Genomic DNA, 112,687 nt, shown 5'->3' with positions numbered 1-112,687 from the left:
GCGTCCTCGACGGCGGTGAGCACGCCGTTGCGCTCGCCGCCGGCCCGCTCGGCCGACGTGAACGCACCGAGGCCGACGAAACCGGCCGGGGTCAGCTCGTCATGCCACACGGTGGGCCCGTCCGCAGACGCCGGATGCCGCCGCTCCGGCCCGAGCGCGGACGGCTCGTAGTACAGGTCGCGGCGGGCACACGGCCACATCACGTCGTGCAGCACGATGACCGCGTCCGGCGCGTTGGCCATCACCCAGGCCAACTCGTCGTGCACGATCGCGTAGTTGTGGTCGCCGTCCAGCACGTACATGTCGGCGACCGGCAGGTCGGCCAGCACGTCCGGGGACCAGCCCTCGACCAGGTGCAGCGCGTCGTTCTCGGCCAGGTTCGCCCGGATCTCGTCGGTCGGCTTGGGGTCCACGCAGTAGACCGCGGTCGCGCCAAGCTCGGCGTACATACCGCTGACCTTGCCCGACTCCACCCCGACCTCGACCACGGTACGGATCTCCCGGCTGTCGAAGATGATCTCGAACAGCTCGCGGAAGACCGCCATGGAGTGGAGCAGAACCGGCAGCGTGCGGGCGCTGCGGGCCTGGGCGTGCGGATCGTCCCGCGTGCCTACGTGGACCTGATGATTCATTGCGGGCCTGCCAGCTTGCGTAGGGCGAGGCGGGCCGCGCCGGTGGCGACACCCTTGGCGCCTCGCGCCCGATATTCGTCGCGCAACCGGCCCGAAATCCGCGCCATCTTGGAACCGAGGGGGAGTTGATGCGCGAACCGGGACATGGACTGCGGCAGCATAGCGAAGGCGACCGTGATCTGAGCAGAGGTGACCGGCCCGCCGCCCCTGGCGGCCAGCGGCAGGATCACCGCGGCCTCCGGTGTGGTGAACTCGACCATGTTGGCGCCCAGCCAGCGGCACTCGCGGTAGTCCAGGCCGGCGAAGTCCTCGGCGCGGTCCCAGCGGATCGGCTCCGGCACCCGGCGCTTGCCGGCGATCACCCGGGCCTCGATCCAGTCGATCCGCACCACCGCCGGCCGGCCCGGAATGATCAGCGAGACGATGTCGGTGTCGAACGCCTCGAACGCCAGCCGGGCGAACGACAGTCCGTTGTGGTTGATCCGCACCGGCTTGCTCGGGCCCTTGTGCCAGCGGTCGTCCAGCGTGTGGTAGTAGATCACCGTCTCGCTGGGCTCGCCGGACGGTTCGAAGATCGCCGGGTCGATCCGTCCGGAGGCCATCGCCTTGCTCGCCGCGGCCAGCGCGGTGTCCGAGGTGGCGATCAGCGCCGGCCAGAACGAGTCCCGCATGTCCAGGTCGTTCAGGTCGTTCGGGGACATGTAAGGGATCGCCGCCGCCAGGTCCTCCGGCAGCAGCCGGGTGATCACGGTCGAGCCGAAGTTGTCCTCGTGCTGCCAACGGCCGAACACCCCGGCCTCGTCCGCGGTCGGGGCCTTCATGGCCGAGATCAGGATGTTGGCCAGCCGCTTGCGGGCGGCCGAGCCGGTCAGGTCGGTCCACGCGCCGCCGGCGTTGTCCACGTACCGGTTCCACTGCTGCTGGAAGGCGACGATCCCGTCCTGGGCGGCCTGCCGCTCGGCGCTCTGCGACGGGGCGTCGTTGGCCGCGCCGAGCACCGGCTTGGCGTCCTCGGTCAGGTCGATCAGCGAGCCGCACACCGCGTTGACGCACTGCTCGAGCACCTCGGGGCTGCGGGTCAGGGTGGCCGCGACCTCCTGCGGGTGCCCGGCCTGCGCCAGGAAGCCCTCGGCGCGCAGCCCCGCCCGGTACACCCGGGTGGAGCGGTGGTCGGTGGCCAGGTAGAGGCCGTTGACGGTGACCCCGGCCTCGGCCAGCTTCAGCACCCGGGCCAGGTAGTACTGGATGGTGCCGCCCCAGCCCAGGTCGACCAGGGTCATCTCGGGGGCGTCAAGGGCGCCGGTGCCTTGCAGCATCCGGATCAGCCGGTCGCGCATGGCCGTGACCCGCGCGGCCAACTGGTTGCGGATGTGCGGCGCCTCGGTGAGGGCGATGGCGACCCGCTCGACCACCGGACCGTTGTCCAGCACGGTGTCCAGTTCGCCGGCCAGCACCGGCACGTCGCCGGAGCGCAGGTGCAGCATGCCGAGCAGTTGTCGCACGGTGGGCTGGTAGCTGCGCCGGATGAAGTCGGTGACCGAGTCGGTGTCGAAGGCGTCCAGCGCCGCGATGGACACCACGTGCCGGGACAGCCAGATCGGCTTGGCGGTCACCTTCCAGCCGCGGGTCCGGGCCGCGTCGTTGACCAGCTTGGACAGCAGCTCGCCCTCGCGCATCGGGCACCAGAGCACCTGCGTACCGGTCTCGTGCGCCCACCGCGCCGCCCACTCGGCCAGACCGGTGAGCACCGGGCCGAGCACCGTGGCGCCGTAGCGCCAGGCCGTGTCGGTGGCCGAGGCGGGTTTGTTCGATCCGGACAGCAGCGTCTTGGCCCGCAGGCTGGTCAGGCCGAAGTCGCCGGCGCGCGGGTCGAGCAGCGCGGCCGCCGGGCCGAACGGCTCGATCTCCTCCCGCTCCCGGTCCAGGGTCTCGCCGAACCGGTCGTCGATCCGCTCGTACCACAGGGTGCGGATGCCCAGCTCGGCCGGCGCCTCGTGGTCGGCGATCTCGTTGTCGCCGATGTGCACGAGCTGCTCGGGGTCGCGGCCCAGTTCCTTGAGCACGATCTCGAACAGCCCGGAGGCCTTGTCCAGGCCGTGCTGGTGCGAGCGGAACACCCGGACGTCCTGCATCGGGCCCAACTCGGGGCGGTCCAGCAGGTGGCGCAGGTGCTCCTCGGTGAAGTAGGTGTCCGAGACCAGGATCACCGGCACGTCGTTCTTCCTGGCCAGCTGGATGACGTCGGCGATGTCCAGATCCACCTCGGTGAACTCGCGCTCGAGCTCGACCTCGGCCTCGACCAGCCGCTCGATCGGGGCGCCGCCGAACGGCTCCGGCGGCATCTCGCCCCAGATGTCGAACAGCGACACCTCGTTGCCCCACGCCTCGCCACGGCGCTCGCGGGCGGCCTGCTCGGCGGCGATCCGCATCCGCCGGAAGGTGGCGTCGGTGACCCAGGGCGCGCACTGTCCGGCGGCTCTGAGCCGGGATCCGAGAATGGCGAACACGTCGGTCGGCCGGGGCACCCGGCGCCAGAGAATGGTGTCGAAAATGTCCAGGGACAGCACCGCGCAGGACCTGTCGGCGATCACCCGGTGAATGTCCTCGAGCAGCGGGTGGCTGCTGGTGGGCTTTCCGGTCTCCATGGCGATGCTCATCTCCCCCGGTCTCCAATCCGCTCGTATCTTCGCCGGTCACCCTACCGGCGAGGGTGGCGAACGGAGCCGCGTGGGCGGCCCGTCCGGCAGCGGATATCGACGCAGCGGGGTCGGCCGGCTACGTGGCGTCCATCGCCAGGTCCAGTCCCGGCGCGTGCTCCAACTCGCCGATGTAGCGGATGGCGAAGCTGTCCTCGGCCGTGAACGCGACCTTCAGCACCAGGTCCTCGCGCAGCAGCACGAAGTGCTCCCACGGGTTCTGGGTGTCCCGCAACACGCCGTAGGAGCGGAACACCGAGCCGTCGATGACGGCGAACAACGCCCCGTACACGACGTTTCTGCGCGCCTGGCCGGCCTGCCCACTCCATTCGTCGAGGAATTCGGTCCCGCCGGTCAGCTTGTAGCGCTTGTCCATTCGGTCGCTCCCAGAGTTGGTTTCGTGATGCTACTTATAGGGTACGGTGGCTGAGTTTCGTCGCGCAACCATCTGGTGTATCCCATCGTGCGCAGAAAGCGCCGTAGGCGCCGGCCGGGGCCGACGCCTACAGCGCTTTTTCGGACCGCCGCTCAGGCGGCCTGGCTGGTTCGCTTCATCGGGGTGCCGGTGGCGTTGACCGGAAGCGGGGCGCCGTACCGGACCGGCACGCCGCGGTCCCGTGCCGCCCGCACGATGGCCGGCATGGCGCGTTCGGCAAGGGCGCCGATGGTCAGCGCCGGGTTGACCGTGACGCCGGTGGGCACCGCGGAGCCGTCGGTGACGAAGATGCCGGGGTGGCCGCGTAACTCGTGGTTGTCGTCGAGGGCGGAGGTGGCCGGGTCGTCGCCGATCCGGCAGGACGACAACGGGTGCACGGTGTAGGCGCCGACCACGTCGTTGGTCCACGGGGTGACCTTGGCCAGGCCGTCCTTCTCCAGGATCTCCTTGCACGCGGCGTCGGCTTCGGCCCAGCCGCGCAGGGTTTCCGGGGTGGGGTCGTAGCGCAGCGGGCCGCGGCCGAGCATCTGCTGGGAGATCCGGAACGCGTTGCCGGTCGGGGGAGGCGGGCCGAAGACGCCCTCGTTGTTGTCCTCGGTCATCTGGAAGATGATCAGCCAGTCCTGCCAGCGTTTGAGCAGTTCCTTCTTCTCCTTGCCGAACCAGGCCGGGCCGGTGGCATCCGGGGCCTGGGCGAGGATCGTGCCGAGACCGGGCGGGAAGTACAGCTGTTCCAACGAGAACCGGCTGAACTCGGGCCGGGCGCCGTCCAGGTAGTCCCAACAGGCGACCACCGGGCCCTTGCCGATCTGGTTGGCCCGGTACCCGATCCCGTCGGCCCGGGACAGGCCGAGCACCTCGCGCACCTTGTCGTCGTTGAACACGGCGGTGTTCAGCCGTTCGCCGTTGCCGGAGAAGTACCGCCCGACACCGTGCGGCATCGGGCCGAGCGTCGCCTCGGAGCGCTGCAGGATCGGTGGCGTGGCACCGGCGCCCGCGGCCACGATCACGATCTTGGCGTCGATCGCCCCGTCCTCGTGCAGGATCCGGTAGTCCTCGTCGTCGACGATCTTGTAGTGCACCCGGAAATCGCCGTCGTCGGTCTTGGAGATCTGCTGAACCTCGTGCAGCGGCCGGATCTGCGCGCCGTGCGCGACCGCCGCGGGGAGGTAGCTGAACAGCAGCGAGCGCTTGGCGTCGAACCGGCAGCCGGCCATCATCCAGTTGCAGTTCACGCACTTGCGGCTGTCCACGCCGACCGGCACCGGGTTCGCGGTGTGCCCGGAGTGGTTGCACGCCGCCGCCCACAGGCCGCCGGCATAGGTGACGTCGTTCCAGGTCTGCTGGGTCACCGGCATGACCTCGGCGATCCGGTCGTACCAGGGATCCAGCGTGTCCCGGTCGATCGCCGCCGGCCACAGTCGCTTGCCGGTGCCGCCGGTCCGCTCGAAGACGAACCGCGGCGCCCGGGGGAGCGCGGCGAAGTAGACCACGCTGCCGCCGCCGACGCAGTTGCCGCCGAGCACGCTCATCCCGTCGCCGGCCACGAAGTCGAACACCCGGGTGTACGACGAGCCGAGCAGGTAGTCGTGGTCGAAGTCCTCGGCGTCCAGCCAGGGTCCGCGCTCCAGCACGGTCACCCGCGCGCCGCCCGCGGCCAGGTAGTACGCGGCGATGGCGCCGCCGAACCCGCTGCCGATCACCAGGACGTCGGTCTGCTCCGTGCTCACGCGAGGCTCCCCGTGTCGAGGTCGGTGTCCGGATGCCGCTTGGCCAGCTCCGCGCCGTAGGAGTACTCGGCGAACCGCCACAGCCCGTCGGCGTCCGGCTTGGTGAAGCCCATGGCCAGCAGGCCAGGGTGCCCGGACTCGAGCGCCTCGACCGTGTGCCGGTGCGCGGCGACGTCGAAGGCCATGTTGCTGAACAGGGCCAGCAGCACCCAGCCGTCCTTCTCCGGGTGGCCGGGTGTGGTCAGCCGCTCGACCACGGCCACTCTGTCCGGATAGGACAGTGCGACGAAGGCGGGCAGGGAGCCGTCCAGCTCCAGCCCGCGCTCCGCCGCGTGGGTCTGCGCGTGCCCGTTCAGCGACGCGGCCAGGTACGGCAGCCCGGCGACCACGCCGGCCGCCTGGTCGTGCAGCAGCTCGAGCGCGCCGGCGGCCACCGCGCCGCCGCCCTCCGAAACCCCGGCGATGGCGTGGTCGTCCGGCGACCGCTTCTCGCCCGGGATGATCGTGTCGGCGAACGCCTCCAACGTCATGATCTTGGTTTGCTCTTCGTCCAACGGGCCCGGTTGCACGGCGGCACCTCCTCCGGCGTATCGGATCCAGGATGCAGCCGGGCCTCCCGCATGTCTTCTTCGCTCGTGCCTAGCGAGATTTTCCTTTTCTCCCAATCACTTCCTCGAGCCGTCCGGGCCGCGGCGCACGCCCGGGTTTGCCGGCCGGCGGATGTGCTGGGCCGGCCGCCTGCGGGCGCGGCGCCGCACGGCTCGTTTGAGCACGCCCGCGGTGTGCGGCAGCGTGCTCTGCTCGGCGAGCTTTCCCATCGCCTCCTCCTTGGTTGCGTGACAGTACTCACCACGGTAGGAGCGTAGGTTCGATGAAACAACCGTCAGATTGCTCTGCTCGACTCGGGTAACCGGAACAGCCGGGTGAACAGCTCCAGCAGCGCGGGATCGCCGGTGATCCGCAATCCGTCGCTGGTCGACGCCTCGGCCGGATCGAGCTCGCCGGACATCAGGTGCAGCACCAGCACCCCGGCCTCGATCGTCAGGTCCGCGCCGTTTCCTTGTGGGCCAACGGAATCGTGCAGCTCGCCGGCGGCCACCCTGGCATGCACCACACCGCCGTCGGCGTGGATGTCAAAGCTCACCAGGACTCCGGTGGCCGCGTCCGGGCGGAACGCCGCGCGCAGCGCGGTAACCAGTGAGTCGGTGGTGACCACCTCGTCCGGCCGCGCCGTGCCGAGCGATCGCGCGCCCCACCGGCCGATCCGGACCACGATCTCCTCCAACTCCTGGCCGTACTCGGTCAGCTGGTACACCAGCAGGTCGTCCGGACCCGGCACCGACCACACCACGCCGGTGCGCTCCAACTCGCGCAGCCGGGCGGTGAGCGCGCCCGGCGGGATGCGTGGCAGACCGCGGCGCAGGTCGGCCTCGGTGCGCGGCGAGACCAACAGGTCCCGCACGATCATCAGCGCCCACCGCTCGCCGATGATCTCCAAACCCCTTGCCAGCACGCAGAACTGTCCATACGTCCGGCGGGTCATCGCCTCCAGCTCGGACAGCGCGGACTCCAGTTGCGCCGGCGCCACCCCGTCGACCAGTGCGTCCACCCCCGACTCCGTCGGCGCGCCGTCCGGCCGGGTGGTCAACTCGAACCGGTTGCCGGCGATCGTCACGCCGCGCTGATCCACCACCAGTTTCCAGTGCGGCCCGCACATGCGCCCATCCCAACGTAGAGCCAACGGGTCTTTCCACGTTCCCAGAACGGGAGCGCCGCCGGGAGTGACGCGGACACGGGTAGCGGCGTGAATATCTCAGGCCGCCGGCTCGGTGTGCACGGTGGCCGCGGTCAGGTGCGGGACGTGCTCGACCAGCCGGTGCTCGACGTCGTGGGCGATCCGGTGCGCGTGCTCGACGGTGAGCGTCGGGGCGAGCGTGATCGCCAACTCCGCCCGCAACGTGTGGCCGAGCCAGCGCATCCGCAGCTGGCGCACGCCGAGCACGTCCGGCACCGTGCCGGCGACCCGCTCGGTCAGGTCCAGGGTGTCCGGGTCGACCGCGTCCAGCAGGCGCAGCAACACCTCCCGGGCCGCGTCCCGCAGCACCAGCAGGATGGCCACGGTGATCACCAGGCCGATGATCGGGTCGGCCAGCGGGAAACCGGTGGCGACGCCCAGCGCGCCGAGCACGACTGCCAGCGAGGTGAACCCGTCGGTCCGGGCGTGCAGGCCGTCGGCGACCAACGCGGCCGAGCCGATCCGGCGGCCGACGGAGATCCGGTAGCGGGCCACGATCTCGTTGCCGGCGAAGCCGATCACGCCCGCCGCGGCCACCACCCACAGATGCCGCACCGGATGCGGGTCGATCATCCGGGCGATCGCCTGGTAGCCGGCCAGTCCGGCGGAGGCGGCGATGACCGCGACGACGAGCACGCCGGCCAGATCCTCGGCCCGGCCGAATCCGTAGCTGTAGCGGCGGGTGGCCGCGCGCCTGCCGAGCAGGAACGCGATCCCGATCGGGACCGCGGTCAGCGCGTCGGCGAGGTTGTGGATCGTGTCGGACAGCAGCGCCACCGAACCGGAGACCAGCACCACCGCGGCCTGGGCCAGCGCGGTGACCAGCAGCGCCGCGAACGACACGGCCAGCGCCCGCATCCCGGCCCGGCTGGACTCCAGCGCCGCGTCCACCCGGTGCGCGCTGTCGTGCGAATGCCCGTGACCGTGTCCCATCCTTGAAGAATGCCCTGGTGAACGGCATTATGCAAACATGCGCGCGCACAAACACCTTGCAGCTGCCACCGACGCGCAACTGGCGGTGGCCGCCGAGGTGCTCGGCCTGCTGGCCGACCCCACCCGGCTGCGGCTGCTGCGCCTGCTCGGCGGCGGCGAGTCGGACGTCAGCACGCTGACCGAACAGGTGTCCGCGACCCGGTCGTCGGTCTCCCAGCACCTCGGCCGGCTGCGGTTGGCCGGGCTGGTCGCGTCCCGGCGGGACGGTCGGCGGATGCTCTACCGCATCCCGAGCGCACACCTGTCCGCGTTGGTGGACGAGGCACTCGAGTTCGCCGATCACGCCGTGCGCGGCATCCCGGACCACAGCCAGTGACAAACCTCGGACAAGTAGCGGGCACCTTTGTGGAGTCAACAGCTGGGCAGTAGGTTCGGACTCGGCGATGGTGAGGGGGTCCGCGTATGCCGAGTCCACTGGCGGATCGGAGTGGGATTCCGCCGGTCACGCCCGTGTTTCGGATCGGGTTCGTGGTCGAGGTCGTCGGCTACGAGTTACGCACCGCGGCGCAGCAGGACGATGTCGAGCACCGGCTGCGCACGGTGGTCGCCGGGATCCTCGGCGACGTCCGGGTCGATCCGGAACTGGCCCAGGGGACCGACATCGGCGGCGCCCGGGTCGTCGTGCTGCTGCCCGCAACCGCGGATCCGGCCCGGGTGCTGCCCGGTCTGCTGATGGCCGCGGCCAACCGGCTGGCGCAGGACAACGCCCGGTTCCGGGACCGGCTGCGGTTGCGGATGGCCATCGGATCCGGTCCGGAGGAGCTGAACCGGTTGGTGGACAGCGATCCGCTGCGGATGGCGGTGGCCCGCTACCCGGAGGCGGACGTGCTGGTGCTGGTCTCCGGCACGGTGCACGCCGAGGCCGGAAGGCTGGAGCCCGGAATCGGACGGTTCCGCCGGGTCGTGGTCGGGGACAACGAGTTCACCGGCGTCGCGTGGCTGTGGGTCGGCCCGGACTGAGCGCGGCTCAGCGGCTGCGGTACGCCCGGATGATGGTCTGCTGCACGGTGTTGCCGGCGGTGTCCGCCGCCCGGGCGCGCAGGGACACGTAGCGCGGGTCGCGCGGGTGGTCGATCCGCGCCGTGCCGGTGGGATCCGGGCCACGGGTCACCGCAACCGGCCGCCAGGTCCGGCCGTCGTCGAACGACACGTCCACCTCCAGTTCGGCCAACTCCGCCGCCGGAGCGGTGGCCTGGCGCTGCACGGTGACCGGAACCAGCACCGAGCCGGCCCGGATCTCGTTGCGCGGGTTGAGATCCGGTGGCGCGAACCGGACGGTGAGCAGCGGCAACCCGTTGCCCTCCTTGGGTTTGTCCTGCGTCTCCGGCGGGGGATCCGGCGGGTGCGCCGAGGTGAACGTCCAGACACAGGAGATTCTGGTGGAAAACTCGGAGACGTCCCGGCGGGCCGCCGTGGTCTCCAGCCGGTAGCTCGCCTGCTCCGGCGGCACCGCGAACTCGCCGCGGCCGGCCTGGGTGCTCTCCCCGATCCGGACGCCGTCCCGGTACAGCACCGTGGATCCGGAGTCCATTTCGGACATTCCGATGCGGTCCAGGGTGGCGTCGGAGAACATCGGGACGTTGAGCAGCAGCACGTCGTCGAACCGGGACGCGTACTCGTTCTCGGCGTCGAAGCCGGGGCCGAACACCGCCGAGTTCCAGTCCTCCACATAGGACTGACCGGCCTCGTGTGCCAGCACGCCGCCGGTCAGCACGGTCTCGGTGTGCACCAACTTCTTCACCAGCGACCACTGCTGGAACTCGGCCGACCAGGCCAGCCCGTCGGTGTTGTGGAACTCGGTCCGCTCGCGCGGCAGCCGGAACCCGAACCCGAAACCGGTGCCGATGCCCAGCACAGGCTCGCGGGCCACCCAGACCTTGGTGGCCCGCTTGCGATCCGCCTGCGCCCGATAGGTGGTGCGCACCTCGGCCAGGTCGGAGTCCACGATGTGCCGGACGAACCCGGTCGGCACCGCCCCGTAGTCGAACCACTCGAGGTTGTAGGTCACCCCGGCCCGGGTGACGTCGCCGTCCGCGTCCGGCACCGCCCACACCCCGCCGATGTCGGCGACCAGTTCGGTGCGGGACAACGGATCCCCGACCTGTCCGAGCAGGATCCGGTCGAACGTGTCGCCGAGCACCCCGGTGAACAGCGTGCCGTCGTCGGTGAACCGGCCGTAGGAGGCCCCGACCGCCTTGGGCTGCACGCCGGGCCGGTCGAACGTCACCGACACCGGTCTGGCCGCCCGGGCGTCGAGCACCAGCGTGGTGTCGGCGTGCACGTCGACCGTCAGATGCGCGACCTTGCCGGAGTCGAAGCCGGTGCCGTCCGCGCGGGCCGTGCTGATCGTGCCGTCCACGTGGTAGCGGCCGGCCCGCACCCGCAGCGTGCCGAACCCGCCGATCCCCGGCACCGGCCGGAAGCGGTACCGGTCCACCCCGAACACGAACGAGAAGTGCAGATCCGTCGGCGTGCCGGTGGCGTCCAGCGGTCGCAGGGTCAGGTCGTAGCTCTCCGGTTCCCGGTCCACCGCCACCGGGGTGGACACCCGGACCCCGGCTCCCTCGGCCACGATGTGCGCGCTGAACGTCCCCTCGGCCGCCGGGCCCGCGGTGTCCGCGGTGATCGCCACGCTGGCCGAACCTCCGGCCGGAACCGTGATCTCGCTCGCGGACAGGGTGAACATGCCGTCCGGTACCGGGGCGCCGGCCGGCCCGTGCGGCACCAGGGAGAGTCGCAGCGGCTGGGCGGTGGTGCCGGTGTTGCGGTAGGTCACGGTCCGGGTCACCGCCGGATCGTCCTCGTGCGGCCAACTCATCCGTCCTATCGAGACCGACGCCGGCTCGGCGGACACCGACTGGTGGATCGCGGTGGCGATGTCCACCCGGCCGGCGCCCGCGTCGAACGCGCCGGCGTCGATCGGCTGGGCGGCACCTATCAGCGCGGCCTTGAGCCGCGCGCCGGTCCAGTCCGGGTGCTGCCCGGCCAGGATCGCCGCGGCACCGGCCACGTGCGGCGTGGCCATCGAGGTTCCGGTCAGCTCGGTGTACCGCTCGCCGCGCTTGCCCAGCGTGGCGAACCGCGACCGGGCCGCGGTGATCTCGACGCCGGGCGCCACGATCTCCGGCTTGGCCGCCGCGTCGTGCACCCGAGGGCCGCGCCCGGAGAACCCGGCGAGCACGTCCTGGCCGTCCACCGCGCCGACCGCGAGTGCCGCGTCCGCGCTGGCCGGCGAGGACACCGTCTCCGCGCCGTGCCCGCCGTCGTTTCCGGCGGCGACCACGAACAACATGCCGTGCTGGGCGGAAAGCCGGTTCACCGCGAGCTCGAGCGGGTCGTCCGCGGCGGTGTCCGGACCGCCGAGGCTGAGGTTGACCACCTTCGCCCCGGACTCGGCCGCCCACTCCATCCCGGCCAGGATCGCCGACTCCGGGCAGCCGTTGCCGCCGCACACCTTGCCGATCAGCAGCCGGGCGCCCGGGGCGACCCCGGTGTAGCGGCCGTCCGAGGCCCGGCCGGTGCCGGCGATCGTGGACGCCACGTGCGTGCCGTGCCCGACCAGGTCGCGGCCGTCCGGATCGGCGGTGAAGTTCCGGATCGCGGCCAGCCGGCCGCGGAAGTCCGGGTGGGTGTCGTCGATCCCGGTGTCCAGCACGGCGACCGGAACGTCCCGGCCGGTCAGGCCGCCGCGCCAGGCGACCGGCGCTCCGATCTGCCGGACACTCTTGTCCAGGCTGGGTTTGCGCAGCCCGTCCAGCCAGATCCGGCCGGCGTCGCGGTGCGCGGTCCAGAAGTCGGCGGTGCTCTCCTTCGGCTGGCGCACGGCTGTCGCGTCCACAGTGGACAGAACCTGGGTGACCGTCCCGCCGGCCCCGGTCGGCGCCGGCCCGCCCTGCACGATCAGCGGCAGGTCGGACCGCCCGGCGTCACCGAAGCCGTCCCGCAGCAGGGCCGCGACGTCGAACAGCCGCCGATCCAGCCGGCCGGCGTTCAGCGCCGGCCAGGCGTCGTTCGGTACCACCAGCAACTCCTCGCCGGTGCCGGCGGTGGCGAAGTGCACGTGCTCGCGGCCCGGCGCCGGCATCACCACCGGCACCAGCCGGGCACCGACCCGGCGCACCGTGACGTGGTCCCCGGTGACCAGGGTGACCGCGCCGAGGTAGCCGCTGCCGGCCGGGGTGGGCGGCGCCGGCCGGGCCGCGGCGGGCACCGGTGGGGCCACCGCGCCCAGCGCGAGGACGGCCAGGATCGTGACCAGCTTCCGTGCCACCGCGCCCTCCAACCCCGAACGCCCTGTCACTCAACCAAGTGCAGGTCTTCACGCGGCGTCAAGAGCCGAACGTTGGCACGATGGACGCCATGAAGGTGGTGGTGCTGTCCGACACGCACGCGCCGCGGCGGTGGAAGTCCTGCCCGCCGCGGGTGGCCGAGCACCTGCGTGACGCGGACGTGATCCTGCACGGCGGGGACGTGTGCACCGCCGCCGTGCTGACCGAGCTGGCCGGGTACGCGCCGGTGCATGCCGTGCTTGGCAACAACGACGGGCCGGACGTGGCCGCCTGGGGAGCGCCGGAGACGCTCGAGATCGAGCTGGCCGGGCTGCGGATCGGGATGATCCACGACAGCGGGCCGGCCGACGGCCGCACCGCCCGGATGCGCCGCCGGTTCCCGAACGCCGATCTGGTCGTGTTCGGGCATTCCCATATACCAATGGATCGCACCGGGGACGGGCTGCGGATCTTCAATCCCGGGTCGCCGACCGACCGCCGCCGGCAGCCGCACGGCACGCTTGGCCTGCTCAGCATCTCCGGCGGCCGGCTCGAGTCGGCCGACATCGTGCCGGTCAGCTGATCCTTTCCATAAGCCGATGCTAGGGATCCCTGGCAGTACACACGTGTAACCGGCTCATGCATCGTCGAAATGTTGGTCCCTGCTCCAACCTTTGAAGGAGACGAAGACATGCTCCGACGCGTGTTCCTCGGCGTGCTCACCGGCGCTGCCGTCCTTGTCCTACCGCTCGCCGGCGTCCCGGCCGCCCAGGCCGACCCCGGCGTGCAACTCGTCACGCTGACCTACGACGACAGCCGGGCCACGCAGTACCGGTCGGCCATCGCGCAGGGCGTGGCGATCTGGAACAGCCGCGTCACGAGCGTGCAGATCGTCCGAGCGGCCGCCGGGACCACCGCCAACGTGCGGGTGATCGCGGACCCGGGCTGGCCACGGGCCAACCTCGGACCGATCCGGCCGCCGAACGGGCGGGGCTCGGTGTGGATGGGCCAGCAGGCCGTCAGCCAGGGCTACAACGTGGTCCGCATCGCCGCCCACGAGTTCGGGCACATCCTCGGCCTGCCGGACAACCGGACCGGCCGCTGCACCGATCTGATGTCCGGCTCCTCGGCGCCGGTCAGCTGCGCGAACGCCACGCCGAGCGCCGCCGAGGCGAGCCGCGTGCAGCAGAACTACAGCTCCGGCTTCGCTGCCCAGCAAACCAATGATCAGGCCGTGCTGATCATTGATGCCGGTTGAGTGAAGCCGATCCCCGGGGTGGGTGTGCGCTTCGGCTCACGCCCACCCCGGCATGTTCGCCCGGCCGGCGAGCCAGGCCGCGTGCGCGGGCACGCTGGTCATGGTCTCCCAGGTGACCCGGGCGGCGACCGTGACCAGCTCGGCGCCGAACGGGGCCACGACTCCCTCCTCCGGCCACGCCAGTAGGTCGCGGTAGACGATCGGGGAGCCGCGCAGCGGCCGCACCGCCACCTTGTCCGTGTCCGGGGTGCCGGGCCGGGCGATGGTGATCCCGTGCCCGCGGTGGATCACGTCCAGGTTCGCCTCCGGATCAAGCCAGTGCGCGACGTGCGGCTCGAAACCCGCGCCGGCACAGGCAAGCCGGAGGTTCTCCGCGCAGCGCTGCTCCCGCTCCGGTCGCATGATCCACTTCTCGCTGGCAAGGTCGGACAGCTCGATCTCGTCCCGCTCGGCGAGCGGATGCGCCGCGCTGAGCATCACGAACATCGGCAGCTCGGTGATCGTGGCCACCACGATCCCGGCCGGCCGGGGCACCGGCAGCGCCGGATATTCGCCCAGCAGAGCCACATCCGGCCGTCCGCGGGTGGCGAGCGACTCCAGTAGCCGGCGCGGCTTGGTCTCGGTGCGCATGGTCACCCGGGCGTCCGGGAAGTCGGCCTGCAGCGACTCGAGCACCGAGGCGCCGGACGGCGAGACCGTTGCGGAGAACCGGATCAGGGCGGTTTCCGGTTTGCGGACCGGTTCCCGCGGTCCATCGCCGACCAGATTGTCCACTGTGGACAGCAGGGCGCGGCCGCGGCTGAGCACGAACTCGCCGAGCACGGTGGGATGCGCGCCCTGCCGGTCCCGGACGAACAGCCGGCCACCGAGCAGACCCTCGATCCGCTGCAGCTGGTGGGTGAGCGCCGGCTGGGACAACCCCAGCTGCGTCGACGCCTTGGTGACGCTGCCGGCGTCGGCGATGGCGCAGACGATGCGCAGGTGGCGGAACTCGAGTTCCATGGGCACCAGCCTAGGAAGTAACCCGGAACGGTGGGTGATCACCCTGTGGCAACTGGCAATACCTACCCCCGAACGGCCGTTCCGGTTGCCCCTGATCGGGCCATAACATCGACGAATGCTGGAGGCCCGGCACCTGCGCATCGTCCGTGCGATCAGTGACACCGGCAGTTTGACGAAGGCCGCGGTGGAGTTGGGGCTGACCCAGCCGGCGCTGACCCATCAGCTGCACCGGATGGAGCGGCTGTTCGGCGGCACGCTGTTCGTCCGGGACCGGCGCGGCGCCCGGCCCACCCCGCTCGGCCTGCACGTGATCGAACGCGCCCGGGTCGTGTTGCCGTCGATGGACGCCCTGGTGCGCGAGGCCCGCATTCTGGCCGAGGGACAGGACACCTCGGCTCCGCAGATCCGGGTGGCCATCCACCCGTCGCCGCTGCCGGTCGCGGTGGTCGCGGCGCTGCGCGAGGCGATGCCGTACAGCCAGGTCAGCCTGCGCAACGAGTCGTCCGGGCAGCGTCAGCTCGAGCTGCTCGCCACCGGCGCGCTCGAGGTCGCGATCCTCACCGAGTACCCGAACCTGCCGATGCCGCGCCCGGCCGAGATCGTCGTGCACGAGGTGGTGACCGAGCCGCTGTTCGTGGCGCTGTCCGCGCGGCACGTGCTGGCCGGCCGGGACGAGATCAGCCTTGCCGACCTGGCCACCGAGAGCTGGATCATTCCCGAGGACGCGGAGGCCCGGACGGCCGAGCATCTGCGGCAGATCTGCGACCACGCCGGGATCGTGCCGAACATCGCCTACCGGGTCACCTCGCAGGTCGCCAGGGACCTGATCTCCCGGGGCCTGGCGATCACGCTGTTCCAACCCACCGCCGCTCCCACCGACGGGGTGGCCTTCCGTCCGCTCAAGGGCTGCCCGGCCGAACTGCGGCACGTGATCGCGGTGCGGGCGGCCAGTCCGGTGGCCCGGTTCGGGGCGGAACTGGCCGAGGCGGCCAGGATCAGCTACTGGAATCACGCCGCCCGCTCGGCGGTCTACCGGGAATGGCTGTTCCGTCATCCGCCGGTGGCGGACCGCCGGCCGGTGACCCGTTAGTCGCGGAATTCGTAGAAAAAGGGCCGTGACTCCCGCATGGCGTGCGGGGGACACGGCCCATCAAATGGCGAAATGAGTCAGCAGTGCGGCCAGCCCCATCGGGACCAGCAGCCCCATCCGAATCCACCGAACAGGCCGAGACCGAGGCCGAGGTTGAGGAACAGCATGCTAACCTCCCGGGATTGGACAATTGATCACGCCCTCGCGCCAATTAAGCTAGTCGTGGCGAGTCAATCTGTCTTTCCCCTGGCCCGGTATAGAAATTCCTCACGCTACGTCGATTTCGGTCCGCCAATTGCACGACATGGTGGACGACGTATCTCGATCGAGTGGATCATCGGATGATTCTCAGCGACGGTAGCTCCAGCGGCTGGACCGGGACCGCGCCCAGCTTCCGACCCCTCCAAGGTGCAGTGCCAGGCACAGCAGCCCGGCCGTCACGATCGTGCCGGTAGCGATCCCGATCGATGCCTCGGTCAAGTCGAGGAGGAGGGCGATCAGGAAGATGACGGCGGCGACGATGGCAAGCATGTCGGCTCCTTCCACGAATCTCTCGTCTGGGCCACGGAGTACCCCGAAGAACACCGGTTCAGTCCGAACCCACGACGAAAGTTGCTGGCCCGGCCGGCGATCGGCGGCTCCGGTTGCAACTTTGGACGGCAGCGGTCCGCGCGAACCCGGCGTTATAGTTCCGAATCCCGTTCGTGCGAGGAGGCCGCATGTCCCCGCGTCGTGCCGTCAGCGTCCTGCTGACCGCGTTACTCGTCTCGTCGCTCGCCGCCGCCCCGGCCGCCGCGGCGCCGGAGCACGGTGACCACCTGCGCGCGCTGCACTCGCTGCGCGGACCGGTCACCGACGAGAACTTCTACTTCGTGATGGCCGACCGGTTCGACAACGGCGACCCCGGCAACGACCGCGGCGGCCTGCCCGACGACCGGCTGATCTCCGGCTTCGACCCGACCAGCCGGGGCTTCTACAACGGCGGCGACCTCAAGGGCCTGCTCAACCGGATCGACTACATCCGCGGCCTCGGCACCACGTCCATCTGGCTGACCCCGAGCTTCAAGAACAAGGCGGTCCAGCTCGAGGACGGCCCGTCGGCCGGCTACCACGGCTACTGGATCACCGACTTCACCCAGATCGACCCGCACCTCGGCACCAACGCCGACCTGCGGGCGCTGGTCGACGCCGCACACCGGCGTGGGATGAAGGTCTACTTCGACATCATCACCAACCACACCGCCGACGTGATCGGCTACCAGCAGGGCGCCCGCCGGCCGTACGTGGGCAAGGACGCCGCGCCGTACCGCACGGCGGCCGGGGCGCCGTTCGACGATCGCGATCACGCCGGCACCAACGGCTTCCCGTCGCTGTCCGCGGCCACCTCGTTCCCGTACACGCCGGTGCTCGATCCCGGCGAGACCAACCTCAAGGTTCCGGCCTGGCTCAACGACGTCACGCTGTACCACAACCGCGGGGACACCACGTTCGTCGGCGAGAACTCGCTGTACGGCGACTTCTTCGGGCTCGACGACCTGTTCACCGAGCACCCACGCGTGGTCCAGGGCATGATCGAGATCTACCAGCGGTGGATCGCCGACTTCGGCGTGGACGGCTTCCGGATCGACACGATGAAGCACGTCAACGACGAGTTCTGGCAGGAGTTCGGGCCGCGCATCCTGCAGTTCGCCCGCGAGCACGGCAAACGCGAGTTCTTCATGTTCGGCGAGGTGTTCGACACCACCAAGAGCTTCACCTCGCAGTTCACCACCCGGGACCGGATGCAGTCGGTGCTCGACTTCCCGTTCCAGGCCGCGGCCAGGGACTTCGCCTCGCGCGGCGCCCCGACCAGCGCGCTCGAGGCGTTCTTCGCCGGGGACGACTGGTACACCGACGCCGACTCCAACGCCTACCAGCTGCCGACCTTCCTCGGAAACCACGACATGGGGCGGTTCGGCGGGTTCGTGCAGGCCGACAACCCGGGCGCAGGCGACGCCGAGTGGCTCGGCCGGGACCGGCTCGCGCACGAGCTGATGTATCTCTCCCGCGGCAACCCGGTCATCTACTACGGCGACGAGCAGGGCTTCACCGGCAACGGCGGCGACCAGCTCGCCCGGCAGACGATGTTCGCCAGCCAGGTGCCGGACTACCTCGACGACGACCTGCTCGGCACGGACGCCACGCACGCGCAGGCCAACTTCGAGCCGGGACACCCGCTGTACCGGTCGATCCGGACGCTGGCCGACCTGGCCAGGGCGCACCCGGCGCTGCGGGACGGCACGCACCAGCACCGGCTCTCCAGCGCCGAGGCCGGGATCTACGCGTTCTCCCGGCTGGACCGGGCCCGGCAGCGCGAGTACGTGGTGGCACTGAACAACAGCGAGCAGCCGAAGACCGCGGCCATCCCGACCTACGCCGGCAACCGGACCTTCCACCGGATCTACGGCTCCGGCCCCGATCGGGCGCGCTCGGCAGGTGACCGCGCCCTCACGCTGACCGTTCCGCCGCTGTCCACCGTGGTCTACCTGCTCGACGGCGAGATCCCGGGCTCCCGGTCGGCGCCCGCGATCTCGCTGGGTGTTCCGGAGCCGGCCGCCGAGTCCCGCGCGCGGCTGCAGGTGTCCGCGTCCGTGTCCGGCTCCTCGTTCTACGAGGTGACCTTCTACGCCCGGACCGCCGGCGGGTCGTGGACCCCGATCGGCACCGACGACACCGCCCCGTACCGGGTGTTCCACGACGTGTCGTCGTTACGCCCCGGCGCCGGCGTGCAGTACCGCGCCGTGGTCCAGGACAACCGCGGCCACACGTCGCGCAGCGCCCCCCGCTCCACCGCCGTCCCGTCCGCTGCCCTGACCATCGAGAGCCCCGCCGAGAACAGCGGCGTCCGCGGCACCGTCGAGGTCCGCGCCGTCGCCGACCCCGACCGGGCCAGCCACGTGGTCCGCTTCGAACGCAGCGTCGCCGACGGCCCCTGGACCCCCATCGGCTCGGACGACTCCTCGCCCGCCTACACCGTGTTCGACGACCTCACCCCGCTCAACCTCGCCGCCGGCACCCCCGTCCGCTACCGCGCCAAGCTCACCGAAGCCGGCCGCACCACCACCAGCGCCCCGCGCACCGTCCGCGCCGCCGGCCCCCCGGCCACCCTGGCCACCCTCCACTACTTCCGCCCCGCCGGCGACTACACCGACTGGGGCCTGCACATGTGGGGCGACGCCGTCCACCCCGACGTCCTCGCCCAAATCGCCTGGGACCGCCCCTGGCCCCCCACCCGCATCGAAAACGGCTGGGCCGTCTACAACATCCCCCTCATCTCCGACACCGCCCCCGTCAACTTCATCATGCATCTCCCCGCCGGCGACACCGTCCCCACCACCCGCGAACCCGGCGGCGACCGCTCCTTCCTCCCCATCAACACCCCCAACATCTGGATCAAACAAGGCGACCCCACCATCTACCCCACCCAACCCCCCACCCCCTAACCCCCCCACCCCGCCCCCAACCCAAACCCAAACCCACCAACCCACCCGAGTCCCCGACCCCAGCACCCAATTCCCGACCCAACCACCCGAGCCGCCGACCCGGGCACCCGAGTTCCCCTCGGGCACCCGAATTGCCGGCTCGGGCACCCGAGTCGCCAAGTCGAGCAGCCGAGTTCCCGACCCAACCACCCGAATTGTCGGCTCGGGCACCCGAGTCGCCAAGTCGGGCAGCCGAGTGCCCGACCCAACCACCCGAATTGCCGGCTCAGGCACCCAAGTTCCCCGGTCTGGCAGCCGATTCCCGGCGCGGGCACCCGAATTGCCAGCCGGATAACCGGGGCGCCGGGTCCGGCAGCTGAGTTGCTAGCTCGGGCACCCGAGTCGCCGGGTCGGCCAGTCGAGTTCCCGGCCCGGGCAGTCGAGTTGCCGGTCGAGCAGTTGAGTTGCTGCTCGGGCAGTTAAGTTGCCGGTCGGGCATCCGAGTCGCTGGTTCCGGTGGTCGAGTTGCCGGCCCGGGCAGTCGAATTGCCGTTTCGGGCAGTCGAGTTCCCGGCTCAGGCACCCGAGGCCCCGGGTCGGGCAGTCGAGTCGCCGGTTCGGGCAACCGAGTCGCTGGCTCGGGCAGCCGGGTTCCCGAGCCGGATAACCGAATTGCCGGGGCCGGATAACCGAGTCGCCGGGTCCGGCAGCTGAGTTGCTAGCTCCGGCACCTGAATGGCCCCATCCGGCACCCGAGTCGCCGGGTCGCCGGTCGGACAGCCGAGTTCCCGGATCTGGTAGCTGAGTTCCGGCCGGATAACCGAGCGCCGGGTCCGGTAGGCCGCGCTCCGCGTCCGTGCATCCGAGCACCTGCCCACAACCGTGCCGCGGAACGCCGTGCCCAGCACTCCTGGGTGACCGAGCGTTCGAAACGTAGCCGGAGGACCGCACCCAGGCCGACCCGGCGTACCGGACCTGGCGGTTCGAGTGCCGGAGCCGGCGACCCGCCTGCTGGAACCGTCAACTCAGTTGCCGCGCCTATCAACTCAGTTGCTGGGCCCGGGGGCTCAGCTGCTGGAAATGGGAACTCAAGGCGAGTTGGCGGGTCGGGTCGGGCGGTGAGATGGCGGTGGGCGACCCGGGCGTGATGGCGTGGCGGGGTGGGGTGGTTGCTGTTGGGTGGGTGCTGACGGGAAACGGGGTGCTGGGGGTAAGGCAGGGCGCCTGTGGGTGTGGCCCACAGGCGCCCTTGGGGTGGGAAATTGGTTCTGGGTTATCCGCGGACACCTCGGCGACCCCAGGCGCCGGACACGAGGGCGACGCCGACGGCGGCGAGGATGACCTGGACGAGGAGTTCGAGCCAGTCGATACCCGACGTCGCGGTGGGGATGCCGATTGCGCGGGCAAGCGCGGTGCCGAGCAGCGCGGCGACAATACCGACGACGATGGTGAGCCACACCGGGATGTTCTGCCGGCCCGGCAGAACCAGCCGGCCAAGCGCACCGACGATGAGGCCGACGATGATCGCCATAATGATACCGGTGACAGTCACTTATTCCTCCTACTTCTCAGTTGAACACTTAGGAACGCGATCGATTTACCGCACCACGTGGCGCCGGTAAGAAACCGTGCGCCGCGGCCCGGGGAGGGCGAACTGGCGAATCGCGTAGGTCAGGGCGCCGGCGATGACCAGCCAGGCAATCGCGGCGAGGCCGTCATTGAACAGCACTTGCAGTTTGGCACTGTCCGGAGTGAACAGCCCGCGCAAGCCCAGGGACACCGCGCCCGAGAAACTTTCCACAAGGGACGCAAAGCCGTTGTTGGGGTTCGCCTCGAACATCACCAGGACGATGTGCAGTCCGAGCACTACCGCGAACAGACCGCACACAAGGTTGATGATCGTGCACACGGTGCGCACCACCCGAACCCGCCGAGCCTGCGAGTCGACGACTTCGGATTCGACCATCGGGTGGGCGACCGGCTCGACCCGGTCGGCGGGGGCGACCGACTCGGCGACCGGCGCCGGGTCGTCCGCGGGGTTCAGGTCCAGGCGGGTGCGTTCCCACTCCTGCCTGCTGGCCATGACCACTCCTCTCACGCTGCGGTGGCGCCGAGCCAACCGGGTGCCGGCTCGTCGTTTTCCTCGCACCAGGCCATCGCGCTGACCGTCCACAGGAGAACCAGGGAGACGCCGTCGGCCAGACCGTCCGCCGCGCCGTGCATGGCAAACTCGATCTGCGTGTCGACATCCGCCTTGTGCTCGTGTACCTGAGCGAGCAACGCCCGCACAATGGCCCGCACCTCCGGCCGGAGGTCGTCGATATCCACTGTGGACCCGTCAGCTCGCCGCAGATCAAGGACGATCGCCGTGTTCGGGCCGAGGCCGCCGGTCTGGCGGACCACCATCGTTGCCGCGGCGGTCAGCAGTTCCGCCATCACCTGACGGAGCCGATCCCGCTGCGGAACGGAGGGTTCGGTGAGCAGCCGGACGATCCGGGATACGCCGGCGAAGTCGCCGGCCCTGGCCAGGCTGACCAGCAGCCGGGCCGTGGTCCGCGCCCGTTCCCGCGTGTCCATGTTCCGTTCACCGCCCCGTCCCGCACGCCGATCTGTTCGTGCAGAGCGGTATTACCCATTCGGGGCATTGTCAATCCTCATGACGCCACGGTGTGACTGAGCCGCAGGTCGGGTATTCGGTCGAATAGGCAGACACGTCGGCAGAAGGGACGGCCAGCCATGGATGCGGTGACGGCGATCGTGAACGACCATCGCCTGCTCGAAGAGTTGTTCGAGCAGCTCAGGGCGGACCGCGAGAACCGGACAGCGCTGCTGGCCGAGGTGGCCGCCCGGCTGCTGGCCCACCAGCGGGCCGAGGAAAAGCACCTCTACCCGGCGCTGCGGACAAACCGGGGCAAAGCGGCAGCCACCCACCCGGACGACAGCGGCCTCCGGGCCGCCCAGGAACGCTTTGCCGCCCTCGCCGCGGATCTCCACCGTGTCCAGGTCCCCGCGACTCCCGGTAGCGGGACCGGACACCCGGAGCGACCGGCAGGCCCGCAGGACGGGTTCGCCGCGGCGCTCGACGAGCTGGTGTGTGCGGTGCGCCAGCACGTGGCGGCAGTCGAGTCGGAGGCACTGCCCACGCTCACGGCGAACTTGTCGACGCGCAAGCGCGAGGATCTCGGACGCAAGTTCGACGGTCTGCGGCTGCGGGAGCTGAAACGAGCCGGAATCGATGACACGCTGACCAAGGAAGACCTCTACATCCGGGCGCAGAAGGCCGGCATCCCCGGCCGCTCGAGCATGAGCAAGGGCGAACTGGCCCGGGCACTGCTGGTGGCCGGCCGGACCGGTGGCAGCAGGTAGGGGGACATTTTCCGGCGCTGGTGGCGGGGTCGGGCCGCCTGGGGTAGTGGAGACCTGGGGGTAGTAGAGAAGAGTCCGGCGCTGTTGGGGGTACGGACTGGCGGGGACAGGTAGGGCGAAGGCGGTCTCCGAGCGATGGCGGGATGCGGCCGGTCGGGTGGGGGACGAGGGTTCTAACGCTGGTGGTGGCCGGCCGGACCAGCGGCAGCAGGTAGGGAGAAACGATTCCGGCGCTGGTGATGGGTTGGGCCGGCTGGGGTAGGCAGGGGGAGTGTCCGGCGCTGGTGGGGGTACGGACTGGCGGGGGACAGCAGGTAGGGCGAAGGCGGTCTCCGAGCGATGGAGGGATGCGGCCGGTCGGGTGGGGACGAGGGTTCTAACGCTGGCGGGGGACGGACCGGCCGAAGGCAGAGGCGGGGAAGGGTTCCGGCGCTGGTGATGGGGTCGGGCCGGCTGGGGTAGGTGGGGGAGTGTCCCGGCGCTGGTGGGGGTACGGACTGGCGGGGGACAGGTAGGGAAGTGGCGGTTTCGGGCGATGGCGGGATGAGGCCGAACGGGTGCGGTCGAGGGTTCCGGCGCTGCTGGTGGTGGGGGTGTGGGGCGCTGGTGGTGGTCAGCCGGCTGGGGACGGGTCGGGAGGAAGGGGGCTGGCTGATGGCGGGATGAGCTGGCCGGGTGGGGAGGGCGGTTCTCGACCGCCGATGGTGGATCGGGGCCGGCTGGGGACCGGGTAGGGGAAGGGGTTCTGGCTGATGGCGGGATGAGCTGGCTGGGTGGAAGGGAGGTTCCTGAACGCCGATGGTGGATCGGGGCCGGCTTGGGACAGAAGGGAGGAAGACTTTCGGCGCGGGTGGCGGGACGGACCGGCTGGGGCAGAGGGGAAGACTTTCCGACGCTGTTGGGGAGGCGGTTCGGGCTCGGGGTAGGTAGGGGGACGGGTTCTGGCGCGGGTGGTCGTGGGGAATGTTGGTGGGGCGGAAGAAAGTTCCGGCAAGCGGGGTTTGGCTGACGGTGGATGGGGTATCCCGGCGTGTTGACCGTCCGAACCCCCGGTGACGAGAGGCAGGCCATGTCGACTGTGCTGGCCCTGGGCGCTCGCCGTGCTCGCCGTGTGACGATTTTCCGGATGGCCGAGGGAAAGTTATTCAGATAGCCCCTGCTTGATCTCACCCCTGGCGCGCGCCGCGCTGATGGCTGCCGCGCGGCGTGCGCCCTCGGTGACGGGTGGGATCCGCAGGGTCACGATCCGCACCCCTGGCGTGTGCCGCATTGTGGCTGCCATGCGGCGCACGCCGTCGGGGTTTCTGGGGGAAGGGATCACCGGACGGCGGCGTGCCGGCCTTCCGCGATCTCCTCGATCGTCTTGGCGCAGAACGCATCCAGGTCCTGCGGCTTGCGGCTGGAGACCAGACCGCGGTCCACGACGACCTCCTCGTCGACCCAGTCGGCGCCGGCACAGGTCAGGTCGGTCTTCATGCTGGGCCACGAGGTCATCCGTCGGCCGCGAACCGCACCGGCCTCGATCAGCACCCAGCCGCCGTGGCAGATCACCGAAACCGGCTTCCCGTCGTCGATGAACGACCGGACGAACCGCACGGCCCGCTCGTCGGCCCGGACGAAGTCGCCGTTGGCCACCCCGCCGGGCAGCACCAGCGCGTCGTAGTCGGCGGCCCGGGCCTCGTCCAGGGTCCGATCCACCTTCCTGCGGTCGGCCTTGTCCAGATGGTTGAAGCCCTGGATCTCGCCGGCCTGGAAGGAGACCAACTCCGGGGTGCCGCCGGCGTCCCGGACCGCCTGCCACGGCCGGTCCAACTCGACCTGCTCCACTCCGTCGGTCGCCAGGAACGCGACCTTCCTTCCGTCAATGGTGGACGGCATGTCACCTCACCTGTTTCTCGATTTGTCCGCTCAGGTTCGGCTACCGCGGGTTCCGTGGCACTAAACGTCAGTTGTCCTCGTCGTAGGCCGGAACCACCCGATGTTGTTCCATCAGGTCGGCCTCGTCGGCTTCCACCGGCACCTCGCCGAACGGCTCAAGCCCGGGCTCGTCCGGGGGCCCCTCCTCGCGCCGCTGGTCCAGCACGTCGGCCTCCGGCTGCTCGTAGCCGAGCTCTCCGGGTTCGGTCATCGTCGTCTCCTCCGTCCCACGTACGGGGCAGGGCCCCGCCGCCCGGCGGGGCCCTGCCCAAGGGTGCCGCAGATCAGAGCGGCGTACCGCCCGGGTAGGCGGTCTCACCCGGTTGGGGCGAGCGCGGCACCTCGCCGCGCCACGCGCCGGTCTCCTGACCGCGGTTCTCGATGAAGTGCTTGAACCGAGCCAGATCGCTCTTGACCCGGCTGCCGACCGCGCCGAGCGCGGCGCCGGCCTTCTCGGTCAGCGTGTCCGGGTGGTACTCCATCTGGAGGCTCACCCGGGTGGTCTCGTCATCGAGCCGATGGAACGTGACGACTCCGCCGTGCTCGGGACCGTCGACGGTCTTCCAGGCCACGCGCTCGTCCGGATGCTGCTCGGTGATCTCCGCGTCGAACTCACGGCGGATCCCACCGATATTGATCTCCCAGTGCGTGCGGGTGGGCGTCACCTGGCGGATCCGCTCGACCCCGTCCATGAAGGCCGGGAACGACTCGAACTGGGTCCACTGGTTGTACGTCCGGCTGACCGGGGCTTGCACATCGATCGACTGCTCGATCGTGGTCACGGTTCTCTTGCCTCCTTCGGAACTGGGTTCCCGTCGAAGGCCTACCCCGACCGCCGTCGCCTCACACGTCGGCGAGTGCCGCGTCGGTCGATTCGAACATCCGGAACAGCGGGCTCAGGCCGGTGATCTCGATCGGCCGGAGCACCGCCCGGGTGCTGGCCACCAGCAACAGCGTGGACCCGTTGGCCGCGGCCGCCTCGTTGGCCGCCACCAGCTCGGACAGGCCGGCGGAGCCGAGGAAGCCGATCCCGGTGAGGTCGAGCACCACCCGGTGACCGGATCGCTCGACATGCGGAAGCAACGCCTCCCGCAGCAGCGCTGCGGTGAGCAGGTCGAGATCGCCGATCGGCCGGATGACCACCGCGTCCGCGGCCGGCTCGTCGATCTCGAACTCGATGGGCGGGGCCGTTGCCATGGCCTCGACCCCAGGGGTCGGATCGGAGGGATCCTCCGTGCGAACCGGGTTGTTCATACCTATTCTCCTCGCGATCGCCAGCGCCAGCGCGTTGTGGACGCAGGTCATTCCGGGTCCGGCTGGTTGCTCAACCGCGAGGCCAGTTTAGCGACGTAGCGACGGTGCGGACGACGTGGCCGCCGTCCGCACCCGTCGCGGCCGTCCGGCGCGCGTCCTGCGGGCCGCGGAAGAGGCACTACGCCGGCTGGGGGACGCCGCGCGTAACTCCTCGACGACGGCGCGGCGAAGATCGGTCCTGATCACGATGCGCACGATAGGCCGGGACACCGACAGTCCAGTTCCGAACCATTAGGCCAACCGGATGACAGCGACTGACAAATTCCACCCATCACATCGCGTAACCCCGGCCATCCCCTCTAAGTTGTCCTAGCAACGGACCCGGCAGTGGGAGGCTGGGTGAACTGGGGGTGGTAGTGCATGGGCACACCGGAGACATCCGGCACGACCCGTGCTCGCGGCGGTCTCCGGTTCCGGCTGCTCGGCCCGGTTCAGGTGCTGGTCGACGACCGCCCGGTGCCGCTCGGCGGCTCCGGCGCGCGTGGGTTGCTTGCCATGCTGCTGCTGGAGCCGAACCAGGTGGTGGGGCTGGACCGGATCGTGGACGTGCTGTGGGCGCATGAGCCGCCCGAGTCGGCCCGGACCATGGTGCAGGGTTACGTGTCCCGGTTACGGCAAAGGCTCGCCTCGGTGGATCCGTCCGGACAGGTGCGGATCGTCACCAACCCGCCCGGCTACCAGCTGCTGATCGACGAGCAGCTGATCGATGTCACGGTGGCCCGGCAGCTGGTCGCCGACGCCTGGGGGGCACCGGCGGTGCGCCGGGCCGAGCTGTTGCGCGCCGCGCAGAACCTGTGGCGCGGTCCGGCGCTGGCCGACATCGGCGGCCGGGTGCGCGCACCGGAGCTGGCCGAGCTGCGGCTGACCGTGCTGGAGGGCCGGATCGAGGCGGATCTGGAGTTGGGCCGGCACAACGAGGTGATCGGTGAGCTGACCGGGCTGGTCGAGGAGCACCCGTTCCGGGAGCGGCTGGTCGGCCAGCTGCTGCTGGCGCTGTACCGGTCCGGGCGGCGCACCGCGGCGTTGGGCGCCTACCAGCGGTTCGCCCAGCTCGCGGCCAGTCATTCCGGCATCGAGCCGGGTCCGGCGCTGCGCGCGCTGCACGCCCGGGTGCTGCGCGACGACACGACGCTGCTGGATCCGCAGGCCGAGTCGACGCTGTCGCCGCGGGTGGGCGTGGTGGTACCGGCGCAGCTGCCGATGGCGCCGGCCGGGTTCTGCGGCCGGGAGCTGGAGCAGGACTGGCTGGACCGGCTGCTCGCCGGGATGGACAAGCGGACCACGGCGGTCGCGCTGGTCGCCGGACCACCCGGGATCGGCAAGACCGCGCTGACGGTTCGCTGGGCCAACCAGGTGGCCACCAAGTTTCCCGACGGTCACATCTTCGCCGGGTTACGCGGGTTCGACCCGCGGCACCCGCCGGCCGACCCGGCCGAGGTGCTGGCCCAGTTCCTGCTGGCGCTCGGGGTGCGGCCGGACGACGTGCCGATGGACCTCGACGAGCGGGCCGCGCTGTACCGCTCGCTGCTGGCCGAGCGACGGGTGCTGGTGGTGCTGGACGACGCCCGCGACTCCGACCAGGTCCGCCCGCTGCTGCCGGGCGGCACCTCCTCGTCGCTGGTGCTGATCACCAGCCGGGTCCGGCTGGACGGCCTGGTGGCCGGGCTGGCCGCGCGGCTGCTGGTGCTGGACACGCTGGAGGCGGCCACCGCGGAGCGGCTGATCGAGGAGACCGCCGGCACGCCGATCAAGGACACCGACCGGGAGCACGCCGCCCGGCTGGCCGAGCTGTGCGGGCACCTGCCGCTGGCGCTGCGCATCGTCGGCGCCCGGCTGGCCGCCCGTCCACAGTGGTCGCTGGCCGACCTGGCCGGCGAACTGGCCGACGAGCACACCCGGCTGGGCGCGCTGGACGTCGAGGGCGCCGACACCAGTGTGCGGGCCGCGCTGGACGTCACCTATCGAGCACTGCGGCCCACCCTGGCCGGCACGCTGCGGTTGGCCGGCATGTTCCCCGGCTCCTGGCTAGGCCCGTACTCGACCGCGGCGCTGTGCGGCACCGACCTGACCGAGGCGCGCAGGCGGCTGCGCGGCCTGGCCGAGTCCTTTATGGTCACCGAGGTCAGCCCGGACATGTTCGTCATGCACGACCTGGTCCGGATCTACGCCGCGGAACTGGCCGGCATCGAGCTCGCCGACGACGAGCGCGCCGAGAGCCTGCGCCGGCTGCTGCGCTACTACCTGGTCACCGCGGCCGCCGCCCGCCGGTTACTCAACCCGGCCGCGGCCGAGCGCGAACTGGACCGCCTGGACCACCGGCAGGTGCCCGGCCCGTCGCTCGACACGGCCCAGCAGGCCGCCGGCTGGTTGGAACGGGAATGGACCAACCTGGTCGCGGTCGCCGAGGCCGGCTCCGCGGCCGGAGCCCAGGACGATTTGGTCCGGTTGGCCCGGATCGTGAGTGATCTTTCCTCCGGCTCACGTGGACTGACCGCCCCGCTGATCTGGCTCGCCGGCTTCCACCTCGCCGGCGTTTAGCGAACAGTTAGTGGCATCACGCGGGAACCTGGCAGGCTGCGCCCGGCGCTTACGGGTCAAGGCGCCTCGGGCGACGCCACCAACGTGGGGGTGCGCTGCCCGGACCAGCCGGCCGGCGCCTCGGGGGAGTGCGCCGGCCGGTTCGTCTGGTGCGGACCGAAGCCGGTCAGACCACCGCGTTGGTGCCGTCCGCGGGGTCGCTGACCGGAGCCAGCGCGGGCCGTTTCGGCTGCAGGCCATCCCCCATCGAGGTGCCCCGGATCTGCCGCTGTACCCAGGGAAGCAGGTGTGACCTGGTCCAGGCCAGGTCGGCCTGCCGGCCGCGCAGCCACGGCACCGGAGTGGCCGGCGGCCACGGATCCCGCCAGTCGGTGGTGGCCGGCAGGCCGAGCACGTCGGCGGTGCGCAGCGCGATCCGCTTGTGACCCTCGGTGGAGAAGTGCAGCCGGTCCTCGCTCCATGCCCTGCGGTCGCGCAACACGTCCATGGCCCACAGGTCGACCAGCGTCGCGCCGTGCCGGTCGGCGATCGCGCGCAGGTGTCCGTTGTAGATGGCCACCTTGCCGCGCACCCGGCGCAGCAGCGGCTGCGGCTTGGGATCCGGGCCGGTGAAGATCACCACCTGGCTGCCCGCGGCGGCGATCTCGATCACCGTCCGCTCGAACAGGTCGGCGATGTCGTCCACATCGGTGCCCGGAGTGACGATGTCGTTACCGCCCCCGCACAAGGTGACCAGATCGGGCTTTTCGCTGCGCACAACGGGAACCTGCTCGTCGACGATCTCGGCGAGCATCTTGCCGCGCAGCGCGAGGTTGGCGTAGCGGAAGTCGCGGTTGCCGGCGGCGATCATGCCGGCCAACCGGTCGGCCCAGCCGAGGTAACCGCCGTCCGGCGCCTCGTCGCTCAGCCCCTCGGTGAAGCTGTCCCCAATAGCGATCCAACTGTCCCAGCCGCGCACGGTGTCCCTCCCGTAGCCATCCGTAGGCGTCACCCATTGATTTCAACTGCCTAGGATGCCGGTAGGCCATTCGGGTGGACAAGCTCCGTTCCATGACGACTTGGCGGAACCCGCCGCGTGCCGGCATCCCTCGTAGGTACGCTGCTCCCTGTTAGCGCCCGATCACCCACGAGGAGCACCCGGTGTACCTCGACCCGTCCGCAGGCAGGGCCGGCAGCGTCCTCGACACCATCTACGGCGCGGCCACCTCGGGCGCCCTGCAGGTCGACCCGCACACCGGCGAGACCACGCTCAAGTTCCTGAACGACATCCAGGAGCTGACCGAGCGGATGCGCCGGTCCGGCCACGGCGTCGCCGTGCCGACCCCGCTCGGCGGCGGCTTCGGTGCGGAGATCGGCGCGTTCAACCAGCGGCTGGCCAACGGCAGGTCGGACTCCTCGCAGGACATTCTGGCCCGGTTCGTGCAGGAGCTCGAGACGCTCAAGGAGGCCGTGGTCCGCAGCATGGCCAGCTACCGGGGCACCGATCAGGACGGTGCCTCGGCCATCAGCAACGGTGCGCAGGGGGACCGCTAGGTTGTCCAGGCCGCAAGGCTGATTCGAAGGGTCGCGAGATGGCCGGTGACGATGGGCGGGCGGTGCCCACCCCGAGCATGAACCCCAGGACTCGCACGCACGAGGCGCTCAAGGAGATGACCGACGCGGCGCAGCCCGCCGGGGCGCAGGCGGTGGCGGACGGCTGGGCCGAGATGGCGGCCGGGTTCGACGAGGCGGCCACCCTGTTCGAGCGCGCCATGGCGCAGTCCGAGGGCGGTTGGACCGGCGACGCGGCCGCGGCGATGCGGATGCAGCTGGCCCGGGTGGCCGAGTGGAGCAAGCGGACCGGCGCGCACTACCAGGCCGCCGCGGTGGCGATCGGGCGCCAGGCCGAGGCGGCCGGCACGGCGAAGAGCATGATGCCGGCGCCGGTGCCGTACGACCCGGCGCAGATGATCAGGGAGGCCACGGCCACCGGCAGCATCTTCGACGTGGCCGCGCTGCCGCAGGCCATGTACGCGCGCAAGCAGGAAAGCGACGCGGCGCACGAGGAAGCGGTGCGGGTGGTGCTGGACCGTGACCGGGCCTTCGGGCAGGCCGCGGCCGGGATTCCGGTGTTCGATCCGCCGCCCGCACTGAGCGCGGGCGCCGGGCCGCCGGTCGGGTTCAACGCCGGCCACGAGCCGGTCGCCCCGCCCACCCCCGGGGGCAATGGCCCGATCGCCCCGCCGGTTCTCCCCGGTCAACCGGGCCACGCGGCGGCACCGGTCCGGCCGGTGGCACCGGCGGCGCCGGCACCGGTTCGGCCCGCGCCGCCGGTCGTGCCCGGCCCATCGGCCCGACCCGGCCCACCGGCCGTGCCGGTGCAGGCGGTCCCGGCGCCGCCGGCCCCGGTGGCCCCGGTGGCGCCGCTGGCACCGCCCGCCCCGCCGCCCGTCGTGGCCCAGACGGCCGCGCCGCCGCTGGCCCAGGCGGTCTCGCTGCCGCCGCCACCGGCAACCACCCCGGCCGCGTTCGCCGCGCCGTCGTTCCCGCTCCCGGCCGAGGGGTTCGGTCCGGGCGGGACGCTGCCCGGCGCCGCGCTGCCCCCCGGGTTCGGCCCGGGCGGCAGCCAGGCCACCGGGTTCGGGCCGACCGGGCGCTACGCCGCGACCGGACCCGAGCCCGCGGTGGCCGGCGCGGCCCGCGCGCCGGGCGCCGACGAGGCCGAGCGCAAGCGGCCGGAGTATCTGATCGAGCCGGACATGGAGGGTATGTTCGGCGCCACCGAGATGACCGCCCCGCCGGTCATCGGTCAAGAATGACCCGCACCGGAGAACCGCCCACATGGCAGTGATAGGCGAGCTTTCGCTGCCGATGGTCGACATCCTGTGGGCGGACCTCGAACTCGGCACGCTGCCGTTTCCGCTCCAGGTGTCCGGCCACGGCGACACCGCCGAGGAGCGGGACCGGATCCGGCGGGCGGTCTACACCGAGCTGGAGCGGCGCGATCTCGCCCTGTACGGCCGGATCGGCGCCGACCTGGACTACGCGCTGCGCCTGCTGGCCGCGCCAACGATCTCCATCGATCTGGTCGCGCTGCCCGAGCTCACCGACCCGCTGCCGGTGCGTGCGGTGGTCGCGGCCCGCGGCAAGCGCGCCGTGCTGGCCGTGCAGCGCGAGCTGAACCTCCGCCTGGCCATGGTGCGCCACTCGGCGATCGCCGCCTCGATCGTGGACCTGTTGCCGCCCAACCGGTACGGCCCGGGGCCGTCGGTGACGCTGCCGGCCGCCCAGGTGTCCCGCGCGCCGGCCCGGGTCGGCCGGCACCGGCGCGACGAGCCGGGTGGTGCGGTGCTGCGCACCGCGACCCGGCAGGCCGACCGGACCGCCGAGCAGCGCTGGCTGGACACGATCATGGAGCGGCCGGTGTTGCGCGCCGGCAGCTTCGGCCTGGTGCTGCGGGACGAGCACGGCAAGCCGCAGCGGCTGCCCGGGTTCGGCTTCTTCGACACCGACCAGGGCCGCTACGCCACCAGCGTCAGCCACGGCGTGGACGGTGAGGACTGGACCACCCTGGCGCCGTCGGACAACCCGCGGCTGGCCCACCGGCTCAACGAGCTCATGCTGGCCGCACTGCGGGAGTGACCTCGGCGGGTTAGGTCTACCTAACCTCGGTGCGGTTTGGCAGGCTGGGTGTGTGACCGAGCCGTCGACCGATCAGCGCGCCCCCGGCGAGTCGCTGCGCGAGCTGCTCGGCGGCCGGCGCGGCGTGTTCGACGCCAGCCTGCCGCCGGCCGTGTTCGTGGTGGGGTGGCTGGCCTCCGGCGGGTCGATCGCGTGGGGCGCCGGGGTCGCGGTGGCCTTCGGGGTGGTCATCGGAGTGTTCCGGCTGGTCAAGGGCCACCGGGTGACCGCGGTGCTGGCCAGCGTCGCCGCGGTGGCGGCCGGCTCGCTGATCGCCCTCTACACCGGGCGGGCCCAGGACTTCTTCCTCATCCAGCTGCTCGCCAACATCGCCAGCGCGCTGGCCTGGGCGGTGAGCATCCTGATCCGCTGGCCGCTGCTCGGCGTGGTGGTCGGCACCCTGCTCGGGCAGAAGACCCGCTGGCGCCGGGACCCGGACCTGCTGCGCGCCTACAGCCGGGCCAGCTGGGTGTGGGTGCTGCTGCAGTACTCGCTGCGCGTACTGGTCTACGGGGTGCTGTGGGTGACCGGCTCGGTGGTCGCCCTCGGCATCGCCCGGGTGGCCCTGTCCTGGCCGCTGGTCGCCGCCACGATCGCGGTCAGCGCGGTCGCCTTCCAACGCGCCCTGCCCGACGACCACCCCGGCTTCCGCCACCCCAAGCCCCCGGCCAGCTAAGGCCCTTCCTGGATCACCGTGGAAAGTCTTGGACCGACCAACGCGACCTCAGGGGCACCGTGACGCAACCCAGCCACAATCAATCCGCTAACCGCACCATCGGCTGAAACGCAACAACAGCAGTTAATCCCGGAAAGGCGGAACAGTGCCGAGGACCTTGAGGGCCGCGAGCCAGGCGGCGCCGGCCGCGGCGTCGGTGGCGAACAGCACCGGGTCGCCGGTGTGCTCGACGAGTCGGGTGCGGACCGTCTCGCCAACCGGACTTCCCGGTCCGACAACGCTTCCGACCAGCACGACCGGGGTGTGCGCGCCGGGGGAGCGGGCCCGCAGCGCCTGGTCGGTCAGGTGCCCGGCGGCGGCCGCGACGATCCGCGCGGCCCGCGGGTCGGTGGCCGCGTGCGCGCTGACCAGCGTGGCGAACCGGGCCAGCCGGATCGGCGGTTCGGCGTTGGCCGCGGTGATCAGCCGGGAGTCGGTGCCCGAACGCCAGTCGTGCGGCTCGGTGACCGCGTCGGTGCCCAGCGCCTCGGTCAGCACCGCGGCGGCCAGCGGGCCGATGTCCGGTCCGGCCCGAACGGCGTCCAGGGTGGCGCGCACCGCCTCGCGGCCGATCCAGAACGCCGAGCCGTCGTCGCCGAGCAGCCAGCCGTATCCGCCGACCACGAACGCCTGGCGGCGGGCCACGATCCGCACCGCGATCGAACCGGTGCCGCCGACCAGCACGGTGCCGTCCGGTTCCGCGGTCGCCGACGCGTAGGCCGCCTCGGCGTCGGACACCGCGGTGACCGGGCAGTCCAGGCCGACCCGGTGCAGGTTGTCCTCGAACACCGCGCCGATGTCCGGATCGGACAGTTTGCTGACGCCGGCCAGTCCGAGCACGCAATGCCTGACACCGCCCGGATCCGCGGCCCCCAGCGCGGCGGCGACCGCCTCGGCCACCCGCTTGCCGGCCAGCTCCGGCGGGTGCGAGTTCGGGTTGGCGCCGGCCGATGTTCCGCGCCCCAGCACCGATCCGTCCGGCGCGACGGCCACCGCCCTGGTCGACGTGGCACCGATGTCCACCCCGACGACGCTCTCGCCGGTCACCGCGCGGTCTCGATCGTGACCTGCTCGCTGGTCAGCTTTCCCTGGCAGTGCGCGCAATGCACCTCGGCGTGCGTGGTGTGCCCGCAGCCGTTGTGCAGCAACGTGACCGGCGGCGGCGAGCCGTCACCCAGCCACTGGTCGCCCCACCGCATGATCGCGGCCAGCGCCGGGAAGAAGTCCCGGCCCATCTCGCTGAGCACGTACTCGTACCGGGCCGGGCGTTCCTGGTAGCGAACCCGGTTCAACAACCCCGCGCCGACCAGCCGGTCCAGCCGCTCGGTCAGCGTGTTGCGGGCGATCCCCAGCGACAGCTGGAACTTGTCGAACCTGCTCACCCCATAGAAGGCCTCGCGCAGCACGAGCAACGTCCATTGATCACCAAGCAGGTCCATGGTCCTCGCGATGGAGCACGGCCACCTGGCGAACGAGGTCCGGCGCATGGAGGGAGTGTAGGGAGGAGTCAGCGGGTGCGGGTGACTTTGTTCAACCCGCGTGGCCGATCCGGATCGCCGCCGCGGGCCAACGCCAGCTCGAGGGCGAGTTGTTGCAGCGGAAGGACCTCAAGGACCGGGGCCACCTCGTCGGCGGTGCGCGGCACGTCGATCCGCGGGCCGGTGGTCACCTCCGCCGCGGCCGAGCCGACGGCGAGCACGTCCGCGCCGCGCTCCCGGACCGCGGCCACCACGTCCCGCATGGCGGCGCCGCCGGGGCCGGCGCTGGCCACCGCCAGCACCCCCGTCTCGGCGTCGATCGCGGCCACCGGACCGTGCAGCAGGTCCGCGCCGCTGTACGCCCGGGCGGCCAGGTAGCTGGTCTCGGCCAGCTTGAGTGCCGCCTCCGCGGCGGTGGCCGAGGAGTAGCCGCGGCCGGTGGTGACGATCCGCTCGACGAACCGGTACCGGTCGGCGGCCTCGCGCACCGGTCCGGCCGAGCCGGCCAGGGTCTGCTCGGCCAGGTCACCGATGCCGGCCGCGGCCGCACCTGTGCCGTCGCGCACCGCGTCCACCAGCAGGTAGAGGGTGAGCAGGCTGGCGGTGTAGGTCTTGGTGGCGGCCACCGCCAGCTCCTCGCCGGCACCGATCCCGACGGCCAGTTCGGCCACCGAGGCGAGCGGGGATTCCGGGTTGTTGGTGACCGCGACGGTGAGCGCGCCGCACCGGCGGGCGGCCTGGGTCGCCTCCACCAGGTCGGGCGAGCCGCCGCTCTGGCTGACGGTCAGGAACAGCACATCGGCCAGGTCCGGCTCGACGCCGTAGAGCGTGGTGGTGGACGGCGAGGCGAGCCCGGCGGGCAGCCGGAGCAGGATCTCGATCAGGTACTTGGCGTAGAGCGCGGCGTGGTCGCTCGAGCCGCGCGCGGCCAGCAGCGCGAACCGGGGCCGGCGCCGGCCGATCGCCGCGGCGACGCCCGCGAACTCCGCCCGGCGGCCGAGCACGGCGTCGAACACCGCCGGTTGGGCGGCGATCTCGGCCCGCATCCGCGCGCCGGGGGCCAGCGCGGCTGGGTTCATCGAGCGTCCTCCTTGGCAGATCTCCAGGTCTAGACCAATATTACCCGGGGCGTTCCGGCACACATGTGACGATATGGGTGCGGCGTGATCGCTTCTGTCGCCGATGACAGGCATTCTGTACCTGGGACGGTTCGAGGAGGAGCAATGCTCGATACGCCGGCGAGCGACGCGCACGACGTGATTGCCCGGGTGCAGCGGGAGCCGAAGTACTGGGGCCTCAAGCGTCACCTGCTCGAGGTGCTCGGCTCGCTGCCGCCCGGGTCGCCGATTCCCACCGAGCGCTCGCTGGCCGCGCAGTTCGACGTGTCCCGCACGACCGTGCGGCAGGCCCTTGCCGAGCTGACCGTCGAGGGTCGGCTGCTGCGCGTGCAGGGCAAGGGCACGTTCGCCGCGGAGCCGAAGATGGCCCAGCGGCTGCAGCTGTCCTCCTACACCGAGGACATGCGGGCGCAGGGCCGCGAGCCGTCGTCCAAGCTGCTCGACGTGTCCGAGGTGCCGGCCGAGCCGGAGCTGTCCCGGCTGCTGGGCATCCGGCCCACCGCCAAGGTGCTGCGGCTGCAGCGGTTGCGGCTGGCCGACGGCGAGCCGATGGCCATCGAGACCACGCACCTGCCGCTCGGCCGGTTCCGCGGGCTGCGCCGGTTCGTCACCAGCGGGGTGTCCCTGTATCAGGTGCTGCGCGAGCGGTTCGACGTGGAGATGGGGCACGCGGAGGAGACCATCGAGACCGCGCTTGCCGGTCCGCACGAGGCGGAGCTGCTCGGCGCGGACGTGGGAATGCCGATGCTGCTGCTGTCCCGGCAGACCTTCGACACCGAGGGCCGCCCGGTGGAATGGGTGCGCTCGGTGTACCGGGGGGATCGCTACAAGTTCGTGGCGACGCTGAACAGGCCGTGAGCGAGCCCGCGAGCGAACCAACGGGCACTGCCCGGCCGCCGAGCTTGCGAGGCGGGCGGGTCAGGCGGCTGCGAGCTTGCGAGTTGCCGCTATGAGCGAGCCCGCGAGCGAACCATCGGGCACTGCCCGGCCGCCGAGCTTGCGAGGCGGGCGGGTCAGGCGGCTGCGAGCTTGCGAGTTGCCGCTATGAGTGCGTCATCGGGCCCTGTCCCCGCGGCGGCGGGCGAGGTCCGGTGGGGGACCGCCGCGGCACGCGGGGTGCTGGCCACCACGATCCTCGGGTCCGGGATGGCGTTCCTGGACAGCACGATCATCAACGTCGCGCTGCCGCAGATCGGCCGGGATCTGAGCGCCTCGGTGGCCGACCTGCAGTGGATGCTGGACGGCTACATGCTGTCGCTGGCCGCGCTGATCCTGATCGCCGGCTCGCTCGGCGACCGGTACGGCCGGCGCCGGGTGTTCGTGATCGGCGTGGTGTGGTTCGGCCTGGCCTCGGTGCTGTGCGGGGCGGCGCAGAGCACCGGTCAACTGGTCGCCGCCCGGGTGCTGCAGGGGATCGGCGGCGCGCTGCTCACCCCGGGCTCGCTGGCGATCATCCAGTCGTCGTTCGTGCGTGCGGACCGGGCGCGGGCGATCGGCGCCTGGTCCGGGCTGGGCGGGATCGCCGGGGCGATCGGGCCGCTGCTCGGCGGCCTGGTGGTGCAGGTCTGGTCCTGGCGGCTGGCGTTCCTGATCAACCTGCCGCTGGCCGCGCTGTGCGTGTGGCTCGCCGGGCGGTACCTGCCGGAGTCCCGGGACGAGCAGCTGGCCGGCACCCATCCGGACGTGTTCGACTCCGCGCTGGCCGCGCTCGGCCTCGCCGGGCTGACCTACGCGCTGGTGGAGCTGCCGGTGCGCGGCGCGGACGATCCGGTGCTGCTGGCGACCGGGCTGGTCGGGGTGCTCGCGCTGGCCGCGTTCGTGGTGCTGCAGCGGCTGCGCCGTGATCCGCTCGTCCCGCCGGACATGTTCGCCGACCGCACGTTCACCCTGGCCAACGCGCTGACCTTCGTGGTCTACGCGGCGCTGGGCGGCGTGATGATGCTGTTCGTGATGCAGCTTCAGGTGTCGCTGGGCTACTCGCCGATCGCGGCCGGGGTGGCCGGACTGCCGATCACCCTGATCCTGCTGCTGCTCTCGGCCCGGTCCGGCCAGCTCGCCCAGCGGTACGGGCCGCGTTGGTTCCTGGTGATCGGCCCGTTCGTGATCGCGACCGGCATGCTGCTGCTGACCAGGATCGGGCCCGGGTCGTCGTACCTGGCCGACGTGCTGCCCGCCGTTGTGGTGTTCGGCCTCGGCCTGGCCTGCGTGGTCGCCCCGGTCACCGCGGCTGTGCTTGCCGCCGCCGAGGACCGGCACGCCGGGATCGCCTCCGGCGTGAACAACGCGATCGCCCGGACCGGCGGCCTGCTTGCGGTCGCCGTGCTGCCCGCCGTCGCCGGCCTGTCCGGCACCGCCTACATGGACCCCGCCGCGCTCACCGCCGGGTTCCGCACCGCCATGATCGTCTGCGCCGCCATGTGCGCCCTCGGCGGCGTGCTCGCCCTCGGCATCCGCAATGACGTCCTGGCCGTGCCGCCCACCGAACCGGTGCCCGACCATCCCCGGCCCGGTGACTGCTTCCACTGCGGCGTCGAAGGCCCGCCGACGCACGTCGAGCCCACCCACCGGGTGGGCACCGCGTCGAGCTGATCAGCCGGCCAGTGCCCGGGTGAGGACGGCCGGGTCGATGTTGCCGCCGGAGACCACGGCGACCGTGCGGCCGGGCGGGAAGTCGGCCGCGTGGTTCAGGTAGGCCGCCGTGCTGGCGGCGCCGCTGGGTTCGGCGATCAGGCGGGCGGTGCGGGCCAGGTGGGCGACCGCGGCGAGCAACTCGTCCTCGGTGACCGTGACGATGCCGTCCACCAGCTTGCGCAGGTGGGCGAAGGTCAGCTCGGACGGCTCGGCGCGCAGGCCGTCGGCCATGGTGCGGGCCCGGTCGGCGGGCGCCCAGTGCACGCGTTCGCCTGCGGCAAGGCCCTCGGCGGTGTCGGCGGCGAGCACCGGTTCCACGCCGATCACGGCGGCCTGCGGGCGCAGTGCCTTGACCGCGCCGGCGATGCCGGAGATCAGGCCGCCGCCGCTGACCGGGACCAGGACCACGTCGACGTCCGGCAGGTCGGCGACGATCTCCAGCCCGATGGTGCCCTGGCCGGCGATCACGTCCGGATGGTCGAACGGCGGGATCAGCGCGAGCCCGCGCTCCCGGCCGATCTCGGCCGCGGCGGACTCCCGGTCGGGCAGCGGCACCTGGACCACTTCGGCGCCGTGCGCGCGGGTGGCCGTCACCTTGATCTCCGGCGCGGTGTCCTCGATCACGATCACCGCCGGCACCCCGAAGGCCCGGGCCGCGTAGGCCACGGCCTGGGCGTGGTTGCCGCTGGAGTAGGCCACCACGCCCCGGGCCCTGGCGTCGGCGGGCAGCCGGGCGATCGCGTGGTAGGCACCGCGGATCTTGAACGCGCCGATCGGTTGCAGGTTTTCCGGCTTGAGCCACAGCGGGCGGTCCGGGTCGGCCCACGGGCAGGGCAGCAGCGGCGTCCGGACGGCGACCGGCTCGATCGTGCGGGCGGCAAGGCGGATGTCATCGATGGTCACGAGTCGCACATAGCACAGTGTGCATCAGCCGGATCTATGTCACCCGTGGTGACCAGTGCGCCCCGGAACAGGGACGATCAAAGATCCGATGATCACGAGAAGTAGTCGAATCGGGTGAAATATGACAACTGTTCCCCCCGTTCGGACCCTTCCGTAACGGCTCGACTACCGCCTAGGTTCATCCGTTGGAGGGTCACCCAAAAGGGTGGCGCTTCGTGGTCCCTCTACACCCGTGCGCGGGCGGACACCACATTCCCCCGTTGCCGGGCCCTGCAACCCATCGAGGGAGACAGAAATGAATCGAACGAGTGTTGCCCGCTTTGCGGGTGCCGCTCTGCTGGCAGTCGGACTGGCCACGTCCATGTCCGTACCCGCCATGGCTGCGCCGCAGTCCTCGGCGATGTTCGACGCCATGCAGGCCGACCTCGGGCTGAGCGCCGACGCCGCGCTGGCCCGGATCGGCCAGGAGAACCGCGCCGTCGTCACCGAAGCCGCCCTGACCGCGCGGCTGGCCGGCAGCTACGCCGGATCCTGGTTCGACAGCACGACCGGCAAGCTGACCGTCGCCACCACCGACGCGTCCCAACTGCAGGCGATCACCGCCACCGGCGCGACCGCAAAGCTGATGGCCCGCAGCGCCGCCCAACTCAGCGCGGTCCAGGCGACGCTGGATGCCGCCACGGCATCGGTGCCGGACACGGTGGCCGGCTGGTACGTCGACGCGAAGTCGAACTCCGTCGTGGTCGAGGTCGTCGGCAACGACGCCGCCGGCCTGGCCTGGGCCGCCGGCAAGGACGTGCGGGTAGAGCACGTCGCCGCCAAACCCCAGACGTTCTGGAACCTGATCGGCGGCCAGGCGATCAACGGTGGCGGCGCGCGCTGCTCGCTCGCCTTCAGCGGCAACGCCGGCAGCACCCGCTACATCCTCACCGCCGGGCACTGCGGTGAGCTCGGCGGCACCTGGACCGGTTCCGGCGGGACGATCGGCCCGGTCGCGAACTTCTCCTTCCCCACCAACGACTACGCGCGGATCCGGATCACCTCGACGGCCGCCGTGCAGACCTCGCTGGTCGACCGGTACTCCTCCGGTTCCGACGTGACCGTCGCCGGCTCGACCCCGGCCGCGATCGGCTCGAGCATCTGCCGCTCGGGCTCGACCACCGGCTGGCGCTGCGGCGTCGTCCAGGCCAACAACCAGACCGTGAACTACGGCGGCGGCGACATCGTCGGCGGCCTGACCCGCACCACCGTGTGCGCGCAGCCCGGCGACTCCGGCGGCGCCTACGTCTCCCCCAACGGTGCGACCCGCGTGCAGGCCCAGGGCATCACCTCCGGTGGCTCCGGCAACTGCACCTCCGGTGGCATCACGTTCCACCAGCCGGTCCGCGAGGCGCTGTCCGCCTACGGCCTGACTCTGATCACCGGATAGACGAGCAGTAACACCCAAGTGTCCTGAACTCCCCCCAGGACACGCGGCGGACGAGCCGAACCCTGCCGGCTCGTCCGCCGCACTGTATTTGATGGTTCGCTCCGGCGCTCACGGTGAACGCAGCAGCCCGGCCAGCTGTTCGGCCGCCGCCCGTGGGTCGTCGGCCTCGGTGATCGCTCGGACCACCACGACCCGGCGCGCGCCCGCGGCCAGCACTCCGGGCAGCCGCGCCGCGTCGATCCCGCCGATGGCGAACCACGGCCGACTCGGCCCGGCCGCAGCGGTGGTCCGGACCAGGTCCAACCCGGGTGCCGGGCGGCCCGGCTTGGTGGGTGTCGGCCAGCACGGGCCGGTGCAGAAGTAGTCCACGCCCGGCTCGGTCGCGGCCACCGCGGCCTGGCCGGGATCGTGGCTGGACCGGCCGATCACCAGGTCGTCGCCGGCGATCCGGCGGGCCCAGCCGACCGGCAGATCGTCCTGCCCCAGATGCAGCACATCGGCCCCGGCGGCGAGCGCCACGTCGGCCCGGTCGTTCACCGCCAGCAGCGCGCCGTGCCGGGCACACACCTCGGCCAGCACCGCCAGCGCCGCCAGCTCCGGTCCGGCCTCAAGACCCTTGTCCCGCAGCTGGACGATGTCCACCCCGCCGGCCAGCGCGGCGTCCACCAGCTCGGCCAGGTCCGGGCGGTTCGGCGTGCACAGGTAGAGCCGCGCGTCCGCCAGCCGCCGCCTGATCTGCGCACCATCCAGTCCCGGCATGCCCGTCACGCTATGCGCTACCGTGGCGGTTGGTCCGCACGGGAGCCCGAAGCGCCGGGCTGAGAGGGGATCCGCCGATCCCGACCGTCGAACCTGATCCGGGTCATGCCGGCGCAGGGAGCGTGATGATGAGCAAACGGATCGCAGTGGTGGGTGCCGGGGTCATCGGGCTGTCCGTGGCCTGGCGCCTGGCCCGCGCCGGACATCCGGTCACGGTCGTCGACCCGGCACCGGGCACCGGGGCGTCCTGGGTGGCCGGCGGAATGCTGGCGCCGGTGGCCGAGGCCGGGCCGGGCGAGGAGGGTCTGCTCGAGATCGGTTCCGCCTCGCTGGAGTGCTGGCCGGCGTTCGCCGACCGGCTGCGGGCCGAGGCGGCCGATCCCGGGCTGCGCACCGAGGGAACGCTGGTGGCCGCGCTGGACGCGACCGACGCGGCCGAGTTGGACACGCTGGCGGATCACCTGTCCGGGCTCGGCCGGCCGGTTCGCCGGCTGTCCGGCCGGGAGCTGCGCGCGCTCGAGCCCGGCGTCGGACCGGGTGTCCGAAGTGGACTACTGGTGCCCGGCGATCTCGCGGTGGACAACCGGGAGCTGTTGCGGGCCCTGCGGAAGGCGGCCCGGGACCGCAAGGTCGAGTTCATCGCGGCGGCCGCGTCCGCGGTGCGCGGCGGTGCCGTGGTACTGACCGATGGATCCATTGTGGACTGTTCGACGGCGGTGGTGGCCGCCGGAGCGTGGAGCGGGGCGCTGCATCCGGCGCTCGCCGGGCTGGTCCGTCCGGTGAAGGGGGAGATCCTGCGGCTGCGCGCCCGGCCGGGAGCGCTGCCCCCGCCCCGGCACACGATCCGGGCGGTGGTCGAGTCGCGCCCGGTCTACCTGGTGCCCCGGTCCGGCGGCGAGCTGGTGCTCGGCGCCACCCAGTACGAGGCCGGGTTCGACACCGAGGTGACCGTGCGGGGCGTGCGCGACCTGCTCGAGGGCGCCGAGCGGATCCTGCCCGGGATCGGCGAGTACGCGCTGACCGAGTGCGCGGCCGGGCTGCGCGCCGGCAGCCGGGACAACCTGCCGCTGATCGGCGAGGTCGAGCCGGGCGTGCTGGTGGCCACCGGCCATCACCGCAACGGCCTGCTGCTTGCGCCGATCACCGCGGACGCCGTGCTCGCCCTGGTCGAGGGTGGGACGCACCCGGCGGCGCGGTTCCGGACGGAGGGAACGACGTGATCGAGGTACGGGTCAACGGGGAGCGCCGGACGCTGCCGGACGGCACCACGGTGGCCGGGCTGCTCGCCGAGCTGGGCATGCCGGTCACCGGTGTCGCGGTGGCGCTGGACGGTGAGGTGGTGCCGCGCACCGGCCACGCCGGCACCCCGGTGCCGGACGGCGCGGTGATCGAGGTGGTCACCGCGGTACAGGGAGGTTGACATGGACGACCCGCTGATCATCGCCGGCCGGGAGTACTCGTCCCGGCTGATCATGGGAACCGGCGGCGCCGGGAACCTGACCGTGCTGGAGCGGGCGCTGGTCGCCGCCGGCACGCAGCTGACCACGGTGGCGATCCGGCGGGTGGACCTTGCCGGCGGCACCGGGCTGCTTGACCTGCTGCGCCGGCTGGGCATCGACCCGCTGCCGAACACCGCGGGCTGCCACACCGCGGCCGAGGCGGTGCTCACCGCCCGGCTGGCCCGCGAGGCGCTGGGCACGTCGTGGATCAAGCTCGAGGTGGTCGCCGACGACCGGACCCTGCTGCCCGACCCGGTCGAACTGCTGGACGCGGCCGGCACGCTGGTAGCCGACGGCTTCACCGTGCTCGCCTACACCAACGACGACCCGGTGCTCGCGTTACGCCTCGAGGAGGCCGGCTGCGCCGCGGTGATGCCGCTCGGCTCGCCGATCGGGACCGGCCTCGGCATCCGCAACCCGCACAACATCGAGCTGATCGTGGCCAGGGCCGGTGTCCCGATCGTGCTGGACGCCGGCATCGGCACCGCGTCCGAGGCCGCGCAGGCGATGGAGCTCGGCTGCGCCGCCGTGCTGCTGGCCACCGCGGTCACCCGCGCCACCGACCCGGAACGCATGGCCGCCGCGATGCGTAACGCCGTCGTCGCCGGCCGCCTGGCCCGCCTCGCCGGCCGGATCCCGCAACGCTTCTGGGCCAAGGCATCCAGCCCACCGCGCTGAACCGCGCCCCGGTTACCGGGGATCCGGCGCGTGCTCGGCGCGCAGCGCGGCCATCTCGGCCCGCAGCGCGCGCATCTCCTCGAGCAGCAGCTTGTCCGAGGCCGCCTGGTCGGCCGCGTGCCGCTCCTCGGCGGCGGCCATCTCGTCGGTCACCCCGCGCTCCATGCCACCGACGACCACCGCGATGAACAGGTTCAGCACCGCGAACGTGGACACCAGGATGTAGACCACGAAGAAGATCCACGCCATCGGCGCTTCCGCCATCACGGCGCGCGCGATGTCCGGCCACGCCTCCCCGGTCATCGTCTGGAACAGGGTGAACAGCGTGGTGCCGAGATCGCCGAAGTACTCCGGTGCGATGTGCGAGAACAGCTTGGTGGCCATCACCCCGGCCACGTACAGCACCAGCCCGAGCAGCAGCCCGATCGAGGCCATCCCGGGCACCGCGGCCAGCAGCGCGGAGACCACCCGGCGCATCGCCGGCACCATCGACAACAGCCGCAGCACCCGCAACACGCGCAGCGCCCGCAGCACCGAGAACGGGCCGGTGGCCGGGATCAGTGAGATCGAGACGATCACGAAGTCGAACACGCTCCACGGGTCGGCGAAGAACTTCCACCCGTAGGCGTAGAGCCGCAACGCCAGCTCCACCACGAAGATGCCGAGCGCGAGCCGGTCGGCGGCGTGCAGGAAGGTGCCGGCCTCCGCGACCAGCTTCGGCGATGTCTCAAGGCCGAGCGTGATCGCGTTGAAGATGATCACGGTGATGATGAACTGCTGGAAGCGCTTGTGCTCGACGAACTCTCGAATGCGTTGGCGTTGCGTCACGGGCCCGATTGTTCAGGATCTTCCGGCGCCAGCCGCCAGAAGGGCGACACCGGCCCGACTCCGGCGCCGAGCGGGTAGGCGGCGCGCACGGACCGGGTGACGAACCGCTTGCCGAACCGGACGGCGGCCGGCACGTCCATTCCCCTGGCCAGCGCGGCGGTGATGGCCGAAGCCATGGTGTCGCCGCCGCCGTGGGTGTGCGGGGTGTCCACCCGCGCCGCCGGCAGCTCGGTGAACTCGGTCCCGTCGTAGAGCAGATCCATGCATTGCCGGTCCTCGTGCATGTGCCCGCCCTTGACCAGCGCCCACCGCGCACCCTGCCCGATCAGGGCCACGGCGGCGTCCCGCTGGTCGGCGTGGTCCCGCACGACGATTCCGGTCAGCAGCCGGACCTCGTCCAGGTTCGGGGTGACCAGGGTGGCCCTCGGGAACAGCTCGCCGCGCAGTGCCGCCAGCGCGTCGTCGCGCAGCAACGGATCGCCGTGCATCGACGCCGCCACCGGGTCGACCACGAACGGGATCCGCCGGTCCCGCCCGATCCCGACCCGGTCGCACGCCCTGGCCACCGCGGCGATGATGTCGGCGTTGGCCAGCATCCCGGTCTTCGCGGCCTGCACGCCGATGTCGCCGGCCACGGTCTCGATCTGGGCGGCCACCACCTCGGCCGGGATCTCGGTGACCGCGCTGACCTTCAGCGAGTTCTGCACCGTCACCGCGGTCACCGCGGTCATCCCGTGCACCCCGCAGGCGAAGAACGTGCGCAGGTCGGCCTGCAACCCGGCGCCGCCGCCGGAGTCCGAGCCGGCGATGGTCAGCACGCGGGGCGGGGTGGCGGTCATCGGTCCACCACCGGCAGGTACACCCGGTCGCCGTGCCGGTGGAACTCCTCGGCCATCTCCCGCATCCCGGCGGAAAGCGCGTCGGCGTCGGACATGCCGTGCTCCTCGGCGTACCGGCGGACGTCCTGGGTGATCTTCATGGAGCAGAACTTCGGACCGCACATGGAGCAGAAGTGCGCCGTCTTGGCCGGCTCGGCCGGCAGCGTCTCGTCGTGGAAGGACCGCGCAGTGTCCGGGTCGAGCGAGAGGTTGAACTGGTCCACCCAGCGAAACTCGAACCGGGCCCGGGACAGCGCATCGTCCCAGTCCTGCGCGTGCGGGTGGCCCTTGGCCAGGTCGGCCGCGTGCGCGGCGATCTTGTAGGTGATCACGCCGGTTTTCACGTCCGCCCGATCCGGCAGGCCGAGATGCTCCTTCGGCGTGACGTAGCACAGCATCGCGGTGCCGGCCCAGCCGATCTGCGCGGCACCGATCGCCGAGGTGATGTGGTCGTAGGCCGGCGCCACGTCCGTCGCAAGTGGACCGAGGGTATAGAACGGTGCCTCGCCGCACAGTTCGTCGCACAGCCGGACGTTCTCGGCGATCTTGTGCATCGGCACGTGTCCGGGCCCTTCGATCATCACCTGCACGTCGTGGTCGCGGGCGATCCGGGTGAGCTCGCCGAGCGTGCGCAGCTCGGCGAACTGGGCCGCGTCGTTGGCGTCGGCGATGCAGCCCGGGCGCAACCCGTCGCCGAGCGAGAAGGTCACGTCGTAGCCGCGCAGGATCTCGCACAGCTCGGCGAAGTGCGTGTAGAGGAAGCTTTCCCGGTGGTGGGCAAGGCACCAGGCGGCCATGATCGACCCGCCGCGAGAGACGATGCCGGTGATTCGGTTGGCGGTCAACGGGATGTACCGCAGGAGCACCCCGGCGTGCACGGTCATGTAGTCCACGCCCTGCTCGCACTGCTCGATCACGGTGTCCCGGTACACCTCCCAGGACAGCCGGGCCGGGTCGCCGCCGACCCGTTCCAGGGCCTGATAGATCGGTACCGTGCCGACCGGAACCGGCGAGTTGCGCAGGATCCACTCCCGGGTCTCGGCGATCCGCTTGCCGGTGGACAGATCCATCACGGTGTCCGCGCCCCACCGGGCGGCCCAGACCATCTTGTCCACCTCCTCCTCGATCGAGGAGGACACCGCGGAGTTGCCGATGTTGGCGTTGATCTTGACAAGGAACCGGCGGCCGATGATCGCCGGCTCGGACTCCGGATGGTTGCGGTTGACCGGAATCACCGCCCGGCCGGCGGCCACCTCGGCCCGGACCAACTCGGCGTCGACGCCCTCCCGGGCGGCGCAGAACCGCATCTCCTCGGTGACGATCCCGGCCTTGGCATACGCTAGCTGGGTCACCGCCCCGGCAACCGGCTCACGGTCGGCGATCCAGTCGGAGCGGAGCTTCGGTAGTCCACTGTGGACATCGATGGCGGCGTCCGGATCGGTGTACGGGCCGGAGGTGTCGTACCGGTCGAAGTGCTCGCCGTTGGTCAGCTCCACCCGGCGCACCGGAACCCGCAGCCCGTCGCCGCAGTCCCGGTATACCTTGTGCGAGCCGGTGATTGGTCCGGTGGTCACGCTCGGCCGAATGGATTGGTCGCGCAACGCGGTCATCGGTTCCTCCCTACGCCGGCATTACCCGGTCAGGTTCCGGCGGTCGGCGGCACCGGGACCTTTGGCCCAGCCGCCCTCTCAGCCCGCTTTCGGCGCGAGCTCCCGCGTGTTCAGTTCTGCGCCCGAGAGTAGTCACGTTCGCAACGGCAACGCCAGGGGGGACTAACAGACCATTTCAGCGTACGGTGCTGGAATGGCGCAGTTGGAGACCTATCCGCCGGGTGGGCGGCGGGTGGTGCGGCCGGCCACGGTCACGTTCTGCCCGAACTGCGGGGAGCTGGTGGGTCGGGGCTACCCGGACTGTGTCATCTGTGCCGAGCGGATCGACGATCTGTGGTGGGCCGACTGGCAGGTGCTGCTGGAGTCCGAGAAGATCCGGCCGGGCACCGACGAGGAGGGCGGGCTGGCCCGGAAGGTGCTGTCCGATGAGGTCGGCCGGCATCCGTGGACCTGCACCGACTGGGCGCTGTGGCTGCTGCGGTGCGGCCGGTGCGGCGGTCAGCTCGGCTCCGGCGACTCCGGGTGCATGGCCTGCGCCGCCGCCGACCAGGCCCGCTGGGCGTGGGACTACCAGGCCCTGCCGGATGCCATGACGCCCAACGAGCACGCCCTGCGGGTCGCGGTGGCCGGGTTACGGGCGCCGCACCGGCATCGCGGGTCGGTGGTCACCGGCTGGCGGCTGGCGCTGCCGTTCCTGTTCGTCGGCGACCTGCCGACAACCGCCCAGACGCAACGCATCCGCGGGCACGTCCTGGCCGGCCGCTACGCGGAGTTGGCCCGGCAGCAGGGGTTCGCGGCGATGGCCTGCCTGCCCGACCTGCCCTGGCGGGCGCAGAACAACTCAGGAGCTGTCCACCGCGAGCCGGATGCCCAGCCCGATCAGCACTAGGCCGGAGATCCGCTCCAGCCGGCGCTTGACCGAACTGCGGCCGAGCCAGCCCAGGATCCTGCTGATCAGCGCGACGATCACCAGATACCACACGGTGTCCACGACCACCCACAGGATGGCCAGCAGGACAAGTGCCCAGCGCGCGCTGCCGGCCGGGACGAACTGCGGCAGGAACGAGATGGCGAACACGGCCAGCTTCGGGTTGGCCAGGTTGGTCAGCAGTCCGGCCCGGAAGCCGGATCCGGTGCTCGGCTCCGGCCGCTCGCCGTCGCCCCGGTGCCGCCCGAACAGCGCCTTCGCCCCGAACCACAGCAGCACGCACACGCCGGCGATCCGCAGCACCTCGTAGGCCACTTGGGACGCCACCAGCAGGACGGACAGACCGAGTGCGGCGGCCATCGCCCACACCGCGACGCCCACCTCCATGCCGGCCACGGTGGCCAGGGCGCCCCGCCGTCCACCCCGGACCGACTGCTTGACCAGCATCGCGGTGCCCACGCCGGGCACCATGGCGAGCAGCAGCGAGGCGAGCAGGAAGGCGAGCAGGCCGGACCACGTCATGCGTTCATGGTGCCGGCCACCCCGGAACCCGCCCACCGGTTTTCCGTCACATCGGGTTGCTCAGTCCGCGGTCAGCTCCACCGGGCGGGCGTACACGTCGACCATGGCGCCGTTGCGCAGCACGGTGACAGCCAGGTCGGTGCCGATCACCTCGGCGAAGAGTTGGCGCTGGATGCCCTGGGCGTCGGACACCCGCTCGCGGGCCACGGTCAGCACCAGGTCGCCGGTGCGCAGGCCGGCCCGGTGCGCCGGCCCGCCGGACACCACCTCGACCACCCGCAGTCCGGCCCGCTGCCCGGTGCGCTCGGCCACGTCGTCGGGCAGCGGCGCCGGCATCCCGACGATGCCGAGGTAGGCCCGCCGGACCCGGCCCTCGACCAGCAGCGTGTCGACGATCCGCCGGGTGGTCTGGTTCACCGGTACCGCAAGGCCCAGCCCGAACCCGGCGACCGCGGTGTTGATCCCGACCACCCGCCCGGCGGAGTCGGCCAGCGCGCCCCCGGAGTTGCCCGGGTTGAGCGCCGCGTCGGTCTGGATCACGTTCTCGATCACCCGCCCGGCCCGCCCGGACCGGACCGGCAGCGACCGGCCGAGCGCGCTGACCACCCCGGCGGTGACCGAGCCGGCCAGGCCGAGCGGGCTGCCGACGGCCACCACGAGTTGCCCCACCACCAGCCGGTCGGCGTCGCCGAGCGTGGCCGCCCGCGGCGCGTCGCCGCGCACCCGCAGCACCGCGAGGTCGGACAGCGGATCGGTACCGACCACCTCGAAGGTCGTCTCGGCGCCGTCGGAGAACGTGGCCGTACCGCCCCGCCCGGACCCCACCACGTGCGCGTTGGTCAGCAGATGGCCCTCGCCGGTGAACACCACCGCCGAGCCGCCGCCCCGGTGCAGGCTCACGCTGGCCACATGCGGGGTCAGCGCCGCGGCCACCGTGCTCACCGTCCGCGAGTACGCATCGAGCAACTCGGCGTCCGTCTCGTCCACCATCGCGCCCACCGCCTCGCCCCGAGAATTACACCGTTGCAGCCACTACAAGTGTGCGCCGGTGCGAGCGCTTCCCGGAATCCGTTCACCTCAAGCGAACGGGTCGGCGGTCTCCGCGGGATCCCAGGACAGTCCGGGCGCGCCCCAGCCGTTGCGTTTGAGGGCCCGCTTGGACTCCTTGATCCAGCGGCCGGTCAGCCGGCTCAGGTAGAGCAGCCCGTTCAGATGGTCGGTCTCGTGCTGCAGGCAGCGGGCGAAGTAGCCGCCGCCTTCCACGGTCAGCGGCGTGCCGTCGAGATCCTGCCCGGTCACCCTGGCCCAGTCCGCCCGCCCGGTCGGGAACGACTCGCCCGGAACGGACAGGCAGCCCTCCAGGTCGTCCTCCGGGTCCGGCATGGTCTCCGGGCGGTCCGAGGTCTCCAGCACCGGGTTGATCACCAGCCCGTGCCGGCGCACCGGTGGGTCCTGGCTGTCGTCGGGGCAGTCGTAGACGAAGACCCGCAGGTCCACGCCGATCTGGTTGGCGGCAAGCCCGACGCCGTTCGCCGCGGCCATCGTGTCGAACATGTCCTCGACCAGCGTGCGCAACTCGTCGTCGAACGCCTCCACCTTGCGGGTCGGCTGGTGCAGCACGGGATCGCCCACGATGCGGATCGGTCGAACGGCCATGGTCGGACAGCTTAGAAAGAGCCCCGTCCGTCACCCACACCCACCGCAGCCATGATGTAATGGCCGTGGAATGACACACGTGTGATTCGCGGGGAGCTCATGGACGCCGCGCTGACCGACCGCGATCGCCGGATCCTGGCCTTCGAGCGGCAGTGGTGGGCGCACGCCGGGGCCAAGGAGAAGGCCATTCGCGACGAGTTCGAGGTGTCGCCGACCCGGTACTACCAGCTGCTGAACGAGCTGCTCGAGAAACGGGCCGCACTGGAGGCCGATCCCATGCTGGTCAAGCGATTACGACGACTGCGCACCGGCCGGCAGCGGGCCAGGGCGGCGAAGCGGCTGGGGATCGAGCGACCGTGACCGTCATCGATCCCGGCTCGAGCCGGCCAAGTCGCCTGATCGGCCTGGTGCTGATCGGCATCGCCGTGCTGGCGGCGGTGCTGGGGGTGCTCTCCCTGATCGACGACGGCCCGGACGGCGGCGGCCAGGCACAGCCCCCCTCCTCGACCCCGCAGACCGGCACGACCACCGAAACCGGCACGAGCACCGAGACCAGCGCACCGAACAGCTCGCCGCCCGGTTCCACGCCGCCCGGCTCGACCACCTCCGGCCAGCCGCCCGCCACGCAGCCGCCGCCGGCCTCCCAACCGGGCGGCCAGCCGCCGCCCCCACCGCCCGCGCCCAACCCGCGCGCCGTCCCGGTGCGGGTCTACAACAACGGCACGGTCGCCGGGCTCGCCGCCGAGGCCGCCAAGGACTTCCGGGCCGACGGCTGGACCGTGACCGACGTCGGCAACTACTCGCAGGGCATCATCCCGACCACCACGGTCTACTTCCGGCCGGGCACCGAGGAGGAAGCCGCGGCCCGCGAGTTGGGCGCCCGGTTCAACATGCGCGTCGAGCCCCGCTTCCCCGGCATCGTCAACACCCCACCCGGCCTCATCGTCCTGGTCACCAACGACTACGGCGGCAAGTAGGACTCAGCGGCGCGCCTCGGCGTAGGCCGCGATGGCGGCGAGCTGGCCGGGGTCGAGGGACGGGCGCACGGTTTCCCGGGCGCGGGCCAGGTGCTCCGCGGTGACGGTGGTGGCGTCCATGGCGTCGCGCATGGCGGTGAGGGCGGCTTCGCGAATCAACGCGGTGCAGTCGGCGGCGGAGTAGCCGGTGAGGTCGGCGGCCAGGGCGGGCAGGTCGACATCCTCGGTGAGCGGGGTGTTCCGGGCCGCGGCGCGCAGGATCTCGGTGCGGGCCGCGGCATCCGGCGGCGGGACGTAGACCAGGCGCTCGAGGCGGCCGGGGCGGAGCAGGGCCGGGTCGATCAGCTCGGGGCGGTTGGTGGCGCCGAGCACGACGACGTCGCGCAGTGGTTCGACGCCGTCCAGCTCGGTGAGCAGCGCGGCCACGACGCGGTCGGCCACCCCGGAGTCGGAGGACTGCCCGCGCCGGGGGGCGAGCGCGTCCAGCTCGTCCAGGAAGATCATGGCGGGAGCGGCCTCTGCGGCCCGCCGGAACAGCTCCCGCACCGCCCGCTCGGACTCGCCAACCCACTTGTCCAGCAGCTCGGCGCCCTTGACCACCAACACGTTCAGCTTCCCGGTGCCGGCCAGCGCGCGCACCAGGAAGGTCTTGCCGCACCCGGGCGGCCCGTACAGCAGCACCCCGCGCGGCGGCGAAACCCCCAGCCGGGCAAAGGAATCCGGATACTGCAGCGGCCACAGCACGGTCTCGGTGAGCGCCTGCTTCACCTCGACCATGTCGCCGACGTCCTCCAGCCGCAGCCCGCCGGTCTGCAATGCGTCCGAAGTGGACATCGAGGTGGGGCGGATCACGGCGAGCGCGCCGAGCAGATCCGCCCCGGAGATCCGCGGCTGGTCGGCCTCCCGCTGGCGCAGTGCCGCCCGCACCGCGGCCTCCCGGCGTAGCGCGATCAGGTCCGCCGTGACGAATCCCGGGGTCCGCTCGGCGATCTCCCCGAAGTCCACATCGGACTCGATCGGTGCGTCCCGCAGCAGCACCCGGAGTAGGTCGGTGCGCACCCGGGTGTCCGGCAGCGGCAGGGAAAGCTCCCGGTCGAGCAGCTCCACCCCGCGCACCCGGGGGTCCACCGCCTCGGCGTGCGCCGTGGTGGCCACGATCGCCAGCCCGGGCGTGCGCACCGCGACGCGCAGCGTGTCCACCACGACCGTGGCCAGCGGCGGCGGGTTGGTGGCCGGCACCAGCGCGTCGATGTCGGTGATCAGCAGCACGCCCGGCGCCGTGTCACCGGCCGCCGCGACGCACTCGGAGATCCGCGCGGCGGCGGCGTTCGGCTCGAGCGCGGCGACCGTCGGCGCGGCCAGCTCGACCACCTCGGCGCCGGCCTCCCGGGCCACCGAGCGGACCACGGTGGCCTTCCCGACGCCCTCCGGTCCGACGATCAGCACACCGAGCCGCGCCGTGGCACCCAGCCGCTCGAGCAGTTCGGGCCGGCGGAAGGTCAGCTCGAACCACTCGCCGAGCCGGCGGGCGGCGTCCCGGGCGCCGACCAGGTCGGCGATCGGCGGCGGCGGGACCGCGGCCGGCGCCGCGACCGCGGTGCTCGTGGCGGGGGCGGCGGTGGCCGCGGCGGCGGTCACCGGGCCGGCGGGCGCCCCGGCCGCGACCGGCTGCCGGACCGGCGCCGCCGACTCGCCGGTACGCGCCCCGTCCCGCCAGCCGACCACAGTGGACGGATGGACGCAGACCGGCCCGCTCGGGTCGGTGGCGGTCACGGTGAGCAGCTCGGTCGTCCAGCTCACCCCGATCGTGCGGGACAGCGTGCCGCGCAACGCCGTGACGTCCGAGCCGGGCGGCGGCGCGAGATCCTGGGGGAGCAGCGACACCGCGTCGGCGACCGTGAGCACCTTGCCCAGCAACGCCATCCGCAGCGTCTCCGGGGTCAGCGAGGTGCTGGCCAGCCGGGAGCCGGCCACCGTCACCGACCGCGCCGGGGCCACCTCGACCGGGGCGACCACCACCTCGGCGCCCTCGGTGATCCCGATGTTGGACATGGTCACGTCGTCGAGCAGCAGGATCCCGGTCGGCCCGCCGTGCTCGGTGGCGACCGCGAGCGCCGAGCTCACCCGCGCCCCGGTCAGCCGCACCGCGTCCCACTGCCGTAGGCCGAGCGCGTCGAACACCTCGGGATGCAGCCGAACCACCCCGCGCCGGGTGTCGATGGCGGACGGCGAATGCCGTGCGGTCAGGGTGATCTGCGGCGACATGCGGCGAGCCTAGTGCCCCGTCCAGGCGGACACGGCACGATTCTCGACGGCCGATAACCACCCCGGTCCACCTGGATGGGGCACTAGCGAGGATCACCCGGCCGGGGCTGCCCGCGGCGTAAGCCGGTGCGTCGCCAGCTGCGCCTGCGCAGCGCCGGCCGGCCGGCCCGGGACGGATCGGTGGGCAGCAGCAGCCGCGGCTCGCCCTCGCCGGCGCGGCGCGGCAGCCGCACCGCGCGGCGGGCGGCACCGGCCACCCGGCGCAGCGGCGGCCGCAGGCCGAGCCGCCGGCTGACCCGCCCGTGCGCCTTGCGGATCGCCCGGCGCTCCCGTGGCGGCACGTCCCACGCCTCCGGGTGGTGCGCCAGCCAGTGCTTGCGCCGCACCGCGTACGGGATGTGCGCGACGTAGAGCAGCAGCGCCGCGGCCAGCGACATCAGCGGGTAGGTGATCACCGCCGCGGCCACCAGCCCGACCAGCACCAGCAGCGGTGCGACCAGTCGCGGCGGCACCCGGATGGTCTTGAGCGAGAGCGTGGGGATCCGGCTGATCATCAGCGCGGCCACGGCGACCGTCCACAGCACCACGACCGGCTTGCTCGACCACCAGCCGTCGCCGAAGTCCACGAACAGGATGAGCGGAAGCAGGACAAGCAGCCCGCCGGCCGGGGACGGTACGCCGACGAAGAACTCCTTGGCGTACGGCGGTTGTTCGGTGTCGTCGAGCAGGGTGTTGAACCGGGCCAGGCGCAGGATCGCGCACACCGCGAAGACCAGCGCGATCACCCAGCCGCTGCGGTCGCCGGGGAACTTCCAGACGTAGAGCATGATCGCCGGCGCCACCCCGAACGAGATCGCGTCGGACAGCGAGTCCAGCTCGGCGCCCATCTTGCTGGTGGCGTCCAGCAGCCGGGCGATCCGGCCGTCCAGGCTGTCCAGGCCGGCGGCCACGGCGATCGACGCGATGGCGGCCGGGTAGTTGCGGCTCAGCGCGAACTGCACGGCGGAAAGGCCGGCGCACATGGCCAGCACGGTGATGGCGTTGGGCAGCAGCCGCACGCCGGGGGCGGTGGGCGCCACCGGTCAGCCCTCCGCCCGCTCGGTCAGCTCGGCGATCACCGTCTCGCCGCCGATCGTGCGCTGGCCCGGCTCTACCAGCACCCGGCTGCCCGGGGGCAGGTAGAGGTCGACCCGCGAGCCGAACCGGATCAGCCCGTAGGTGGCGCCGGCCTGCACCTTGTCGCCTTCCCGGACCTCGCAGACGATCCGGCGGGCGACCAGGCCGGCGATCTGCACCACGATCACCCGGTGGTCCTCCGGGGTGCGCAGCAGCAGCGTGTTGCGTTCGTTGTCCTCGCTGGCCTTGTCCAGGTCGGCGGAGAGGAACCGGCCCGGCGTGTAGACCGCGCGGAGCACCTCGCCGGTGACCGGGGCGCGCTGCACGTGCACGTCGAACACGGACAGGAAGATGCTCACCCGGAGCAGCTGCCCGGGGCCGAGGCCCAGCTCGGCCGGCGGGGTGGCGGTGACGATCTGCGCCACGGTGCCGTCGGCGGGGGCCACCGCGATGCCGGAGCGCTGCGGGGTGACCCGGCGCGGCTCGCGGAAGAACCAGGCGACGAACGCGGCCAGCACCCCGGCGCCGAACCCGGCCCGGCGGGACACCCGGCGCAGCACCAGCGCGGCCGCGGCCACCCCGGCGACGAACGGCCGGCCGGCCGGATGCATCGGCGGCACGACCTCGCGGGAGAGCCGCACGAAATGCGTGAGGGTGCCGGACTTCTTCTCGGCGGTCATGGCTCCTCGTTGCGCGGGGTGGATTGAGGAGAACCACGTTACGCCAACCGGACGACGCATCCGACCGGGCCGTGCCTCCCCCGACGGGGCACGGTGCGGCCGGATGCGTCCTGCGCAACGAGTTATCGGATGAATCCTACCGCGAACCGTAACCGCGAAACTACTCCCGGTGGCAGTCAGTTCAGCAGCACCAGATCGACCTCGGTGCCGGCCGTGACCTCGGTGACCGGTTCCGGGATCTCGATCAGGCAGTTGGACGCGGCGAACGAGGCGAGCAGGTGCGAGCCGGGGCCGCCGACCGGGACGACCTCGACCATCCCCTCGTCGTGCCGGGCCCGGCGGTACTGGCGCCGGCCGGCCGGGGAGCGCAGCGCCGAGGTCAGCCGCGCCCGCGCGCGGGGCCGGTCCACCACGGTGTGCCCCATGGCGCCGAGCAACGCCGGGCGCACGAACAGCTCGAACGACAGCGCCGCGCTCACCGGGTTGCCGGGCAGCGTGACCACGGGCAGGCCGTCCAGCCGGCCGCACCCCTGCGGCCCGCCCGGCTGCACCGCCACCTTGACGAACTCCACCCCGCGCCCGGTCAGCGCGTCCTTGACCACCTCGTAGGCGCCTGCGCTCACTCCGCCGGAGGTCACCAGCAGGTCCACCTCGGCCGCATGCGAGCGCACCGCGCCGAGGAAGGTGTCCACGTCGTCCGGCACGAACCGGAGCACCGTCGCGGTGCCGCCGGCCTCGCGCACGGCCGCGGCCAGCAGGACGCTGTTCGACTCGTAGATCTGCCCGGGCAGCAGTGCCGTCCCGGGCTCGACCAGCTCCGATCCGGTGGACAGCACCAGCACCCGGGGCGGCCGGCGCACCGGCAGCGCGGCGTAGCCGACCGCGGCGGCCAGACCAAGCTGAGGCGGGCCGAGCACGGTGCCGGCGCGCAGCACCACGGCGCCCTTCGGCACGTCCTCGCCGGTGAACCGCAGGTGGGTGCCGGCCGCGACGGCGGCGCGGATCTCGACCCGCTCGGTGCCGCCGTCGGTCAGCTCGACCTGCACGATCGCGTCGGCGCCGGCCGGCACCGGCGCCCCGGTCATGATCCGGTGCGCGGTGCCCGGCCGCAGCGCGGGGACCTCGGTGCGGCCGGCCGGGATGTCCGCCTCGACCGGCAGGGTGACCGGGTCGGCCGCGCCCGCCCCGGCGACGTCGGCGGCGCGCACCGCATAGCCGTCCATCGCCGAGTTGTCGAACGGCGGCAGCGGGACCGGGGCGGTCAGGTCCCGGACCAGCACCAGGCCCAGGCAGTCGGCCAGCTCGCGGTCGGCCACCGGCAGCGGTTCGAGCAGGCCGGCGACCGCGGCCCGGTGCTCGGTCACCGATCGCCGGGCGGAGGAGGGGTGTGCCACCCGCCCATCCTGCCCGCCGCTGCCGCGGTTGTGTCACAGTGCACCGCATGCAGGTCCGTACCCGGCACACCCCCGCGTTCGGGGTCGCCCGGCTGCAGCTGGCGCCGGGCGAGGCCGTACTGGCCGAGTACGCCGCGCTGGTCGCCACCAGTTACGGCGTCCTGGTCGAGCCGCGGTCGCGCGGCGGATCCCGCGGCCGGCACCGGCCGACGATGTTCACCGCGCCGGCCGAGGGCGGCTGGGTGGACCTCGCGCCGTCCGTCCCCGGCGACGTGTACGTGCTCGAGCTGGACGGCACCGCCGGCTGGTGCGTGACCCGGCGCGGCGCGCTGGCCACCGCGGCGACGGTGGTGAGCAACCAGCAGTGGCCCGGGTTCCGCAACCTGTTCGGCGCCGACGTCGGCTTCCTCGAGCACGTCTCCGGCACCGGCTCGCTGGTGCTGGCCTGCTGCGGCACGGTCGACCTGGTCACGCTCGAGGCCGGCGAGCTGATCACGGTGGAACCCGGCTACCTGCTCGCCTACAGCGACTACACCCAGTCCCGGCTGCGCGCGGCCAGCCAGACCATGCCCCAGTCGGTGCGTACCGGCGAGGGCCTGATCCTGGACTTCGCCGGCCCCGGCCAGTTGCTCACCCAGACCCGCAGCCCGCGTTCGTTCGCCGACTGGTTGTCCGCCGTCGACAACGGTCGGTAGTCGCCCCGGCTTGCGAGCGTGACGAGAGTCAGTAGGTTGGGCCCGGCTGGAAACGGCGCGCCCGCGCCGTGCTCGACGGATCGGGAGGGGTGCCGTGGCTACCGGCACGGTGAAGTGGTTCAACTCGGAGAAGGGCTACGGGTTCATCGAGTCCGAGCAGGGACTCGAGGTCTTCGTGCATTACTCGGCCATCCAGGCGGACGGATTCCGCACCCTCGAGGAGGGCGACCGGGTCGAGTTCGAGGTCGGCTCGGGACGTGACGGCCGGACCCAGGCGGAGGGCGTTCGCAAGATGTGATGGGGGGCGGGTCCGCGGAACCGCACACGGGATCCACCACGGCCCGGTTAGGCTCGTCGCGACGAGGACCCCGACCGGCGGAGGGCACGGCGCGATCTTGGTCCTCGCGTTGAATGGAGCACTGTGTCGGAGGACCTCACCGGGCGTCGCCTGGGGCACTACCGGATCGACGGTGTGCTCGGCAAGGGCGGCATGAGCGTGATGTACCGGGCGACGGACATCCGGCTCGGTCGCAAGGTCGCCCTCAAGGTGATCGCCGAGCACCTCACCGAGGATCCCGAGTTCCGCGAGCGGTTCGTCGACGAGGCCCGCAACACCTCGGCGATCGACCACGCGAACGTGGTGCCGCTGTACGACTTCGGCGAGGTCGACGGCCTGCTGTACATCGCGATGCGGCTGGTGGACGGCTCCGACCTGGCCAGCCTGATCAAGGGCGGGCCGCTGGCGCCGGCCCGGGCGCTCGCGCTGCTCGGCCAGGTCGCCGAGGCCCTGGACAACCTGCACGACCGGGGCCTGGTGCACCTGGACGTCAAGCCCGCCAACGTGTTGGTGACCAGCCGTGAGTCGGCCGGCGAGCACGTCTACGTGGCCGACTTCGGGCTGACCCGGCGCGGCGCCACCGGACACCGCACCCGGGGCGGGGACTTCCTCGGCTCGCCCACCTACGCCGCCCCCGAGCACCTGCGCGGTGAGCCGGTCGACGGCCGCACCGATGCCTACTCGCTGGCCTGCGTGGTGTTCGCCTGCCTGGCCGGCCGGCCGCCGTTCCAGGGCCAGGTGCCCGAGGTGATCCAGGGCCACCTGAACCGGGACGTGCCGCGGCTGACCGAACTGGTGGTGCTGCCGCCGGCCATCGACGAGGTGGTCCGGCGCGGCATGGCCAAGAACCCCAAGGCCCGCTACGCCGACTGCCGGGAGCTGGTCGCGGCGGCCCGGCAGGCGCTGGCCGGCGTGCCGCAGCCGCACCAGCCGCCGGCCCGGCGCCCGGTCCCGGGCGCCACCGTTCCGGTGTCCGGCCCGCCCGCCATGGGCAACGGGCACGGCGGATTCCCGGCGCCGGCCGGTACCGGGCCGCGGTTCGGTGGTCCGGTCGGACCGGGCGGACCGCAGCCGCCGCGGCAGCTGCCGCCGCCGGGCGCGCATTCGTCCATCGCCGACCCGGTCCGGCTGCGCCCGCCGGTCCCGATCGGAGCCACCGCGTTCACCGCCGAGAAGGGCGGGCCGCGCTGGGTGGCGCCGGTGCTGGTCGGGCTGGTGGCGATCGCGCTGATCGTGGGCGCTCTGCTGCTGTTCACCGGCGGCCCCGGGGGCGGCGGTGAACAGCCGACCAGCAACGTGCCCGAGGTCAACGTCGGTCCCGGTGGCGGCGCGACCTCCAACCAGGATCCGACGAAGTCCACCGGCAAGCAGCTGACCTCGCTGCCGGTGCGCCCGCAGACCTCGCGCTGACCTGCATTTCTTGCACTCCGATGGGGAGAGTGCTAAACACGGGGTTGGCACTCGGGTCCACCGAGTGCCAGAGGTCGGGACGGTGAGGCTGGCTTCCGTGACCCGGAGCCCGTCGTCCGTCGCGGGCACCGCGCCTGGCCGAGCTACGTGACGTCCATGACTGGCGGAACTATCCGTCGTCACCATGTGGAGGACCACACCGCAATGGCCAAGTTGATCGCGTTCGACGAGGACGCCCGCCGCGGTCTCGAGCGGGGCCTGAACATCCTCGCCGATGCCGTCAAGGTGACCCTCGGCCCGAGGGGTCGCAATGTCGTGCTCGAAAAGAAGTGGGGCGCGCCGACCATCACCAACGACGGCGTCTCGATCGCCAAGGAGATCGAGCTCGAGGACCCGTGGGAGAAGATCGGGGCCGAGCTCGTCAAGGAAGTTGCCAAGAAGACCGATGACGTGGCCGGTGATGGCACCACCACCGCCACCGTGCTCGCCCAGGCTCTGGTTCGTGAAGGTCTGCGCAACGTCGCGGCCGGCGCCGACCCGCTCTCGCTGAAGCGCGGCATCGAGCAGGCCGTCGAGGCTGTCACCGAGCAGCTGCACAAGGTCGCCAAGGAGGTCGAGACCAAGGAGCAGATCGCTGCCACCGCCTCGATCTCGGCCGCCGACACCACGATCGGCGAGCTGATCGCCGAGGCGCTGGACAAGGTCGGCAAGGAAGGCGTCATCACCGTCGAGGAGAGCAACACGCTCGGCATGGAGCTTGAGCTCACCGAGGGTATGCGCTTCGACAAGGGCTTCATCTCCGGCTACTTCGTCACCGACCCGGAGCGGCAGGAAGCGGTCCTCGAGGACCCGTTCGTCCTGCTGTTCGGCTCGAAGATCGCGTCGGTCAAGGACCTGCTCCCGCTGCTGGAGAAGGTCATGCAGGCCGGCAAGCCGCTGCTGATCATCGCCGAGGACGTCGAGGGCGAGGCCCTGGCCACCCTGGTCGTCAACAAGATCCGTGGCACGTTCAAGTCGGTCGCCGTCAAGGCCCCCGGCTTCGGCGACCGCCGCAAGGCGATGCTGCAGGACATGGCCGTGCTCACCGGCGGCACCGTGATCAGCGAGGACGTCGGTCTCAAGCTGGAGAACGCCGACGCCTCCCTGCTCGGCAAGGCTCGCAAGGTCGTCGTCACCAAGGACGAGACCACCATCGTCGAGGGCTCCGGTGACCCGGAGCAGATCCAGGGCCGGGTCAACCAGATCCGGGCCGAGATCGAGAAGAGCGACTCCGACTACGACCGCGAGAAGCTGCAGGAGCGGCTGGCCAAGCTGGCCGGCGGCGTCGCGGTGATCAAGGCCGGCGCGGCCACCGAGGTCGAGCTCAAGGAGCGCAAGCACCGCATCGAGGACGCGGTCCGCAACGCCAAGGCCGCGGTCGAGGAGGGCATCGTCGCCGGTGGTGGCGTGGCCCTGCTGCAGGCCGCCGCGGAGGCGTTCGCCGGGCTGCGGCTGACGGGTGACGAGGCGACCGGCGCGAACATCGTCAAGGTCGCCGTCGAGGCCCCGCTCAAGCAGATCGCGATCAACGCCGGCCACGAGGGCGGCGTCGTGGTGGAGAAGGTCAAGACCCTCAAGGCTGGCGAGGGTCTGGACGCGGCCACCGGTGAGTACAAGGACCTGATCAAGGCCGGCATCATCGACCCGGCCAAGGTCACCCGCTCGGCGCTGCAGAACGCCGCGTCGATCGCCGCCCTGTTCCTCACCACCGAGGCCGTTGTCGCCGACAAGCCGGAGAAGGCGTCCGCCGCCCCGGCCGGCGGCGGCGACCCCACCGGCGGCATGGACTTCTGAGCCATCCCACCAGAAAAGGCCCGGCCCGCCCCCTGGCGAGCCGGGCCTTTCGGTGTCCGGGCTCAGGTGTGCGGGCGGGAGCCGTTGGGGGTGGGGAGGCAGGTGACGACGAAGTCTTCGCCGAAGGCGTTGAGGTGGATGCTGCGGTGGATGATGCGGGGGGCGCGGCCGGCGCGGCGGACGACCTCGACGACCTTGGGTTGGGCTTCGACGAGTTGGTAGCGGTTGGGGTTGGCCACGTGTTCTTTCGAGAACTCGACGAGGCCGAGGCGGTTGAGGTTGGTCAGGTAGGGGTGGATGCGGTCGGTGTGCCGGCAGCCGGCGTGTTCGCCGATCATGTTCAGGCCGCCGCAGACCAGTTCGGAGCCGATGCCCAGCGGGCGGTTGGTGCGGATGTCGATGGCGGGCTGGGCGCCGTTGAGGTAGAGGTAGCGCAGGATGCGGGCTTCGTCGGGGGTGAGCTCGGAGAGGATGCGGGCGTAGGCGGGGTGGCCTTCCTCGGTCACGGTCACGTCGGCGGAGCGGCGGAGCAGGGTCGCGCCGATCGCGCGGAGGTCGTCGGGGGTGGCCGTGGTGTCGGCGAGGCCGAGGGCGTGCTGGGCGAACGTGCGCAGCTCGGCCGACAGCTCGGCGACGACCCGGGCCGGCGACTCGCCGTTCATGGTGCGGCGGACGAGATCGCTGCCGACCGTGAGGGACGTGCCCACGGTCCAGGAGAACGCCTTCCAGCCGGCGCCTGCGGCCACCCGGACCAAACCGGGCAGCCCGCGCACCAGATCACTACCCCGCCCCATGTCACACTCCGAAGATCGCCAGGTGGATCAGTCCGGCCAGGATGCCGAGCACGCCGCCGTGCACGAACAGCAGCCACTCGTCCTGCCGGATCGCCGAGCGCAGCATCTCGACGAACTCGTCCGGCCCCATCTTCTTCATCTGCGCCGCCACATACGAGTAGATCTTGCCGGCCTGCGTCCGGTTCAGCTCGGCATCGGCGAACGTGATCGGCGCCAGCCCGGCCGCCTGGGCCGCCAGCGCCGACCTGATCTGGTCGTACTCCCGGGTGCCGACCGCCACCCGCACCGCCGACCGGGCCCGGCCGACGGCCCGGTCCACCGCCGGGCGCAGCGTGTCCTCCAGCATCTGGTGGGTGCGGTCGGACCGCGGCCCGTGCAGCAGCTCGTCACCCAGGTTGCTCAAGGTGATCACGTGCGTGGAGATCAGCCGGGCGTACCCCTCGGTCACCTCGTCCTTGCGCTTGATGAACAGCCCCTGCCGCCACGGCACGAACCGGTTCGGGAAGATCGGCTCGAAGATCATCGTGAGACCCAGGTAGTTGGCCACCCAGCCGATGATCATCCCGCCGGCCGGCAGCACCCACCAGTACGGCACCAGCTGCACCACCCCGAACAGCACGAAGCCCATCGGGAAGCCGAAGTAGAAGCCGAAGTTCTGCATGAACCGCAGCTCCTTGTGCCCGATCTCCTGGAACAGGCTGTTCAGCAGCTCCGGATGTGCCTCGAAGTACCGGATCACCATCAGCTTCGCATCGATCAGCTGGTCGATGTTGGCGCCGATCAGGTCGGTCAGGTCCCGCACGATCGCCGGCAGCTGCTGCTGCACCCGGGCGTGCACCGCCTCCCGGATCACCGGCGGCAGGTCCCGCCACAGCTGCGGGTGCTCGCGCCGCATGATCTGCTCGACCACGTCCCGGATCTCCGCCCGGGCCACGGTGGCCAGGTGCTCGGCGATCCGGTCCGGTTCCAGCTCGCGGTAGAAGTCGCTGATCCCGCCCAGCTTGGCCAGACCCTTGTCCACGGCGATGCTGGCCATCTTGTCCGCGCGCGACGGAACGATGCCCTGCCAGCCGATCCGGCCGTCGTAGCGGAACAGCGGCAGCACCTGCACCATGCGCGGCAGCAGCGGGAAGAGGATCTTCAGCCCGGGCAGCCGGACGCCACGGAAGCGCAGCGGCCGGAACAGCATCAGCACGCCGGTCCAGTTGGTGACGTACCCGATCACGCCGGTGAACAGCGGGATGGTGATCAGGTCGGTGACGTAGTTCTGATCGAACGCCGTCGCCGCTGCCACCATGTCCACCGGCCAATCATGACCGTCAGTGAGCGCTGGAGCTAGCCGGCACCGAGACAGATGAACGGCCGGCGCAGCGGATCGGCCGCGGTGGCCTGGGCCAGCGCGGTGGACGGGGCGGCGCCGGAGGCCAGCCGGCTGTGGTAGTCGGTCATGGTGTTGGCCAGGTCCGCGGCCGCCGGGGAGACCAGCCAGCGGTGGTAGTCGGTCATCGTCTCGGCGGAGGACCGGTCGCCGACCCGGCAGACCGCGGCGACCACGGTGCGGGAGCCGGAAGCGAGCAGCGCGCCGGCGAATCCGAGCGCCTCGTCACCCGGCCGGATGTGGCTCAGCGCCAGCTCGCACGAGGCGAGCACGACGTGCTCCGGCGGGTTCTTCAGCCGGGCAAGCTCGTGCGCGAGCAGGCCGCCGTCGGCCAGCTCCAGCCGGGAGAACAGCGCGTTGGCCGGTTCATGGGTGCCGTGCGCGGCGATGTGCACCAGGTTCGCACCGTCCATCCTGGCCAGCACGGCCGCGGTGGTGGCGGCCTCGCCCTCGAGTACGGCCGCGTCCGGGTAGATCGCCCGCAGCCGGTTCAGCTCGGTGATCGACTCCGGCAGCCCCGGCCCGCACACCAGGACCACGTCCTGGCCGCCCACCGGGGCCGACCGGGCGGCGGCGCCGACCCAGGCGGTGGCCGACGGCGCGACGGTGAGCGGCCGGCCGCGCAGGGACGGCAGCGACCCCCACGGCACCTGGTAGAGCCCGCCGCCCGGCACGATCACCACGTCGCGGTCGCCGAGCAGCCGGATCACCGGCGCCATCAGCTCGTCCAGCCGGGCGATGCGCCGGTTGGCCGACGCGGACACCGCGGCCGCCAGCGGCGCGACCAGCTCGTCCGGGGCGAGCGCGTCCAGATCGGCGTGCAGCTGCTTGGCGGTCTCCAGCGGCTCCTCGATCGGGCCCAGCCGCACCAGGTCGGTACGCCCGCCCGCGACCACCACGGCGGCCAGGGTGTCCCGCGGCCCGGCGAAGCTGACCAGTGCCCGGTCGCCGAGCCGGGCGATGATCTCCTCGGGCGAGCACACCGGCCGGGGCCGGCCCCACTTGCTCGTGTGCCAGCCGAGCCGGCTGACCTCCCGCTGCAGCACGGCCGACCGGCGCTCCAGCACCGAGACGGTCTCCGGGCGGCGCTCCACCCTGGCCTGCTGCAGCGTGCGCAGCACCCCGCGCAGCTCGGTCACCCGGCTGGCCAGCTCGTCGTTGTCGATCGCCGGCAGCGGCTCGTACCGGTAGATCTGCGCCCGGGTCCGCTCCTGCCAGCCGAGCAGCCGGCGGGCGTCGCGCTGGGTGCGGGCGCCGTCCAGTACCAGGCTGAGGGCGAGCCGGCCGAGCTCCTGGCCGTGCACCGCCGTTCCGCAGAGCAGGTCCAGGCCGCCCATCCGGTCCCGTACCCGGGACAGCTCGTCCAGCCCGGCCCGCGCCTCGGCCAGCACCCGCTTGGTGTCGCCCTGAGCCAGCGACAGCTCGGCCCGGCACAGTCGCAGCAGCATCTTGTGGTCGATCGGCGCGAGCTTGCTCGGCGGTGGCACCTGCTGGAGCAGGGTCTCGGCGGTGCCGGTCGCGCCACCCCGCACGGCCAGCCGCACGCCAAGCATGATGGCCTTGGCCGCCTCGTCGGTCAGCCCGACCTCGGCCAGCCGCTGTGCCAGCCGGGCCGCCCGGGCGGGCGAGGCCTTGCTGTCGTCGCCGGCCAGCGCCGCGGTGGTCTCGGCCTGCATCCTGGTCAGTGCGGCGACCTCGGCCCACGGCGCGCTGCCGCGCTTGACGAACCGGCGGTGCGCGGAGCCGGCCAGCTGCTTGGCCAGCTCCAACTCGCCCTGCAGCAGCGCGGCTCCGGCGCGGACCACCTCGGCCTCGGCCAGATCCTGGCTCAGCCGCAACGCGCGCAGCACCGGGAGCGCCTCGTCGAGCTGCCGGGCCGCCTCGTCGGTGACGCCGGCGGCGAGCAGCGCCTTGGCCTGGTCGATCTTGGCCCGGGCGGCGACGCCGGGCGCCTCCTTGCGAAACGCCCGCTCGGCGGCCTCCAGATAGGTCAATGCCTTCGGGATGTCGCCGACCAGGTGGGCGATCTCGCCGAGGTTGCCCTGCGCCTTCTCGACCAGTCGGGGGATGTTGAACGTGGTGGCCAGCTCCAGGCAGCGCCGGGCGTCCCGTTCGGCCGGCGCCGGCCGGCCGAGCTCGATGAACGCCAGGCCGCGGTTGAGGTGGGACTTGGCCAGCAGCTCCGGGTCGCCGGCCGGGTCGTCGACGGCCTGCTCGAGCAGCGGGATGCCCTGGTTGTAGGCGTTCACCGCGTCCTGCAGGCGGCCGACCCGCAGCATCATCAGGCCCTGTTGGTGGAAGATCCGGCCGCGCAGGGTGAGCCGCCTCGGTCCGTCCGGGAGCGCCCCCACCAGGTCGCTCGCGGTGCCGAGATGGATCATGCCGTCGGCGACCGTGCCGGTCTCGGCTTCGGTGTAGGACAGGGCGGAAAGGATCCGGATGCGCACGGCGAGCGCGTCCGGGTCACCGGTTCCGACCGGCAGCGCGCGCAGCGCCTTGTGCAACAGCTTGGTCGCCTCGGCGGTCCGCCCGACGTTGCTCGCTCCCACCCCACGGACCAGCAGTTCCTCCGCCGGTGTGAGGTCATCGTGCGGTGTTTGGCCGTTTCCGGCTGCAGCCCGGCCAGGCGACGTGGTCATCGGGGGCCGACTACGGGAGCGGGGCACACACTAATGGCAACATACGTCGCCGTTGGTGTGTGCCCCGGACCCCGACTTGTTCGGGTCAGTTCTGAGTTGCCGGCTGGTTCTCGGTCTTGTCGATCACGTTGTCGTGAAAACCAGTCGGGCAGTTCTCCGATCCGCAGACCGGGCACGGAGTATTTCCGGACGGCGGGTTGGTGCCAGCGGTGTTCTTGTCGCTCATGACTCCCCTTCAACCAGGTTTCGGAACCTGCCACCTAACAAGAGACGCTGGGTGACGGACAGATACGACTTTATCCCCTGGTTGGCCTAAAGCATTGACAATTACCTACAGAACTACCGTCGGGGTAACTACTGTCCGTGGCCGGTCGGCTTTCATCCGTACCAGGATCTGCGTCGTGCCCCTGGGCACCTCGGTCAGTACGAACCGTCCGCCCTCGTCAGCGGTGGTCTCGGTGGAGCCGTGGTCGGCGACGCGCACCTCCACACCGTGCTCGCCGGCCGGCACGAGCCAGCCGTCGATTCGGTGCCGCTCACCCGTGCGGGTGACATTGACCATCACCGTGAGGTCCCCCACGAAGAAGGTGATAGTGCCGGGAGCGCCGCCCCGGACACCGGCCAGCGGGCGGTCGTCCGCCCAGCGCGCCGCCTCGATGTCGATGTCGTCGATGGCGATCGCGAACTGGGATCGCTCGATCAGCCCGGCGGGCGGCGGGTCGAGCTCGTCGACCAGCCGAAGTACCTTGGCCATCATCGCGTCGTCCGCCGCGGAATGGTGTTGCGTCATCATCTGCCAGCCTCCCCGTCGTACAGGGTGCGAAGGGAGCTCAAGCAGCGCCCTCGAGTCGGTCCAATGCTGCCGTGCGGCATATGCATAGCCTCGGCAACGGCGCGGTACTCCACCCGCCCGGCCAGCACCGTCAGGCGCAGCAGCTCCTGACAGCGTTGGGACAGGCGGTGGAACGCGCGCCAGAGCTGTCGGTCCCGCTCGTCGCGGAGCAGCTCGGCCTCGGGGAGCGGGTCGTCGTTGGTGAGCTTCTCGGCCATCTCCTGCGGCAGCTCGACCTGTCCGGCCCCGCGCCGCCGGGTCCGGTTGGATTCCCGGCGGGTGGTGGTGATCAACCAGCTGACCAGAGCGCGCGGTTCGGTCAGCCGTTCCATGTGGCGCAGCAGCGCCAGCCACACGGTCTGCACGACGTCCTCCGCGGTGCTGCGGTCCAGGCCGTTGCCCCTGGCCACGTGCCAGACCAGCGGGGTCAGTTCGGCGACGAGAACGTCCATTGCGGCGCGGTCCCCCGTTCTCGCCGCGACCAGGCACGCCGCGTGCCGGTCCCGGCCTTCCAGCCCCTCCCAAGGCGGACTCATGCTTGCCGTGCGGAGCTCGGTCACCGCATTCCACCCCACTTCGTGGGTCGACTCTCTGGGGGCGTCAGGTACATCGTTCGACTTCGACGAGTCGCATCTGAATCCGCCGAGGCTCACCCGAATGATCCAACGTCTTCGGTCGATCGGTCGTTACTGCGCATGAACGGTGAAGGTCAGTGCCTGCTGGGCCTCGCTCTCCCATGGTCGGGCCAACTCGGCCCGCAGCTCGAGCCGGCCTCGGGCGTGAACGTCGAAGGCCAGCCGGCGCTGCCCCGAGACGGCGGCGGGATCGTTCCCGGGCAATCCCGGGACGTGTTCGTCGGTGATCATCCGTAGCCCTTCCGGCAGGCGCCACCGCCAGCGGTAGTCGCTGGCCGGCGACTCCGGAAGGCGCAGCTCCACCGTATCGCCCTTGCGCAGCTCGATCGGATGATCCGAGTTGGCCTCGGTCAGGTGGACTAACACCTCGCACCGCTCCTTTGCGGTGGACGGCGGCCGGGCGGTTCCCCTGCAGCCGCCCGGCCGCCAAGCCAGTGAACGCGCCGCATACCAGAAAAGAGCCGGCTCCCGACGGGCAGATACGTCGTTGGCGGACTCAGTCTTCGGTGTCTTCCTCGGGGATGATCAGCCAGCAGGCGAGGTAGAGCACCGCGCCGGTGCCGACGCCCAGGATCGTGGCGGCCACCAGGCCGACGCGGACGATCGCCGGGTCGATGCCGAGCAGCTTGGCCGCCCCGCCGCACACGCCGGCGACCATCCGGTCGGACCGGCTGCGGCGCAGCTTCTTGATGGTGTTGGTGGTCTGGGTGATGGTCTCGTTGGTCACGACTCAAGGGTCGCCGGGACCGGCGCCGGGCACATCGGGGAGCGGCCCTGACCGGACCCGGATTCCCGGTCCGGGCACGCGTCCGGGTACCCCCGACCCTTAGGCTCGATCCCGTGCAAACGTCCTGGGCCGCGGTCGACGCCCCGGCCGACCTGGCCGGCGCGCTCGACCGGGTCGGCTACCTGGCCGACGAGGGGCTGGCCACGGCGGCGTTCCTGGCGCTGCGGATGGGCCGGCCGCTGTTCTGCGAGGGCGAGCCGGGCACCGGCAAGACCTCCCTTGCCGTGGCCCTGGCCACCGCGCTCGGCGTCGAGCTGATCAAGCTGCAGTGCCACGAGGGCATCGACGCCACCCAGGCGCTCTACGACTGGGACTTCCCGCGCCAGCTGCTGCACCTGCGCGCGCTCGAGGCCGGCGCGACCGGGCCGCTGGACTCCGACGTGGCGGAGAAGTCCTTGTACGGCAGGCGGTTCCTGCTGGCCCGGCCGCTGTTGCGGGCACTGGAGCAGGCACCGTGCGTGCTGCTGGTGGACGAGATCGACCGGGCCGACGACGAGTTCGAGGCGTTCCTGCTCGAGGTGCTCGGCGAGAACACGGTGACCATCCCGGAACTGGGCGAGGTGCGCGCCGCCGTGCCGCCGCTGGTCGTGCTCACCTCCAACCGCACCCGTGAGGTGCACGACGCGCTCAAGCGACGCTGCCTCTACCACTGGCTGGAGCACCCGGACCTGGTCCGGGAGATCGCGATCCTGCGCCGCAGGCTGCCGGGCATCGGCGAGCGGCTGGCCACCCAGGTGGCCGGCGCGGTGCGCCGGCTGCGCACGGCCGAGTTGCTCAAGCCGCCGGGCGTGGCCGAGTCGATCGACTGGGCCGAGGCGCTGATGACGCTCGGCCGCTCCGAACTCGACGCGGCCGCCGCGGCGGCCACGCTCGGCGCGGTGCTCAAGTACCGCGAGGACGCCGAACGCACGGTGGCGGCTGGGCTCGACACGCTGCTGGCCGGTTAATTCGGTGGCGTACCGGCGATCCATTGTTGGAAACTGATCTCGAGCCGTTGGTGCTGGTCACGAAAGCGAGTGGCGGCGCTTGTGGTCAGGCCGCGGCTCCATCTTTGACGCGGTATTCCGTCGGACTATTCCGCTGCTTCGCGCGCGTGGCCGTCGCTACCTCGGCCCGCCTGCCGGCGAAGCGCGGCCCGGCACCGGCCTCAGGGGGAGCGGTGCCGGGCCGCTCGCCGCTCAGCACCTGCCGTTGACCGGGTTCCCGGTGCCGGTCCAGGTGTAGGCGTCGCTGATCCAGGTGCCGTCGGTCAGCCTGTTCCACAGGGTGGTGGTGTAGCTGAACCGGCCGGTGTGCGAGGTGCCGTCGGCCGAGCAGGCGATGGTCACCGTGGCCCCGTCGGCGACCGTGCCGACGATGCCGAAGTTGGTGCCCGGGCCGGACCTGCGGTTGAGCACGCCGCCGCCGTTGGTGTCGACGATGCCCTGGGTGAACCCGAGCGCGCCGAAGTTGTTCATCGAGCCGCCGGTGCCGACCTGGGTCGAGCCGTGCAGCGCGGTGCCCTGGTACTCGGCGGATCCCGCGTAGAACTGCCACTTGCCGAAGTTGTGCGACCCGATGGCGACGTTGACGCCGTTCTGCCGCAGGGAGAAGTGCACGTGCGGGCCGGTCGCGCTGCCGCCGCAGGAGACGTCCACCCCGATGTTGCCGAGGAACGCGCCCTCGGCCACGGCCGCACCGTTGTCCGTGCGGTTGTTGTGCAGGTGGTAGTAGTCGGTCTGGTAGCCGCGGTCGTGCACCACCCGCAGCCAGCCGCGCTGGCTGGAGCACATCACGAACACGGTGCCGGCGCGGGCGGCCAGCACCCGGCCGTCGCCGCCGGCCAGGTCCACCGACTGCCGGCTGGCGCCGTGCGGTCCGCCGGTGTACCGCCAGGACTGCCCGACCGCCCACGGCAGCCGCATTCCGGTGCGGAAGTCACCGCCGGCCAGCGGTTTCGCGTCCCCGGTGGCCACCTTCGCCTCGGCCGGGCCGAGCGCGGCGAGATCGGGTTTCGCCGTGTCCGGGACGACGCTGGCCGGGGCGGCGGCGGTGAGGCTCGGGAAGCCCGGCTCGCCCTCGAAGGCGACCGTCCACTCCTTGTTCTCCAGGTGCGCCACGAACAGCCAGCCCTCCGGGTAGGCGCCCTCGACGGCCGCCGCCTTGGCGATGCCGGCGCCGAACGCCCAGTCGGCGCCGTCCGTGCGCATCACGTTGACCTCGGTGCCGGCCAGGTCCGGCCGGGTCCCGGTCTTCTCGCCGATCTTCGCCACGACCGCGCTGGTCAGGTCGCCGGTCGCGGCCTCCGCGCCCGCCTGCGCGGCGGGCACCAGCAGCCCGGCGAGCACCGCCAGGCCAACGGACACGAGTGCAGGAATTCGTGAACGCCCCATGGGAAAACCCTTCTGTGAGGGAATGTCCAACAATATTGGCACCAACCCGGTCGTCGGACGATGCTCCGGGCGGGGCGCACAATTGCCATATGGACCCACTGCCCGGCCTGGTCGGCTTCACCGCCGCCCTGCGCACGGCCGGGCTGCCCTGTGACGCTCAGCGGGTTCAGGCCTACCTGGCCGCTGTCGAGCAGCTCGACCCGGCCGAGCCCGGCCAGCTGTACTGGGCCGGCCGGCTGACCCTGTGCGCCGAACCGGACGACCTGCCACGCTACGACGAGGCGTTCGGCGCCTGGTTCGCCGCCCGGCCGCCGCGCGCCGCCCGCACCTCGCCGGTACGCCGGGTGCGGACCAGCGTGCTGGCCGCGCTCGACGAGGCCCCGCCCGGCGACGCCGGGACCGGCTCCGAGCCGACCCCGCTGCGGGTGGCCGCCAGCGACACCGAGGTGCTGCGCCGGCGCGACATCGCCGAGCTGTCCGGCCCGGAGCGCGAGCACCTGCGCGAGCTGCTCGGCGCGCTGCGGCTGGACCCGCCGCTGCGCCGGTCGCTGCGGCACCGTCCACAACGGACCGGGCGGCTCGACCCGAACCGGCTGCTGCGGATCATGCGCGCGGCCGGCGGCGAGCCGGTCCGGCTGGCCTACCGGGGCCGGGGGCGGCGGCCGCGCCGGCTGGTGCTGCTGGTGGACGTGTCCGGGTCGATGACCCCGTACGCCGACGCGCTGCTCCGGTTCGCGCACGCGCTGTGCCGGCGGGCACCGGCCAGCACGGAGGTGTTCACCGTCGGCACCCGGCTGACCCGGCTGTCCCGCCAGCTGCGCCAGCGCGACCCCGAGCAGGCGCTCACCTCGGCGGCCCGGGTGGTGCCCGACTTCGCCGGCGGCACCCGGCTGGGCGAGACCCTGCGGGCGTTCCTGGACCGGTGGGGCCAGCGCGGGGTGGCCCGGCGGGCGGTCGTGGTGCTGTTCTCCGACGGCTGGGAGCGCGGCGACGCCGGCCTGCTCGGCGAGCAGATGGCCCGGTTACGGCGGCTGGCGCACCGGGTGTTGTGGGTCAACCCGCACGCCGGGCGGGACGGCTACGCCCCGGTGCAGTCCGGGATCGTGGCCGCTCTGCCGCATGTGGACCGTTTACTGGCCGGGCACAGCCTGGCTACGTTGGAGCACCTGCTCGAGGAGGTACGCCGTGCGTGACGTGATGGCCGAGCTGATGCGGCGCTACTCGGCCGGCGAGACGGTGGCGCTCGGCACCGTGGTCGGCACGTTCTCCTCGGCCCCGCGCGCCCCGGGCGCCGCGATGATGGTGGCCGGCGACGGAACGGTGTCCGGCAGCGTGTCCGGCGGCTGCGTCGAGGGCGCGGTCTACGAGCTGGGCCAGCAGGTGCTCGGCGACGGTGCCGGTGTGCTGCAGCGCTACGGGGTGAGCGACGACGACGCGTTCGCCGTCGGGCTGACCTGCGGCGGGATCATCGACGTGTACGTGGAGGCGATCAGCGCGGCCCGGTTTCCGGAGCTGGCCGAGTTGGCCAAGTCGGTGCAGGTGGAGGAGCCGGTGGCGCTGGCCACCGTGGTCGAGCACCCGGAACCGGAGCGGCGCGGCGCGCACCTGGTGGTGTGGCCGGACCGGGCGGCCGGCGGCCTCGGCTCGTCAAGGGCCGACGACGCGGTCGCCGACGACGCGCGCGGGCTGCTCGCCCAGGGCCGCACCGGGATGCTGCACTACGGGGTGGACGGCCAGCGCCGCGGCGAGGGCATGTCGGTGTTCGTCAGCTCGTTCGAGCCGCCGCCCCGGATGCTGGTGTTCGGTGCGATCGACTTCGCCGCCGCGGTGGCCCGGCTCGGCTCGTTCCTCGGCTACCGGGTGACCGTGTGCGACGCCCGCCCGGTGTTCGCCACCAACTCCCGGTTCCCGGACGCCGACGAGGTGGTGGTCAACTGGCCGCACCGCTACCTGGCCGCCGAGGCCGAGGCCGGCCGGATCGACGCCCGCACGGTGATCGCCGTGCTCACCCACGACCCGAAGTTCGACGTCCCGTTACTCGAGGTCGCGCTGCGCACCGACGTCGGCTACATCGGCGCGATGGGCTCCCGCCGCACCCACGACGACCGCCTGGCCCGGCTGCGCGAAGCCGGCCTCACCGAAGCCGAGTTGTCCCGCCTGGCCTCGCCCATCGGCCTCAACCTCGGCGCCCGCACCCCCGAGGAAACCGCCGTCTCCATCGCCGCCGAGATCATCTCCCTCCGCTGGGGCGGCGGCGGCGAACGCCTCACCGAACTCACCGGCCGCATCCACCTCCCCTGACGGCACCTGCAACCCCGGCCGGGGTTGCGCTGGCGATCGGCGCAGGCCGGACCCATCTCATCGCCGCATCCACATCCCTGAACGTCAGGGTGATCGCAGCTCCACACGCAACTCCATCGCCAGCGCTGCGGCCAGCCGCTCCAGCATGGGGATCGTCGGCATCGTCCCGCCCGCCTCGAACCGCGCCACCGCAGGCTGCATCAACCCGGCCATATCGATGATCCGTCGGGGCGGGACCAGGCGGTATTCATACGTCAGGGTCCTGCCTGCCGATGGGTAGGCTGGACCCGTACCTCTTCGCCGAGGACATGCGGCTCCGGTCGATGGGCCGGGGCCAGCGAGGAGGGTGTCGGCGAAGAGGTGACAGTCCCATGGCTACACCGGACCACGCGCTCTCCATCGGGAACCGGCTCAGGCATTACCGCGAGCACCGAGGAATGTCCCGTCCTGTGCTTGCGGGTCTCGTCGGTAGGTCCGCGGAATGGCTCAAAGCTGTGGAAAACGGCCGGTTGCAGGCGCCGCGCCTGCCCATGCTGCTGCGGCTGGCCCGGGCACTCGAGCTCTCCGACCTCGCGGATCTGACCGGCGACGGCCAGACCATCCCGGTGCAGGTGTTTGCCGGAGAACGGCACACCGCCCTTTCCGCTGTGCAGGCCGCACTGACCGACTACCGCCTCAATGACAACGGGTCCCCCCCTGATGTGGATCACCTCGCGCTCCGGCTCCGGCAGGCCTGGCGGATCCGCCATGCGAGCCCGGACCACCGGACCCAGCTCGGTGCGCTGCTGCCCGGGCTCATCGGCGATGCCCAACTCGCCGTCAGAGCACGGCCCAACGGCGAGCGCCGGGAGGCTCGCCGGGTGCTGGCGGGGGTGTACCGGCTGGCCGATTTCTACGTCGCGTACCAACCGGCGCCGGAACTACTCTGGATTGTGGCCGACCGCGCGATCACTGAGGCACATGAGGCCGACGACCCGTACGCGATCGCCGGAGGCGCATGGTCGATGGTGCAGGCGCTGCGCGACGCCGGCCGGTGGGCTGAAGCGGTGGATCTCGCTTCTGACGCGGTGCGTCAGCTGGAGCCACATGCCGAGCAGGGCCCGGACAACTGGCGGGGCATGCTCGGCGCTCTCGAAGCCGAGATCGCCTATGTGTACGCCCGTCGCGGCCGGTATGGCGAGGCGTGGGCGCACTGGGCGAAGGCCGATGTGATGGCTCGGCGACTCGGCCCGGACTACCGGCATGTGCAGAGTTCGTTCTCAACGCCGGTGATGGCCGCGCACGCCACCACACTGGGCGTCGAGCTCAGGCGGTCCGGCGAAGCGCTGCGTGCGGCGAACGGCTTCGACGCCAACGAGATCGCCTCGATTCCCCGTAGGGCTCGCCATCTGATCGAGGTCGCCAGAGCGCATTATCAGCGCGACGAACGGCACGCGGTGTACACGCTACTGGACAAGTCCGAGCGCACCGCGCCGGAAACGATCCGCTACAACGCGTTCGCCCGCGAGATGCTGCTCGGTCTGGTGAACCGGCCGCCGTCCGGTCTGCGTGAGGACGTCCGAACTCTGTGCGGGAGGGTTGGTCTCGCCGCGTAGCCCGCGCGGGTGAAGGTACAAGGCGTACCCGTCGGTGCTGCTCCGGGCACTTAGCGTCGCCTCCATCAGGAGGTGACGTGTCGTGAGTTCGGGTGTCGGTCTGCAGTTGTTCGATGCTTGGCGGCGGGGGGCCATGATCACGGCCGGCACTGGGTTGAGCCGGCGAATCCGGTCGTCGGTGGGCCGCGGGTGGTGCGCCGGTGTGCGGACTGTTCGGCGTGGTGCATCGGCGCCACGTCGCTGGAGGCCGACGACCGGTTGGCTGAGCATCGACAGCGGTGTCATGTCTGAGCGGCTCTCCCCGACCGATGGCCGGTTGGTGGCGGCGCTGACCGTGTTGCGGGATCAGCTCGGGCCGGTGGTCGACGAACTGCTGGCCGGTGAGCTTGGCGAGGTGGACCGGGCCGAGTTGGCGATGGCGCTGTTTACGGTGGCCGAGGAGTTGGTCCCGCCAGTGGTTGCGGTGGTGGAACCTGACCGTGGGCCCGCCGAGGGTGAGACGGTTGCCCGGTCTGCACCTTCCGGGACCGGCGCAGGCCGGACCAGGTGAGGATGGCCAGGCCGAGCCAGACCATCGTGAAGCCGATCCAGCGTTCCGGGGGCATGTGCTCGCCGAGGACGAGGACGCCGAGGAGGAACTGCATGACCGGGGCGATGTACTGGAGCAGGCCGAGCAGGGAGAGCGGGATCCGGGTGGCGGCGGCGCCGAAGGCGAGCAGGGGGATGGCGGTGACGGCGCCGGTGGCGATCAGCAGCAGCACGTGGCCGGCGCCGTGGCCGGTGAAGGTGCCGGCGCCGGTGGACTCCAGGATGATCAGGTAGATCAGGGCGGGGGCGGCGGTGATGCCGGTCTCCACGGCAAGGGACTCGACGGCGCCGGTGGCGGCGAGCTTCTTGCACAGGCCGTAGCTGCCGAACGAGAAGGCCAGCGTCAGGGCGATCCAGGGCGGGCGGCCGTAGCCGGCGGTGAGCACCACGACCGCCGCGGCGCCCAGCCCGACGGCCACCCACTGGGCGCCGCGCAGCCGCTCACCGAGCAGCAGCACGCCGACCAGGACCGACACCAGCGGGCCGATGAAGTAGCCGAGCGCGGTCTCCACCACGTGGCCGTTGTTCACGCCGTAGATGTAGCCACCCCAGTTCAGCGTGATCAGCACCGCCGCCGCGGCCAGCAGGCCCAACCGGCGGCGGTCCCGCACCACCGCGCGCACCGCCCGCCACCCCGCGCGACCGCGCCGGCCGGACACCGTGAGCACGACCGCCACGAACACCAGCGACCACAGCATCCGGTGGGCCAGCATCTCCACATCGCCTGCCGGGCGCAACAGCGGCCAGTACAGGGGGAAAAGTCCCCACAAACCGTACGAGACGACCCCGAAGACGATTCCCCTGCGGTAATCCGGACGCACAGAGGGTGGCGGCACCTGGACCGCGGGAGAAGCCATCAATCGATCATAAGCACGAGGTCTTGTCTTGGCGGCGGGTCAGGTAGCAGGCTCCACTCTGTGAGTCCGCTCACCCGTGGTCGCAATGTCGCGAGCCTTCCGTCGTGACGCGTCCCCGACTGTCCCCATCCGCGCTCCTGGAGGCTCCATGCGCATATCCGTGACCGTTGACGGAACCCAGTACACCGATGACGTCGAGCCTCGTCTGTTGCTCGTGCACTACCTGCGCGAGCGGCTGGGCAAGGTGGGCACGGTGGTCGGGTGCGACACAAGCAACTGTGGCGCCTGCACCGTCCACCTGGACGGGCACAGCGTCAAGTCCTGCTCGGTGCTCGCCGTCCAGGCCGACGGCTCCGAGATCACCACGGTCGAAGGCCTGGCAAGGGACGGCAACCTGCACCCCGTGCAGCAGGCGTTCCAGGACAACCACGCGCTGCAGTGCGGGTTCTGCACACCCGGAATGATCATGCAATCGATCGACCTGCTCGCCGACAACGCCGACCCGGACGAGGCGGCGGTGCGCGCCGGCCTCGAGGGCAACCTCTGCCGCTGCACTGGATACCAGAACATCGTCCGCGCGGTGCGGGACGCGGCGCAGAAGATGCGCGGCGGCGCCGGACCCGAGGCCGAGCAGGTCAGCGAGCGGCCCGTGACCGCGGGAGGCGGTGCCTGATGACCTCGACCCTCGAACCCGAGGTCGGCAAGGCCAGGCGACGCAAGGAGGACGCCCGGCTGATCACCGGCCGTACCAGGTGGACGGACAACATCACGTTGCCCGGCATGCTGCACCTCGCGGTGCTGCGCAGCCCCGTCGCGCACGCCCGGATCACCCGGATCGACACCTCCGCAGCTCTGGAGCTGCCCGGCGTGGTGGCCGTCTACACCGCGTCCGATCTGGATCCGGAGGGCGCCATCGCGCTGCCCTGCGCGTGGCCGATCACGCCGGACATGAAGCACCCGCGGCGTCCGGTACTGGCCGCCGACACGGTGCACTTCGCCGGTGAGGGCGTGGCCGTCGTGGTGGCCAGGGACGCCTACCTCGCGCACGACGCGCTGGAGGCGATCGACGTCGACTACGAGGAACTGCCGGTGGTGCTGGACATGGAGGCGGCGCTGGCCGACGGCGCCCCGCTGGTCCACCCGGAACTGGAGACCAACCGCAACGCGCTGTGGGTGTTCGACTCCGGCGAGGCCGGCACCGGCGGCGACGTGGCGGCCGCGATCGACGAGGCCGGCGCCAGCGACGACGCGATCGTGCTCACCCGCCGGTTCCGCCAGCAGCGGCTGGTCCCGGCGTTCATGGAGCCACGGTCCACTGTGGTCGATCCGACCGGCGCGCAGACCACGATCTGGTCGGCCACCCAGGTGCCGCACATCCTCAAGACGATGACCGCGCTCACCCTTGGCCTGCCCGAGCACAAGGTGCGGGTGATCGCCCCGGACGTCGGCGGCGGGTTCGGCGGCAAGATCGCCGTCTTACCCGAGGAGACCATGGCCGTCCTGGTGGCGCTCAAGCTGGGCCGGCCGGTCAAGTGGACGGAGAGCCGCTCCGAGTGCATGATCACCGCGCACCACGGCCGCGACCAGATCCAGGACATCACGATCGCCGCGCGCCGGGACGGCACGATCACCGCCCTCAAGGTCGACCTGATCGCCGACATGGGTGCCTACCTCGGGCTGGTCACCCCGGGCGTGCCGATCCTGGGCGCGTTCATGTTCAACGCGATCTACAAGATCCCGGCCTACCGGTTCGCGTGCACGAACGTCTTCACCAACAAGACGCTCACCGACGCCTACCGCGGCGCCGGCCGGCCGGAGGCCACGTTCGCCATCGAGCGGATCATGGACGAGCTGGCCGCCGAGCTGGGCATGGACCCGATGCGGTTGCGCGAGCAGAACTGGATCAAGCACGAGGAGTTCCCGTACACCACGGTCTGCGGGCTCACCTACGACTCGGGCAACTACGAGGCCGCCACCGGTCGGGCCATGGAGCTGTTCGACTACGAGGGCCTGCGGCGTGAGCAGCAGCAGCGCCGGGAGTCCGGCGACCCGGTCCAGCTCGGTCTCGGGATCTCCACCTACACCGAGATGTGCGGGCTGGCCCCGTCCCGGGTGCTCGGCTCGCTGTCCTACGGGGCCGGCGGCTGGGAGCACGCGGCGATCCGCATGCTGCCGACCGGAAAGGTCGAGGTGGTCACCGGTTCCTCGCCGCACGGCCAGGGCCACGAGACGGCCTGGAGCCAGATCGTCGCCGATCAGCTCGGGGTCGCGTTCGAGGACGTCGAGGTGATCCACGGCGACACCCAGTCCTCGCACAAGGGCCTGGACACCTACGGTTCCCGGTCGCTCACGGTCGGCGGGATCGCCGTGGTCAAGGCGGCCGAGAAGGTCGTGGCCAAGGCGCGCAAGGTGGCCGCGCACATGATGGAGTGCTCGGAGGACGACCTCGAGTTCGCCGAGGGCAAGTTCACCGTGCGGGGCACCGACAAGTCCACCGGGATCGGCGACATCGCGCTCGCCGTGTTCGCCGCGCACGACCTGCCCGACGGCATCGAGCCCACCCTGGACGCCGAGGCGGTCTACGACCCGGAGAACTTCTCGTTCCCGCACGGAACCCACCTGTGCGCGGCCGAGGTGGACACCGAGACCGGCCGGGTCCGGCTGCGCTCCTACGTCTGCGTCGACGACGTCGGCCGGGCGGTCAACCCGCTGATCGTGGAGGGACAGGTGCACGGCGGGCTGGCCCAGGGCATCGCCCAGGCGCTGTTCGAGGAGGCCGTGCACGACGAGTCGGGCACGCTCACCACCGGCACGTTCGCCGACTACCTGCTGCCGTCCGCGGCCGACCTGCCGTCCTTCACCACCGACCGGACCGAGACGCCGGCGACGTCGAACCCGTTGGGCGTCAAGGGCGTCGGCGAGGCCGGCACGATCGCGTCCACCCCGGCGGTGGTCAACGCGGTGGTGGATGCGGTGCGGCACATGGGAGTCAACGACATCGAGATGCCCTGCTCGCCGCTGCGGGTGTGGGCGGCGATCCACCGGCGCGACCCGGGCGGGAGCGGAATCGGCGGCGCCGAAGCCGGTGGCGGTCTCGGCAGCATCTCGTCCACTGAGGGAGGGGTCCAGTGATTCCAGCGGCATTCGACTACGTCGCACCGGAAACTGTGGACGACGCGGTGCGCGCGCTCGCCGAGGCCGGCGAGGACGCCAAGGTGCTGGCCGGCGGGCAGAGCCTGCTGCCGGTGTTGCGGATGCGGCTGGCCGCACCGTCCACACTGGTCGACCTCGGCAAGATCGCGGAGCTGCGCGGCGTCCGGGAGGACGGTGCCGCCCTGGTGATCGGGGCGATGACCACGCACTACGAGGTGCAGCGTGACCCGCTGGTGCGGGAGCACGCGCTGCTGATCGGCCTGACCACCGACACGGTGGCCGACCCGCAGATCCGGCACCGGGGCACGTTCGGCGGGTCACTGGCGCACGCGGACCCGGCCGGGGACCTGCCCGCGCCGGTGCTCGCGCTGGATGCCGAGTTCGTGCTGGCCGGGCCGGACGGAAGGCGTACGGTGCCGGCCGCCGAGTTCTTCGTCGACTTCTTCACCACCGCGCTGCAGCCGGGCGAGATCCTGGTCGAGGTGCGGGTGCCGAAGTACACCGGGTGGACCGCGCACTACGAGAAGTTCAACCGGGTGGCACAGGCCTGGTCGATGGTCGGTGTCGCGGCGGCGCTGCGCACCGACGGCGGCACGATCGCCGAGGCCAGGGTGGCGTTGACGAACATGGCCGCCACCCCGGTGCGGGCCGGTGCGGTGGAGCAGGCGCTGGTCGGGGCGCCGGCCACCGCCGAGACGATCCGGGCCGCCGCCGAGCTGGCCGCCGAGGGCACCAGCCCGACGGCCGACGGAAACGCCGACGTGGCCTACCGGCAGCACCTGGCCAGGGTGCTCACCGGCCGGGCTGTGGCGGCGGCGGCCGGGGCGTAGATTCAGTGGATCGGTTGGAGCGCAACGTGCCGTCGCTGTCCGCGCGGCATGTTGCGCTCCCGGCGGAAGGGGTTGACCGGCCGTGAAGTTGGAGCACACGTTCAGGGTCCCGGCGGATCTGGACACCGTGTGGCAGGCGGTGCTCGACCCAGAGCGCGTCGCGCCATGCATGCCCGGCGCCACCCTCACCGAGGTCGACGGAGCCAACTTCAGCGGCACCGTTAAGGTGAAGCTCGGGCCGATCTCGTTGCTGTACAAGGGATCCGGTGAGTTCCTGGAGACCGACGAGCAGGCCCGCCGGGTGGTGATGAAGGCGGCCGGCAAGGACTCCCGGGGCAACGGCCAAGCCTCCGCCACGGTCACCGTGACGCTGCGCGCGGACGGCTCGGACACGATCGGCGCGGTGACCACCGACCTGACCATCACCGGCAAGCCGGCGCAGTTCGGCCGCGGAATGATCACCGAGGTGGGCGGCAAGATCCTGGACTCGTTCGCCACCTGCCTGTCCGCCAAGCTGGCCCCGGCCGCCGAGGACTCGCCGAAGCTCGCCGTGGTCGAGGAGCCGGCCGAGGACTCGACCGGCCCGCCGGCCCAGACGCCGGCCAAACCCAAGCTCGAGGCGGTGCCCGAACCGGAGTCCGAGCCGATCGACCTGCTCTCCTACGCCGGCCCGTCGGTGGCCAAGCGGGTCGCCCCGCTGGTCGCGGTTCTCCTTGTGGTGCTGGCGATCCTGGCCGTCCGGCGGCTTTCGCGCTAGCCTGCACCGACTGATCATCACGACCGCCGTTGGGGTGCCCGTGCGGTGTGTGTCCCTGCTCGTCGTCATCGCCGTCGTGCTGTGCGCCTGCGGCACCACCGTGCCGGGCGTTCCGCTCAGGCCGTCCGCGCCGTCCGCGCCGGCGCCGTCCCCGGCCGCGCCCGAACCGGATTTCACCGTCGTGGCCGCAGGCGACGTCCTGATCCATCCCGCGCTCACCGACCAGGCGAGCCGGGACGGCAACGGCCGGCGGGACTACACGGCGCTGTTCGCCGGGGTCCGTCCGGTGATCGAGGGCGCCGATCTCGCCATCTGCCACCTCGAGGTGCCGCTCGCGGGTCCGGGCGGCCCGTTCCGCGGCTACCCCCTGTTCTCGGCGCCGCCCGAGGTGGCCGCCGGTCTGGCCGCCACCGGCTACGACACCTGCTCGACGGCCTCCAACCACACCCTCGACCAGGGCCCCGCCGGGGTCACCAGCACCCTGGACATCCTGGACGCCGCCGGCATCCGGCACACGGGCTCGGCCCGCTCGGCCGCCGAGGCCGCCGCCCCGGTCGTGCTCCAGGCCCGCGGCGTCCGGGTGGCCCAGCTCTCCTACACGTTCGGCTTCAACGCCGGCACCACCCTGCCCGCGGATTCCCCCTGGCTGGGCAACCGCCTGGACCCCGCGACGGTGCTGGCCGCCGCGCGGGCCGCCCGCACCGCGGGCGCCGAGGTGGTGATCGTCAGCCTGCACTGGGGGATCGAGGACCGCCACGAGCCCACCGCCGACCAGCGCCGGATCGCCCGGACACTGCTCGCCGACCCGGCCGTCGACCTGATCGTCGGCCACCACGCCCACGTCGTGCAGCCGTTCGAGAACATCAACGGCAAGTGGGTCGCCTACGGCCTCGGCAACCAGGTCGCCCGGCACGCCGAACCCCGAGGCACCACCGAAGAGGGCGCCATCGCCCGGTTCGAGTTCACCAAGACCGCCAGCGGCTGGCACGTGCGGAAGGCCGAGTACATCCCCACCCTGATCGACCTCGGCCCGCCGATCCGCTTACGCGACCTCACCACCGACCCCACCGTCGACCCCACGCGCAAAACGCAGGCCCTCACCCGCACCGACCAGATCATCACCAGCGCCGGCGCCGCCTCCGCCGGCCTCACCCGCCCCTGACGCGCAACACCGGGTCTGTCCCGTGGTCATCGGGGAAGTCTCGCCCCAACCAACGCAACCTCAGGGGCACCGTGACGGCACCCAGCCACACTCAACCCGTCGACCGCACCACCGGCCGGAACGCAACGACAGCAGTAAAACCCGGAGAGGCGGCAGAGTTAATCGCGGAGAGGCGGCAGCGCATCGGCGTCGATGATGGTGTAGGCGTAGCCCTGTTCGGCGAGGAAGCGCTGGCGGTGGGCGGCGTATTCGGTGTCCAGAGTGTCGCGGGAGACCACCGAGTAGAAGTGGGCCTGGCGGCCGTCGCCCTTGGGGCGGAGCAGGCGGCCGAGGCGTTGGGCCTCCTCCTGGCGGGAGCCGAAGGTGCCGGAGACCTGGACGGCGACGGAGGCTTCCGGGAGGTCGACGGAGAAGTTGGCGACCTTGGAGACGACCAGGACGCGCTGCTCGCCCCGGCGGAAGGCGTCGAAAAGGGCTTCGCGTTCGGCGACCTTGGTGGAGCCCTGGATGATCGGGACGTCGAGCAGGGCGCCGAGCTCGTCGAGCTGGTCGAGGTAGGCACCGATCACCAGGGTCGGCGCGTCCGGGTGGCGCTCGAGGATGCGCTGCACGACCGGGAGCTTGGTGGCGACGGTCGAGCAGAGCCGGTATTTCTCGTCCGGCTCGGCGGTGGCGTAGGTGAGCCGCTCGTTGTCGGTGAGGGTGACCCGGACCTCGGTGCAGGAGGCCGGCGCGATCCAGCCCTGCTGCTCGATGTCGCGCCACGGGACGTCATAGCGCTTCGGCCCGATCAGCGAGAACACGTCGCCCTCCCGGCCGTCCTCGCGGACCAGGGTGGCGGTCAGGCCGAGCCGGCGGCGGGACTGCAGGTCGGCGGTCATCCGGAACACCGGCGCCGGCAGCAGGTGCACCTCGTCGTAGACGACCAGGCCCCAGTCCCGGGAGTCGAACAGCTCGAGGTGCCGGTACTCGCCCTTGGTCCGCCGGGTCATCACCTGGTAGGTGGCGATGGTGACCGGCCGAATCTCCTTGCGCTCACCGGAATACTCGCCGATCTCCTCCTCGGTCAGCGAGGTGCGGGCGATCAGCTCGCGCTTCCACTGCCGGCCGGCGACCGTGTTGGTCACCAGGATCAGCGTGGTGGCCTGTGCCTGCGCCATCGCCGCAGCGCCGACCAGCGTCTTGCCGGCCCCGCACGGCAGCACCACCACGCCAGAGCCACCGGCCCAGAACGCGGCCGCGGCCTGCCGCTGGTAGTCGCGCAGCGTCCAGCCGTCCTCGCGCAGCGCGATCGGATGGTGCTCGCCGTCGACGTACCCGGCCAGATCCTCGGCCGGCCAGCCGATCTTGAGCAGCAGCTGCTTGAGCCGGCCGCGCTCGCTGGGGTGCACCAGGACGGTGTCCGGGTCGATCCGTTCCCCGAGCATCGGGCTGATCTTCCGGTGCCGCAGGACCTCTTCCAGCACCGCCCGGTCCACCGTCGACATCACCAGGCCGTGCGCGGGGTGGTTGACCAGGCTCAGCCGGCCGAACCGACCCATCGTGTCGACCACGTCGATCAGCAGCGGCTGCGGCACCGGGTAGCGGGAGTACCGGGACAGCGCGTCCACCACCTGCTCGGCGTCGTGCCCGGCGGCGCGGGCGTTCCACAACGCCAGCGGGGTGATCCGGTAGGTGTGCACGTGCTCCGGCGCCCGCTCCAACTCGGCGAACGGGGCGATCGCGATCCGCGCGTCCTCGGACGCCGGGTGGTCGACCTCGAGCAGCAAGGTCTTGTCGGATTGCACGATCAGCGGGCCGGTCACGTACTTCAGTCTCCCATTTCACCCAACAGGCGTACGGACCGCAGGGTGCACGCGCTAAATTGCGTCGCCACCAGATCACCGCGACGAAGGTGCCCCGATGAGCCATCCCCCCTACCCGCCCAGACAACCGGGTCCCTATGGCGCGCCGCCCGGTGGCAACCGGCCACCCTCCCCGCCCTATGGCGAACCGCTGCCCTACGGGCAGCCGCAGCGCGGTCAGCAGCCGCCGCCCTACGGCCAGCAGCAATACGGCGGCCAGCAACAATTCGGCGGCCAGCAGCAGTACGGCGGCCAGCCGGCCTATGGCCAGCAGCCGTACGGCCAGCAGGCACCGCCGCCCCCACCGCCGCCGCCGTTCGGCCAGCAGCCGGCGTCGTCCGGGGACGACTTCCCCGCTCCGTCGCCCGCCGGGCCGGCACGGCGCTCGCCGAAGCAGCGCCTGATCGCGATCATCGCGACGGTCGTCCTGGTCGCCGGCGGCGCCGCGGCGTACTTCTACTTCAACCGCAACAGCGCGAGCCAGGCCCAGACCGGCGACTGCATCAAGGTGCTGTCCGCCTCCACCACCGACGCCAACGTCGAAAAGATCGACTGCGCCGACCCGGCCGCGGTGTTCAAGGTCGCCAAGAAGCTGGACAACGACACCGACGAGTGCCCGGACGCGAATGCCTACGAGAAGTACCAGCAGACCGGCCGGGGCCAGGACTTCGCGCTGTGCCTGATGCTCTACGCCCAGGAGGGCCACTGCATCGTCAATCTGGAGGACCCGGCGACGCGGGCCCACGCGGACTGCGCCGGTGACGTCATCAAGATCACCAAGGTCGTCACCGACAAGGCCGACGAAGCGGCCTGCGTGGAAGGAAACGTGCCGCTGGTCTACCCGGAGCCGCCCACCACGTACTGCCTCGGCAAGCCGTAAGTCCGGTAGCTTCGGGGCGGTGAGCACCGTTCGGGATGTCACCAGGGATCTGTTGCGCCGGCTCGACCTCACCACGGTTTTCGGCAACCCGGGCACCACCGAGATCGGGTTCTTACGCGACTTCCCGGAGGACTTCCGCTACGTCCTCGGGTTGCAGGAGTCGGTCGCGGTGGCCATGGCCGACGCCTACGCACAGGTCAGCGGGAAGGCGGTGCTGGTCAACCTGCACTCGGCCGGCGGTGTCGGGCACGGCCTCGGGCACGTGTACACCGCCTACCGGCACCGCACGCCGATGATCGTGGTCGCCGGGCAGCAGGTGCGCTCGCTGCTGCAGCCGGGCGAGGCGTTCCTGGCCGCGGACGACGCGGCGCTGTTCCCCCGGCCGTACGTGAAGTGGAGCTGCGAGCCGGCAAGGGCCGCCGACGTGCCGGCCGCGATCGCCCGCGCCTACCACGTGTCCACCCAGCCGCCGTACGGTCCGACGTTCGTGTCGGTGCCGGCCGACGACTGGGACGCGCCGGCCGATCCACTGCCGGTGCGACCGCGGATCGGTGGCTACGCACCGGATCCCGACGCGCTGGCCGAGTTGGTCGCCGCGCTGGACGCGAGCGCCCGGCCGGCGATCGTGGTGGGACCGGCGGTGGACGGCGACGGCGCGGTGCCCGACGTGGTGGCGCTGGCGCAGCGGTGCCGGGCCGGCGTGTGGGCCAGCCCGATGTCGCCGCGGTCCTCGTTCCCCGAGGATCACCCGCTGTTCCAGGGGTTTCTGCAGCCCGAGGAGCGGGCAACGGCCGAGGCGCTCGCCGGCCACGACCTGGTGCTGGTGCTCGGTGCGCCGGTGTTCACCTATCACGTGTTCCGCGGCAGGAACCCGGTGCCGCTGCCGCCGCTGTACCTGATCAGCGAGGACGAGCAACTGCTGGCCAGAGCCCAGACCGGCGTCGGGATCCGGGCCACGGTGCGGGCCGCGGTGCGCGCGCTCACCGCCGCGGTGGCGCCGGCCGACCGGGCCGCTCCGCCGCCGATGGCCCGCCCGCCGCGGCCGCCGGGGCGTTCGCCGCTTCCGGTCAGCTACGTGTTCGCCGAGCTGGCCGAGCAGCTGCCCCGGGACGCGATCCTGGTCGAGGAGGTGCCCAGCCACCTCAACGTGCGCCGGGCGCACCTGCCGGTCCGGGCCACCCGCACCGGCCTGCTCAGCACGGCGAGCGGCACCCTCGGCTACGGCCTGCCGGCGGCGGTCGGCGCCGCGCTCGGCTGCCCGGACCGGCGGGTGGTGGCGGTGCTCGGCGACGGCTCCAGCATGTACGGCATCCAGGCGCTGTGGACCGCGGCGCGGGAGAACGTGCCGGTCACGTTCGTGATCCTGGACAACGCGCAGTACGCGGCGGTGCGCATCCTGGCCGAGTCGGACGGCGGCGCCAAGATGCCCGGGGTCGAGCTGGGCGGCATCGACTTCGTGGCGCTGGCGGCCGGGATGGGCTGCGCGACGCACTACGTCGAGCACCCGGACGAGCTGCGCGCCGCGCTGGCCAAGGCACTCGCCGACGACCGCCCGACGCTGCTGCACGTCCGGGTCGACCCGGACCCGCACCCGCTGTACTGAGCCGGAAGGCTCAGCGGTGCACTTCGCGGGTGACCGCCTTCTCGGCGCGCTCGGCCCGCAGGAAGCGCTCGGCGGCGGTCTCGGAAGGTTCGGGCCGAAGGTCGCCGGGCACCGGGGTGTTGTGCAGCAGGCGGGCGATCTCGGTGCGCAACTCGACGAACCGGGCCGAGCCGCGGGTGGTGATCTGGTCCCGGTCGGCGGGCAGCCCGACGGTCAGGTCCTCGACGATGGTCGCGGGGGAGCGGGACAGCACCAGCACCCGGTCGCCGAGGTAGACGCTCTCGTCGATGTCGTGGGTGACCAGCAGCACGGTGCTGTTCTGCTCGCGCCGCACCCGCAGCAGCAGGTCCTCGAGCTCGGCCCGGGTCTGCGCGTCCACCGAGGCGAACGGCTCGTCCATCAGCAGCAGCGCCGGCTTGCAGGCCAGCGCCCGGGCGATGGACACCCGCTGCTGCATGCCGCCGGAGAGCTGCCACGGGTACTTGTGGCCGACGTCGTGCAGCCCGACCCAGTCCAGTGCCTCGCCGGCCAGCGCCCGCCGCTTCGACCGGGACGACACCCGGCCGCGCAGCGGGAACTCCACGTTGCGCCGCACCGACAGCCACGGGAACAGCGAGCGGCTGTAGTCCTGGAACACCACGGCCAGATCCTTGGGGACGCCGCGCACCGGGTCGCCGTGCAGCCGGACCGATCCGCCGCTCGGCGTGAGCAGGCCGGCGATGCACCGCAGCAGGGTCGACTTGCCGCATCCGGACGGGCCCACGATGCACGCGAGTTGCCCGGCCTCCACGGTGAACGTCAGATGGTTCACGGCGACGTGCGCGGCCGGACCTGTGCCGTACCGGTGAACGAGTTCGCTCACCTCCAGCATGGTCGGCATGTCATCCTCCTGTCTGCAGGGCGCGTTCGGTGTGCCGGCTGGGCTGCCAGGCCAGGACCCGGCGCTCGACGACGAGCAGCAGCGAGTTCAGCACGAAGCCCAGGATGCCGAGAATCACGATCCACGCCCACATGATCGTGAAATCGAACTGACGCTGCGCGTAGATCAGCTGGTAGCCCAGGCCACTGGTGCGTCCTACCAGCTCTGAGACAACCATGAGCAGCAGCGCGATGGAAAGACTCAACCGCAGTCCGGCGAAGATCTTCGGCAGGGCGGCGGGCAACACGACCATGGTGATCCAGCGGTGTCGCGGGGTGCGGAACGCGCGGGCGGTCTCGGCCTGCAGCGGGTCGACCGACCGGACCCCGTCGACGGTGTTCATCAGCACCGGCCACACCGTGCCGGCCAGGATCGTGGCCAGCTTCATCTCGGTGTACAGGCCGAACAGCACCAGGAAGATCGGAATCAGGGTCACCGGCGGGATCGCCCGGATGAACCCGAACAGCGGCCCCACGTAGTCCATCCCGGTGCGCGAGCGGCCGAGCGCGGTGCCCACCGCGATGCCGATGACCGCGGCGAGGGCCCAGCCGCCGAGCGCCCTTGCCAGGCTCGGCAGGATGTCGTCGAACCAGGTGTTGGTCAGGTAGAGCTGGGTGGGCGGCCCGGTGAACAGCAGCTGCCAGCCGGCCTGCGCGATCTCGGTCGGCGGCGGGAAGAACGGGGTGTCGGCGGCCCAGGCGCCGAACTGCCAGACGAGCAGCAGCCCGACAAGTGCCACCCAGCGGTGCAGCACCGAGGTGAGCCCACGGGTCATCGCCGCTCCCCGGCCACCGTGCTCCACGGGAACCACCACCGCCCTACCCGTTCCAGGCCGTCGTTGATCAGGTATCCGAGCACGCCTGCGACGATGGTCGCGGCCAGCACCAGGTCCATTCGGCCGCCGCCGTCGTAGGCCGCGAGGGCGAACGTGCCGATCCCGTGGACGCCGCCGGCGATGTACTCGACGCTGATCACCACGATTAGCGCGACCGCCGCGGACAGCCGGATGCCGGTGAAGACGAACGGCGCGGCGTGCGGCAGCGCCACCGAGGTCAGCAGCCGGATGCGGCCCGCGCCGCAGGCCCGGGCGGTGTCCTCGAGCAGCGGGTCGATCTCGTCCAACGCGTAGATCGTGTTGAACAGGATCGGCCAGACCGAGGCGTAGACCGCGAGCGTGATCTTGGTCTCCGGCCCGGTGCCGATCAGCACGAGGGCGGCCGGGATCAGCGCGACCGAGGGGATCGGCCGGAGCAGCTCCACGATGGCTCGGGTGCCCAGGCGCAGGCCGGGGATGCTGCCGAGCAGCAACCCGGCCGGCACGGCGATCGCGACCGCGATGACCAGGGCGATCGCCCAGGCCAGCGTGGTGGCGATGATGTCCCGCCAGAACGACTCGTCGCCGAGCAGTTCGAACAGCCGGGCGAACACGGTGCTCACCGGCGGGATGTCGGATGAGATCAGACCGGACCTGGCGGCCGCTTCCCAGATCAGAAAGAAGCCGCCAAGTCCGATCAGATTCCTGACGATCGGTCGCACTGCCTCAGCCGGAGCTCGAGCCCTTGGCGATCATCTCCGACACGTCGATCTTCTTGTCGATCACGCCGAACTCCAGCATCAGGTCCGGCACCCGCTGGATCCGGGTGGCGTCCAGCGCCGACTGGAAGGTCAGCAGCGTCAGCAGCTTGGCGGTGTCGGCGTCGATCTTGGAGTACTCGACCAGCAGCGGCTCCACCTTGCTCCGGTCGGCCTTGGCCTCTTCGGTCGCCCGCAACATGACCTTCTGCCAGGCGGCGAGGGTCTTCGGGTTCTTCTGCGTGAACTCGGCCTTCGCGCCGAAGCCGGCGGTCGGCATGTTGGACGTCGGGCCGTTGGCGGTGTCGAACACCGGAACCGCGCCGACGCCGCGCTGCACGGCGGTCAGGAACGGCTCGGTCACGAAGGCCGCGTCGACCTGCTTGTTCTTCAGCGCGTCACCGGTGGCCGGGAACGGGACCTCGGTCCACTGGATCTTGTCGTAGGGCACCTTGTTGGTCTTCAAGGTGGACATGACCAGCAGGTCGGAGATCGTGTTCCGGGCGGTCACGGCGACTCGCTTGCCCGCCATGTCCTGGATGGTCTTGACCGACGAGTCCGGCATCGCCACGACGACGCAGCTGTTCGGTCCGGCCGAGGAGGCGTCCGAGACCAGCTTGATGTCGGCCGCGCCCTTGGCCTTGGCCACGAAGAATGGGGTGTAGCTGGAGTAGGCGATGTCGACGTCGCCGGAGGTCAGTTTGGACACCGACTCGCCGCCGCTCTTGGCGACGACCACGTCCTTGAGCGGGTCGAAGGTGAAGCCGGCCTCCTTGAAGTAGCCGTTCTTGACCGCGAGCCAGAACGGAGCCAGGTCCGTCGTGGTCATGACCGAGACCTTGATGTTCGGCTTCTCCAGTTGCGTCGAGCCACTGTCGGCCGCCGGGGTGTTGCTGTCGTCGTCTCCGCCGAGCAGACCGCAGCCGGTCAGCGACACGAACAGCGCCGTGGCAGTGGCAAGGACCGGGAAGCGTACGCGTCTGAAAGAGGTTCCGCGTCGGGGCATGAAGCCTTCTCCTCATGGATGAGGTGTCCTGTGGATGGTGTGGACAACCGGGCAACACTGTAGAGACTGTGGCCAGCGCGTCACAATCAGTGTCTGCATTCGGCAAATTTTGCCTGTTGACAGCACACGTTCGAGTGCTCTAGACCGTCATGCGGCAGTTTCTACTCACTGAGTGGCCTGCCGGAGCTGTGATTACTACTAGTGAGTGACAACTACAAAGCGTTCAGCCATGTTGTCGTACTGATACCAGTTTGTTAGATTGCCGCTACCAGTCGACGCGCCATGAATCGTTGTCAGAGTGTGACATGTCGGCCCATATGTGTGACTATGCACCCGACAGGCTTACATCGTGGCGCAGACTCCGCTACCTTCGGTGGCCACAGTGAGGTTGAGGTTCATCGAAGCGGCGAGGGGTGGGCGCCCGATGGGTCGGCGCCTTCACTGGGGTAGCAGTCCGTATCGAGCTGGCCTCAGGGGTAAGGGCTAACTGGCTGAAGAGCAGGGAGAGTGCTGGGAGTGCCCGACCACACTGCCGGGGTTCAACCTGGCCCCGGGATCGGCGCCCTACCGGGTGGAAACGACGTGTCCGATAGAGACCGTGCCGCCGCGAGTGAGAGGGCCCGAGCCCTCGCATCTCGACGAGCGGTCAAGGGCGGGTCGCCGTGGCGCATGCGTAACTGGCGGCTTCGCACCAAACTGATTGCCGTTCTGTTCGTGCCGACGCTGACCGCGCTCGCCCTCGGCGGGCTGCGGGTGAAGGCCGACCTGGACAGTGCCGCGGAATTCCGGCAAACGGTAAGTCAGGTCGAGTTCGCGCAGAACGTGACGAGTCTCGTTCACGAGCTGCAGAAGGAACGCACGCTGGCGGTGGCCCGAGTGGCCTCACCCAGTCGTGGCGGGCCGCGCACCGACCTCGACGCCCAGATCGGCCGGGTCGACGAAGCCGTCCGGCAGACGGACGCGGCGGCGCAAAGTCTTGACGCCGACGAAGACCAGAAGCTGCGGTACACCCGCGGTCTGCAGCGGCTCAGCGCCCTGCGGGCGATCCGCGCCGCCGCCGACACCCCCGTCTTCCCCGACGTCTCGGTGTTCGCCGCGTACTCCTCCGTCGTGGACTCGCTGGTGCAGATGGGTCGCGAGGTGAACACCTCGGTCACCGACCGCGAGCTGCTCCGGCAGGGCACGGTGATCCAGGCGCTGTCCGAGGCCAAGGAGTTCACCGGGCGGGAGAACGCGATGCTGCAGATCGCCTTCTCGCCGGCCCGTAACCAGTTCCCGGCCGAGCTGCTCAACCAGGCCCGCGGCGCTCAGGCGAGCGCGGCGGCCTCGCTGGCCACGTTCAACGCCAGCGCGTCGGCCCAGCAACAGCAGCTCTACTCCGACACCGTCAGCGGTGTCCAGGTGGACGGCCGCGAGCGGCTCAAGCAGAGCGCGTTCGCCCGCGCCGACGTCGGCCAGGAGCTGGACTTCAGCGAGAAGGAGCAGGCCGACCTCACCGGGTTCGGGTTCGCCACCGTGGACCGGATGCGCGCGGTGGAGACCAACCTGCTCAACAACCTGCGGTCCAACGCCGAGGCACTTGCCGACGACGCGACCGGTTCGGCGTTCCGCAACGCGGGCATCGTGCTCGCCGCGCTCGCCCTGGCCGTGCTGCTGATGCTGGTCGTGGCCCGAGCGCTGCTCAAGCCGCTGCGCGTGCTGCGGCGCGACGCGCTGGACGTGGCCAACCGGCGCCTGCCGGCGACCGTGCAGCGGATTCTGGCCGACCCCGACCCGGTGGCCGCGTCCAAGACGGCGGTCGACCCGGTTCCGGTGTTCACCAGGGAGGAGACCGGCCAGCTGGCCCGCTCCTTCGACGCGGTGCACGACCAGGCCGTCAAGATGGCGACCGAGCAGGCCCTGCTCCGCGACAACATCAACTCGATCTTCGTCAACCTGTCCCGGCGCAGCCAGGCGCTGGTCGAACGCCAGCTGGCCCTGATCGACCGGCTGGAGCAGGACGAGCAGGATCCCGACCAGCTGGCCAGCCTGTTCGAGCTGGACCACCTGGCCACCCGGATGCGGCGGAACTCGGAAAGCCTGCTGGTGCTCTCCGGCAGCGGTCTGTCCCGCCAGCTCTCCCGGCCGGTTCCGGCCTCCGAGGTGGTCGGCGCCGCGGTGTCCGAGGTGGAGCACTACGCGCGGATCGAGGTCGTGTCGGCTCCGGACGTGACGGTGCAGGGCCGGGCGGTGTCCGACCTGGTGCACCTGATCGCCGAGCTGCTGGACAACGCCACCTTCTTCTCCGAGCCGGACAAGAAGGTCATCGTGCGGATGGCCGTGACCCGGAAGAAGGAGCTGGCCATCCAGATCACCGACTCCGGTGTCGGCATGTCGGAGGACGAGATCGAGGCCGCCAACCACCGCCTGGCCGACCCGCCGGACCTGGACGTCGCGGTGACCAGGCGGATGGGCCTCTACGTGGTCGCCCGGCTGGCCAAGCGGCACAACATCGTGGTGCGGCTGCGGGACAACGAGGACATCGAGGGTGGCCTGATCGCCCGGATCAACGTCCCGGCCGAGCTGGTCGCTCCGGCCGGACCGGGCGGCGTGCAGTCCACGTCGATGACCCTGTCCGGGCTGTCCCCGCTCTCCGGTGACCTGGACACCACCTCGAGCCTGTCCGGTCCGGTCAGCCCGGCCGCCCGGGCCAGCGGCATCGCCGGTGCGTTCACCGGCAGCATGCCCAGGCTTCGTCCGGATGGCGGCATGACCGGCGAGTCCCAGGTGGACCGTCCGGCCCAGGACGTCGCCGGCTATCCGCCGTACTCGCCACCTGCCTACAGCCCGGTTTCCGGACCGGCCAACGGCGGCGGTGACGGCGGGTGGTCCGCGAGGACGAGCGAGACCGCGGTCGACAACGGGCCGCGCAACGGTCAGCACGACGAGTCGGGCCCGCTGTTCGGCAACCCGCTCGACCCGCCGTCCGGTGAGCACCCCCGGGTGACCCCGTACCCGCGCGGCGGTGACACGTCGCCGGCCGACGGTGCGCTCAACGTGGACGCTCCGACCGAGCGGCTGCCGATCTACGAGGCCGTGCTGTCCCAGTGGTTCGAGGCGTCCGACACGACCGGCGCGCAGAAGCGCGTCACGGACAAGCCCGCGACCACCAACGGCGGCCCGGCCGCCGAGGCGGCGGAGCCGGCCGAGCCGGCCGAGCCGGTCGCCGCGCAGGAGCCGACGCCATGGACCTCGCCCGGTGACGAAGGCTGGCAGGCCGCCCGGGCGTTGCTGGAGAACACCGAGGAGGATCCGCTGACCTCGGCAGGACTTCCCAAGCGGGTGCCGAAGGCCCACCTTGTCCCCGGCTCGGCAGCGCCTCGGCACGAGGCCGCCGCCGAGGAGTCGCCGGGCATCCAGCTTCCGCCCCGATCGGCGGATGCGGTGCGCGGCCGAATGTCCAGCTACCAGCAAGGGGTACGGCGAGGTCGGCACGCCTTGATCGAGGCTTACGCTGGTGACCAGTCCGGTTCGGACGAGAGTCGTCGAAACGAGGAGCAGGAGTGACCACCACGTCAGTACAACAGCCCGGCAGCTTCGGGTGGCTCATCACGGATTTCGTCCGGCAGGTGCCCGGTGTGGCGCATGCCGTGGTGGTTTCCGCGGACGGGCTGCTGCTGGCCAGTTCCCAGGGCCTGCCCCGGGACCGGGCCGAGCAACTGTCCGCCGTGGCCTCCGGTCTGGTCAGCCTGACCCAGGGCGCCGCCCGCTGCTTCGAGGCCGGCGGCGTCAATCAGACCGTGGTCGAAATGGACCGCGGTTACCTGTTCCTGATGTCCATCTCGGACGGTTCTTGTCTGGCCGTGCTGGCCGCGCCGAACTGCGACATCGGTCTGGTCGCCTATGAGATGACGTTGCTGGTCGAGCGGGTTGGCCAGCAGATGACTCCGGAGCTGCGTGCCCAGCTGCAGGGAGCGCAGCGCAGGTGAACGACGACCCCTTACGGGTGTCGGCGTGCCAGAACGGAGGGTAGCCGAGATGGCGGAGAGAGGCTGGGAGGATCTCCCCGAACATGGCGACGCGCCGAACCGGTTCGACGTTGGCGGACTGGGTGCGCGCCTGTTCGGTGGTCCGAGCGCGACGTTATACGGCGACCCGGGCATCCCCGCGCCAACCGACTGGGACAGCAAGGAGATCCCCTCCGTGATGTCCAGTCTCGGTGACGGGCTGGGCGGGTTCGGCGGGTCCGACTTCGGCGACTCGCACGAGACCGGCTACATGGTGCGCCCGTACACCAAGACCGGTGGCCGGACCAGGTCCGACTACGACCTCGCGATCGAGGCGCTGGTGTCCACCAGCGAGCGGGGCAGGACACCGGATGCGGCTGTGCGCCCGGAACATCGCTCGATCTGTGGACTGTGCCTTGACACCAGGTCCGTCGCGGAGGTCGCCGCGCACCTGCGGCTGCCGCTCGGCGTCGCCCGGGTGTTGATCGGAGATATGGCTGGCTTGGGGCTCGTCCTGATCCATCAGAGCGGCATGGTCGTCGGCGACCGGCCGTCTATCGAATTCATGGAAAGGGTGCTCAGTGGTCTCCGCAGGCTCTAGTCCCCTCAGCTCGCGCGGCGCGGCCGCTCCGCAGCCGACCACATCGGCCAAGATCGTGGTCGCCGGAGGGTTCGGTGTCGGCAAGACGACCTTCGTCGGCTCGGTGTCGGAGATCGTTCCGCTGACCACCGAGGCCGTCATGACCGAGGCGAGCGTCGACGTCGACGACCTGTCGGCCACCCCGAACAAGGTCACCACCACGGTGGCCATGGACTTCGGCCGGGTCTCGCTGGACAGCGACCTGATCCTGTACCTGTTCGGTACCCCCGGCCAGCACCGGTTCTGGTTCATGTGGGACGACCTGGTCCGCGGCGCCATCGGCGCGGTGGTGCTGGTGGACACCCGCCGGTTGGCCGACGCGTTCGCCTCGATCGACTTCTTCGAGGACCGCCAGCTGCCGTACGTCATCGGAATCAACTGCTTCGACCGGGTGCTGCACCACCGGGTGGACGACGTGCGCGACGCGCTGACCATCGAACAGTCCGTTCCGGTCGTCACGTGCGACGCCCGGGACCGGGAGTCGACCAAGGAAACCCTGATCACCCTGGTCGAGCACGCGATGCACCAGCGGATGTCCGCTCGCGCCGGTTGACCTGACCGGTACTCAGGCCGCTTCGCCGAGGGCGCGGCGGGCGTAGTAGCTCATCGCCGTGGTGGCTTCGGTGGCCGCGTCCAGGTCCTCCCGGGCGAAGGCGCGCAGGGCGTCGGCGGCCCGGCAGGCACCCATGATCGCGTCGAGCATCCGCTCGTGCTCCGGGTCTTCGCGGGACAGGTCCAGCTCGCGCAGCAGGTTGCGCACCGAGCTGTCGATGCTGTCGGCGCGCGTGAGGAAGTCGGCGCGAGCCTGCCGCTCCCGATCGTCATCGGCCATGACACCACAGTGCGACCGGCCGAAAGAGTCCCGGTCGGGAGTCACTCGAGTATCGCTCGCGACCGCTCGTTCAGTCCTCGACCAGCGCGGCCGAGGTGATCCTGTGCAGGGGATACTGCCGGACCGCGCCGTCCGTGACGTCCCGGCCCTCCAACAGGCCGCCGCCCACCCGGAACGGGTCCACGATCCGCGCCCGCGCGCTGCCGTGCGCGTCGACGAACCAGATCCACACCTGCCGCCCCCCGGCGATCGCCTCACGGAGCAGCGCGACGGTTGCGGCGGTGTCGGCCGCCCCGGCCCCGGCCGGAGCCGACACGGCCGGGCCGCGCCTGCGCTGGGCCGCCCGGTCGCCGGAGCGCAGCGTGCGGACCAGCTCGGCGAGCGCGTCGTCGGTGGCCGGCCGGGGCGGCCCGGCGGACCGGGGGTTGCGGGCCGGGGCGGGTAGCCGGCGCTCCTGCTGGCGCAGGTCGAGGATCGCCCCGTCCGGCCCCTCGGCGACCGGTGTGTAGCCGGCCGCGCGCAGCTCCTCGAGGATCGCCACCAGCGGCACCGGGCTGACCAGCACGGTGGGCGCGATCCGGCGCAGCTCGAGCAGGCCGGAGATCGGCTGGGCCACGATCTCGGCCAGCAACGCCGGGTCGTCACAGCGCAGGAACGACGCGGCCGCGCCGCCGCGCAGCCGGCCGTGCCGGCGGGCCACGTCGTCGATCAGGTAGCGCAGCGCCTGCGGCACCGGGGTGCGGGACCGGGTGGTGAACAGCTCGTGCAGCTCGGTGCCGGTGCGCCCGGCGTCCAGTGCCCGGCGCACGGACGCCTCGGTGATCCGGTACACGGTCGCGCTGCCGGCCGACTCCACGTCCGCGGCCTCGCCGAGCTGGGCGGCCAGGTCGGGTTCCAGCGGCCCGGGGGCGACCACGGTGAGGTCGGCCTGCACCAGCACGTGGTCGATCGGGGCGGGCATCGCCTCGGTCATCCGCTTGGCCGCGCTGGCCGGACCCTCCTCGAGCAGCGCGTGGGCCGGCGAGCTGAGCGCGCCGAGCGCGACCAGCCCGAGCGCGGTCGCCTCGGCCAGCGTCCAGCGCACGATCTCGTCCCGCAGCCGGCCGCCGCGCCGCGGCGCCCGCCAGGCCAGGTCCGCGACCAGGTCGTCGGGGGCGACTCCGGTCCCGGCCGGCAGCGCGGCCAGCGCGCCGAGCACCCGGCGCCGCTCGACCGGGGCCGGCGGGCGGCGCAGGTCGTCGGACAGCGGGGCGAGGAGCCGGTCCCGGTCGTCCCGGATGCCGGCCAGGCCGGGCATCCGGGGCAGGTCCAGCCAGGCCACCGCCAGCGCCGCCCACCGGCCGGCCGGGCTGGCCCCGAGCCAGGCGTCGGCCTGGGTGGTCGGCACCCATTCCGGGCTGGTGCCGGTCCGCGCCGCGGAGCTGTCGGCCACCAGCCCGGCACCGGCGGCCAGTTCGGCCAGCAGGCCGGCGTGCCGCTCGTCGGTGTCCAGCTCGCGGGCCAGCCGGCGCACGTCGCGCTGGCCGAGCCCGCCGGACTTGAGCACCGGCGGTGCGGCCGCGGTCCACGCGGTCAGCAGGGTTTCCATTCGCCGCACCAGTTCCAGCGCCTCGCCGGCAGCCGTCGCATCCACTGTGGACGGTCGGTTGGCGGTGCTGCGCAGTTCCGGTTCGTCTAAAGTGGTCGTCTCCAATGGACTGTCGCCACGCAACACGAGGCCGACCTCGCGGGGCAGTTCGACGGTCTCCTCGTCGCGGCGCAGCAGCAGCCCGAGGGCCAGCAGTCGCTGCACCGGCGTCTGGGCCGCCTCGAGCGGAACCGGGTCGGCCGCGTCCCGGGTGCGGCCCACCGGCTGGCCGTGCGCCAGCGTGCCGAGCAGCCGCCGTTCGGCGTCGGACAGACCGGCGAGCAGCGCCGGGATGTCGGCGCCGGTCAACTCCGGGACCGAGCGGCCCAGCCCGCCGGGGAACGGGCCGCCGACGTCCCGGGCGGCCGGCACCAGGGCGATCGCCGTGTCCTCGCCCCAGGCGATGGCCAGCGCGCGCAGCCGGTCGACGCCGGCCGCCGCGCGCTCGGCCGGAATGCCCAGCGCGCCGGTCACGGCGGTCAGCGGCGCCGGCTCCCGGTCGGCGTCGGCGAGCAGCAGGGCGTCCAGCACCGCGAGCACGAACGTGTTCAGCCCCTCGGCCGCCCTGGTCACCGAGGCCCGGGCGCCGGCCCGCGCGGCAAGCACGCTGCTGTCGGCCGGGGGCGGGGTGCCCAGGTCCGGGCGGGCGCGCAGCAGCGCGACCAGCATCTCCTCGGGCTGGTCGCGCAGCCATTGGGTAAGGGTCGGCCCCGGCACGCTGACCACGGTATACAGGTGCGGCCGGCCGGTGCCGGGTCGAGTAACGTACGCAGGCGATATGCCAGGACGAACGGGAGGAACGGTGGCGAAGGGCGGCAAGACCGATCGGATCGACCCGGCATGGCCGGGCGACGACGACCACGGGCGGCACCCGGTCAGCGAGACCACCGCCGACCGGCAGGGTGCGCTCTCCCCGTTCGGTGAGCTGGAGTTTCCGATCCCGCCGGACCGGCTCGGCTACGAGCATCCGGTGACCGAGATCAACTGGGAGCCCTGAGCCGGATCCCCGCGGCCGGGCCTGGGGGATAAGGTCACGGCATGCCGGTACCTGGCCCTGGTTACTCGATCACGGTTCGGCTCGAGGCCCCGCCCTCCGCCAGCGCCGCAGGCGACCTGGCGAGCGCGATCGGCAAGGTCGGCGGCGTGATCACCGCCTTCGACGTGGTCGAGTCGCACACCGACCGGATCGTCGTCGACATCACCTGCAACGCGCTGTCCGAGGGGCACGCCCGGGACATCACCGAGGAGCTCGAGCGGCTGCCCGGCGTGGTGGTGCGCAAGATCTCCGACCGCACCTTCCTGATCCACCTCGGCGGCAAGATCGAGATCCGGGCCAAGATCGCGCTGAAGAACCGCGACGACCTGTCCCGGGCCTACACCCCCGGCGTGGCCCGGATCTGCCAGGCGATCGCCGAGAACCCCGACGACGCCCGGCGGCTGACCATCAAGCGCAACACCGTCGCCGTGGTCACCGACGGCTCCGCCGTGCTGGGCCTCGGCAATCTCGGCCCGGCCGCCGCGCTGCCGGTGATGGAGGGCAAGGCGGCGCTGTTCAAGAAGTTCGCCGACGTGGATGCCTGGCCGGTCTGCCTGGACACCCAGGACACCGAGGAGATCATCCGGACGGTGGCCCTGCTCGCCCCGGTGTACGGCGGGATCAACCTGGAGGACATCGCCGCGCCGCGCTGCTTCGAGATCGAGGCGCGGCTGCGCGAGCAGTTGGACATCCCGGTGTTCCACGACGACCAGCACGGCACCGCGATCGTGGTGACCGCGGCGCTGCGCAACGCCCTGCGGGTGGTCGGCAAGTCGCTGGCCAACTGCCGGGTCGTGGTGTGCGGGGTGGGCGCGGCCGGTTCGGCGATCATCCGGTTGCTGCTGCAGCGCGGGCCGGGTGAGGTGATCGCGGTGGACGTGGACGGCATCGTGCACGCCGGCCGGCCGAACATGGACGACAACATGGCCTGGGTCGCCGCGCACACCAACCGCGCCGGGACGACCGGTTCGCTGCACGACGCGCTGGTCGGCGCGGACGTGTTCATCGGGGTGTCGGCGCCCAACCTGTTCGGTGCCGAGCAGGTGGCCACGATGGCGCCGCGCGCGGTGGTGTTCGCGCTGGCCAACCCGGACCCGGAGATCGACCCGCTCGAGGCGCAGCGGTACGCGGCCGTGGTGGCGACCGGGCGCAGCGACTACCCGAACCAGATCAACAACGTGCTGGCCTTCCCCGGGGTGTTCCGCGGCCTGCTGGACGCCCAGGCCCGCACGGTGACCGACGAGATGCTGCTGGCCGCGGCGGACGCGATCGCCGACGTGGTGGACGACGAGCGGCTCAACGCCTCGTTCATCGTGCCAAGCGTGTTCGACTCGGCGGTGGCCCCGGCGGTCGCCGACTGCGTGCGCCGGGCGGCCACGGCCCAGCACACGATTAGCATGTGAATCGTGCCTGAGCTGAGCCATCTGGACGCTGCCGGAGCCGCGCGGATGGTGGACGTGTCCGGCAAGGAGGCCACCGCGCGCACGGCCGTGGCCGGGGGCACGGTGCGCACCACGGCCGAGGTGCTGGAGCTGCTGCGCCGGGACGGGCTGCCCAAGGGCGACGCGCTGGCCACGGCCCGGATCGCCGGCATCATGGCGGCCAAGCGCACGCCCGACCTGATCCCGCTGTGCCACCCGATCGCGCTGTCCGCGGTCACGGTGGACTTCGCGCTCGGCGCCGACTCGGTGGAGATCACCGCGGTGGCCCGCACCACCGACCGGACCGGGGTGGAGATGGAGGCGCTGACCGCGGTGGCCGTCGCCGGGCTCGCCCTGCACGACATGATCAAGGCGGTGGACCCGGCGGCGTGCCTGGACGCGGTCCGCCTGGTGCGGAAGGTGGGCGGCAAGAGCGGCACCTGGACCCGACCGGAGGATCGATGACTGCGTCCCGCACCGCCCGGGTGGTGGCGGCGTCCAACCGGGCGGCCGCCGGGGTCTATGCGGACCGGACCGGACCGGTGATCGCGGCCTGGCTGCGCGAGCGCGGCTTCGAGGTGGGCGACGTGCTGGTGGTGCCGGACGGCGATCCGGTGGCCGCGGCGCTGCGGGACGCGGTCGCCGAGCGGGTCACCGTGGTGATCACCACCGGCGGGACCGGGATCAGCCCGACCGACCGCACCCCGGAGGCGACCGCGGCGGTGCTCGACTACCAGATCCCCGGGCTGGCCGACGCGATCCGCGCGGCCGGGCTGCCGGCGGTGCCGACCGCGGCGCTGTCCCGCGGGCTGGCCGGGGTGGCCGGCCGGACGCTGGTGGTGAACCTGCCCGGGTCGACCGGCGGCGTGCGGGACGGGCTCGGCGTGCTGGACGGCGTGCTCGGGCACGCGGTCGACCAGCTGGCCGGCGGCGACCATGAGCGCCCGGCCGCGGAGCCGGTGCCGGTCGCGGCGGTGCTGCGCGCGGCGATCAGCGAGACCGCGCTGTCCGTGGACGAGCACGCCGCGCTGGTGTCCGACCGGGCCGCCGGGGCGGTGGTCACGTTCGCAGGCGTGGTCCGCGACCACGACCACGGCAGGGTCGTCCAGGAGCTGACCTACGAGGGGCATCCGTCCGCTGCGGCCACGATCGAGGAGGTGGCCGGCGATATCGCCAAGCGGCATTCCGGCCTGCGGGCTATCGCGGTGAGTCACCGGATCGGGCCGCTGGGAATCGGCGATGTGGCGCTGGCTTGTGCGGTATCCGCCGACCACCGGCGGGCCGCGTTCGAGGCGTGCGCGAATCTCGTCGACGAGGTGAAAAGCCGGCTCCCGATTTGGAAGCACCAGATTTTCGCCGACGGTACCGACGAATGGGTCAACTGCCCCTGAAATGTGAAGCGGCCCCCGCCGCGAGTCGCGACGGGGGCCACATCGGTTACGTACCGATCGTCACTTGGTGGCGAGCTTCTGGCCGACCAGGATCAGGTTCGGGTTGCTGATGAAGTCCTTGTTCTTCTCGAACAGGGCCTGCCAGCCGCCGGGGACGTTCTGCGCCTGGGCGATCTTCGACAGCGAGTCACCGGCCACAACGGTGTAGTCACCGTTCGGGTTGGACGCGACCGTGATCGGGGCGGTCACCACCGGAGCGGAACGCTTCGGCGTGGTCTTGGCCTTGACGGTCTTCGGCTTGGCCGCCTTCGCTTTCGCGGGCGCGGCCGAGCCGCCGCCGGCACGCTTGCCACACACCGGCCACGCGCCGATACCCTGCGTGCGCAGGACGTTCTCGGCCACGCGGATCTGCTCCTCGCGGGAGGCGTTTGCCGGGTTTCCGGAGCCACCGTTGGCCGCCCAGGTCCGCGGATTGAACTGCAGACCGCCGTAGTAGCCGTTTCCGGTGTTGATGCTCCAGTTCCCGCCGCTTTCGCACTGGGCGATCGCGTCCCAGTTGGGGCTGGCCGAAGCGGTGCCGGTGGCCAGGGCGAACGGGGCACCCACGGCGACGCCTGCGACGACGACGCGAGCGAGGGTACGGGTGGCAGCGTGGGGCTTGCGGTTCTTGCCTCGGTTAGCCATTAGGGTCTCTCTCCCGCGCCTGCGTACATATTGTGGACTGGCCCACAAGGGCGCCCACGCCCCCATCCGGAAGTCTCTTTCACTCGGGGATTTATTTCTCGGATACCCGCGGGACGGGGTTCGGCGCTTTGGGCATCCGGTGTTGCGGTTGGTCGGGGACCAACGCCAGAAACGGTACGGATCACCGGGTGGAAAGGAAAATCGAAAGAGATGTGACCGTCGTCACAGTAACAATGCCTATCGTCTGGCGATCATGCGCGTTCACGCAGGTCAATGACTTCGTGATCGGCGTTAATAACGAGGTTATCAGTTCGAGATCGACAGCTTTTCCATGAGTTCTGAATCACCCTGACAGGGGCAATGATTACGTCACGTTACGAATGCTCAACCACCTGCGAACGGCGGCAGCACATCCACCTCGGCACCCTCGGTGAGCGGGGCCGCCCGGTCCCGCACGGCCACCCCGTCGAGCAGGAAGCCGCACGCCGTCAGCACCCGGCTCAGCTCGGCGCCGTGCCGGGCGCCCAGCGTGGTCACCAGGTCGGCCACGGTTGCCCCGGCCGGCGCCGAGACCTCCTCCTGGGCAGTGCCGGCCGCGGCCTTGGCCCCGGCGAAGTACCGGACCCTGACGTCCATACGGTCAGCCCCCGATCGCGCTCATCGGACGCAGCGGCTGGGCGAAGCCGGCCTCGTTGATCCGGTGGCCGGCGAGCTTGGCCCACATCGTCGCCCGCCACAGGTCGGCCAGCTCCGCGTCGCTCGCGCCGGCCCGCAGGGGGGCGCGCAGGTCGGTCTCGGACTGGCTGAACAGGCAGTTGCGCAGTGCGCCGTCCGCGGTCAGCCGGGTGCGGTCGCAGGCCTGGCAGAACGAGCGGGTCACCGAGGCGATCACGCCGACCTCGCCCGGACCGCCGTCGACCAGCCAGCGCTCGGCCGGGTCGGCACCGCGCGGGGTGCGGCTCGGGGTCAGCTCGAACCCGCCGGAGAGCCGCTCGAGGATCTCGGTCGCGGTCACCATCCGGTCGCGCTGCCAGCCGTGCTGGGCGTCCAGCGGCATCTGCTCGATGAACCGCAGGTGGTAGTCGTGCTCGAGGCACCAGCGCAGCAACGGCACCGCCTCGTCCTCGTTCACTCCGGGCAGCAGCACCGCGTTGATCTTGACCGGGCGCAGCCCGGCGGTGTGCGCCGCGCGCAGCCCGGCGAGCACGTCGTCGAGCCGGTCCCGGCGGGTGATCCGGACGAACCGCTCGGGGTCCAGCGTGTCCAGCGAGACGTTGATCCGGTCCAGCCCGGCCGCGCGCAGCGCCGCCGCCCGCCGGGTCAGGCCGATCCCGTTGGTGGTCATGGAGATCCGCGGCCGAGGCCGCAGCGCCGCGGTGCCCGCGACCAGATCGTCGATGCCCTTGCGGAGCAGCGGCTCGCCGCCGGTGAACCGGATCTCGGTCACCCCCAGCCGGGTCACCGCGATGTCCATCAGGCGCATCAGCTCGGCGTTGGTCAGCACCTCCGGGCCGGGCAGCCAGTCCAGCCCCTCGGCCGGCATGCAGTAGGTGCAGCGCAGGTTGCACCGGTCGGTCAGAGATACCCGCAGGTCCGTCGCCACCCGGCCGAACGAGTCGACCAGGTGCGGCGTATCGGGCCGGTCGGCGCCGCCGGAGCCGCCCGCTGGGCCCCGCACCGTGGGGAGACCGAGGTCAACCGCTGTCACCCTAACGAGGGTAGTCGTGCGGTCGGACGATCACGGCGACTAGTATTGCCTCTACTGCCAAGCTTCTTAGTTCACGAGGAGTGGTCGATGTCCAGTCCGGTCCGGACCGGCAGCGAGCAGGTTCCCGCCGACGTGCTCGAGCGGTTCGGCCGGCTCGGCCGCGAGCTGTCCACGATGACCGTGCTGTTCCACGCGCGGATCGCCGAGCGGATGGGCCTGTCCGGCACCGATCACAAGTGTCTGGAGCTTGTCATGCGGGCCGCCGCGCCGCTCACCGCCGGCCGGATCGCCCAGCAGTCCGGACTGTCCACCGGCGCGGTGACCGGGGTGATCGACCGGCTGGAGCGCCGCGGGTTCGTGCGCCGGATCCGGGACCCGCACGACCGCCGGAAGGTGCTGGTCGAGGTGGTCGGCTTCGACGAGTCCCGCTACCTGCACCTGTTCCGGAGCATGATCGAACTCAACGAACGGGTGCTGAAAAGATTCGCGCCGGAGGATTGGGACCTGCTCGAGCGGTATAACCGAGCGATGCTGGACGAGTTCGCGCGGCTGCTCGATGAAGGGTGAGGCGATGCCCGAGCCGGTGACCGGCTGGACCTACCTGATGGACATGGACGGGGTGCTGGTGCACGAGGAGCACCTCATCCCCGGAGCCGACAAGCTGATCGGCGAGCTGACCGAGCGCGGTAACCCGTTCCTGGTGCTCACCAACAACTCGATCTACACCCCGCGAGACCTGCGGGCCCGGTTGCGGCGCACCGGGCTGGACGTGCCGGAGTCGGCCATCTGGACCTCGGCGCTGGCCACCGCCCGGTTCCTGGACGCGCAGCGGCCGGCCGGCTCGGCGTTCGTGATCGGCGAGGCGGGGCTGACCACCGCGCTGCACGAGATCGGCTACGTGCTCACCGACCGCGATCCGGACTACGTGGTGCTCGGCGAGACCCGCACCTACAGCTTCACCGCCATCACCAGCGCGATCCGGCTGGTCGAGCAGGGCGCCCGGTTCATCGCCACCAACCCGGACCCCACCGGGCCGAGCCTGCAGGGCCCCCTGCCGGCCACCGGGTCGGTGGCCGCGCTGATCGAGCGGGCCACCGGGCACTCGCCCTACTTCGTGGGCAAGCCCAACCCGCTGATGATGCGCTCGGCGCTGAACGCGCTCGGCGTGCACTCGGAGAACACGCTGATGATCGGCGACCGGATGGACACCGACGTCCGGTCCGGGCTGGAGGCCGGCCTGCGCACCATCCTGGTGCTCACCGGGATTTCCACCCGGGAGACCGCGGAGCGATTCCCGTACCGGCCGAGCCGGATCATCGACTCCGTTGCGGATCTGGTCGGGCACACCGAGGATCCGTTCGGCGCCGACTGACCGCCGCGGCACGCGGCACCCGGCGGTCTGCCTTATCGTTCTGCATTGTGTCCGCCGAGCAGCCGTCGACATCGGTCCATGTGGTCGGTGACGTGCACGGGCACCACGCCGAGTTGGTGACCGCGTTGGCCGCCGCCGGCTTCCTCGACGAGGACGGCGCGTGGTCCGGCGGTGCCGCGCGCCTGTGGTTCCTCGGCGACTTCGTCGACCGGGGTCCGGACGGGATCGGCGCGATCGACCTGGTGATGCGCCTTGAGCGGCAGGCCGCCGCGGCCGGCGGTCAGGTGGCCACCCTGCTCGGCAACCACGAGATCCTGTTGCTGGGCATGCGGAAGTACGGCGACACCGAGGTCCCGTCCGGGTTCGGCCCGCGCAGCTTCGCCCGCAGCTGGGCGCTCAACGGCGGCCAGAACGGCGACCAGGAGAGCCTCACCGACGCGCACGTCGAATGGCTGCTCGAGCGTCCGGTGCTGGCCCTCGTCGACGATCACCTGCTGATGCACTCCGACACCCTCGAGTACCTCTCCTGGGGCAACGACATCGAGGAGATCAACGCCGCGGTGCACGGGGTGCTGCGCTCCGACGACCTCACCGAGTGGTGGGAGGTCTGGCGCCGGATGACCGCCCGGCACGCCTTCCGCGGTCCGCACGGCGAAGAGGTGGTCGACAAGCTGCTGTCCGTGCTCGGCGGCAGCCGCATCGTGCACGGCCACAGCGTCATCGCCGACCAACTCGGCATCCTCCCCGCCCAGGTCGACGGCCCGCTGCTGTACGCGGGCGGCAAGGCCCTCGGCGTCGACGGCGGCGTCTTCGTCGGCGGACCGTGCCTCGTCGTCCCGCTGCCCTGGCAGCCCGAGGAGTAGCGTGGCGCACGGGGCCCGAACCGGCCCCGTCAGGTGCTTCCCTCCTGGAGGATCCGGTGCTGCGGCTCAGTGTCCTCGTCGCACTGCTGTGGGTCGCGCTGTTCGTTCTGCCCGTGGGAAATCCGGGCGAGCTGCTGACCATGGCCGCGGTCGCCGTGCTGGCCCTGGTCGCGCTGGGTGTCCGGGAGCCGAGCGCGCCGCGGGTCCGGATCCGGGCCCTGGTCCTGCGCACCCGCGCCGAGCGCCTGGCGTTCCTGCGCACCCGTGACCCCGACGCGGCCGGCCGGGTTCGGCCGAGAGCACCGGGACAGGCGGCGGCGGTCTAGCACCGCCGCCCGCAGCGACCTGTCCCTTCTCTCCCTTACGGAGCCCAGTCTTGTTCGCCCTCTTCGACGTGCCGGTCGCCGGCGCGTACCACGTCCTGCTCGCGATCGTCGATGTGTTGGGGCCGGTACCGGCCATTCTCGTGTTCACCGTCGCGGTGCGGCTGCTGCTGCACCCGCTCGCCCGGGCGGCGGCCCGGGGCGACCGGGTCCGGCAGGAGCTGGCACCCCGGATGGCGGAGCTGAAGCGGAAGTACGGCAAGGATCCGGACCGGATGCGGCGCGAGGTGGCCAGGCTGCACCAGGAGTCCGGCGGGTCGATGTTCGCCGGCTGCCTGCCGCTGCTCGCCCAGCTGCCGTTCTTCTTCGTGATGTTCCGGCTGTTCAGCACCGGGACCGTGGCCGGCGGGCCGAACGCGCTGCTCGGCCACACCCTGTTCGGCACCCCGCTCGCCGCGCACGCCTCGGCGGCGCACCCGGTGTTCCTGCTGCTGTTCGCCGTCCTGGCGGCGCTGGCCTGGTGGTCGACCCGGTTGCTGCCGAAGGAGGCGCCTGCGGCGCTGCGGCTGGTGCCGTACGGCTCGGTGCTCGGCGCGGCCGTGCTGCCGCTGGCCGCCGGGATCTACCTGTGCACCAGCACCGCGTGGGGGGTGGCCGAACGCGCCTACCTGCGCCGCTGACGCCGCAGCCGGTGCGGGACGGCGGCGACACCGCGGTACACGGTCACGCCGCACAGCACGCCGAGCGCGATCGACACGACCGCGGCGATCGTCTGCATGAGATCGGCCATGCTGGCCGAGGCCGGGTTGCCGACCAGCTCGGTGATCCCGACCAGGCCGATCGCGCCCGGCACCAGCAGCCAGAACGCCGGCAGGAAGGTCACCTGGGACGGCGGCCCGCCGGGCAGCTGGGACACGGCCAGCGCCACCGGGGTCATCACCAGCGCACCGAAGAAGCCGCTGGCGCCGGACCCGAACAGCTGCTCGCCGATCATCTGGCCGGCCCAGGCGGTGAGCACGACGATCACCAGGAAGGGCAGGGAGCCGCGGGGCGCGGAGAAGTAGAAGTTGACCGCGATGGTGAAGATCACCACCCCGGCCCACGGCGCCCACGGCCCGAGCGCCACGATGCGCAGGTTCTCCAGCGCGTCCGCGCGCGGCAGCCCGGCCAGCTCCACGCCGGCGATGATCCCGATCGAGAGCAGCATCAGCTGCAGGAAGCCGAACACCAGCCGGCTCGCTCCGGCCACCATCTCCCCGGAGGCCAGCTCGACGGTCGCGGTGGTCAGCACGCCGCCGGGCAGGAAGGTGACCAGCGGCGCGATCAGTGTGCGCAGGCCGGGATCGGCGATGCCCTTCTGCACCAGCTGGAAGGTGAACGCGGAGACGATCAGCGCGCACAGCACCGGGGTGAGCACGCTGAGCGCGTGGTTGTTCCGGGTCAGCTGGATCAGCGTGCCGACCACCAGGCCGAAGCCCGCGGCGATCAGCACGTCGGTCGGGGTGGGCTGCAGGATCAGGCACAGCGCGGCGGTCATGGCCGTGTAGGCGAGCACGGTGACCACGGCGCCGTAGCGCGGCTTCATCGCGCGGATCACGCGCAGCTCGCGCAGGCCCTCCTCCAGGTCCAGCTCGCCCACCTCGGCCCGCCGGACCACCCGGTAGAGCGCGGCGATCTGGTCCAGCCGCAACGCCCCGGTGCGCTGCGGGATCGCCTCGATCGTGGTCTCCCTCGCCTGGCCGACGGCGATCAGGAGCGCGGTCGGCAGCACGACGATCCGGGCGTCGGCGGCACCGTTGGCCGCGGCGATCCGCAGCAGCCGCTCCTCCGTCTCGCTGACCGCGGTGCCGGCAAGGGCCAGCGCCCGCCCGATCTCGAGCAGCAGCACGTGCAGCCGGCGCGGATCGGGTTCGGCCATCAGGTGCCCGCGGACAGCGGGCGCCGCACGGCCGCGGCGCCGATCAGCATCCCCACCCCGATCGCGGTCAGCATGCCGAGCATCTCGGCCACGCCCGCGACGCCCTGGACCGGATGCCCGCCGATCCAGCTCTCGATCCCGCGCAGCCCGTGTGACCCGGGCGTGAGCACGTAGAACGCGCCGAGATAGAGCACGTACGGCGGCGGCCGGTTCGGTCCGCGGCCGAGCAGCAGCGCGGCGACCGTCATCGCGACGGCGCCGATGAACGTGCCGACCGCGTCGCCGAACACGGCGCTAGCCGCCGTCACGACCGCCGCGGTGCCGAGCACCAGCGCCAGCGGGAAGTCGGCCGGCGCCATGGAGAACGTGAACATCACCCCGAGCGCGAACAGCACCCAGCCACCGGCCACCGCGACCGGGCCAAGGTTGCCCGCAACGTCCACGTCGAACAGCGCGCTCTGCGGCATCCCGAGCAGCAGCACGGCCGTCAGCGCGCCGAAGCCGAGCATCAGCAGCACGGCAAGGCCGTAGACCAGCCGGGTGGCCCCGGCGCTGATCCGGCCGTCGGCCAGCTCCAGCATGGCCGCGGACGGCGCGTCGCCCGGGATGAAGTAGAACAGTGCCGGGATGATCAGCTGGATCGGGCCGCCGTCGATCCAGTCTTGCCGGTAGGCCACGAGCACCAGGGCGGTCACCGCGACCGAGCCCAGAAACGGCAGCACAAGGGCGAACCGCGGCCGGTTGTCGGCGGCGGGCACCAGCAGCCCGACGGTGAGCCCGAGCCCGGCCGAGGCGATCACCTCCTGCCAGGTGGCCTGCACCGAGATGCCGAATCCGACGCTGAACAGCACCAGCCCGGCCACTCGGACGCCCGGGCCCCAGCGCGCCGGCGCCCGGCACAGCTCGTCCAGCCGGCGCAGCGCCTCGCCGGCCGACACCTCCCCGCGGTCGATCGCGCCGAGCAGCCGCTTGGACGCGGAGACCTGGTCCAGCGGCGGGACGGTGGGCGAGCCGGACCGGGCGACGGTCCGCTCTCCGACGGTCAGGATGGCGGCGTCGGCCAGGAACGTCACGTCGGCGCTCAGGCCGTACCGGGCCGCGACCCCGGCCACGATCCGCTCGGCGCCCGCGGTGCCCTCGTAGCTCCACCGCAGCAGCACCTCGGTCAGCCGGGCGAGCAGCGCGAAGGCGTCCGGATCCGGTGTCGTCACCGGCTCTCGGCGTACCTCTTCAGGAACAGCGCCTCGGCCAGCGCCGTGTGTTCGATCTCGGCCGGGTTGACGCTCTCGTTGGGCGCGTGGATCAGGCATTTCGGCTCCTCGACCCCGAGCAGCATGATCTCCGCGTCCGGAAACGTCTCGGCGAAGACGCCGCACAGCGGGATGGAGCCGCCCTGGCCCGCGGTCGCCAGCGGCCGGCCGTAGGCGTCCTCGAGCGCCGCCTTCATCGCGTCGAACGCGGGCCCGTTGAGCGAGCCGATGAACGGTTCCCCGGTCCCCGCGTCGGCGAACTCGCAGCGCAGGCCCCACGGCACCCGCGCCCGCAGGTGGGCGATCAGCGCATCCCGCGCCTGCCGGGCGTTCGTGCCGGGCGGCACCCGCACGCTGACCCGGGCGGCGGTGGACGCCTGCACGGCCGCCGTCGACCCGATCACCGGCGGGATGTCGATGCCCAGCACGGTCGCGGTCGGTCGGGCCCACAGCCGGTCCGCCACGCTGCCCTCACCCATCAGCTCGACCCCGTCGAGCACGTTCGCGTCCACCCGGAACTGCGCCTCCGGGTAGTCCACCCCGTTCCAGCGTTGGGTGGCGTTCAGGCCGTCGATCGTGGTGTTGCCGCGTTCGTCGTGCAGCGAGGCCAGCATCATGATCAGGCCGGCAACCGGGTCCGGCGCCGGGCCGCCGAACATCCCCGAGTGCATGGCGCTGCCCAGCGCGGTCAGCGTGACGTCGACGGCGGTCATCCCGCGCAGGGTCGTGGTCAGCGTGGGCACACCCTGGGCGAAGTTCCCGGTGTCCACGACCAGGATCGCGTCCGCGCGCAGCAGGTCGGCGTTGGGCGGCACGAACTCCTCCAGCCCGCCGGTGCCCTGCTCCTCCGAGCCCTCGCAGATCAGCTTGACCGTGCACGGGAACTCGCCGTAGACCTGGCGCAGCGCACGCAGCGCGGTCAGGTGCATGACGATGTTGCCCTTGCAGTCCGCCGCGCCGCGGCCGTACCACCGGCCGTCCTTCTCGGTCAGCTCCCACACCGGCGTGGCCCAGGCGTCGTCGCCCAGCGGCGGCTGCACGTCGTAGTGGGCGTAGAGCAGCACGGTGGGCGAGCCGGCCGGGCCGGGCGCGTGCCCGTGCACGGCCAGGCTGCCGTCCGGCGTCGGCGAGCCCTGCACGTCCCGCAGCCCGGCCTCGGTGAACTTGTCGATCACCCACTGCGCCGCCTTCGCGCACTCCTCCGGCGGAGCGATCTTGGCGTCGGCGACCGACCGGAACGAGACCAACTCGGTGAGATCGGCGCGGGCGCGGCCCATCAGCGAGGCGACGGTGTCGCGCAGCGTGTCCTCGGACATGGTCTCCCTCAGCGGTTCACGATGTCGTCGAGCAGATAGTCCTTGACCTGCGCGCGGAACGGTTCGACCTGCTCCGGGCAGTACACCTGCAGCACCACCTCGGTGCCGCGGAGCAGTTTCACCTCGGCCCGGATCGGGCGCTGACCGACGAACGCGGCGCCGTTGGTCAGTTGTGCGTCCAGGATCGCCTTGGACAGCGCCGCGGCCGGGTCCGCGCACACCGCGCCGCCGTCGGTGCCGAGCACCCGAGCGATCGTGTCGATGCTGGCCGGCGCGTTCAGGCCGGCGTCGTTCAGCGCGGTGACCAGTTCCTGGGCCTTCGCCTCGGCCGCCTGGTCCGCCTCGTTGAAGCGGTAGAGGACCAGGCCGATGACCGCGAGCGCGATCACCGAAACGAGGATGATCCAGCGGTGCGGCTGCTGCCAGCCGGTCTTCTCGGGAATGTTGACCGGAGTGGTGGGCTGGGGCTCGGGCTGGGCCGTCGGCGTCGTCATGGCCGCACCTCCGCCTGCTCGGGTTGCTCCGGTTCGGTCTGCCAGTGGGGTTTTCGCAGCTTGTAGAACAGCAGCGGCGGCAGCAGCCCGATCAGCACGATGCCGGCCAGGATCAACAACGCGTACGTCCCGGCGCCGCCGCCACCGAACTGCGACGGCGGGACGAACCCGATCGCGAACGCGGCCAGCGAGGACAGTGCGCCGACCACGCACAGCAGGGTGAGCGCCGGGGCGCGGTAGCCGCGCGGGTGGTCGGGTTGACTCTTGCGCAGCCGCATGGCGGCGATGAACATCAGCACGTAGACGATCAGGTAGACCTGGGTGGTCATCACCGACAGGATCCAGTAGGCGCTGGAGACGTCCGGGATGAACGCGTACATCAGTGCGATCACGGTGGTCAGCGCGCCCTGGCTGACCAGGATGTTGGTCTGGATACCCTGCTTGTTGGTCTTCTGGAAGTACGGCGGCAGGTAGCCCTTCTGCCTGCCGATCAGCAGCAGGCCCTTGGACGGCCCGGCGAGCCAGCCGAGCATCCCGCCGGTCGCCGCGCAGACCAGCGCGATCGCGATGATCGGCACCAGGAACTCGAGGCCGAAGTGCGCGAAGAAGATGGTGAACGCCTGCATGATCCCGGCGGTGAGGCTGATCGTGTCCAGCGGCACCACCCAGGCGACGGCCAGCGCGGGCAGGATGAAGATCAGCAGCACCAGGCCCATGGCCACGAACATCGCCTTCGGGAACTCCTTGGCCGGGTTCTTGAGCTCGTTCACATGCACCGCGTTCATCTCCATGCCCGAGTAGGACAGGAAGTTGTTGACGATCAGCACCAGGCTGGCGATGCCGGTCCAGGCGGGCAGCAGGTGATCGACGTCCATCGGCGCCTCGGACGGGTTGCCCTGCAACAGGTAGACGATGCCCATCACGACCAGCAGCACGCCCGGGATCAGGGTGCCGATCACCAGGCCGTTCGATGCCAGCTTGGCGACCTCCTTCATGCCCTTGGCCGACACGAACACCCCGGCCCAGTACACGATCACGATCACCGCGCCGGTATAGACCCCGTTGCTGGCCAGGGCCGGGTCGATCACGTAGGCGAGCGTGCTGGCCACATAGGCAAGCAGGGTGGGGTAGTAGAAGATCGTCATGGCGAACTGGCACCAGACCGCCAACAGTCCCATCGGCCCGGAGACGCCCTCGGACACCCACCGGTACACCCCGCCGGACCAGCCGGAGGCCAGCTCCGCGGCGACCATCGCCTGCGGCAGCAGGAACAGGATCGCCGGCACGAGGTACAGGAACACGCAGGCGAGCCCGTACACGGCCATGGTGGGCGCGGCCCGCAGACTGGCCACCGACCCGGTGGTCAGCATCGCCAGCGCGACCCACGAGATCCACTGCTGGTTCGGGATCCCGGCCAGCGTGCCAGGAGCCTTGACCGCGCGCGGGCGGTCAGCGGAGAGATCGCTCATGTCTCGTCTCCGATCGGGATGCAGGGCTGTGATCATCGGGCGGCCGAAACCCCCGCAGCCTCACCCGTCGCGGGTGAATGGTGTGGGTTCGCCCCGTTGACGGGTGCTCGCCGGGGCGGCAACCATGCAGGGATGACCTCGCTGCCCAGCTATGTGTCCGGTGTTTCCGACGTCGCCCTGCTCGGTGACACGATCGGGGACAACTTCGACCGGACGGTCGCGACGCACGGTGGCCGGGACGCGCTGGTGGAATGCGCCTCCGGGCGGCGGTGGTCGTACGCGGAGTTGGCCGGTGCGGTCACCGCGGTGGCGCTGGGTCTGCGGGAACTGGGGGTCGGCAAGGGGGATCGGGTCGGGATCTGGGCGCCGAACTGTGCGGAGTGGACCTTCGTGCAGTACGCGACGGCGAAGCTGGGGGCGATCCTGGTCAACATCAACCCGGCCTACCGGGTGCACGAGTTGGAGTACGTGGTCAACCAGGCCGGGATCCGGACGCTGGTGGCGGCGCCGAGCTTCAAGACCTCCGACTACGCGGCGATGATCGAGCAGGTGCGGCCGAACTGCCCGGCGCTGCGCGACGTGCTGCTGATTGGCCGGCCCGAGTGGGACCGGCTGGTGGCGGCCGGGCGGGCCGCGGATGCGTCCGTGCTTGCCGAGATCGGCGCGGGGCTGTCCGCCGACGATCCGATCAACATCCAGTACACCTCGGGGACGACCGGATTTCCCAAGGGCGCCACCCTGTCCCACCACAATATCCTCAACAACGGCTTCTTCGTCGGGGAGCTGTGCACCTACACCGAGTACGACCGGGTCTGCGTTCCGGTGCCGTTCTACCACTTGAATGGCGGGTATCCGGGATGCAAGGACGCGCAGGTCAGAGAGCTAGGTACGCTGAAAAGATGCGTGAACCACGACAGGTCGGGGGTGTCGCGGTCGGAGCGATCCGTCTCTCATCGCTTACGGACAGTACATCTAGCCCGGAGCGGCAGAGAGAGATCATCGAGGGTGAGGCCGGCCTGATCAGGGCCGACAAGCTGATCTTCACTGAAGAACTGGACATTTCGGCGACGAGTGTCGCCGTCTGGGATCGGCCAGACCTGCGGTACTGGCTCGACAACCCGCACGAGCTGGATCACCTGATCGTTTGGAAGCTCGATCGCGTGTGCCGGAACGTGCTGGAAACGGCGTGGTTGATCAAGTGGGCACTCGACAACGGCGTGAACGTCGTCTGCAACTCGCCTCGACTGGACCTGGCAACCCCCCTGGGCCGGGGCATCGCCTTGTTCATCGGGTCGATCGCGGAGATGGAAGCGGTCAATACCCAGGAGCGGATCAGGGACGCCCGCGCTTACATGGCG

At 71.6% G+C, this 112,687-nt stretch carries 109 protein-coding genes, 2 pseudogenes and 1 riboswitch (1 of these 112 cut by a window edge); of the genes and pseudogenes, 51 read left to right on the top strand and 60 right to left on the bottom strand.

Going from position 1 to position 112,687, the window contains the following annotated elements; genetic code table 11:
- From VFV67_RS14045 to VFV67_RS14010, 8 genes are all read right to left on the bottom strand, one after another.
- Positions 1-632: the 5' portion of a class I SAM-dependent methyltransferase gene (locus VFV67_RS14045; RefSeq protein ID WP_326470234.1), read on the bottom strand. The gene continues 418 nt to the left of window position 1, outside the view; the window shows 632 of its 1,050 coding nt (coding positions 1-632); it begins with the start codon at positions 630-632; its stop codon lies beyond the left edge, outside the window.
- A complete protein-coding gene (locus VFV67_RS14040) occupies positions 629-3,289 on the bottom strand; it encodes an HAD family hydrolase (RefSeq protein WP_326470233.1) in 2,661 nt (886 codons plus the stop codon). Before VFV67_RS14040 ends, VFV67_RS14045 begins: the two co-directional genes overlap by 4 nt.
- Before the next feature lie 118 nt (positions 3,290-3,407).
- The gene (locus VFV67_RS14035) at positions 3,408-3,704 is read right to left on the bottom strand and encodes a DUF6235 family protein (RefSeq protein ID WP_326470231.1); all 297 of its coding nucleotides are present in this window, start codon (positions 3,702-3,704) and stop codon (positions 3,408-3,410) included.
- A 152-nt stretch (positions 3,705-3,856) separates the two neighbouring features.
- The gene (locus VFV67_RS14030; RefSeq protein ID WP_326470229.1) at positions 3,857-5,494 is read right to left on the bottom strand and encodes a GMC family oxidoreductase; all 1,638 of its coding nucleotides are present in this window, start codon (positions 5,492-5,494) and stop codon (positions 3,857-3,859) included.
- The gene (locus tag VFV67_RS14025) at positions 5,491-6,048 is read right to left on the bottom strand and encodes a DUF5987 family protein (RefSeq protein ID WP_326470228.1); all 558 of its coding nucleotides are present in this window, start codon (positions 6,046-6,048) and stop codon (positions 5,491-5,493) included. Before VFV67_RS14025 ends, VFV67_RS14030 begins: the two co-directional genes overlap by 4 nt.
- A 111-nt stretch (positions 6,049-6,159) precedes the next feature.
- Positions 6,160-6,312, bottom strand: a complete 153-nt coding sequence (locus tag VFV67_RS14020) for a hypothetical protein (RefSeq protein WP_326470227.1) — start codon at positions 6,310-6,312, stop codon at positions 6,160-6,162.
- 65 nt (positions 6,313-6,377) lie between these two features.
- Entirely contained in the window at positions 6,378-7,211 is an 834-nt protein-coding gene (locus tag VFV67_RS14015; protein ID WP_326470226.1) for a winged helix-turn-helix transcriptional regulator, read from the bottom strand.
- A gap of 96 nt (positions 7,212-7,307) precedes the next feature.
- On the bottom strand, positions 7,308-8,222 hold the full coding sequence (locus tag VFV67_RS14010) for a cation diffusion facilitator family transporter (RefSeq protein WP_326470225.1): 915 nt from the start codon (positions 8,220-8,222) through the stop codon (positions 7,308-7,310).
- Between the two features lie 37 nt (positions 8,223-8,259).
- Between VFV67_RS14010 and VFV67_RS14005 the strand changes: the two genes are divergently transcribed.
- The gene (locus VFV67_RS14005; RefSeq protein ID WP_326470223.1) at positions 8,260-8,598 is read left to right on the top strand and encodes a metalloregulator ArsR/SmtB family transcription factor; all 339 of its coding nucleotides are present in this window, start codon (positions 8,260-8,262) and stop codon (positions 8,596-8,598) included.
- Between the two features lie 152 nt (positions 8,599-8,750).
- The gene (locus VFV67_RS14000) at positions 8,751-9,242 is read left to right on the top strand and encodes a hypothetical protein (RefSeq protein ID WP_326470222.1); all 492 of its coding nucleotides are present in this window, start codon (positions 8,751-8,753) and stop codon (positions 9,240-9,242) included.
- A gap of 7 nt (positions 9,243-9,249) precedes the next feature.
- Here VFV67_RS14000 and VFV67_RS13995 read toward each other — a convergent pair whose 3' ends face one another.
- Positions 9,250-12,552 carry a S8 family peptidase gene (locus tag VFV67_RS13995; RefSeq protein WP_326470221.1) on the bottom strand — a complete coding sequence of 1,101 codons (3,303 nt, stop codon included), beginning with the start codon at positions 12,550-12,552 and terminating at the stop codon, positions 9,250-9,252.
- A gap of 80 nt (positions 12,553-12,632) precedes the next feature.
- Here VFV67_RS13995 and VFV67_RS13990 point away from each other — a divergent pair, with 80 nt between their 5' ends.
- Together VFV67_RS13990 and VFV67_RS13985 are read left to right on the top strand one after the other, a co-directional pair.
- On the top strand, positions 12,633-13,133 hold the full coding sequence (locus VFV67_RS13990; protein ID WP_326470220.1) for a metallophosphoesterase family protein: 501 nt from the start codon (positions 12,633-12,635) through the stop codon (positions 13,131-13,133).
- 108 nt (positions 13,134-13,241) lie between these two features.
- On the top strand, positions 13,242-13,808 hold the full coding sequence (locus VFV67_RS13985) for a snapalysin family zinc-dependent metalloprotease (RefSeq protein ID WP_326470218.1): 567 nt from the start codon (positions 13,242-13,244) through the stop codon (positions 13,806-13,808).
- 36 nt (positions 13,809-13,844) lie between these two features.
- Here VFV67_RS13985 and VFV67_RS13980 read toward each other — a convergent pair whose 3' ends face one another.
- Positions 13,845-14,810 carry a LysR family transcriptional regulator gene (locus VFV67_RS13980; protein WP_326470217.1) on the bottom strand — a complete coding sequence of 322 codons (966 nt, stop codon included), beginning with the start codon at positions 14,808-14,810 and terminating at the stop codon, positions 13,845-13,847.
- Positions 14,811-14,925: 115 nt separating this feature from the next.
- On the opposite strand from VFV67_RS13980, the gene VFV67_RS13975 reads away from it, so the two are divergent.
- On the top strand, positions 14,926-15,900 hold the full coding sequence (locus VFV67_RS13975) for a LysR family transcriptional regulator (protein ID WP_326470216.1): 975 nt from the start codon (positions 14,926-14,928) through the stop codon (positions 15,898-15,900).
- A 348-nt stretch (positions 15,901-16,248) separates the two neighbouring features.
- Here the strand turns inward: VFV67_RS13975 and VFV67_RS13970 are convergent, their stop codons facing one another.
- On the bottom strand, positions 16,249-16,431 hold the full coding sequence (locus VFV67_RS13970) for a hypothetical protein (RefSeq protein WP_326470215.1): 183 nt from the start codon (positions 16,429-16,431) through the stop codon (positions 16,249-16,251).
- Positions 16,432-16,619: 188 nt separating this feature from the next.
- Here VFV67_RS13970 and VFV67_RS13965 point away from each other — a divergent pair, with 188 nt between their 5' ends.
- The gene (locus tag VFV67_RS13965; RefSeq protein WP_326470213.1) at positions 16,620-19,382 is read left to right on the top strand and encodes an alpha-amylase family glycosyl hydrolase; all 2,763 of its coding nucleotides are present in this window, start codon (positions 16,620-16,622) and stop codon (positions 19,380-19,382) included.
- A 1,252-nt stretch (positions 19,383-20,634) separates the two neighbouring features.
- Here the strand turns inward: VFV67_RS13965 and VFV67_RS13960 are convergent.
- From VFV67_RS13960 to VFV67_RS13950, 3 genes are read right to left on the bottom strand one after another with little or no spacing between them, the layout of a single operon-like run.
- Positions 20,635-20,913, bottom strand: a complete 279-nt coding sequence (locus tag VFV67_RS13960; protein ID WP_326470212.1) for a GlsB/YeaQ/YmgE family stress response membrane protein — start codon at positions 20,911-20,913, stop codon at positions 20,635-20,637.
- Between the two features lie 45 nt (positions 20,914-20,958).
- Entirely contained in the window at positions 20,959-21,444 is a 486-nt protein-coding gene (locus VFV67_RS13955) for a hypothetical protein (RefSeq protein WP_326470210.1), read from the bottom strand.
- 11 nt (positions 21,445-21,455) lie between these two features.
- Entirely contained in the window at positions 21,456-21,938 is a 483-nt protein-coding gene (locus VFV67_RS13950; RefSeq protein ID WP_326470208.1) for a hypothetical protein, read from the bottom strand.
- 159 nt (positions 21,939-22,097) lie between these two features.
- On the opposite strand from VFV67_RS13950, the gene VFV67_RS13945 reads away from it, so the two are divergent.
- The gene (locus VFV67_RS13945) at positions 22,098-22,727 is read left to right on the top strand and encodes a hemerythrin domain-containing protein (protein WP_326470206.1); all 630 of its coding nucleotides are present in this window, start codon (positions 22,098-22,100) and stop codon (positions 22,725-22,727) included.
- A 1,317-nt stretch (positions 22,728-24,044) separates the two neighbouring features.
- On the opposite strand, the gene VFV67_RS13940 is transcribed toward VFV67_RS13945, so the two are convergent.
- The 4 genes from VFV67_RS13940 to VFV67_RS13925 all read right to left on the bottom strand — a co-directional run bounded on the left by VFV67_RS13940 (position 24,045) and on the right by VFV67_RS13925 (position 25,898).
- A complete protein-coding gene (locus VFV67_RS13940; protein WP_326470205.1) occupies positions 24,045-24,605 on the bottom strand; it encodes a type 1 glutamine amidotransferase domain-containing protein in 561 nt (186 codons plus the stop codon).
- A gap of 67 nt (positions 24,606-24,672) precedes the next feature.
- A complete protein-coding gene (locus VFV67_RS13935) occupies positions 24,673-24,855 on the bottom strand; it encodes a hypothetical protein (protein WP_326470203.1) in 183 nt (60 codons plus the stop codon).
- A 73-nt stretch (positions 24,856-24,928) separates the two neighbouring features.
- A complete protein-coding gene (locus tag VFV67_RS13930; protein WP_326470201.1) occupies positions 24,929-25,426 on the bottom strand; it encodes an SRPBCC family protein in 498 nt (165 codons plus the stop codon).
- A 61-nt stretch (positions 25,427-25,487) separates the two neighbouring features.
- Positions 25,488-25,898 (bottom strand): STAS domain-containing protein, encoded by a 411-nt coding sequence (locus tag VFV67_RS13925; RefSeq protein WP_326470200.1) that lies wholly within the window; start codon positions 25,896-25,898, stop codon positions 25,488-25,490.
- A 420-nt stretch (positions 25,899-26,318) separates the two neighbouring features.
- Between VFV67_RS13925 and VFV67_RS13920 the strand changes: the two genes are divergently transcribed.
- The gene (locus VFV67_RS13920; RefSeq protein ID WP_326470199.1) at positions 26,319-28,496 is read left to right on the top strand and encodes an AfsR/SARP family transcriptional regulator; all 2,178 of its coding nucleotides are present in this window, start codon (positions 26,319-26,321) and stop codon (positions 28,494-28,496) included.
- 166 nt (positions 28,497-28,662) lie between these two features.
- Here the strand turns inward: VFV67_RS13920 and VFV67_RS13915 are convergent, their stop codons facing one another.
- A complete protein-coding gene (locus tag VFV67_RS13915; protein ID WP_326470376.1) occupies positions 28,663-29,454 on the bottom strand; it encodes an SGNH/GDSL hydrolase family protein in 792 nt (263 codons plus the stop codon).
- Between the two features lie 182 nt (positions 29,455-29,636).
- On the opposite strand from VFV67_RS13915, the gene VFV67_RS13910 reads away from it, so the two are divergent.
- The 4 genes from VFV67_RS13910 to VFV67_RS13895 are packed head-to-tail and all read left to right on the top strand — an operon-like array spanning position 29,637 to position 32,832.
- Complete coding sequence (locus VFV67_RS13910) at positions 29,637-30,029, top strand: hypothetical protein (RefSeq protein WP_326470197.1); 393 nt, start codon at positions 29,637-29,639, stop codon at positions 30,027-30,029.
- A 38-nt stretch (positions 30,030-30,067) separates the two neighbouring features.
- Positions 30,068-31,294 (top strand): hypothetical protein, encoded by a 1,227-nt coding sequence (locus VFV67_RS13905; protein ID WP_326470196.1) that lies wholly within the window; start codon positions 30,068-30,070, stop codon positions 31,292-31,294.
- A 22-nt stretch (positions 31,295-31,316) separates the two neighbouring features.
- A complete protein-coding gene (locus VFV67_RS13900) occupies positions 31,317-32,117 on the top strand; it encodes an ESX secretion-associated protein EspG (protein WP_326470195.1) in 801 nt (266 codons plus the stop codon).
- Positions 32,118-32,169: 52 nt separating this feature from the next.
- Positions 32,170-32,832 carry a DUF3159 domain-containing protein gene (locus tag VFV67_RS13895; protein WP_326470193.1) on the top strand — a complete coding sequence of 221 codons (663 nt, stop codon included), beginning with the start codon at positions 32,170-32,172 and terminating at the stop codon, positions 32,830-32,832.
- 123 nt (positions 32,833-32,955) lie between these two features.
- Here VFV67_RS13895 and VFV67_RS13890 read toward each other — a convergent pair whose 3' ends face one another.
- The 3 genes from VFV67_RS13890 to VFV67_RS13880 are packed head-to-tail and all read right to left on the bottom strand — an operon-like array spanning position 32,956 to position 35,428.
- Positions 32,956-33,918 carry an N-acetylglucosamine kinase gene (locus VFV67_RS13890; protein WP_326470192.1) on the bottom strand — a complete coding sequence of 321 codons (963 nt, stop codon included), beginning with the start codon at positions 33,916-33,918 and terminating at the stop codon, positions 32,956-32,958.
- On the bottom strand, positions 33,915-34,358 hold the full coding sequence (locus tag VFV67_RS13885; RefSeq protein WP_326470191.1) for a helix-turn-helix domain-containing protein: 444 nt from the start codon (positions 34,356-34,358) through the stop codon (positions 33,915-33,917). Before VFV67_RS13885 ends, VFV67_RS13890 begins: the two co-directional genes overlap by 4 nt.
- 20 nt (positions 34,359-34,378) lie before the next feature.
- A complete protein-coding gene (locus VFV67_RS13880) occupies positions 34,379-35,428 on the bottom strand; it encodes an SIS domain-containing protein (RefSeq protein WP_326470190.1) in 1,050 nt (349 codons plus the stop codon).
- Between the two features lie 144 nt (positions 35,429-35,572).
- On the opposite strand from VFV67_RS13880, the gene VFV67_RS13875 reads away from it, so the two are divergent.
- Both VFV67_RS13875 and VFV67_RS13870 read left to right on the top strand, forming a co-directional pair.
- Positions 35,573-36,325, top strand: a complete 753-nt coding sequence (locus tag VFV67_RS13875) for a GntR family transcriptional regulator (protein ID WP_326470188.1) — start codon at positions 35,573-35,575, stop codon at positions 36,323-36,325.
- A 186-nt stretch (positions 36,326-36,511) separates the two neighbouring features.
- Positions 36,512-38,056 (top strand): MFS transporter, encoded by a 1,545-nt coding sequence (locus VFV67_RS13870; protein ID WP_326470187.1) that lies wholly within the window; start codon positions 36,512-36,514, stop codon positions 38,054-38,056.
- Here VFV67_RS13870 and VFV67_RS13865 read toward each other — a convergent pair whose 3' ends face one another.
- A complete protein-coding gene (locus tag VFV67_RS13865; protein WP_326470186.1) occupies positions 38,057-39,010 on the bottom strand; it encodes a threonine/serine dehydratase in 954 nt (317 codons plus the stop codon).
- A gap of 367 nt (positions 39,011-39,377) precedes the next feature.
- Here VFV67_RS13865 and VFV67_RS13860 point away from each other — a divergent pair, with 367 nt between their 5' ends.
- Complete coding sequence (locus VFV67_RS13860; RefSeq protein ID WP_326470185.1) at positions 39,378-40,430, top strand: S1 family peptidase; 1,053 nt, start codon at positions 39,378-39,380, stop codon at positions 40,428-40,430.
- A gap of 108 nt (positions 40,431-40,538) precedes the next feature.
- Here VFV67_RS13860 and thiE read toward each other — a convergent pair whose 3' ends face one another.
- Positions 40,539-41,189: a thiamine phosphate synthase gene (gene thiE, locus VFV67_RS13855; protein WP_326470184.1), complete on the bottom strand. Its 651-nt coding sequence runs from the start codon at positions 41,187-41,189 to the stop codon at positions 40,539-40,541.
- A 28-nt stretch (positions 41,190-41,217) separates the two neighbouring features.
- A riboswitch (TPP riboswitch) is annotated at positions 41,218-41,326 on the top strand.
- On the opposite strand from thiE, the gene thiO reads away from it, so the two are divergent.
- The 3 genes from thiO to VFV67_RS13840 all read left to right on the top strand — a co-directional run bounded on the left by thiO (position 41,315) and on the right by VFV67_RS13840 (position 43,366).
- On the top strand, positions 41,315-42,409 hold the full coding sequence (gene thiO / locus VFV67_RS13850) for a glycine oxidase ThiO (RefSeq protein WP_326470183.1): 1,095 nt from the start codon (positions 41,315-41,317) through the stop codon (positions 42,407-42,409). It overlaps the preceding riboswitch by 12 nt.
- Positions 42,406-42,609, top strand: coding sequence for a sulfur carrier protein ThiS (gene thiS / locus VFV67_RS13845; protein WP_414636245.1), 204 nt, complete (start codon positions 42,406-42,408; stop codon positions 42,607-42,609). The genes thiO and thiS overlap by 4 nt, the downstream gene beginning before the upstream one ends.
- A 1-nt stretch (position 42,610) precedes the next feature.
- Complete coding sequence (locus tag VFV67_RS13840) at positions 42,611-43,366, top strand: thiazole synthase (RefSeq protein WP_326470181.1); 756 nt, start codon at positions 42,611-42,613, stop codon at positions 43,364-43,366.
- 12 nt (positions 43,367-43,378) lie between these two features.
- Here the strand turns inward: VFV67_RS13840 and VFV67_RS13835 are convergent, their stop codons facing one another.
- Genes VFV67_RS13835 through thiC form a run of 3 tightly spaced genes read right to left on the bottom strand, consistent with a single transcriptional unit; the run spans position 43,379 to position 46,682 of the window.
- Positions 43,379-44,194, bottom strand: coding sequence for an ion transporter (locus VFV67_RS13835; protein ID WP_326470180.1), 816 nt, complete (start codon positions 44,192-44,194; stop codon positions 43,379-43,381).
- Positions 44,191-45,033 (bottom strand): bifunctional hydroxymethylpyrimidine kinase/phosphomethylpyrimidine kinase, encoded by an 843-nt coding sequence (thiD, locus tag VFV67_RS13830; RefSeq protein WP_326470179.1) that lies wholly within the window; start codon positions 45,031-45,033, stop codon positions 44,191-44,193. Before thiD ends, VFV67_RS13835 begins: the two co-directional genes overlap by 4 nt.
- Positions 45,030-46,682: a phosphomethylpyrimidine synthase ThiC gene (gene thiC, locus VFV67_RS13825; RefSeq protein ID WP_326470177.1), complete on the bottom strand. Its 1,653-nt coding sequence runs from the start codon at positions 46,680-46,682 to the stop codon at positions 45,030-45,032. The genes thiD and thiC overlap by 4 nt, the downstream gene beginning before the upstream one ends.
- 193 nt (positions 46,683-46,875) lie before the next feature.
- On the opposite strand from thiC, the gene VFV67_RS13820 reads away from it, so the two are divergent.
- Complete coding sequence (locus VFV67_RS13820; RefSeq protein WP_326470175.1) at positions 46,876-47,571, top strand: hypothetical protein; 696 nt, start codon at positions 46,876-46,878, stop codon at positions 47,569-47,571.
- On the opposite strand, the gene VFV67_RS13815 is transcribed toward VFV67_RS13820, so the two are convergent.
- The 3 genes from VFV67_RS13815 to VFV67_RS13805 form a co-directional block, all read right to left on the bottom strand.
- The gene (locus VFV67_RS13815) at positions 47,524-48,132 is read right to left on the bottom strand and encodes a LysE family translocator (RefSeq protein WP_326470174.1); all 609 of its coding nucleotides are present in this window, start codon (positions 48,130-48,132) and stop codon (positions 47,524-47,526) included. The genes VFV67_RS13820 and VFV67_RS13815 overlap by 48 nt on opposite strands.
- A 60-nt stretch (positions 48,133-48,192) precedes the next feature.
- Positions 48,193-49,122 (bottom strand): S1C family serine protease, encoded by a 930-nt coding sequence (locus VFV67_RS13810; protein WP_326470173.1) that lies wholly within the window; start codon positions 49,120-49,122, stop codon positions 48,193-48,195.
- Positions 49,123-49,209: 87 nt separating this feature from the next.
- The gene (locus tag VFV67_RS13805) at positions 49,210-49,788 is read right to left on the bottom strand and encodes a peptide deformylase (protein ID WP_326470172.1); all 579 of its coding nucleotides are present in this window, start codon (positions 49,786-49,788) and stop codon (positions 49,210-49,212) included.
- A 99-nt stretch (positions 49,789-49,887) separates the two neighbouring features.
- Between VFV67_RS13805 and VFV67_RS13800 the strand changes: the two genes are divergently transcribed.
- A complete protein-coding gene (locus VFV67_RS13800) occupies positions 49,888-50,148 on the top strand; it encodes a DUF3263 domain-containing protein (protein WP_326470171.1) in 261 nt (86 codons plus the stop codon).
- On the top strand, positions 50,145-50,765 hold the full coding sequence (locus VFV67_RS13795) for a LytR C-terminal domain-containing protein (RefSeq protein WP_326470170.1): 621 nt from the start codon (positions 50,145-50,147) through the stop codon (positions 50,763-50,765). The genes VFV67_RS13800 and VFV67_RS13795 overlap by 4 nt, the downstream gene beginning before the upstream one ends.
- A gap of 3 nt (positions 50,766-50,768) precedes the next feature.
- Here VFV67_RS13795 and VFV67_RS13790 read toward each other — a convergent pair whose 3' ends face one another.
- The 4 genes from VFV67_RS13790 to glp form a co-directional block, all read right to left on the bottom strand.
- Positions 50,769-53,030, bottom strand: a complete 2,262-nt coding sequence (locus VFV67_RS13790) for an AAA family ATPase (protein WP_326470168.1) — start codon at positions 53,028-53,030, stop codon at positions 50,769-50,771.
- A gap of 83 nt (positions 53,031-53,113) precedes the next feature.
- Positions 53,114-54,052 (bottom strand): CDP-diacylglycerol--serine O-phosphatidyltransferase, encoded by a 939-nt coding sequence (gene pssA / locus VFV67_RS13785; RefSeq protein WP_414636248.1) that lies wholly within the window; start codon positions 54,050-54,052, stop codon positions 53,114-53,116.
- A 60-nt stretch (positions 54,053-54,112) separates the two neighbouring features.
- Positions 54,113-54,826 (bottom strand): phosphatidylserine decarboxylase, encoded by a 714-nt coding sequence (locus VFV67_RS13780; RefSeq protein WP_326470165.1) that lies wholly within the window; start codon positions 54,824-54,826, stop codon positions 54,113-54,115.
- A gap of 176 nt (positions 54,827-55,002) precedes the next feature.
- Positions 55,003-56,220, bottom strand: a complete 1,218-nt coding sequence (gene glp / locus VFV67_RS13775) for a gephyrin-like molybdotransferase Glp (protein ID WP_326470164.1) — start codon at positions 56,218-56,220, stop codon at positions 55,003-55,005.
- Positions 56,221-56,267: 47 nt separating this feature from the next.
- On the opposite strand from glp, the gene VFV67_RS13770 reads away from it, so the two are divergent.
- The 4 genes from VFV67_RS13770 to groL all read left to right on the top strand — a co-directional run bounded on the left by VFV67_RS13770 (position 56,268) and on the right by groL (position 60,495).
- A complete protein-coding gene (locus tag VFV67_RS13770) occupies positions 56,268-56,915 on the top strand; it encodes an AIM24 family protein (RefSeq protein WP_326470162.1) in 648 nt (215 codons plus the stop codon).
- A 94-nt stretch (positions 56,916-57,009) separates the two neighbouring features.
- Positions 57,010-57,213, top strand: coding sequence for a cold-shock protein (locus VFV67_RS13765; RefSeq protein WP_326470160.1), 204 nt, complete (start codon positions 57,010-57,012; stop codon positions 57,211-57,213).
- Positions 57,214-57,336: 123 nt separating this feature from the next.
- Complete coding sequence (locus VFV67_RS13760; RefSeq protein WP_326470158.1) at positions 57,337-58,662, top strand: serine/threonine-protein kinase; 1,326 nt, start codon at positions 57,337-57,339, stop codon at positions 58,660-58,662.
- A 204-nt stretch (positions 58,663-58,866) separates the two neighbouring features.
- The gene (gene groL, locus VFV67_RS13755) at positions 58,867-60,495 is read left to right on the top strand and encodes a chaperonin GroEL (protein WP_326470157.1); all 1,629 of its coding nucleotides are present in this window, start codon (positions 58,867-58,869) and stop codon (positions 60,493-60,495) included.
- A gap of 62 nt (positions 60,496-60,557) precedes the next feature.
- Here groL and VFV67_RS13750 read toward each other — a convergent pair whose 3' ends face one another.
- From VFV67_RS13750 to VFV67_RS13715, 8 genes are all read right to left on the bottom strand, one after another.
- The gene (locus VFV67_RS13750; RefSeq protein WP_326470156.1) at positions 60,558-61,289 is read right to left on the bottom strand and encodes a DUF4393 domain-containing protein; all 732 of its coding nucleotides are present in this window, start codon (positions 61,287-61,289) and stop codon (positions 60,558-60,560) included.
- Between the two features lies 1 nt (position 61,290).
- Positions 61,291-62,586 carry a hypothetical protein gene (locus tag VFV67_RS13745; protein WP_326470372.1) on the bottom strand — a complete coding sequence of 432 codons (1,296 nt, stop codon included), beginning with the start codon at positions 62,584-62,586 and terminating at the stop codon, positions 61,291-61,293.
- 38 nt (positions 62,587-62,624) lie between these two features.
- The gene (locus VFV67_RS13740) at positions 62,625-65,216 is read right to left on the bottom strand and encodes a CHAT domain-containing tetratricopeptide repeat protein (protein WP_326470154.1); all 2,592 of its coding nucleotides are present in this window, start codon (positions 65,214-65,216) and stop codon (positions 62,625-62,627) included.
- Between the two features lie 175 nt (positions 65,217-65,391).
- Positions 65,392-65,532, bottom strand: coding sequence for a hypothetical protein (locus tag VFV67_RS13735; protein ID WP_326470152.1), 141 nt, complete (start codon positions 65,530-65,532; stop codon positions 65,392-65,394).
- Positions 65,533-65,637: 105 nt separating this feature from the next.
- On the bottom strand, positions 65,638-66,099 hold the full coding sequence (locus VFV67_RS13730) for a carboxypeptidase regulatory-like domain-containing protein (RefSeq protein WP_326470150.1): 462 nt from the start codon (positions 66,097-66,099) through the stop codon (positions 65,638-65,640).
- On the bottom strand, positions 66,096-66,698 hold the full coding sequence (locus VFV67_RS13725) for a sigma-70 family RNA polymerase sigma factor (RefSeq protein WP_326470148.1): 603 nt from the start codon (positions 66,696-66,698) through the stop codon (positions 66,096-66,098). The genes VFV67_RS13730 and VFV67_RS13725 overlap by 4 nt, the downstream gene beginning before the upstream one ends.
- Positions 66,699-66,824: 126 nt before the next feature.
- Positions 66,825-67,139, bottom strand: a complete 315-nt coding sequence (locus tag VFV67_RS13720; RefSeq protein ID WP_326470146.1) for a protease inhibitor I42 family protein — start codon at positions 67,137-67,139, stop codon at positions 66,825-66,827.
- Positions 67,140-67,269: 130 nt separating this feature from the next.
- Positions 67,270-67,500, bottom strand: a complete 231-nt coding sequence (locus tag VFV67_RS13715; protein WP_326470144.1) for a PspC domain-containing protein — start codon at positions 67,498-67,500, stop codon at positions 67,270-67,272.
- Between the two features lie 113 nt (positions 67,501-67,613).
- Here VFV67_RS13715 and VFV67_RS13710 point away from each other — a divergent pair, with 113 nt between their 5' ends.
- Entirely contained in the window at positions 67,614-68,507 is an 894-nt protein-coding gene (locus VFV67_RS13710) for a MoxR family ATPase (RefSeq protein WP_326470142.1), read from the top strand.
- A 231-nt stretch (positions 68,508-68,738) separates the two neighbouring features.
- Here VFV67_RS13710 and VFV67_RS13705 read toward each other — a convergent pair whose 3' ends face one another.
- Positions 68,739-69,905, bottom strand: a complete 1,167-nt coding sequence (locus tag VFV67_RS13705; protein WP_326470140.1) for a peptidoglycan DD-metalloendopeptidase family protein — start codon at positions 69,903-69,905, stop codon at positions 68,739-68,741.
- Positions 69,906-70,021: 116 nt separating this feature from the next.
- Between VFV67_RS13705 and VFV67_RS13700 the strand changes: the two genes are divergently transcribed.
- On the top strand, positions 70,022-71,125 hold the full coding sequence (locus tag VFV67_RS13700; protein WP_326470138.1) for a vWA domain-containing protein: 1,104 nt from the start codon (positions 70,022-70,024) through the stop codon (positions 71,123-71,125).
- Positions 71,118-72,233: an XdhC/CoxI family protein gene (locus VFV67_RS13695; RefSeq protein ID WP_326470137.1), complete on the top strand. Its 1,116-nt coding sequence runs from the start codon at positions 71,118-71,120 to the stop codon at positions 72,231-72,233. Before VFV67_RS13700 ends, VFV67_RS13695 begins: the two co-directional genes overlap by 8 nt.
- A gap of 84 nt (positions 72,234-72,317) precedes the next feature.
- On the opposite strand, the gene VFV67_RS13690 is transcribed toward VFV67_RS13695, so the two are convergent.
- Positions 72,318-72,446: a hypothetical protein gene (locus VFV67_RS13690; RefSeq protein WP_326470135.1), complete on the bottom strand. Its 129-nt coding sequence runs from the start codon at positions 72,444-72,446 to the stop codon at positions 72,318-72,320.
- 158 nt (positions 72,447-72,604) lie between these two features.
- Between VFV67_RS13690 and VFV67_RS13685 the strand changes: the two genes are divergently transcribed.
- Complete coding sequence (locus VFV67_RS13685) at positions 72,605-73,828, top strand: helix-turn-helix transcriptional regulator (protein WP_326470134.1); 1,224 nt, start codon at positions 72,605-72,607, stop codon at positions 73,826-73,828.
- Positions 73,829-74,253: 425 nt separating this feature from the next.
- Here VFV67_RS13685 and rarD read toward each other — a convergent pair whose 3' ends face one another.
- Positions 74,254-75,273 carry an EamA family transporter RarD gene (rarD, locus tag VFV67_RS13680; protein ID WP_326470133.1) on the bottom strand — a complete coding sequence of 340 codons (1,020 nt, stop codon included), beginning with the start codon at positions 75,271-75,273 and terminating at the stop codon, positions 74,254-74,256.
- A 148-nt stretch (positions 75,274-75,421) separates the two neighbouring features.
- Between rarD and VFV67_RS13675 the strand changes: the two genes are divergently transcribed.
- From VFV67_RS13675 to VFV67_RS13655, 5 genes are all read left to right on the top strand, one after another.
- Entirely contained in the window at positions 75,422-75,946 is a 525-nt protein-coding gene (locus tag VFV67_RS13675) for a (2Fe-2S)-binding protein (RefSeq protein WP_326470132.1), read from the top strand.
- On the top strand, positions 75,946-78,405 hold the full coding sequence (locus tag VFV67_RS13670; protein WP_326470131.1) for a xanthine dehydrogenase family protein molybdopterin-binding subunit: 2,460 nt from the start codon (positions 75,946-75,948) through the stop codon (positions 78,403-78,405). Before VFV67_RS13675 ends, VFV67_RS13670 begins: the two co-directional genes overlap by 1 nt.
- Positions 78,402-79,256, top strand: coding sequence for a xanthine dehydrogenase family protein subunit M (locus VFV67_RS13665; protein WP_326470129.1), 855 nt, complete (start codon positions 78,402-78,404; stop codon positions 79,254-79,256). Before VFV67_RS13670 ends, VFV67_RS13665 begins: the two co-directional genes overlap by 4 nt.
- 82 nt (positions 79,257-79,338) lie before the next feature.
- A complete protein-coding gene (locus tag VFV67_RS13660) occupies positions 79,339-80,013 on the top strand; it encodes an SRPBCC family protein (protein WP_326470128.1) in 675 nt (224 codons plus the stop codon).
- A gap of 34 nt (positions 80,014-80,047) precedes the next feature.
- Positions 80,048-81,175 carry a CapA family protein gene (locus VFV67_RS13655; protein WP_326470127.1) on the top strand — a complete coding sequence of 376 codons (1,128 nt, stop codon included), beginning with the start codon at positions 80,048-80,050 and terminating at the stop codon, positions 81,173-81,175.
- 158 nt (positions 81,176-81,333) lie between these two features.
- Here the strand turns inward: VFV67_RS13655 and VFV67_RS13650 are convergent, their stop codons facing one another.
- Positions 81,334-82,980 carry a DNA repair helicase XPB gene (locus VFV67_RS13650; RefSeq protein ID WP_326470126.1) on the bottom strand — a complete coding sequence of 549 codons (1,647 nt, stop codon included), beginning with the start codon at positions 82,978-82,980 and terminating at the stop codon, positions 81,334-81,336.
- A 97-nt stretch (positions 82,981-83,077) separates the two neighbouring features.
- Between VFV67_RS13650 and VFV67_RS13645 the strand changes: the two genes are divergently transcribed.
- Together VFV67_RS13645 and mdlC are read left to right on the top strand one after the other, a co-directional pair.
- A complete protein-coding gene (locus VFV67_RS13645; protein ID WP_326470125.1) occupies positions 83,078-83,899 on the top strand; it encodes an LppU/SCO3897 family protein in 822 nt (273 codons plus the stop codon).
- Between the two features lie 19 nt (positions 83,900-83,918).
- Entirely contained in the window at positions 83,919-85,502 is a 1,584-nt protein-coding gene (mdlC, locus tag VFV67_RS13640) for a benzoylformate decarboxylase (protein ID WP_326470123.1), read from the top strand.
- A 10-nt stretch (positions 85,503-85,512) separates the two neighbouring features.
- Here mdlC and VFV67_RS13635 read toward each other — a convergent pair whose 3' ends face one another.
- From VFV67_RS13635 to VFV67_RS13620, 4 genes are read right to left on the bottom strand one after another with little or no spacing between them, the layout of a single operon-like run.
- On the bottom strand, positions 85,513-86,382 hold the full coding sequence (locus tag VFV67_RS13635) for an ABC transporter ATP-binding protein (RefSeq protein WP_326470122.1): 870 nt from the start codon (positions 86,380-86,382) through the stop codon (positions 85,513-85,515).
- A 1-nt stretch (position 86,383) separates the two neighbouring features.
- On the bottom strand, positions 86,384-87,196 hold the full coding sequence (locus tag VFV67_RS13630; protein ID WP_326470120.1) for an ABC transporter permease: 813 nt from the start codon (positions 87,194-87,196) through the stop codon (positions 86,384-86,386).
- Positions 87,193-87,957 (bottom strand): ABC transporter permease, encoded by a 765-nt coding sequence (locus tag VFV67_RS13625; RefSeq protein WP_326470118.1) that lies wholly within the window; start codon positions 87,955-87,957, stop codon positions 87,193-87,195. Before VFV67_RS13625 ends, VFV67_RS13630 begins: the two co-directional genes overlap by 4 nt.
- Before the next feature lie 4 nt (positions 87,958-87,961).
- Entirely contained in the window at positions 87,962-88,930 is a 969-nt protein-coding gene (locus tag VFV67_RS13620; protein WP_326470116.1) for an ABC transporter substrate-binding protein, read from the bottom strand.
- Between the two features lie 783 nt (positions 88,931-89,713).
- Between VFV67_RS13620 and VFV67_RS13615 the strand changes: the two genes are divergently transcribed.
- The 4 genes and pseudogenes from VFV67_RS13615 (at position 89,714) to VFV67_RS13600 (ending at position 94,178) form a co-directional block, all read left to right on the top strand.
- Positions 89,714-92,545: a nitrate- and nitrite sensing domain-containing protein gene (locus tag VFV67_RS13615; protein WP_326470115.1), complete on the top strand. Its 2,832-nt coding sequence runs from the start codon at positions 89,714-89,716 to the stop codon at positions 92,543-92,545.
- Positions 92,542-92,967: a roadblock/LC7 domain-containing protein gene (locus tag VFV67_RS13610; RefSeq protein WP_325159391.1), complete on the top strand. Its 426-nt coding sequence runs from the start codon at positions 92,542-92,544 to the stop codon at positions 92,965-92,967. Before VFV67_RS13615 ends, VFV67_RS13610 begins: the two co-directional genes overlap by 4 nt.
- A gap of 283 nt (positions 92,968-93,250) precedes the next feature.
- Positions 93,251-93,586: pseudogene (locus tag VFV67_RS13605) on the top strand (DUF742 domain-containing protein); the annotation flags it as partial.
- Positions 93,567-94,178 (top strand): ATP/GTP-binding protein, encoded by a 612-nt coding sequence (locus VFV67_RS13600; RefSeq protein WP_326470114.1) that lies wholly within the window; start codon positions 93,567-93,569, stop codon positions 94,176-94,178. The pseudogene VFV67_RS13605 and the gene VFV67_RS13600, both read left to right, overlap by 20 nt.
- Positions 94,179-94,190: 12 nt before the next feature.
- Here VFV67_RS13600 and VFV67_RS13595 read toward each other — a convergent pair whose 3' ends face one another.
- Together VFV67_RS13595 and VFV67_RS13590 are read right to left on the bottom strand one after the other, a co-directional pair.
- Complete coding sequence (locus tag VFV67_RS13595) at positions 94,191-94,457, bottom strand: hypothetical protein (RefSeq protein ID WP_326470113.1); 267 nt, start codon at positions 94,455-94,457, stop codon at positions 94,191-94,193.
- 70 nt (positions 94,458-94,527) lie between these two features.
- On the bottom strand, positions 94,528-96,801 hold the full coding sequence (locus VFV67_RS13590) for a helicase-associated domain-containing protein (protein ID WP_326470112.1): 2,274 nt from the start codon (positions 96,799-96,801) through the stop codon (positions 94,528-94,530).
- A gap of 85 nt (positions 96,802-96,886) precedes the next feature.
- Between VFV67_RS13590 and VFV67_RS13585 the strand changes: the two genes are divergently transcribed.
- Genes VFV67_RS13585 through VFV67_RS13570 form a run of 4 tightly spaced genes read left to right on the top strand, consistent with a single transcriptional unit; the run spans position 96,887 to position 99,932 of the window.
- Entirely contained in the window at positions 96,887-97,081 is a 195-nt protein-coding gene (locus VFV67_RS13585) for a hypothetical protein (protein ID WP_326470110.1), read from the top strand.
- 41 nt (positions 97,082-97,122) lie between these two features.
- The gene (locus VFV67_RS13580) at positions 97,123-98,523 is read left to right on the top strand and encodes an NAD-dependent malic enzyme (RefSeq protein ID WP_326470109.1); all 1,401 of its coding nucleotides are present in this window, start codon (positions 97,123-97,125) and stop codon (positions 98,521-98,523) included.
- A 3-nt stretch (positions 98,524-98,526) separates the two neighbouring features.
- On the top strand, positions 98,527-99,006 hold the full coding sequence (gene moaC / locus VFV67_RS13575) for a cyclic pyranopterin monophosphate synthase MoaC (protein WP_326470108.1): 480 nt from the start codon (positions 98,527-98,529) through the stop codon (positions 99,004-99,006).
- Complete coding sequence (locus VFV67_RS13570; RefSeq protein WP_326470107.1) at positions 99,003-99,932, top strand: molybdenum cofactor biosynthesis protein MoaE; 930 nt, start codon at positions 99,003-99,005, stop codon at positions 99,930-99,932. Before moaC ends, VFV67_RS13570 begins: the two co-directional genes overlap by 4 nt.
- 60 nt (positions 99,933-99,992) lie before the next feature.
- Here the strand turns inward: VFV67_RS13570 and VFV67_RS13565 are convergent, their stop codons facing one another.
- The 3 genes from VFV67_RS13565 to moaA form a co-directional block, all read right to left on the bottom strand.
- The gene (locus tag VFV67_RS13565) at positions 99,993-100,616 is read right to left on the bottom strand and encodes a transglycosylase family protein (RefSeq protein WP_326470370.1); all 624 of its coding nucleotides are present in this window, start codon (positions 100,614-100,616) and stop codon (positions 99,993-99,995) included.
- A 384-nt stretch (positions 100,617-101,000) separates the two neighbouring features.
- The gene (locus VFV67_RS13560; RefSeq protein ID WP_326470106.1) at positions 101,001-101,252 is read right to left on the bottom strand and encodes a MoaD/ThiS family protein; all 252 of its coding nucleotides are present in this window, start codon (positions 101,250-101,252) and stop codon (positions 101,001-101,003) included.
- A gap of 4 nt (positions 101,253-101,256) precedes the next feature.
- On the bottom strand, positions 101,257-102,294 hold the full coding sequence (gene moaA, locus VFV67_RS13555; protein WP_326470369.1) for a GTP 3',8-cyclase MoaA: 1,038 nt from the start codon (positions 102,292-102,294) through the stop codon (positions 101,257-101,259).
- A gap of 117 nt (positions 102,295-102,411) precedes the next feature.
- Between moaA and VFV67_RS13550 the strand changes: the two genes are divergently transcribed.
- The 5 genes from VFV67_RS13550 to VFV67_RS13530 are packed head-to-tail and all read left to right on the top strand — an operon-like array spanning position 102,412 to position 105,562.
- Complete coding sequence (locus VFV67_RS13550) at positions 102,412-102,891, top strand: MarR family winged helix-turn-helix transcriptional regulator (protein ID WP_326470105.1); 480 nt, start codon at positions 102,412-102,414, stop codon at positions 102,889-102,891.
- Positions 102,892-102,895: 4 nt separating this feature from the next.
- Positions 102,896-103,696, top strand: coding sequence for an HAD-IIA family hydrolase (locus VFV67_RS13545; protein ID WP_326470103.1), 801 nt, complete (start codon positions 102,896-102,898; stop codon positions 103,694-103,696).
- Between the two features lie 47 nt (positions 103,697-103,743).
- Positions 103,744-104,559: a metallophosphoesterase family protein gene (locus tag VFV67_RS13540; protein ID WP_326470101.1), complete on the top strand. Its 816-nt coding sequence runs from the start codon at positions 103,744-103,746 to the stop codon at positions 104,557-104,559.
- Positions 104,560-104,615: 56 nt separating this feature from the next.
- Positions 104,616-104,885, top strand: a complete 270-nt coding sequence (locus VFV67_RS13535) for a DUF6412 domain-containing protein (protein WP_326470100.1) — start codon at positions 104,616-104,618, stop codon at positions 104,883-104,885.
- Between the two features lie 50 nt (positions 104,886-104,935).
- Positions 104,936-105,562: a YidC/Oxa1 family membrane protein insertase gene (locus VFV67_RS13530; RefSeq protein WP_326470099.1), complete on the top strand. Its 627-nt coding sequence runs from the start codon at positions 104,936-104,938 to the stop codon at positions 105,560-105,562.
- On the opposite strand, the gene VFV67_RS13525 is transcribed toward VFV67_RS13530, so the two are convergent.
- The 5 genes from VFV67_RS13525 to VFV67_RS13505 are packed head-to-tail and all read right to left on the bottom strand — an operon-like array spanning position 105,547 to position 111,329.
- Complete coding sequence (locus tag VFV67_RS13525; protein WP_326470098.1) at positions 105,547-106,800, bottom strand: threonine/serine ThrE exporter family protein; 1,254 nt, start codon at positions 106,798-106,800, stop codon at positions 105,547-105,549. The two genes, VFV67_RS13530 and VFV67_RS13525, sit on opposite strands and share 16 nt — an antisense overlap.
- Complete coding sequence (locus VFV67_RS13520; protein WP_326470096.1) at positions 106,800-108,011, bottom strand: threonine/serine exporter family protein; 1,212 nt, start codon at positions 108,009-108,011, stop codon at positions 106,800-106,802. The genes VFV67_RS13525 and VFV67_RS13520 overlap by 1 nt, the downstream gene beginning before the upstream one ends.
- A complete protein-coding gene (locus VFV67_RS13515; protein WP_326470094.1) occupies positions 108,008-109,366 on the bottom strand; it encodes a dipeptidase in 1,359 nt (452 codons plus the stop codon). The genes VFV67_RS13520 and VFV67_RS13515 overlap by 4 nt, the downstream gene beginning before the upstream one ends.
- An 8-nt stretch (positions 109,367-109,374) precedes the next feature.
- Positions 109,375-109,860 (bottom strand): hypothetical protein, encoded by a 486-nt coding sequence (locus VFV67_RS13510; protein ID WP_326470093.1) that lies wholly within the window; start codon positions 109,858-109,860, stop codon positions 109,375-109,377.
- Complete coding sequence (locus VFV67_RS13505) at positions 109,857-111,329, bottom strand: APC family permease (RefSeq protein ID WP_326470091.1); 1,473 nt, start codon at positions 111,327-111,329, stop codon at positions 109,857-109,859. The genes VFV67_RS13510 and VFV67_RS13505 overlap by 4 nt, the downstream gene beginning before the upstream one ends.
- A gap of 132 nt (positions 111,330-111,461) precedes the next feature.
- Here VFV67_RS13505 and VFV67_RS13500 point away from each other — a divergent pair.
- Positions 111,462-112,175, top strand: a pseudogene (locus VFV67_RS13500) (AMP-binding protein); the annotation flags it as partial.
- 53 nt (positions 112,176-112,228) lie between these two features.
- On the top strand, positions 112,229-112,687 hold a 459-nt coding region (locus VFV67_RS13495), incomplete at its 3' end, for a recombinase family protein (RefSeq protein WP_326470090.1).

It is taken from the genome of Actinophytocola sp., from assembly GCF_035762905.1.
In the GTDB taxonomy this organism is placed as follows: Bacteria; Actinomycetota; Actinomycetes; order Mycobacteriales; family Pseudonocardiaceae; genus DASYTH01.
The sequence above is the reverse complement of the archived record's forward strand: the minus strand, read 5'-3'. Positions and strand labels throughout refer to the sequence as shown.

Excerpts from the sequence above, each read along its gene's own strand:
- VFV67_RS13525 (WP_326470098.1), bottom strand. The coding sequence starts at position 106,800 with ATGGCCGAACCCGATCCGCGCCGGCTGCACGTGCTGCTGCTCGAGATC.
- VFV67_RS13560 (WP_326470106.1), bottom strand. The coding sequence starts at position 101,252 with ATGGACGTCAGGGTCCGGTACTTCGCCGGGGCCAAGGCCGCGGCCGGC.
- VFV67_RS14020 (WP_326470227.1), bottom strand. The coding sequence starts at position 6,312 with ATGGGAAAGCTCGCCGAGCAGAGCACGCTGCCGCACACCGCGGGCGTG.
- VFV67_RS13955 (WP_326470210.1), bottom strand. The coding sequence starts at position 21,444 with ATGGCCAGCAGGCAGGAGTGGGAACGCACCCGCCTGGACCTGAACCCC.
- VFV67_RS13800 (WP_326470171.1), top strand. The coding sequence starts at position 49,888 with ATGGACGCCGCGCTGACCGACCGCGATCGCCGGATCCTGGCCTTCGAG.
- VFV67_RS13880 (WP_326470190.1), bottom strand. The coding sequence starts at position 35,428 with ATGAACCCAGCCGCGCTGGCCCCCGGCGCGCGGATGCGGGCCGAGATC.
- VFV67_RS13875 (WP_326470188.1), top strand. The coding sequence starts at position 35,573 with ATGCTCGATACGCCGGCGAGCGACGCGCACGACGTGATTGCCCGGGTG.
- thiE (WP_326470184.1), bottom strand. The coding sequence starts at position 41,189 with ATGCCGGGACTGGATGGTGCGCAGATCAGGCGGCGGCTGGCGGACGCG.
- VFV67_RS13735 (WP_326470152.1), bottom strand. The coding sequence starts at position 65,532 with ATGAGCGACAAGAACACCGCTGGCACCAACCCGCCGTCCGGAAATACT.
- thiD (WP_326470179.1), bottom strand. The coding sequence starts at position 45,033 with ATGACCGCCACCCCGCCCCGCGTGCTGACCATCGCCGGCTCGGACTCC.
- VFV67_RS13745 (WP_326470372.1), bottom strand. The coding sequence starts at position 62,586 with ATGGTGGCAGCGGCGACGGCGTTCGATCAGAACTACGTCACCGACCTG.
- VFV67_RS13840 (WP_326470181.1), top strand. The coding sequence starts at position 42,611 with ATGGACGACCCGCTGATCATCGCCGGCCGGGAGTACTCGTCCCGGCTG.
- VFV67_RS14035 (WP_326470231.1), bottom strand. The coding sequence starts at position 3,704 with ATGGACAAGCGCTACAAGCTGACCGGCGGGACCGAATTCCTCGACGAA.
- VFV67_RS13700 (WP_326470138.1), top strand. The coding sequence starts at position 70,022 with ATGGACCCACTGCCCGGCCTGGTCGGCTTCACCGCCGCCCTGCGCACG.
- VFV67_RS13595 (WP_326470113.1), bottom strand. The coding sequence starts at position 94,457 with ATGGCCGATGACGATCGGGAGCGGCAGGCTCGCGCCGACTTCCTCACG.
- VFV67_RS13690 (WP_326470135.1), bottom strand. The coding sequence starts at position 72,446 with ATGGCCGGGTTGATGCAGCCTGCGGTGGCGCGGTTCGAGGCGGGCGGG.
- VFV67_RS13940 (WP_326470205.1), bottom strand. The coding sequence starts at position 24,605 with ATGCCGTCCACCATTGACGGAAGGAAGGTCGCGTTCCTGGCGACCGAC.
- VFV67_RS13935 (WP_326470203.1), bottom strand. The coding sequence starts at position 24,855 with ATGACCGAACCCGGAGAGCTCGGCTACGAGCAGCCGGAGGCCGACGTG.
- VFV67_RS13815 (WP_326470174.1), bottom strand. The coding sequence starts at position 48,132 with ATGACGTGGTCCGGCCTGCTCGCCTTCCTGCTCGCCTCGCTGCTGCTC.
- VFV67_RS13990 (WP_326470220.1), top strand. The coding sequence starts at position 12,633 with ATGGACGCCATGAAGGTGGTGGTGCTGTCCGACACGCACGCGCCGCGG.
- VFV67_RS13580 (WP_326470109.1), top strand. The coding sequence starts at position 97,123 with ATGCCGGTACCTGGCCCTGGTTACTCGATCACGGTTCGGCTCGAGGCC.
- VFV67_RS13730 (WP_326470150.1), bottom strand. The coding sequence starts at position 66,099 with ATGATGACGCAACACCATTCCGCGGCGGACGACGCGATGATGGCCAAG.
- VFV67_RS13510 (WP_326470093.1), bottom strand. The coding sequence starts at position 109,860 with ATGACGACGCCGACGGCCCAGCCCGAGCCCCAGCCCACCACTCCGGTC.
- VFV67_RS13545 (WP_326470103.1), top strand. The coding sequence starts at position 102,896 with ATGCCCGAGCCGGTGACCGGCTGGACCTACCTGATGGACATGGACGGG.
- VFV67_RS13985 (WP_326470218.1), top strand. The coding sequence starts at position 13,242 with ATGCTCCGACGCGTGTTCCTCGGCGTGCTCACCGGCGCTGCCGTCCTT.
- VFV67_RS13675 (WP_326470132.1), top strand. The coding sequence starts at position 75,422 with ATGCGCATATCCGTGACCGTTGACGGAACCCAGTACACCGATGACGTC.
- VFV67_RS13770 (WP_326470162.1), top strand. The coding sequence starts at position 56,268 with ATGCAGGTCCGTACCCGGCACACCCCCGCGTTCGGGGTCGCCCGGCTG.
- VFV67_RS13810 (WP_326470173.1), bottom strand. The coding sequence starts at position 49,122 with ATGGTGGACGAGACGGACGCCGAGTTGCTCGATGCGTACTCGCGGACG.
- VFV67_RS13950 (WP_326470208.1), bottom strand. The coding sequence starts at position 21,938 with ATGGACACGCGGGAACGGGCGCGGACCACGGCCCGGCTGCTGGTCAGC.
- VFV67_RS13515 (WP_326470094.1), bottom strand. The coding sequence starts at position 109,366 with ATGTCCGAGGACACGCTGCGCGACACCGTCGCCTCGCTGATGGGCCGC.
- thiO (WP_326470183.1), top strand. The coding sequence starts at position 41,315 with ATGATGAGCAAACGGATCGCAGTGGTGGGTGCCGGGGTCATCGGGCTG.
- VFV67_RS13805 (WP_326470172.1), bottom strand. The coding sequence starts at position 49,788 with ATGGCCGTTCGACCGATCCGCATCGTGGGCGATCCCGTGCTGCACCAG.
- VFV67_RS13565 (WP_326470370.1), bottom strand. The coding sequence starts at position 100,616 with ATGGCTAACCGAGGCAAGAACCGCAAGCCCCACGCTGCCACCCGTACC.
- VFV67_RS13780 (WP_326470165.1), bottom strand. The coding sequence starts at position 54,826 with ATGACCGCCGAGAAGAAGTCCGGCACCCTCACGCATTTCGTGCGGCTC.
- VFV67_RS13630 (WP_326470120.1), bottom strand. The coding sequence starts at position 87,196 with ATGACCCGTGGGCTCACCTCGGTGCTGCACCGCTGGGTGGCACTTGTC.
- pssA (WP_414636248.1), bottom strand. The coding sequence starts at position 54,052 with ATGTGCGCCGGCCTTTCCGCCGTGCAGTTCGCGCTGAGCCGCAACTAC.
- VFV67_RS14040 (WP_326470233.1), bottom strand. The coding sequence starts at position 3,289 with ATGAGCATCGCCATGGAGACCGGAAAGCCCACCAGCAGCCACCCGCTG.
- VFV67_RS13670 (WP_326470131.1), top strand. The coding sequence starts at position 75,946 with ATGACCTCGACCCTCGAACCCGAGGTCGGCAAGGCCAGGCGACGCAAG.
- VFV67_RS13750 (WP_326470156.1), bottom strand. The coding sequence starts at position 61,289 with ATGGGGCGGGGTAGTGATCTGGTGCGCGGGCTGCCCGGTTTGGTCCGG.
- VFV67_RS13645 (WP_326470125.1), top strand. The coding sequence starts at position 83,078 with ATGAGCCATCCCCCCTACCCGCCCAGACAACCGGGTCCCTATGGCGCG.
- VFV67_RS13860 (WP_326470185.1), top strand. The coding sequence starts at position 39,378 with ATGGCTGCGCCGCAGTCCTCGGCGATGTTCGACGCCATGCAGGCCGAC.
- VFV67_RS13925 (WP_326470200.1), bottom strand. The coding sequence starts at position 25,898 with ATGAACAACCCGGTTCGCACGGAGGATCCCTCCGATCCGACCCCTGGG.
- thiC (WP_326470177.1), bottom strand. The coding sequence starts at position 46,682 with ATGACCGCGTTGCGCGACCAATCCATTCGGCCGAGCGTGACCACCGGA.
- VFV67_RS13885 (WP_326470191.1), bottom strand. The coding sequence starts at position 34,358 with ATGCGCCGGACCTCGTTCGCCAGGTGGCCGTGCTCCATCGCGAGGACC.
- VFV67_RS14010 (WP_326470225.1), bottom strand. The coding sequence starts at position 8,222 with ATGGGACACGGTCACGGGCATTCGCACGACAGCGCGCACCGGGTGGAC.
- VFV67_RS13975 (WP_326470216.1), top strand. The coding sequence starts at position 14,926 with ATGCTGGAGGCCCGGCACCTGCGCATCGTCCGTGCGATCAGTGACACC.
- VFV67_RS13570 (WP_326470107.1), top strand. The coding sequence starts at position 99,003 with ATGACTGCGTCCCGCACCGCCCGGGTGGTGGCGGCGTCCAACCGGGCG.
- VFV67_RS13550 (WP_326470105.1), top strand. The coding sequence starts at position 102,412 with ATGTCCAGTCCGGTCCGGACCGGCAGCGAGCAGGTTCCCGCCGACGTG.
- VFV67_RS13905 (WP_326470196.1), top strand. The coding sequence starts at position 30,068 with ATGGCCGGTGACGATGGGCGGGCGGTGCCCACCCCGAGCATGAACCCC.
- VFV67_RS13965 (WP_326470213.1), top strand. The coding sequence starts at position 16,620 with ATGTCCCCGCGTCGTGCCGTCAGCGTCCTGCTGACCGCGTTACTCGTC.
- VFV67_RS13790 (WP_326470168.1), bottom strand. The coding sequence starts at position 53,030 with ATGTCGCCGCAGATCACCCTGACCGCACGGCATTCGCCGTCCGCCATC.
- VFV67_RS13945 (WP_326470206.1), top strand. The coding sequence starts at position 22,098 with ATGGATGCGGTGACGGCGATCGTGAACGACCATCGCCTGCTCGAAGAG.
- groL (WP_326470157.1), top strand. The coding sequence starts at position 58,867 with ATGGCCAAGTTGATCGCGTTCGACGAGGACGCCCGCCGCGGTCTCGAG.
- rarD (WP_326470133.1), bottom strand. The coding sequence starts at position 75,273 with ATGGCTTCTCCCGCGGTCCAGGTGCCGCCACCCTCTGTGCGTCCGGAT.
- VFV67_RS14005 (WP_326470223.1), top strand. The coding sequence starts at position 8,260 with ATGCGCGCGCACAAACACCTTGCAGCTGCCACCGACGCGCAACTGGCG.
- VFV67_RS14015 (WP_326470226.1), bottom strand. The coding sequence starts at position 7,211 with ATGTGCGGGCCGCACTGGAAACTGGTGGTGGATCAGCGCGGCGTGACG.
- VFV67_RS13870 (WP_326470187.1), top strand. The coding sequence starts at position 36,512 with ATGAGTGCGTCATCGGGCCCTGTCCCCGCGGCGGCGGGCGAGGTCCGG.
- VFV67_RS13685 (WP_326470134.1), top strand. The coding sequence starts at position 72,605 with ATGGCTACACCGGACCACGCGCTCTCCATCGGGAACCGGCTCAGGCAT.
- VFV67_RS13900 (WP_326470195.1), top strand. The coding sequence starts at position 31,317 with ATGGCAGTGATAGGCGAGCTTTCGCTGCCGATGGTCGACATCCTGTGG.
- VFV67_RS13920 (WP_326470199.1), top strand. The coding sequence starts at position 26,319 with ATGGGCACACCGGAGACATCCGGCACGACCCGTGCTCGCGGCGGTCTC.
- VFV67_RS13635 (WP_326470122.1), bottom strand. The coding sequence starts at position 86,382 with ATGCCGACCATGCTGGAGGTGAGCGAACTCGTTCACCGGTACGGCACA.
- VFV67_RS13820 (WP_326470175.1), top strand. The coding sequence starts at position 46,876 with ATGGCGCAGTTGGAGACCTATCCGCCGGGTGGGCGGCGGGTGGTGCGG.
- VFV67_RS13980 (WP_326470217.1), bottom strand. The coding sequence starts at position 14,810 with ATGGAACTCGAGTTCCGCCACCTGCGCATCGTCTGCGCCATCGCCGAC.
- VFV67_RS13505 (WP_326470091.1), bottom strand. The coding sequence starts at position 111,329 with ATGAGCGATCTCTCCGCTGACCGCCCGCGCGCGGTCAAGGCTCCTGGC.
- VFV67_RS13970 (WP_326470215.1), bottom strand. The coding sequence starts at position 16,431 with ATGCTTGCCATCGTCGCCGCCGTCATCTTCCTGATCGCCCTCCTCCTC.